Here is a 115343-nt window from a genome sequence, read left to right as displayed (position 1 = left end):
GCCGTCCGCAATGCCGCCGTTCTGCTGGAGGCCGCCCGTGAGCTGGCGGCCGAGGTGGGTGGCGACCTCACGCTCGATCAGGTCGCGCGCCGGGCGGGGGTGGGCAACGCGACGCTCTACCGGCACTTCCCGACCCGGGAGGACCTGCTCGCCGCCGTGTACGCCGACGAGGTGACGGCGCTGTGCGACTTCGGCACCGAGCAACTGGGCGCGGACGATCCGGTCGCGGCGCTTTTCGCCTGGCTCGACGCGTTCGTGGCGCACGTGGCCACCAAACGACCCCTCGCGCTGGCCGCCACCGAGGGGCCGGACGGGCGGCGCGGGCAACGGTTCGCCGACTGGCACGCGGCGATCAATGCCACCGCGACCGAACTGGTGGAGCGGGCACGGCTGCGCGCCGGCGTCTCGACGTCCGATGTGCTCACGCTGGCCTGCGGTGCCGCGCTGGCGTCCGACCCCGAGCAGGCCCGGCGCCTCGTCGGCTTCCTACGCACCGGCCTGGCCGATTAGGGTCAGCGACAACTCCCACAGCCGCGCGGCCCTCTCCGGGTCCAGGGCATAGCCGGCCACACCCCGGCGCACGCCCGGCTGGTGGGGTCCGGCTTCCTGGCAGTCCTCGAAGTACCGCCCAGTGACGCCTTCGACCACGGGGGACGCCGCCAGCAGCACCGAGGTCGCCGCACCCTGCGGGATGTCCTTGACGGTCACACCGGTCGCGCCGGCCGGATCGAACGAAGCGGGCGGCGCGGCGAGGTGACGGCCAAGGCCCGTACTGGCGATGCGGCCCGGGTTGAGGGCGTTGACGGCGATCCGATCGGGCGCCCAGCGCTTGGCCGCCTCGACCGCGAACAGCACGTTGGCCGTCTTGGACTGGCTGTACGCCTGCCACGGGTCGTACGGGCGCCGGAGGAAGTTGGGGTCGTCGAAGTCGATGTCGCCGTTGATGTGGCCGACCGAACTGACCGACACGACCCGCGCTCCACCGGCCGCCGCCAGGGCCGGATGCAGGCCGACCGCGAGCGCGAAGTGCCCCAGATGGTTGGTGGCGAACTGCAATTCCCACCCTTCCCGCGTACGCGTCGAAGGCGTCGCCATCACACCCGCGTTGTTGACCAGGATGTGCAACGGACCGGTCCACCGGCGCACGAAACGGGCCACCGACTCCTGGTCGGCCAGGTCGAGCGGCTCCACGCGGAAACCAGCGACGTCGGTGTTGCGTACGGCAATCGTCACCTCGGCCCCGGCCGCGGCCAGCACCCGGGCCGTCTCGAGGCCGATCCCCGACCCACCGCCGGTCACGATCGCGCGCCGGCCGGTCAGATCGACCCCTTCGAGGACCTCGGCCGCGGTTGTCGCAGGCCCGAACGAGCCGTTCATGAGCGTTCTCCTCGACTGCTAGAGTGACAAGCGGACCCTGGTCCGGATAGCTCGACAATAAACGGACCGAGGTCCGTTCAGCAAGGGGAGACCATGCGCGCCGACGCCCGCGTCAACCACGACCGGCTGCTCGAGGTCGCCGCCGAGGCGTTCGCGCGGGAGGGCACGGGCGCGTCGCTCAAGGCCATCGCCCGTACGGCCGGGGTCGGCATCGGCACGCTCTACCGCCGCTTCCCGAGCCGCGAGGTGCTGGTCGAGGCGGTCTACCGGCACGAGCTCGAGCAGATCTGCGAGGTCGCCGGCCAGACCTCGCTGCGCGACTGGATGGAGGCGTTCGTCGACTTCATGGCGGCCAAGCACGGCCTCGGCGAGACGCTGCGCGCGATCCTGACCTCGGAGGACGACAAGCAGCAGACCCGCGACCGCCTGACCGGGGCGATCGCCACGCTGATGGCGGACGACGGCACGGTCCGGCCCGGCGTCGACCCGCGCGACCTGCTGATGGCGCTGGGCGGCATCACGATGATCGCGGCCGAGGAGCGTCAGCGCGAGCTGGCCACCCGCCTGATCGACCTGCTGCTGCGGGGCGTCAGCTCAGATCGAGCGTGAACTCGGCCCGCTGCACCCGGCCGTCCACCTGGAACTCGAGGAACGCCCGGTAGCGGGCCGCCGCCGGGATCGAAACGTTGAACCGGATCGCGCCGTCGACCAGCTCGGCGTCCGGGTGGACGTGCACGTAGCCGAGATCACCCTCCCGCAGGACCACCAGATGCCCGTACGCCCCCAGGTAGCGCTCGAGCGTCACCGGACCCTGGCTGCGGGCCACCCGGAACAGCATCGGAACCGTGCTGCCGGGCTTCGGCGCGCCCTCGACGGACACCAGGAAGTCACCTGCCTGCGCGATCGTCTGCGGGGCGGGCAGCTCGGCGAGCTTGGCGTCGCCCGGCACGAGATGGTCGGCGCCGAGCACCAGCGGGGTCGTGGCGCCGTCGGCGGTGGACAGGCTGAAGTCGGCGAACACGCGGTAGGCGCCCGGCTGCGGCAGCTTGAGCGGCACCGACCACAGGCCGTCGGGGGCCATCGTGGGGTGCAGATGCTGGAAGCCGTCCAGGCCACGACCGGCCACGACCAGATGCAAAGGCTTTTCGTGTACGACGGCATAACGGGTCGCGGGCTGCCCGTCGGTGCCGACGATCCGGAACGTGTAGTCGATCGTGCTGCCCCTGGCCTGCGACCGGTGTTCCGGCTGCAGGGTCCAGCCCTGGTCGCTGACCGAGGTGCCGAGCGCGTCCACACTGGCCGTGCCGCCGTTGCCGCCGTGCTGATGCCCGCCCGCCCCCGAGTAGGCCGCGGGTGCCGCCGGCGTTGTGGACGGCGGCGCGTCGGCCACTGTGGCCCGCCCGAGCGCGTACCCGCCGATCAGCGCGACCACGACACCGCCGACCGCGATCGGAACGACCGGCACCCGCCCGAAGGACGGCCGCCGGAACCCTCTCCGCCGCCAGATCAGGAACCCGCCGACCAGAGCCGCCCCGCCGACGCCCCAGCCCACCCAGGCGAGCCAGGTGCTGCCGCCGCCGTCACCGGCGGGCACCGGAGCCGCACTCGGCTGCTCACCAGGTGGCGCCCAGCCCGCCGGGGCCTGGGTGGCGGGCCCGGTGTACTTGAACGTCACTGTCCCGTGCACCGGATCCCCGTCCGAGGCCGTCGACTGATAGTCGACCTTGTACTCCCCCGGCCCCGGCAGATACGCCACCCGCACCCGGGCCGGGAACCCGGTCCTGTACTGCCGCGGCTCGAACTTCCCGTTCTCCATGAAGTACTCGGTCACCGGCTTGTCGAGCGGCCGCGGCGACGCGTGCTCCCACCCGTTGTCCACCCGTCCGCCGCCGGGCGCCGTGATCGAGAAGGTCGCACTGTCCTGCACCTTCTCGGTGAAGTACAGCTCCACGCTCGCCACCGGCGCGTCGACCGTCGCCCCGTTCACCGGGGTGGACATCGCGAGCGTCCCGTGGGCCGAGGCCGGCGACGACGGCAGGCCGAAGAACACGGCGGCGGAGAGTGCGGCGAGGGCGATCAGACCGCGTACGAGGGAACGCATGTCACCATCCTCGGAGAACGTCAACTTTAGTCAAGGCATCGAGATCTTTTTATTCGTACGACGAAAGTATCCCGCCGCACGGACATCGACTTCTGTTAATGGTCAGGCCACCCGGCCGGTCTACCTTCCGGATTCATGGCTGAGTTGGATCGCCGCACCTTCCTGCAGATGCTCGGCATTCCGGCGATCGCTTCGGCGACGCCCGCGAGCCTCGACAAGGCCCTCGCCATCCCGGCGAACGATCGCACCGGGAGCATCGAGGACGTCGAACACGTGATCATCCTGATGCAGGAGAACCGTTCGTTCGACCACTACTTCGGCAGCCTGCGCGGCGTGCGTGGTTTCGCCGACCCTCATCCCGTACGCCTGCCCTCCGGTAAATCGGTCTGGCACCAGCCGAACGGCACCGGGGAACTGCTGCCGTTCCGCCCCGAGGTGCCGGACGTGGGCGACATGTTCCTGCCCGACCCGCCGCACGGCTGGAACGACACGCACGCCGCGTACAACGGCGGCCGCTACGACCAATGGGTTCCCAACAAGGGTGTCCAGACGATGACCCACCACACCCGGGCCGACCTGCCCTACCACTACGCGCTGGCCGACGCCTTCACGGTGTGCGACAACTACCACTGCTCGCTGCTGGGCGCGACCGACCCCAACCGCTACCACATGTGGACCGGCTGGGTCGGCAACGACGGCCGGGGCGGCGGCCCGGTGGTCGACAACGCGGAGGCCGGCTACGACTGGTCGACCTATCCCGAGAAGCTCGAACGGGCGGGTGTCTCGTGGAAGGTCTACCAGGACATCGGTCTCGGCCTGACCGCGGCCGGCTCGTGGGGCTGGACCAGCGACCCGTTCATCGGCAACTACGGCGACAACGCGCTGCTCTACTTCCACCAGTACCAGAACGCGCAGCCCGGCCGGCCCCTCGCCGACAAGGCCAAGACCGGCACCGAGATCAACAAGCTCGGCCGCGACCCGGAGAAGCTGCTCACCGACTTCCGCGCCGACGTCGAGAACGACCGGCTGCCCCGGGTGAGCTGGATCGTCGCGCCGGAGGCGTACACCGAGCACCCGAACTGGGGCCCGCACTACGGCGAGTGGTACGTCTCCCGGGTCATCGACATCCTGGCCGACAACCCGAAGGTGTGGAGCAAGATGGCGCTCTTCGTCACCTACGACGAGGAGGGCGGCTTCTTCGACCACCTGGTGCCGCCGACCCCCGACCCGGCGCGCTCCACGATTTCGACGACCAACGAGATCTTCCCCGGCAGCGAGAGCCACCCTTCCGGTCCGTACGGGCTGGGGGTGCGCGTTCCGATGATCGTGGTCTCGCCGTGGACGCGGGGCGGTTTCGTCGACTCGCAGCTGTTCGACCACACCTCGCTGATCCGCTTCCTCGCGCGCCGGTTCGGACCTTCCGAACCGAACATCACGCCGTGGCGCCGGGCCGTGACGGGCGACCTGACCAGCGCGTTCGACTTCCGCAGCCCGAACCGGCGCCTGGTCGACCTGCCCGGCACGGCGGCGTTCAAGCCGACCGAGCTGACCCGGCAACCGGACGAGGTGCCGGTGCCGCCGGCCGATCCCGCCCTGCCCGGGCAGGAGCGGGGAGTCCGGCCGGCCCGCCCTCTCCCGTACGAGCTGCACGCCGACGGCAAGGCCTCGGCCACCGGTTTCACCGTCGAGTTCGGCAACACCGGCCGCGCCGCCGCGGTCTTCCAGGTGCACTCGGCCGACGCCGCGCACGAGCCACGGACGTACACCGTCGAACCCGGCAAGCGACTGACCGGCATGTGGCCCACCACCGGCGCGTACGACCTGGAGGTGCGCGGCCCCAACGGTTTCTACCGCCACTTCAGCGGCCGGGCGGCCCGGCCCACGGTGGAGGTACGCGGCGCGGGCACCGGCCTCGACATCGTCAACCACGGCGCGGCGCGGGCCCTGGTCAAGGTGGCCAACCGCTACACCGGCAAGGCGACCACGGTGTCAGTCCGCCCCGGCGCGACCCACCAGCACCGCACCCCGACCGTCCACGGCTGGTACGACCTGACCGTCACGGCCGGCGACCTCGAGCGCCGCTACGCCGGCCACCTCGAGAACGGCCGGGAGAGCATCAGCGACCCCGCGATGGCTTTCCCCGGCCGGGTAAACCTGGCCCTCTGACCCCCAGGATTGACCGGGCCTGGGGAAACATCATCCCCGGGCCCAGCCTGGAGGCATGGACCTGAAGAACCGACGTGCCCTGGTGACCGGCGCCTCCTCCGGGATCGGCGCCGCCACCGTCCACGCCCTGCGCGAGGCCGGCGCCCGGGTGGCCGCCGCCGCCCGGCGCACCGACCAGCTGCAGGGCGACCTCAACCTCCCCTGGACGTCACCGACGAGACCTCGATCCGCGCCGCGGTGGCCGCCGCGACCGACGAGTTCGGCGGCCTCGACCTGATCGTCAACGCGGCCGGCATCATGCCGCTGGCCCCCGTGCTGGACGCCGACGTGGCCACGTGGCGCCGAGCCGTGGACACCAACCTGCTGGGCCTGATGCTGGTCACCCACGCGGCCCTCCCCCACCTGATCGAGGCCGCACCCGCCGACATCGTCAACATCTCGTCGATCGGCGGGCGCGAGACCTTCCCCGGGGCCGCCGCCTACCACGCGACAAAGTTCGGCGTGCTCGGCTTCTCCGAGTCGCTGCGCAAGGAGCTGACCACCACCGGCGTACGGGTAAGCGTCGTCGAGCCCGGCTACACAGAAACAGAACTGTTCACCAGCATCGGCGACCGCGAACGGCAGCAGGCCCTGGAAGACGTCATGGCCACCCAGCAGAACCTGACCGGAGCCGACGTGGCCGCCGCGATCCTGCACATCGTGAGCCGCCCACCCCACGTCGTGGTCAACGCCGTGCAGGTCCGCCCCACAGTCCAGGCCTGACCCGGTTGGGTCTGCGGGTCGCGGCCTAGCGTCGGCCCTCCGACTCGCCGCCATCACCGGGCTTCGTGCGCAACAGCAAGGCGAGCAGGTCCCGGGCGGTACGCCGTCGCTCCGGACTACGACTGAACAACGCAGCCGAAGCCGCACCGGTGATCGTAGTGGCGTAGACGAGACTCGCGGCACCGGTCAGCAGACCCTCGTCCCCGAGCAGGATGTCCTTGAGCAGGTCGATGAGAAGTGGCATCGCGGTCCTTCCGGTGAGCTGTGGCGATGCCGTCATTTCGCCCGTCCGGATAGTTTCCGGCGATATCGCTGCCGTCTATGGTGCACTCATGCTGCGAGAACGTGCTCAAGGCCGGATCCGGCTCCGGAAGGCTCGGCGGCTCGGCCGGATCGTTCGGTGACCGCACCCGGCGCCTCGTCCGCCCAGCGATTCGCCGAGGAACTCCAGCGGCTCTATCTCGATGCCGGTTCTCCTGAATATCGGAGACTGATCCAGCAGGCTGCGAGCCGGCAGCCGCCGGTCGTCCTGTCCGACAGCAGCCTGAGCGACTGGCTCAACGGCAAGTCAGTGCCGTCCAACCAGGCGGCTGTACGGTTCCTGGTGACCTATCTGCAGGGGCTCGTCTCCCGGCGTACCGGTCAGCGCGCACCATCCTCGGTCGACAGTTGGCTGCACCTGCATCGACAGGCAAAACAAGATCGCCGGGCCAAGCGGGGCGGACGCCCGTCCAAGCGCCCAGCCCCGCCCGCCGCGCCGCCGATCCCACCGGAATTGGCCGGGCTGCTGCGGCTGATGAACCTCTATGCAGAGGAACACCCATATGGTCGGCCGGGCCAGTCTCTCCATGCACTCTCTACCGTCTATGTCAGCCAGAGCGTGGCCAGCCCGGTCGAGGCCCGCCGCCAGATCCTGGACCCGGAGCTCGACGAAGTAGCCATGGTCGAGGAAGACCGTCGCGTCACCCGGCTGGCCCAGCCCTTCGACGAGGTCTTCGGCGAGTACGACCACTTCGTGATCGACGGTGCGGCTGGCCTCGGCAAGTCGACCCTGGGCCGCATCCTCGTCGGTGATCTCGTCGGTGCCCTGCTCGACGGCAAGGAGAGCCGGTTTCCCGACGCCGGGCTGGTACCGGTCATTCTCCCGGCTCGCATTCTCGCCAAGCACGTCAGCCAACCTTGGGGCGAGGCGCTACGGGACGCGGTGAACGCCGAGTACGGCTTGTTGGGTGATGGTGTCGTCGCCGCCGACACCTTCTTACGGCCGATCGCCGGGCGGGACTGGCTGGTGGTCATCGACGCGCTCGACGAGATCCCCGACCAGGATGACCGCGATCGACTCCTCAAAGCCCTGTCTACACGGATGATGACGCCGGGATCGGCCCGTTTCCTGGTCACCAGCCGTCCTCTGGTGCCGGGCGAGATCGCCCAGCTGCAAGGTCCACGCGTGGGGTTCTTCGAACTACAACCGTTTGACGCGGCAGCACTGGAGGCGTTCGCTCAGCGGCATTTCAATTCTGCCGCTACGGACCGGGGCGCGGCCGAAGCAGCTGCTTTCCTCAGCCAGATCCGCCTGGCCGGCCTCGACCAGGTGATCACTGTGCCGCTGCTCGCGACGGTCGCCGCGCAAGTCTTCACCGCCCGCCGCCGGGACCAGCCGCTCCCTTCCAACCGATACGAGCTGTACGAGGCCTATATTGCGCACTTCGCAACACGCAACGCCTCCGCGGCCGAGGTGTTCGGCGTCGGCGCTGATCCCGAGCTGTGCGCTTGGCTCGATACACAGCGGACCGTGCTGTTGGAGACACTGGCGGTCGAGTACACCCGCAGCGAAACGCCGTTGGCTGACGTGGCTGTCGACTATGTGCGCAAGCGCGCACCGATGCCGCCGGCAATCCTGCCGGGTTGGGAGACCTCACTCGGCGACTGGTTGTCTCGTTCGGGGGTGCTGGGCCGCCACGGGGTGCGGCTGAGATTCCGGCATCAGACATTCGCCGAGCATCTGGCGGCCACTGCCCGGGCCCGCGAGCTGCCTGCGCCCTTCGGCCCGGCTGACCCCGCGTGGCGCGAGCTGATCAGTCAGTTCCTGCTCGAAGACGTGGCGGCTGAGCAGACCTTGGCCCACTTCCTCCACATGGCCGGTCCCGGGAGCGGGCTGATCGGACATCTTCAGTCGCGCAGCCAGCGTGAGCGCGAGAGGGCCGGCGACTTGATCAGGCTTGGGGTGCCCTGCCGGGACACCGAGCTGAGCGCCTTCCTCGATATGACAGAGGGGCAGATCTATGCCGACACCGACCTGGATCTGCGATCGGCTTCGGGCCTCGCTGCCCATGAGGCGGTCCAAGAGCGGATGTACACCTGGCTAGGCCGTGAGCAGACGCCGGCCCGTGTCAGGATCGCCATCGTCGACATCCTGCGTGAGCGCAGTCCGAGGGCGCGCCATCAGGGTGCCATCCTGCTCGAGAGCGTGGTCAACGACGAAGGACGGCCGGGGGAGGTCCGTCGCGAGGCTGCCGAGGTGCTGGCCAGACTTGGTGAGCCCCACACCACGACAGCGGTTGCTGCGCTCTACACGATCGCGTCCGACCGCAGCGCCACGGGAGAGAACCGGAACGGTGCCGCTGCGGCGTTGGCATCCATCGGCGGTAGGCACCGCACGACGGCGGCTGACCTTTTGCACCAAGTCGCCGAGGACCCTGGAATCGTCGGCTGGTATCGCCGCCAGGCCGCGGAAAACCTGGCCCGCCTCGGACCGGACGCGCGGACCCGCGCCGCTGAGCTGTTGCACCGTCTAGCAGTGGACACCGCTGTGGACCCCTCGTCCCGCCGATCGGCCGCCGAGAGCCTAGCGGCGTTGGGCGGCGACCACCGCCGCCGTGCCATCGCCGCCCTTCAACAGAGCCCGAGCGTCGGATGGGCTGTTGATGACTCTCGGCTCTGGTCAGCGGCCGCGGCCCTGCTCAAGTCCGGCGGGCGGGAGACTGCCGTGGACTTGTTGCGCCAGGTCTGCGAGGACACCTCGGTGCACGAACTCATCCGGCTCAACGCTGCCAAGGAACTGGCCGGCCTCGGGGGACGTCCGCGCGCCGATGCAGCCCGATATATGAGGGATATCGCGGTATCCATTCTCCTGGAGTCAACGCGGTACTCCGCGGCAGCGGCACTCGTTGACCTCGGTCCTACCTTTCAGGGGCTGAGTACGGAGGCGCTGACCAGCGTTGCCGAAGACTCAGCCCTCGACGCTGATGCGCGTGGTCCAGCAGCACGCCTGCTCGCACGTTACGGTGGCACCGCCCGCGAAGTCGCAGTGCGGACAATGATGACGCTCGCCACTACCACCGGGCCGGAGTTGAGTGGTCGCGCTGACGCGGCACTGGAACTGGCGAATCTCGATGAGTCACATCGAGAAGGCGTTACTCGACTGTTCCGTGAGTGGCTGACCGATCCCCGAATCACCCCGACCAACCGGATCCTGGCATCGGTCATTCTGATATCACTGGAGCCGGATTCCACGGCGACGGGAAGCGAAACCCTGTTCCAGCTGGCGAACAGTGCAGATGGCCATCATGAAGCCCGGATGCTTGCCGCGAATACCCTGGTCGAGCTGCCTGGTAACAATGTCGACCGGGCTATGGAGCTGTTGATAACTGCCGCGAACGATCTGTCCTCTGAGGAAGCACAACGCCAGACAGCTGCGGTGAGACTTGCAGAGGTGGGCGATACCCGGCGCGGACAAGCCGCCGAGTTTCTTCGCCACCTCGGGCTAACCACGAACGACTCATATCAGTACGCCACGGCACTCCACGAACTTGCTGAACTGGGTGATGCTTACTCGGCCGAGGCGAGCTTGCTCTTGGCCCGCCGCTCAGCCGATCCGTGGATCCGGGATTTCGGGACGGCGTTTGTCGTCTATCGTCTGCGCGACCTCTCCCCCGCTTCGACGGAGGCTGCTGCCAGCCTGGTTGCCCAAATCGTTGATGATCCGCTGCGCGACGAGCCGAGCCTGTTCCCCGACGACGTTGCTATGTTCGACCGCTGTCGTCCCGGGGTCGCTGCGAAGATCTACGCCCATAAAATGCGATACGGCAACTTTGATGTTTTCGAGAGTTGTGAGGCGGCCGAGGAACTTGTCCGGACCGACAAGAGGTACCGCGATCTCGTAGTCAAAGAGTTGCGTGCGACCGCGGTCGACATGCCTGATGCCAGCGTCGATCGGGTTCTACCACTTGCCCTCGCGGAGTCGTTGGAAGCGGACGACCGACGAGCGTACTCGGCTGTGCTTGCGAACGTCGTTGGGAATCCCGACGTTGTGCCGCGACTCGCCGTAATGGCTGCGCGGTTTCTAGAGAAGGAGGACTCGGCTCTACGGGGCCAAGTGGTCGGTGCCTTCCGTCGGTTGAGCGGGGACGTCCGTCTCTATTTCGGTTGGCGGCTCTGGGCGATGGAGCGACTGATATCGCATGGTTCTGCGACCATTGCTGACTCTGCCCACGACTTACTGAGCAATCCGACATTGCCTTTCTCAGAACGCTTGCGGATGTCCCGGTTACTCGCGGGTGCGGGTGTTACGGCGCCGTCCGATCGCTCGATCCTGGAGGAGACCGAACGTGCTCCCGTCGTCGATGACGACAATCGGATCGCTGGTGCGAAGGCGATGCTCGGACTCGGCGCCGAACATACGGACCGGGCGGCCGCGATGCTCCTCGGCGTCATGTCCGACCCTGTGGCGCCAGCGCATGAACGGCTCAGAGCGGCACAGACTCTAGCCGGCGTCGACGGATTGCGGGCATCCTTGGGCGGTGCGCTGGCCGAGCGGCTGCTGACCGAAGAACACGCAGGAATCGTCGATCGAGCCGTAGGCGCCGCATTTCTGGCATGGATGCGGCCGGAAACCCGATCGTTGGCCGGCGAGTTGCTCGTCGGCCTGGTGAACGGTACGCGTTTGGCGAATCGCCTCCCGATAGCCGCCATGCTGGCCAACAATCGGGGGCGTGTCCCCGTGGCTGAACGAGTTCGCGCCGAGATCGCCGCCGATCCGTCCGAGAGCGACCCGATCCGAATGGAAGCGCTCGAGGAACTGGCCGGTTCGATCGGTGGGCGGGAGCAATCTGGTGTTCTTGCCGCCGATATAGCTGCGGACCCGACAGTTGCGGCGGAGATTCGGGTGCGCGCGGCGATCCTGTTTGCCCGAGTCCGGCCGGAGGAGCGCGCGCGTGCCATAGCGGAGTTGAATCGGATAGCTGATTCGGTGACCGCGGATGTCGAACGCGTGAAGGCAGCCCATCTCGTGGCCAAGGCCGATCGCGGGCAACGCGATCGGCTCGCCGATCTTCTATTGGCGCTGGCTGAGGATCCGATGCAGAACGGGGCGGTCCGTCGTGAGGCGGCGACGGTGCTGAGCCGGTTCGGGGATGAGGCCTCGGACCGCGCCGCCGACGCCCTAGCAGCTCTCGCTGACGACCCGAGCGAGCTGTCTTCTGAACGCGTGGAAGCCGTCCGGGGGCTGCTCGGAATGTTGCGGCAGCGGCGGCGAGGACTGGAGCTATTGCGAGGCCTTGCTGCCAATCGGGACCAGAACGACGAGGAGCGCGTCTCTGCCTTGTGGGAACTCGTCCAGATCGACACACGGGAACGGGTGGAAGCTGCGACGGTCATGTTCGCGGTAGCGACAGATCCCGATGTGGCTGACGGATCGCGCTATCTGGCCGTTGTCGCGCTTTTCGAGGTCGTTGGCGTCGAAGACGACCGGCCGGCCACGGCGGCTCGCGGACTCGTCGCCGATCTCACCGTCGGTGGCCATTGGCGTCGGCAGGCGGCCGCCCTCCTCTATCGACATGGCGGCGTGAGCCGCACGGAATCCTGTGATCTGCTGCGATGGCTCGCCACCGACCGAGCGGTCTCCGCGAGCGATCGTGTGGAAGCGATTCGGGATCTGATGCGGTTCAGTCCCGCATCCAGCACCCTCGAATCCTTGCTGGGAGACCTGATCCAAGAACCGGGCGTTGCCGCCTCCGATCGGTGCCGTGCCGCGGTGACCCTCGCCGGTTTCGGGGAACCTGCACGTGTCGACGCGATTCGCCTGTTGGCCGGCCAGGCCGAGCGTGCTGACGCCTTCCACCGGTTCGCGATGCTCGATCAACTCTGCGACCTCGGTCCCTCAGCTCGCGGCCTCGCCGGCCGTCAGTTGCGCGAACTGGCCGCTTCCCCAGGCGGCCATCTGGTTCAGGCCATCGCTTCGGCACGGTTGGTCAGTGTTGACGGCGAGCATGACGGCCGAGCCGTGCGCCGCCTCACGGCAGTGGCCACCGATACCGAAAACGACGCCAACAGCCGGCTTTGGGCTGTGGCCTGGCTGGTGCGTCTGGGTCCGGTGCATGTCGAGCTGGCTACTGACCTGCTGATAACAATGACCGACGGGCCCGGCCTACGGGTCTGGGAGCGACTGGCTGCGGCGCAGCTGATGGCGAGACTTGGTTCGGAGTGCCGCCGCCGTGCGGCCTCCTCGCTCGCCGTCCTGATACGGGCCGATGCCGGCGATGCCTGGGAGCGGGCGGACTGCGCAGTGGCCCGCGAGTCTCTGGGCACCGACAATCGGGCCGAGACGCTCGAGATCTTGGCCCAGCTCGCTCTCGACCCAGCGGTGGGCGTCGATGAGGTTGGCTACATAGCCCGTCAGCTCATGATTTACGGTCCTGAGGCCCGCCCGACGGCGGTGGCCGCGCTGAAGCGGGTAGCCACTGACCGGAACGCTGACTCCGAGGGCCGGGCGGAAGCCGCCGCTACCCTGATTCAGCTGGGCGGCGATCATGCCACCACGGCTCTCGATGTCTTCGGCGAGCTGACCTCTGGCGCAAGGCAAACCGAATTCGAGCGAGCTCTGGCCCGCGCCGCTCTGGCCGAGGTACGCCCGGCCGAGCAAGGTACCGCCGTGCAGGCGTTGACGGCCGTGGCCCGTGACCCGTCGGCCTCGGTGGAACAACGGGGATGGGCGGCTTCCAAGCTGGCAGGTCTGTCGATCGGGGCTCGCCGAGCCGGTCTCGAGGTGCTTCGCGGTCTGGCGGCCGGACCAGTAACCGATGCACAGATGGCCTTGGTAAAAGCCGACCTCGCCCGCTGGGACGCTTCCATCCGGCCGGCCGCCGCGGCGGCCGTTGAGCGATTCGTATCGGAACCAGCCGACGGGGCGACGTTGGTGGGAATGGCTGGACACCTCGCGTGGCTCGCCGCCGATCCGAGCCACGGGGCGAGCCTGCTCCATCGATACGCGCGCGATCTCGACTTCACACCTGAGGTGCGGCGAAGAGCCCACCGAGACTGGGTCGCCCGGTCGCCGGAGTGGAACTGGGTAGGTCCGGCCCGTCTCCGCTGAAGGCGCCCGGTCCCGCCGGGCGGACGGCGGGACCGGGCGCATTTCAGAGATGCGGCTTGTAGGTGGCCGCCGTGAACTCGGCCGCCATCTCACCCCCGGTCATGTCCTGGGCCCACAACCCGAAGAACGCCCCGGTGAACCCCCACACCCGCGGCCCACCGGCGTCGGCCTCGGCCGCGTACTCGTCGGACAGAATCGTCGCGTCGAACGGGCCCCACTCGACATCCCCGTACGAGGCCCGCAGCACCGCCCCGTCGAGTTCCAGGCGCAGCCGTGCCGGCCCCGTGACCGGCACGACTGGCCCGTGCAACTGGAGGCGCCCGCGGTCACAAGACAGCACGTCCACGCCTTCGTGGCCGACTCGCAGGAAGTACCAGTTGCGGCTGTTGTAGTAGGCCACCACCCCGGCCATCTGCTGGTACGACTCCGGCGCGAACTCGACGGTCGCCTCGAAGGTGGCCCGCCGGTGCTGCACGCGCCGCGCGACCAGGCTGGCCCCGGACATCGAGGCCGGCGACCGTCCGCCCCGCACCCGCAGCACCCCGCCACCGCTGGACACCCACGACGGCGACGCCGGACGCCGCAGCGTGCTCCAGTGCGGCCCGAGCGGCCCGGTGAAGTCGTCCGTCTCCGGCTCGTCGGGCCACGGATGCGGCGTCAACGACGGCCCGGCCACGGTGTCGTGGGGTACGCCCCCGTCGACCCGTGGCCATCCGCCGGAAGACCACGTCACCCGTTGGATGGACGTCTCCCGGCCGAGGATGCACGGCCCGCGCGTACCCAGCGGCCGCCCGGCCAGGTGGGCCAGGAACCACTCCCCGTCCGGCGTCGACACGAGACTGCCGTGCCCGGCCTTCTGCAGTTCCAGCGCCGGCCGGTGCACCGAGGTGAGCAGGGGAGTGTCCGGATCCGTCTCGTACGGGCCCAATACCGACCGGGACCGCGCCACCGTCACCTGATGGAACCATTCCGTCCCGCCTTCGGCGGTCATCAGGTAGTACCAGTCATCCTTCTTGTATATGTGCGGGCCCTCGGTCATCCCGGCGGCCGTTCCGTCGTACAGGTCGATCGGCTCCCCGATCAGGCGGCACGCCTGCCGGTCGTACTCCTGCATGATGATGCCGTTGGCCCAGGGCCGTCCCGGCCGCCAGTCGGTGCGGTTGGAGAGCAGCCAGCTGCGCCCGTCGTCGTCGTGGAACAGCGACGGGTCGAAGCCGCGGGCGTGCAGCGGCACCGGCGCCGACCACGGGCCGGTGATCGCCGGGGCCGTGACCACGTAGTTCGGGGTGTCCCAGAACCCACCCGCGTACGCCTTCACGTCGGTGTAGACGAGGTGGAACAACCCGTCCGCGTACGTGAGACAGGGCGCCCACACGCCACCCGAGTCGGGGTTGCCCTCCATGTCGAGCCGCCGCCCGGTCAGCACCCCGCCCAGCGGCCGCCAGTGCACCAGGTCGCGCGAATGGTGCAGGCGTACTCCCGGAAACCACTCGAACGTCGACGTCGCCAGGTAGTAGTCGTCGTCCACGCGCAGGATCGACGGGTCGGGATGGAACCCCGGCAGGACCGGGTTACGGATGATCCCCGCGTTCATGATGAGACCTCACTTGCCGAATCCGGCGGCCAGTCCGCTCAGGAGGTGGCGGCGGCCGAACAGGTAGAGCGCGAGCACCGGCAGCGCGGACAGCACCACGGCTGCCATCAGACCGGGCACGTTGGTGCCGTACTGGCTCTGGAAGTTCCACAACCCGAGCGGCAGGACGCGCTGCGAGTCGCTCTGGGTGAGTACGAGCGGGAACAGGAACCCGTTCCAGGCGCCCAGCCCGACGAAGATGCCGACGCTGACCAGTCCCGGGCGGGACAGCGGCAGGACGAGCCGGGTGAACACGCGCCGGGTGGTGGCGCCGTCCATCGTCATCGCCTCGTAGAGCTCGCCCGGGATGTCGCGCAGCGTGCTGGTGAGCACGACGATGGCGATCGGCAGCGAGAACGCCGCGCTGGGCAGCACGATCGCGGCCAGGCTGTCGTACATCTGCAGCCGGGTGATGATCAGGTAGATCGGCACGATGACCGCCTGGGCCGGAATGGCCAGCCCGAGCAGAAAGACGCCGAAACTGAGCCGCAGCAGCCGATTCGGGTTTCTTACTATGGCGTACGCGGCGGGAAGCGCGACGGCCAGCACCAGCGCGACCGTGCCGGCGGTGACGAGCAGGCTGTTGGTGAGATAGGTGGCGAAACCCAGTCCCCACAACGAGGTGTAGTTCTCGAGGGTCGCACTGGTGGGCAGATCGAGAGGACCATTTTCCGTGTACGCGTCGGGGGTCCGGAATCCGGTGATGACCACGAAATAGATGGGCACGGCGACGATCGCCAGCCAGATCGCGGACAGGATCCCGGCCGGGATGTTCACGGTTCTTCTTCTCGCCGGCCGTGTCTTTCGCGCGTGGGCCGTGACAGTGAGGACGGCCATCAGGCTCCTTCCCGGTCGCTGGACATGCGGTGGTATCCGGTCGAACGAACTACCACAATGGACAGCGCCGCTCCGGCCGCGACGAGCAGGACGGCCAGCGCGCTGGCGTAGCCCATGTCGAATCCGACGAACCCCTTGGCGTACATGTGCAGGGGGAGCACGCGTGTCGCCGTACCGGGACCGCCGTTGGTCATCAGAAGAATCATCTCGAAATAGGTCAGCGAACCGACCAGCATCAGCACCGACGAGGCGATGATCGTGTTGCGCAGCTGCGGCAGCGTGATGTGGAAGAACTGCTTCAGCCCGGTCGCGCCGTCGATGGCCGACGCCTCGAAGAACGAGCGCGGGATCTGCCGGGTCGCCGACTGGTAGAGCAACGTGTGGAACGGCACGAACTGCCAGGCGATGACGAACGCGATGACGTAGAGCGCCCGCTCCGGCGAACCCAGGAAATTGCCGTCACCCCAGCTCGCGGCGAGCCCGAAATTGGGGTCCAGCAGCGCCACGAAAGTCACCGAGATCGCCGCCGTGGACAGCAGCAGCGGCAGGAAGAACAGCGTCGACAACACGGCCCGGTTGCGTTGCGGACCGGCCGCCCACACGCCGATCAGCAACGCGAGCGGGGTCTGCAGCAGCCACGAGACCACGGTCAGCGTGACCGTCTTGCCGATCCCGTTGAACAGGTCGGCGTCCGAGCCCATGGCGGCCCAGTTCGCGGTGCCGATCCATTGCGGATCGCCGAGCCCGTTCCACTGGGTGAAGCTGAGATAGACGACCCCGATCACCGGCAGAATGCCGAACGCGGCGAAGAACAGCACCGCGGGAGCGGCCCAGCCGAGGCCGGGCCGCTCCGTGCGTGCTTTCACTTGCTCGCGGCCATATCGGCGGCGAAGTCGGCGGGGCTCAGCTTGTTCAGGAACACCTTCTGCAGGTTGGTCAGCATCTTCTCGCTGACCTTCGGGCTCAGCGCCTGGTCCCACGACTGCGTGAAACTCGGTGCCTCGGCCACCAGGTTGTAGGTGAACGTGGTGAACTCGCTGTTCGGCTTGCCCTTCAGCGTGGCCTCGACACCCTTGACCGCGGGCACCTGACCGGCGTCGATCAGCCCGTTGATGTATTCGTCCGAGCTGAGCGACTTGGCCAGGAAGTCGGCCGCCACGTCCTTGTTCTTCGACGACGCGTTGATGGAGTAGTAGTTGCTCGGGTTGCCGACCACGGATTTCGGATCGCCCGCCCCACCCTCGTACGCGGGGAAAGGAACGAAACCGAGTTTGCCGCCCGAGATGAACTTGGGGTTGGCATCCTTCTGCACCGAGAAGTCCCACGTGCCCATCAGGTGCATCGCCGCCTTGCCGGTGGCGAACAGTTTCGACGCGCCCTGGTTGTCGTAGTTGACCGACGCGTAGTTGGTGCCGAACGCGCCCCGCTTCACCAGATTCTGAATCTCGGTCAGCGCCTTGATGACCGCCGGGTCCTCCCACGCACCGGGCTTGTTGTCGGCGATCGCCTGGAATTTGTCCGCGCCACCGATCCGGTCGAGCAGATATTCCAGCCACATCAGCTCGGTCCAGCCCTGCGAGCCGGCCAGCGCGATCGGCGTGACCCCCTGCGCTTTGAACACATCGATCAGGGACAGCAGTTCCCCGTACGTTTTCGGGGGCTTGACGCCGGCCTTCGCGAACACGTCGTTGTTGGTGAACAGCACGACCGGCAGCACGCCGATCATCGGTAGCCCGTACTGCTTGCCGTCGACCTTGCCCACGTCGAGCACGCTCGGCAGGAACTTGTCGCCCAGCCCCGGGTTCTTCGCCAGCATGTCGTCCAGCGGTTCGACCTGGTTCGCCTGAACGAACTGGGCCAGGTTCCCGCCGCCCCAGTTGAAGAACACGTCGGGCGCCTGCGGGGAACCCATCGACACCTGGAGCTTCTGCTTGTAGGCGTCGTTGACATAGGTGCTGAGCTCGACCTGCTTGCCGGTCGAGGCGTTGAACGACTTGATGCTGGCCGTGGCGATCGGGTTGACCGCCGCGTCCTCGAGGGCCCACACCTGGACCTTGCCGCCGGCCGCGGCCGACTCGGAGCCGGGGCCGCCGTTACCGCATGCTGCCGTCAGAAGAATGGCCGCCACGGCACCCGCGGCGAGAATTGCTCTATGCACTGCGAAACCTTTCGCTTGGTTTCGGGTCGCTGTAATGTGCCGATCACATGACATCGATGTGCGTGGAGCAATAGTTTTCGAAACCCGGGTGAAACATGACGAAGCCGACGTTGACCGCGATTGCCCGCGAGGCGAACGTGGCCGTCTCCACCGTGTCCAAGGTGCTCAACGGCCACACCGACGTCTCCGCGGCCACCCGCCGCACGATCGAGCAGCTGCTGGCCGAACGCGGCTACCAGCGCCCCCGGGCCGCCCGTCCCGCCGGCCGGCGCACCGACCTGGTCGACCTGGTCATCAACGAGCTCGACAGCGTCTGGGGCCTGTCCATCCTCACCGGGGTCGAAGAGGTGGTCGAGGAGGCCGGCCTGAGCCTGGTCGTCTCGTCGGTGCACAACCGGCAGTCGGCCACCCGCCGCTGGTTCGAGTCACTGCTGGCGCGCGGCTCGCTCGGCGCGATCCTGGTCCTCTCCGAGCTGACCGAACGCCAACGCGACGACCTGGCCAGACGCCGCATGCCGTTCGTCGTCGTCGACGGCGTCAGCCAGCCCCCACCCGAGGTCCCGTCCATCGGCGCCACCAACTTCGCGGGCGGCTACGCGGCCACCGAACACCTGCTGGCGCTGGGCCACCGCCGCATCGCCGCCATCGGCGGCCCCGAACAGCTGCAGTGCACCCGCGCCCGCATAGCCGGCTACCGCGCCGCCCTCGAGACGGCCGGCGTCCCCGCCGACCGCCAGTTGGTGCGCTTCGGCCCGTTCCAGCACGAGGGAGGCCTGGCCGCGGCGCAGTCGTTGCTGGCGTTGCCGTCCCCACCCACCGCCATCTTCGCCGGCAGCGACCAGCAGGCCACCGGCGTCTACGAGGCCGTACGCCGGGCCGGCATGACCATCCCCGGCAACATCAGCGTGGTCGGCTTCGACGGCCTACCTTTCGCCGAGTGGACAGCGCCCCCGCTGACCACGGTCCGCCAGCCCTTGCACGAGATGGGCGTGGCCGCCGCCCGAACCCTGCTGCGCCTGGTGAATGGCGAGCGCTTGGAGTCAACGCGCATCGAGTTGGCGACGGCCCTGGTCGTGCGGGAGAGCACAGCCGCACTCTGACATCGCCCTGGGCCACTCGGGCCGCCGATCGACCTTTACGCAGGGACGGCCGCCGGGATGACCGAGGGCCCGCATCTGTACAAGAAGGACGGCTGGTACTACCTGGTGACCGCCGAGGGTGGCATCGAGTGGTTCCACCAGGTGACGGTGGTGCGCTCTCGTTCGGTCGAGGGTCCGTACGAAACGGATCCGGCCACTCCCCTGCTCACCTCGGTGCACCGGCCTTCGCTCGCCGGCCTCGTTGTCGGGGGCGAGCCTGGTCGCGCGGCGGGTGCAGCACCGGAGGGCGACCCTGGAGGCGATCGTCGAGTTCCGGCCACCGGGCTTCCACCAGATGGCCAGCATCACGGCCTAATACAACACCCGCAACTGGTACTTCCTGCGCATCGGCTGGGACGAGCGGGACGGCACGTCCGCCGACGTGCTGTCGTGCGACCGCGGCCGCGTGCGGCAGCACGGACCCGTCGTGCCGGTCACGGGGCCGGCACGGCTGCGCCTGGAACTCGACGGCGCCGCGCTGCGGGCCTCATTCGGCGACGCCGAGTGGGGCCCCTTCGACGCCGCCGTCCTGTCCGACGAATACGCCGCCGAGGCCGACGCCGGCGGGCCGCGGACGTGGGGGTTCACGGGCGCCTTCTTCGGCCTGTGGGCCCAGGACATGACGGGCGGCGAGCTGCCGGCCGAGTTCTCGGCCGCCACCTACAAGCCGCACCAGTGAAGCCCGGGCACGCCGTCCTCTCCGTCCGGGGCGGCGTGCCCGGGTTGCTAACGGGCCAGGCGGTCCAGCAGCTCGCGTTCGCCCGCGGTGAGGTCGCCCGGGTCGTTGTCGACCAGAGCCCGCAACGTCAGGGCCGCGCTGGCCCGAGTCGTCGAGGGCCGTCGGCGGAAGACGTGTGCAGAACTCCGGCCAGCGCGGCCTCGCGGACACGTCCGGACAGCCCGAAGTCCGGCTCCGGCTGACTGATCAGGGTGAGCGTGATGCCGACGTTGGCGGCGAGCAGCTGTTCGGCGGCGGCGTCGGCCAGCACCTTGAGCAGGCCCTGGGCGGCGGCACCGATGAGCCGCTCACGCAACGCGGCATGCGCGGGAGCCGTTACGGCGCAGAGTTTTCCCGGCTCGACACGGCCGTAGAGCAGCCCGGAGAACGACGGATGCTCCAGCCCGAACCGCACGTGCCAGTCCCAGCCCTCGCGCAGGTCGTCCAGCGGGTCACCGGAACTCTCGACCGCCGTGTACTGGGTGAAGAACGAGCCGTTCCACCCCACCGGATCGTGCTCGGCAACGCCGGCTACGACGTCGTCGTCGCGATGCACGAAACGCCCTCGTGGAACTCCGCGCGAGCGAAAGGCTCTCCCGCAGCGCGGACTTCTAAGCCGTCTCCGTCCACAATGCTCGAGCCAGGTCCACCCGGACGTCGCTGCCGTCGTCCAGCAACGCGGTGGATTCTTCGATGAACTTGACGCGAGCCCGGCCGGCCGCGTCCTGGTAGGGCCGGCCGCCGGCGTCCACGACTCGCCACCAGGGGATATCGTGCCCGCCGTCGTGCAGGACACGTCCGACCGCCCGAGCTCCCGTACCCACCACTATCGCGACGTCCCCGTAGGTCATCACCCGTCCAGCGGGGATGGACCGGACCACGTCGTGAACACGTACGGTCAAATCTTTCATGCGCTTTGTTCCTTCAGTCTGCTGCTTTCCACAACGTCGTCGAGGATGAAGCCCGTCCGTGGCGAAGCCGTGCCGTTGGCTTGCACCGTGATGTAGTGCGGCCCGGGGTAGTAGGTACGGGTGGTGATGGGCCGAAAGGAGTGGGTCTTCGTCACCACCACGCTCTCGCCAGGGGCAAGGGGGCGCGATCCCAGTTTGAAGGTCTTGGGGCGTATCGATCCGTTTGCGCGCAGGAACCCGATGGCGTAGTCGATCGCGAGCGTCGCTTCCGTCTCTCCGAGGTTGGAGACCTTCGCGGTGAAGGTCAGAGCGCCGTTCCAGGGGACGACATCCGCGGACACGTGGGGAGGGTCCACCGTGAGGTTGTCGCCGGTGAAGCCGGCGAGAGCGAGTGCGGTGCGGTCACCGCGCTTGATCAGCGTCCGCAGCCCGTGACGCAGGACCCAGGGTGTGTTGGCGTCGCGATCGCTCGCCCAGTGCGACGCGATTCGACCCACGACGGAGGGATCGACCCGGCTCAGATCATTGAGATGGTTCGCGACCGAGCGTCGCACGTAGACGGCCGGGTCGCGGTAGCTGGCGTCGAGGATGTTCCGGGTCGCTTCCGGGTGGGTGAGCAGCCACGGCACCTGCTTGGCCCACGGGAGGTAGGCGCGCGAGCCTTCGGTGGCGAGCCGTCGTACGTGCAGGTCGTCGTGCCCGGTCCAGGTCTTCATGACCTGAAGACCTCGTTCCGGGCGGGCGATCAGGAGGTCACGTACGGCGAACTCGCCGGTGAGACCGACGGTAAGCCGGGCGAGCAGGGCCATCGCGGCGTCGAAGTCGGCCTCTGATCCGCTGTCGAGCGCTCGTGCGGCGACGAACTCGGAGGCGGGCCAGATCATCCACCCGGTGAATTGGGGCTGATCGATCAGGTCGACGACGACTCGTTCCGCTTCCGAGAACCTCGTCGGCAGATCGTGGAGCAGTGCATCGCGCACGACATCCACCCTCCGGCGCAGACGTAATCCGCCGACGGCTTTCCCTGCGTCGTGCAGGGCCGGAAGCTCGAGCTTCGGCGTGACCGCCGCGACGGCATCGCGGAGTCGCACGACCACGGCCGGGTCGATCAGTTCGTCCATGGTGCCCATGGCTGCTCCTACCTGAAATTCAGACCGTCGGAACGGTGCCGCCGTCGATGACGTACTCGGCGCCGACGATTGCCGAGGCTCGGTCGGAGACGAGGAACCCGACGAGGTCGGCGATCTCCTCCGTCGTCGCGAACCGGCCGAGCGGCACACCGCCGAGGGAGTCCATGATCCGTTGCTTGGCGTCATCGCGGCTCAGGTCGTTGCCTTCGGCTATCCGGTCGACGAATCGCTCGTACGCCTCGGTCTCGATACCTCCGGGGCTGATGGCGTTGACCCGGATTCCGCGCGGCCCGACTTCGTTGGCGAGGCCCTTGCTGTACGTGCGCAGCGCTGCCTTCGCCGCCGCATAGGCGAGAGACGCCTCGTACTGCGGTAGCTCGCGCTGAATCGAGGTGAAATGGAGGACTACCCCTGACCCGGACTTGATCATCCCCGGCAGGAGAGCGCGGTCGAGCCGGACCGCACCGAGGAGGTTCAGGTTCAGCTCGATCATCCACTGCTCGTCGGTGATGACCGAGAATCCGCCGGACGGCGTCGAAGCGCCCCCGACGACGTGGACGAGGATGTCCGCACCGCCGGCCTTGATCAGCTCGGCGGCGACCGCGTCCGAGCCCTCGATCGTGGAGGTGTCCGCCTCGATGAAGCGGTCCGGATACTCGTACCCGTCGGGCATCGTCCTCGCCGTCACGTAGACGTCGGCTCCAAGGTCCCGGAGCCGTTCGGCCACTGCCTTGCCCGTGCCCTTCGACCCGCCGGTGACCAGCACTCGGCGACCGTCCAAGCGGTCGCGGTCCGCATCCGTCATCTCTTCACCCTCGTCAGCTGGTTCCCGAGTAATTCCGTCGCCACCACACTGGCCGCCGACGGCGCCGCGAGAATCAGTCACTTGTCGGTCGCTTCGGAGGAACGAAGGCCGGTGAAAGCGATCGGCGCGGCCGGCGGAAGGCTGACGGAGGCCGTCGGCAGCCCGGTCGGCGGCACCACCCGTAGGTCGTTTGACTGATGGGTCCGGCCGGAGAGCGGCCGAAGGCACGTGCGGGCGTCGAGAGCAATTACTGATGCACGACCGCGGGCCGGAGCACGAGCATTCTTCTCAGTTCGCCAGACACCGGAGAGAGGTTCCCCCATGAACGACTACCCGCAGGCCGTCACGAGTTTCTTCGAGGCGCTCAACGCCCAGGACACCAACCGGGCGCTCACCGTGTTCACCGCGGACGCCGTGGTGACCGATGATGGGCAGACCTTGCAGGGCCACGACGAAATCGGGCCGTGGATCGACAAGGACATCGTCGGCGTACAGGTCACGCTCACCCCGACCAGCATCACCAGGGAGGCCGGCCAGACCGTGGTCGAGGCTCGCGGCGACGGTTCCTTCCCGGGGAGCCCGCTGACGTTCGTCTTCCGCTTCCAGCCCAGTGATGCCGATTTCCGGCTGATTGCCGGCCTGAACATCTCGCTCGCCGCTTGACCGGCAACGGTGTGTTGCCCGGGCAACACACCGTTCTATGAGCCGTTGAGGTGGTCGGGGAAATGCGCCGACAGGGCATCGCGCAGTCCGGCTCGAGCCGAGATGCCGAGCTTCGGGAAAATGCGGTACAGGTGGGCGCTGACCGTACGGTGGGAAAGGTACAGCCGTTCGCCGATCTGTTTGTTGGTCAGCCCACCGGCGGCCAGTGAGGCGATTTCGAGCTCCTGACCGGTGAGCACCGCCGTCGGTTGCCCGGCGACGACCGGCCGGTAGCCGGCGGCTCGCAGTTCCGCCGTGGCGCGGGCCAGCCACGGCTCGGCTCCCATGGCGGCGAACCCGGCGCGCGCGACGTGCAGATGGGTGCGGGCCGCCAACGGATTCCGGTCGCGGCGCAGCCGCTCGGCGAAAGCCAGCCGGATGCGCGACGCCTCGTACAGCCAGCGCTCGCCGGCCGGGTCGTCCAGCGTCTGCTCGAGCCGCGCGGCCGCCTCGTCGCCGTCGAGCACGAGTGCGTCCACGCCGTGCTGGATCAGCCTCATGCGCGGTGACAACTCGGCCACGTTCGCCGCGCGCATGGCTTCGGCGTGCGCCCGGGCTTCGGCGGTGCGGCCGGTCCGCAGCGCGGCCTCGACCATGTCGAACATCAGCCAGGTGCTGTTGGGCAGATAGGGCTTGAGGACTCCGGCGGGACTGGCCGCTGCCGCGTGCTGGTACGCCGACTCGAAGTTGCCATCGGCGGCGGCGGCCAGGGCCCGTGGGTGATGGGCGATCGCGGCCGGTCCGGCCATCCCGCGGGCCAGGGCCCAGCGGGTGATCTCGTCGGCCAGGGCGAAGGCTTCGCCGGACCGGCCCCGGCCGGCGGCGATGAGCGCCCGGGTGTGCAGGAAATGCCACGTCAGGAACGCCAGCCCGCTCTCGTCGCAGACCTGCTGGGCCTCGGTGGCCAGAGCCTCGGACTCGTCCCAGCGACCGGTGAGGAACCCGTCGAGGCAGAGATTCAACATCGCCGACAGCTGCAGCCGGGGCGCGCCGCCCTCGCGCTTCTCCTGCAGAATCCGCCACGAGTACTCGCGGTTCTCGCCCAGCCGGTCGAGATAGACCGAGGCGCTGCCGATGCGCATGACCCGGGTCAGATCCGGTTCCCCGGGCAGCGTGGCGATCAGCGCCTCGAGCCCGGGCAGCGCCGCTCGGCCGGTACGCACCAGGTCGGTGAACGTCCCGCTCATCACCGACAGTGGATCGGACGGCCTCGGCTCGAGTCTGGCGAGGAGCCGCTGAAATCGTGCCGTCAGCTCGGGACTGGCGGCCATCCAGGACAGCAGCAGCAGCGTATGCATGGCCTCGTCGAGGGCGGCATCGTCGGCCCGCCAGCCGTGCTCGCCGGTCTCGATCGCACCGGCCAGCAGGCGGTGGGCGGTGTGCACGTCACCGTCGCCGTTGATCATCAAGAGGGCCGCGGCCCCGGCGGCGTGCAGTGCGCCCGTAGCGTCGACGTCGGTCCCCCGGGACCGGGCGAGCAGGTTGGTCGCTTCGCTCGATCCGCCGGCCTCGGCGCCGATGTACGCGGCCTCGGCCAGCCGCCGCGCGGCGCCCTCCGGGGAGGTGCTCAGCTCGGCCGCCCGCATCAGCGCCGTGATGGCCGCCAGAGTGTCACCGCGCTGCCGGACGCGGTGGGCCGCCTGCTCGAGTTCGGCGGCGACGGCCTCGTCCGGTCCCGCCGTGGCGGCCGCGAGGTGCCAGCTTCGCCGTTCCAGGTCGCCCGGCAAGGCGTCGGCGATGGCCAGGTGAGCCCGCCGCCGCTCCTCGTACGTCGACATCGCCACGATCGCCGACTGGATGAGCGGGTGGCGGAAGACGATGCGCCCCGTGGCGTGGTCGACCCGGACCAGCCGGGTTCGTTCGGCCGGCGCCAGGTGGGTCAGGTCCGTCATGCCCCGCAGGGTGCGCACCTCGCCACTGCCTTCGAACGAGGCGAGCAGCAGCAGGAGCCGGGTCGCGTCGGGGAGCCCGGCGATGCGGTCGGTGAAGATCGCCTGAAGCCGCTCGCTGAGGGGCACCACATCCGAGGGGTCACGGGACCCGTCCTGGCCGGTCACGGTGGAAGGTAGCTCGAGGAGGGCCAGGGGATTGCCCTGGGCCAGGTCGAGAAGGCCTTGCCGGGCATGGGCCGCCAGGCCCGGTGACCGGGCCTCGATCAGCCGGGCCGCTGCCTCGGTGGTCAGCGGTTCCACGGTGACCTCGGGCAGGCCGTGGCGGTCGAGAAAGCTCTCGGATCCGGTCCGGGACGCGGCGATGACGCCCACGGGCGAACCGGTGACCCGCCGGGCGATGAAACCGAGCACGACGGCGCTGGGCCGGTCGACCCACTGCACGTCGTCCACGATCAGCAGCAGGGGCGTCTTCCTGGCCACGGCGGAAACCAGCGAGAGGGCGGCGTTGCCGACCAGCAACGGCGCGGGAGCCGGTCCGGCGCCGAACCCGAGCGCGACGGTCAGCGCGTCGCGCAGCGCCGGTGGCAGGCGTTGAATCTCGGCGTACAGAGGCAGCAGCAGCTGGTTCAGCAGCGAATAGCTCACATCCGCCTCGAACTCCGAGCCGGATGCGCGCAACACCCGCACGTCGGCCGCCTCGGCCAGATCCGCCACGGCACTCAGCAACGCCGATTTGCCGACTCCGGGCTCGCCGCGAACCACCCGGACATCGCCGTCATGCCGCATCGTGTCGAGGAAGCGGCGGAATCGATCCAGCTCCGCCTCACGTCCGAACAGCGCTCCGTGGGATGACATCACGACCTACATTACGCAGCCCACCCGCCGGAGATCACCCCCGTGATCGCTCGCCGTGCGGCGACCGGCGCACCTGTCATATGACCTGATCGCGCCTCGCGTCCGCCCACGTGACGGGAATTCCGTGGGCTCCCGACGGACGGCAGAACCCCGACGGAGCGTACGGGAAAACGGGTTTGATCGGACGAATGGTCGCGCGCGGTGCCGGACGGCGAGAAGCGAATGACTGATTCGGCCGACGGGGTCGCGAGCCGATCGTGGAGTCCGGCAGCGCTCCAGCCGGGACGCGCCGTAACCGCTTCGAAGGAGCGACCATGAATCCCACCATCGTTCTCATCCACGGCGCGTTCGCCGAGTCGGCCAGCTGGAACGGTGTCATCAGCCGCCTGCAGGCCGCGGGTCACCGGGCCGTCGCCCCCGGCAACCCGCTGCGCAGCCTGTCCTCCGACGCCGAATCCGTATCCGACCTGCTGGCCACCATCGACGGCCCGGTCGTGCTCGTCGGACATTCGTACGGCGGCGCGGTCATCTCGAACGTCACGGTCACCGAGAACGTCAAGGCGCTGGTCTACGTCGCCGCACTCGCCCCGGACAAGGGTGAGACCACGCCCGACCTGCTCGGCAAGTTCGCGGGGGCCACACTCGGCGAGCACCTCTACGAGGTGCCCCGCAGCGACGGGACCGCGGACGTCTATGTGCTCCGGGAGAGCTACCACGAGCAGTTCTGCGCCGATGTCCCGGCCGAGCAGGCCGCCCTCGACGCCGCCGCTCAGCGGCCGTTCAACACGTCCGCACTTAATGCCGCCTCGGCCGAGCCGGCGTGGAAGACCATCCCGTCCTGGTTCATCTCTCCGATGCGTGACCTCGCCATCCCACTCGAGACGTTCCGTTTCATGGCCGACCGCGCCAACGCCCAGGAGACGGTCGAGATCGCCGGGGCATCGCACGCGCTTCCCGTGTCCCAGCCGCAGGCGGTGGCCGACTTCATCCTCCGCGTTGCGGCCGCTGTCTGACCCACCAGCCGGTAAGGCTCAGCGCGGGCGGCTTCAGATCCGGTTGAACGGTTCGGAGTATTCGAACCGGCCGGCCTGACCGTCGTACCGCGAAAGGGTCCGGACCTGGAAGTTGTCGCCCCAGGCGGGGTCCGGCGCGGCGATCCCGAGCGGCTGCGCCGGGACGAAGCCGAACCGGCCGTAGTAGCCCGGGTCGCCGAGCAGCGCGACCAGCGGCTCGCCGAGCGCGTCGGCCGCACCGAGAAGCGTGTGCACCAGGGCGCTGCCGACGCCGGTTCGCTGGCGGCCCGGGAGAACACTCAGCGGCCCCAGACCCAGGACCGGCCGGCCCTCGAGATGCGCCCGGGTCGCGACGACGTGCCCGACCACCTGGTCGCCCTCGAGCGCGACCAGCGACAGTTCCGGGATCCACCCGGGGTCGGCGCGAAGCCACGAGACGAGCATCGCCTCGCCGGGATCGCCGCCCGGCTCGGCCGGCGGCAGGCTGTACGGAAGGCCTCGGAACGCGGCCGCCGTGACCGCGTGGATCGCGTCGGTGTCTTCGGGGCGTTCACGTCGAACAATCATTACCGAACCATCGGGCTCTCCGCCGCCATCAGTCAACGCAATAAAGGTCAGGCGGCGACACGGCCGGCGGGCGTGTACGCGGCCGCCGGCATCGGGCGCCCGTAGTAGAAGCCCTGCGCGTAGCGGTAGCCGAGACGCTGCAGCTCGGCCGCCTGTTCGGCGGTCTCGACGCCCTCGGCCACCGCGCGCAGGCCCATCCCCTCGCAGATGCCGATCAGCGCGGCCACCACCACCGCCTGCTGGCCGCCCTCGGTGACGTCGTCGACGAACGACTTGTCAACCTTGAGGACGTCGGCCGGGCAGGTGCGGAGCAGGCCCAGCGAGGAGTGGCCGGTGCCGAAGTCGTCGAGGGCGATCTTGACGCCCAGGCCGGCGATGGCGCGCAGTTCGGTCAGGGCGGTGCCGCCGTCGAAGACCGCCGTCTCGGTGACCTCGACCGTGAGCACCTCGGGCGGCAGACCCGTCCGGGCGAGCACGTCGGCGACCTCTTCGGCGAACCCGGCCTCGCGCAGCTGGCGGGCCGACACGTTCACGGTGACCGTCTGCGGCGCGGCGGCGCCCAGTTCGTTCCGCCACCGCACCGCCTGACGGCACGACTCCTCGAGGATCCAGGCGCCCAGGGGCACGATCAGGCCGGTCCGCTCGGCGGCCGGGATGAAGACGGCCGGGCCGATCGGACCGCGTACGGGATGGGTCCAGCGCACCAGCGTCTCGACGCCGAACAGTTCACCGCCGGGCATCTCGACGATCGGCTGGTAGAGCAGGTGCAGCTGGTCGGTGTCGAGGGCGATGCGCAGGTCGGCCGCGAGCCGGGACTGCTCGGCCGACCGCTGGTCCATGGCCGGGTCGTAGGTGACCTGGCGGCCCTTGCCCTGGCCCTTGGCCTCGTACATGGCAACGTCGGCGCGGCGCATCAGCTCGTCGGCGGTGTCGCCCTCGCGGGCCGGGGCGACCCCGATGCTCGCCTCGACGACCAGCTCGTGACCGCCCGCGTGGACCGGACGGCGCAGGTCGGCGGCGAGGGCGGTCAGGATCTGTCCGGCGTCGCCGCGCAGCAGCAGCGCGTATTCGTCGCCGCCGAGCCGCGCGGCCACGCAGCCGGCGGGCAGGGGTTCGGCGATGGTCAGGCCCACGGCGGTGAGCAGCTCGTCGCCGACGGCGTGGCCCAGATCGTCGTTGATGGCCTTGAAGTCGTCCAGGTCGATCAGCGCGACGCTGACGTCGGACGGGTCGTCGCCGAGCGCCTCGGCGATCCGCTCGGTGATCACGGTGCGGTTGGCGAGCCCGGTCAGCGCGTCGTGGCCGGCCTGATGGGCCAGCTCGCGCTGGCGGGCGTCGAGGTCGTCGAGCAACCGGGCGTTGTCCCGCAGCGCGACGAACTGGCGCGTCGCCACCAGGACGGCCACCGAGACGGCACCGATCGCGACCACGAGCATGTCGGTGGTGCGCCCGGCCGCGCTGGACAGCAGCAGACCCCCGGTGGCCACCACCGCGGCGTACGGCATCAGGCTGAGCCGCTGCATCGGCGGGCGCGGCAGCGGATGCCCGACCCGGGTGGCCCGGAGCTGGCGGTCGGCGGCCAGGGTGAGGCACAGGCAGGTGGCCGGCAGCAGCACGTGCGCGGTGTTCAGGTAGGGCCGGTCGTCGAGCAGCGGGGCCAGCGAACCGCCCCCGGCCCCGACCGCGCCGGTCAGGGCGAGCAGGTGCAGGGCCCGCCGGTCGATCGGACCGGTGCCGGTGAAGGCGACCTTGACGAAGGCGAAGACGCAGATGAAACCGGCCGCCAGCACGATCAGCAGGGCGGCCGAGTCGGCCAGGCCACCGCCCAGCCACTGCTCCCAGCGGCGGTAGGCGAGGTGCCAGGTGAAGGTCAGCACCGTGACGATCACGGTGGCGATGTCGAGGCCGAAGCGGATCCACTCCATGCGCGCCCGCCGGGCACCGGGGATGCGCAGCAGACCCAGCACGAACGCGACCAGGCCGGAGACGTAGACCCCGGCGGTCAGCGAGCTGATGTGCTGGCCGTACTGGGAGCCGCTGAAGTAGTCGTAGGCGTTCGACCCGGCGCCCAGGCCGATCAGCACTATGCCGACCGAGGCGTACCGCCAGTAGGTGCGGCCGTCGGCCGAGGCGCGCCACGAGGTGGCGGCGGCCAGCGGGACGGCGACGAGCAGCGTGAGCCAGCCGAGCGCGGACGGAGTCTCCCGGATCAGCCCGACGCCGAACCAGGCGGCGGCGACGATCAGCATGCCCGCGGACACCAGCAGCGCACGGGTCAGCCGGAACGGGGGAACAGTCACCCCGGCCGCATCGCTCGCCCTCTCCACAGCTGTCCCATCGGCTTGCCACCGCTGCGGGCTGAGGAAGATCGCGGTGCTACCCGGGCCACAGGTTACCCCCGTGGCCCGGGCAGGCAAGGGGACTACTGGAAACGGAACCAGTCGAGCTCGAGCACGTCAGCGCCGTCATTGGCCCGGGGAACGACCGTGATCGATGTAGTGCCGGCCGGGAGGTTGCTCACGTTGAACGCGATCTCGCGGAACGTGCTCGTCGAGCCGGTGCCGAGCAGGCCGGGCGCGGCGACGACGGGGCCGGTGGCCGAGCCTGCGTGGAACTCGAGCGTGAAGGCCTGACTCGACGGCCGGGCCGAGGAGTAGCGGAAGAGCACCTGATTCGGCGTACGGGAACCGAAGTTGATCCGGTCGAATCGCGCCCAGTCGCCGTTGTTGAGCGAGGTCAGGCGGCCGTTGGCGACCGAGGTTCCGCTCTGCGAGTCGCGGGATTCGGCTTCGATCTGCCCGTACGCATCACGCCCGGTCCCCGAGGTGGGCGGAGGAGTGGTCGTGGGCGGGGTCGTGGGCGGGGTCGTGGGCGGGGTCGTGGGCGGGGTCGTGGGCGGAGTGGTCGGCGGGTTGGTGGGCGTCCCGGAACCCCAGTTCGCGCCTCGACCGGACAGGGTGCCGTTGACGAAGACGTTGTTCTGCAGCTCGCGCTTGAAGTTGGCCAGGATGTTGGGGTTGTCCTGGATCCGGCTGTTGCCCCAGTAGCCGTCGGAGCAGCCGGGCTGACCCGCGGACGCGCCGGGCGGGCAGGCGAACTGGGCGATCTGCTCCCAGTCGCTGTTGATGTAGGCGGCGCCGCGCAGCACGTCGGTGTTGCGGTTGATGTAGGCGAAGTACTGGTCGTACCAGGAACCGATCTTGGTCCAGTCGCCGTTCAGGGACACCCGGCTGTTGCGGTTGGTGCAGGAGGCGTCGAGTTGCGCGGTCCGGTACGCCTGGGGCGTCGACTCCGAGATCATCGCGGGCTTGTTGTGCGTACGGGAAAAATTGAGCACCCGGTCGTAGAGGACGGACGGCGTGCTCGTCGGGGTGTCGCAGGCCCACTGGTACTGCCGGTAGGTGGCGTCCCAGTAGAAGGTGCTCAGCCCGACGTAGTCGACCACGTCGTCGCCCGGGTACCAGTCGGCCAGGTGGTTCGGGTTGCTGAAGTCGAACTTGTACTCGGCCGGGCCGTCCTTGGCGTAGCTGGCGCTCTGCCACACCGTCTTGACGTTGCCGGCGCCGAGCGCGTCGATCCGCTGCTTGACCACGCGGAACGCCTGCTTGTAGAAGTCGGTGTTGTAGCAGTTCCACGGGCCGTCGAACTCGTAGCCGACCCGCAGCCAGACCTGCCGGCTGGTGTTCTTCAGATAGGTGATCAGGTTGTCCAGGTTCTGGCGGTACTGCTGACCCAGCGCGCCCGCGATGTCGGCGTCGTTGCGGTTGATGATGGCCCGCAGCGGCTGGTTGGCGCAGCCCGGGTTGTCGGCCAGATAGAGGCCGACGGCGAGCGCGGCGCCGGGGTATTCGGCCAGCGTCTGGTTGAAGTTGACGACGTTGCCGTTGAGGTTGCAGGTGCTGGTGAGGCCGTTGCAGACCCCCGGGGCGATGTTGGTGTAGAGCGTGACGCCGCCCGCGCGGGGGAAGGACGCGTCGCGGTCGAGCACCTGCTGTTTGAAGGCGGACAGGTCGGGGGTGGACTGGCCGGCGAAGAAGGTGACCTTGCCGGCCGGGATGGCGGCGTCGGCCGGCACCGCGATGGCGATCAGGGGGACGGCGAGCAGCGCCATCAGGACTTTTCGAAACATGGGGATTCCTAACAGGGGGTGGTGAAACTGCGGGCGGAGAGGCCCTGACAGAACGAGGTACGGGCGGCGCCGTACTGGGAGAGACGGCCGTCGGCGAACCAGGTGGAATTGACCGGGAAGTCGAAACTGCCGTCCTGGATGCCGTCCCAGCCGTAGCGGAAATCGAGGTTGATATAGGTGGCGGCCTTGATGACGCCGCTCAGGTCGTAGTTCCCGGACAGGTTGGGGACGGGCCCGGAATAGTTCATCAATCCGAAGAACCGCTTCACCCACTGGTCGCCGCGGGCGGTTTCGAGGCCGCGGGTGTCGGAGCCGTCGGCGGTGAAGTTCATCATTCCGGCCTCCGAGACGATCATCGGTTTGCCGTGGTCCTTGGCGAACTTCATCATCTTCAGAACGTTGCCGTCGTAATCCCAGTTCTTCCACACGGCGGCCGGGTTGCCCCAGCTGTCCGTGCCGATGTAGGCGTTGCGGCATTGCAGGGCGGCGGTGTCGTAGTTCTGCGGCGGCGTTCCGTTGTAGAGGTAGCCGTTGTCGTAGATGGGCATGCAGAGCTCGTGGGCGAAGATGCTGACACCGATCCAGTCGGTGACGGCGTCGCCCGGGTACATCTGCTCGTACTCACCGCGCACCGGGTGGAAGACGTAGGTGATGTTGTCCTAACGTTTCCGCGAATCGAAGAACCGGCGCAGCGTGGCGAAGGCGTTCTTGTACGAGGCGCAGGACGAGTCGGTGCAGTGGTAGAAGCTCGACACCTCGTAGTCGAGGCGCAGGAAGAACTTGGCCTGCGGATACTGATTCATGAAGTTGACCAGGGTCGTGAACTGACTCTGGTGCTGCCCGGCGGCGATCTTGGCGGTGACCGCTCGCGAACGGGCGGCCTTGGCGTTCTCGTCACCGCCGTTGAATCCGGGCGGGTTGTCCTTCCACGAGATGCCGATCTGCACCGCCTTTCCCTGCTGGGCCAGGAAGGTGGCGTAGTCGCGGTGCCCGGGGTTGACCCAGGTTCCCGACTTCACTTCGTAATAGACCGAGCCGCCGGCGGGTGTCCGCGCGAACGACGTGTAGTCGTCCCACGCGGCTTTCGTCGACTGCCCGATGAACATGAGCCGCTGGTTTCCTGGCGGCGCGAACGTCGAGGCCCCGGCCGGCACCTGCACACCCACGATCAGCACAGCTGCGGCGGCCAGAACGGCGAGAAGTCTGCGAACCATGCCCGGTACGGTAAGAAGCACAGTGACGTTCTTCGAAGCGTTTTCGAAACATCCCCGTCATGTTTGACCGGCCCGTCGGCGTGAGCGGACAGTGGAGGCGTGAAACGGGCCATGGCGGCGTTTACGGTGGCGGCCTTTCTGACGTTGCTGGTGGACGTCGGGGGCGGGCACCGGGAAGGGATCGCGCTGCTTCCCGGGTTGGTGTTCACGGTGGCGGCCACGCTGGGGTTCGGTGCGGTGGAGCGCCGCACGGAAACCCTGCTTCGGTATGCCTACGTCGCAGGCCTTGTCATTGCCGGGTTCTGGGTCTTTCACGCCTCGGCGGCCTCGGTGGGCTCGACGCTCATGCTGGTGGTGCTGGTCATTCAGGCAACTTTGCTGCTGCCGCCGGCGGCGGTCGCGATCACCGTTGTTCTGCTTCCGTTCTTTCACGCGGGGATGGCGTTGTCGGACGGGCTGCGGGAAGGGCTCGGGCTCTTGGCCGTGGGGGCGTTCGCGGCCGTTGTCACCACACTGCTGATGCGCGAGCAGCAGGCGCGGGCCGCCCTGGCTCAGGCGCAGCTTCAGGTGGAGCGGCTGGCCGCGTTCGAGGAGCGGAACCGGGTGGCGCGCGATATCCACGACGGATTGGGACACGCTCTCACCGTGGTGCAGATGCAGATCAAGGCGGCCCGGGCCGCGCCCGATCGCGCCGAGGAAATGCTGGCCAAGGCCCAGGAACAGACCGAGAACGCATTACGCGAGGTGCGCCGTTCGGTGGGCGCGCTGCGCGAGGAACGTCCGCCCGTGCCGCTGGTTGAGTCGTTGCGTGAGCTCGCCGCCACAGCGCCGGCGCCCACGTCGGTGGAAGTCCGCGGTGCCGAGCGCCCGCTCCCGCCCGAGGCCGGGGAATCGCTGTTCCGCGCCGCCCAGGAAGGGCTGACCAATGTCGGAAAACACGCGCAGGCCCGGTCCGCAACGATTCTCGTCGACTATTCGCATTCTTCCCGCGTACGCCTGGAGGTGCGCGACGACGGCGTCGGTGCCACCGGTGACACGGGCGGCGGATTCGGGCTGATCGGATTGCGGGAACGCGCCGCACAACTGGGCGGCTCGCTCACCCTCGACACGGCTCCCGGCGCCGGGGCGACGCTGCGGATGGAGGTCCCCGGGTGAGTCCCGTACGCGTCCTGCTGGTCGACGACCAGGCCCTGTTCCGCGAGGCCCTCGCTGTGCTGCTCGGCGCCTCGGACGGTGTCGACGTGGTGGGCGAGGCCGGCGACGGTTCGGCCGCGCTCGACCAGGTGGCGGCCCTGCACCCGGACGTCGTGCTGATGGACCTGCGCATGCCCGGGCTCGACGGCATCGCGGCGACCCGCCGCATCCGGGCCGAGCACCCGGCCACCCGGGTGATCGCGCTGACCACGTTCGACGACGACGCCGACGTGTTCGCGGCGCTGCGCGCGGGTGCGGTCGGCTACCTGCTCAAAGATGTCTCGTCGGAGCGGTTGCTCGAGGCCGTACGGGCGGCCGCGCGCGGCGAATCGGTGCTGCAGCCGTCGGTCGCGGCCAAGGTGGTCGCCCGGTTCGCCCAGTTGCCGGACGTCGAGGCGCCGCAGCCGCTGGTGGATCCGCTCTCCGGTCGCGAGCTCGAGGTGCTGCGCCTGCTGGCCCAGGGCCGCAGCAACCGGGAGATCGCGGCCGCGCTGTTCCTGGCCGAGGGCACGGTCAAGAACTACGTGACCAATGTGCTCGGCAAGCTCGGGGTCCGCGACCGTACGCAGGCGGCCCTGCGCGCGGCCCAGCTGGGACTGCTGTCATGACCCGGGACATGACTTCCGGCACCTGAAACCGTGACCCGCCCGGCCCGACGATCGCGGCATGACAATTCTCCGGTTCGCCGGCCACTACCTCGAGATGGTCGTCTCCATGTTCGTCGGCATGTTCGCGCTCGGCCCGGTGTGGTCGTGGGCGGTGCCGGGCCTGTCCGATCATCCCGACGCGGCGGCCATGGTGATGGCCGTGAACATGTCGATCGGGATGGCCCTGTGGATGCGCATCCGGAAGCATTCCTGGTCGCACATCGGGGAGATGTGCGCGTGGATGACGGCACCGTTCGTGGTGCTGCTCGTGCCCTACTGGACCGGTCTGATCAGCGGCGACACCCTGATGACGGCCGGCCACATCCTGATGTTCCCGGCCATGCTGGTCCCGATGCTCCGCACGCACGACGGCCACTGACTTCCTTGCCAATCCGGCAAGGGGTGATGACGCTCGCGCAATGTCGACCTAGCTTTGCGGCATGTCACTCTCCTCCCTCGAACCGCGGACGATCGACGACCCGGCCCGGCGCCGCGCGATCCTGGTCGCCGTCTGCGTCGCGCTCATGGCGGTCATCGCGTCCGTCTCCGGTCTCAACGTCGCCCAGCAGCAGATCGCCGTCGCGTTCGGCGCCTCGCAGAGCACCGTCCTGTGGATCATCAACGTGTACGCCCTCACGCTGGCCGCCCTGCTGCTGCCGCTCGGCGCGGCCGGGGACCGCTGGGGCCGCAAGCCGGTGCTGCTGGCCGGCCTGGTCGTCTTCGGCGTGGCCAACGCGGCGGCCGCGCTCGCCCCGTCGACCGAGGTCATGCTGGCGGCGCGGCTGCTCAGCGGCATCGGGGCGGCGATGATCATGCCGGTCACGCTCGCCGTGATCACGTCGACCTTCCCGGAGGGGGAACGCGCCCGCGCCATCGGTGTCTGGACCGGTGTGGCGGGCGGTGGCGGCCTGCTCGGCATGTACCTGTCGGCGCTGCTGGTCGACGTGGCGAGCTGGCGCTGGTTGTTCGTGCTGCCGATCGCTCTGGTCGTCGCAGGGGCGTTTCTGGCCGTACGGGCGGTGCCGAACTCGCGCGAGCACAGCGGGCACGGCTTCGACATCGTCGGCTCGCTGGCGTCGGCGGTGGCCGTGGTGGCGCTCATCTTCGTGCTGCACGAGGGTCCCGTACGGGGCTGGAGCTCCCTCGAGACCCTGGTGAGCCTGGTCGTGGGTGTCCTCGCCGCCGCCGTCTTCGTGGTCTGGGAACTGCGCCACCCGGCCCCGCTGCTCGACGTGCGACTGTTCCGGAAGCGGGGCCTCTCGAGCGGCTCGGTCACCCTGCTGACGGTGTTCGGCGTGCAGGCCGGCATCTTCGTGGTGCTGTTCCCCTACTTCCAGGCCGTGCTCGGCTGGTCGGGTCTGCGTTCCACGGTCGCGATGCTGCCGATGGCCCTGCTCATGATGGCCGCCTCCACGCTGGCGCCCCGGCTCGGCACCCGCTTCACGGCGGCGATCGGGATCGCGCTCGGCGCCGCCGGCCTGGCCCTCATGGCCCTGTTCGTGTCGGTCGGCGGCGGCTACCTGTCGGTGCTGCCCGGCATGCTCGCCATGGGTCTGGGCATGGGCCTGTCGATGACCCCGTCCACCGAGGCGATCACGGCTTCGCTGCCGCGCGAACGCCAGGGCGTGGCGTCCGCGCTCAACGACGTCACCCGCGAGTTCGGCACGGCCCTGGGCGTCGCGCTGCTGGGGGCGATCCTGTCCGCCGGTTACCGCGCCGCCGTCGATTCCCGGCTGCCCGGCGCTCCGTCCGGCGTCCGCGAGAACATCGCCAACGCCGCCGGCGACCCCGCCCTGATCCAAGCCGCCCGGGAGGCCTTCGTCGAGGGCTGGCAGCAGGCCATGTGGGCGGGGGTCGTCGTCATGACCATTCTTTTCCTGTACGCCGTCACGGGCGCGATGCGTCAGCCCCAGGTTCGCGCGGCCGGGCGGTAGACCAGCAACTGGGAGCGTCCGTCGAAGGTCCGGCTGTCGAGCAGCTCGAGGTCGTAGTCCCCGGCGCCGCCGAGGATCGGGCTCACCCCGGTCTTGCCCGAGACGACCGGGAAGATGGTCACCTCGATCCGGTCGACCAGGCCGGCCGCCATCAGCGACCAGTTCAGCGACAGGCTGGCCTGCGAGCGGATCGGGACGTCGGACTCCGCCTTGAGCCGCCGGACGATGTCGGCCGCGTCCCCGCCCGCGATGGTCGCGTCGGGCCAGCCCCGGGTGTCCTTCAGCGTCGACGAGATCACCGTGGCCGGCGAGTTCATCGTCCGCACGTTCCACTCGTCGAGGGAATTGGGGTCGAGGCCGGACGTCATGATCTCGGCCATCTCACGGAAGGAGGTGGCCCCGTAGACCATCCGCTGCGGGGTGTCGAAGAGGGCGGCCCGATACGCGAGCAGCTCGGGACCCTGCTTGCTCCAGTAGCCGCCCCAGTCGCCGGGCTCGTCGTAGGAGCCGTAGCCGTCCAGCGTGGAGAAGACGTCCCAGGTGTACGTGGCGGTCATGTCGGTACCTTTCTCGGGTCGGTTCCTGCTCTTACCCTCCCTACGAACGGGAGCCGCCCGATCCGACAATCACTTCTTCAACGCGAGCAGACTTTCTGCCGTCTCGGTGATGGTGTCCTCGATCGGGCGGGCCTTCCAGCCGAGCAGCCGCTCCGCCTTGGCCGACGTCGCGTCGAGGTCGCGGCCCAGCAACGCCCGCAACGAGCGCATCTGCGGGTTGACCCGGGCCAGGCCCCGCGCGACCCACAACGGCATCTCGCGCGTCGGCACCTTGGCGGCCCGCTCGCCGAGGCGCTCGCGCAGGATGGCGGCCACGTCCCGCAGCCACAGGCTGTGACCGGCCGTGGCGATGAACCGCTCGCCCGCCGCGGCCGGCTCGGTCATCGCCAGCAGGTGCAGCGACGCCACGTCACGGACGTCGACGTAACCGGTGGCGAACTTGAGCAGCGCCGGCATCTCCCCGTCGAGCATGCGCGCGATCGAGCCGAGCGAGGGCGAGTAGTCGGGGCCGAGAACCGGGCCGAGCACGCCGGTCGGGTTGACCGTGGCCAGTTCGAGCGGCTCGCCGGCCACGAAGTCCCAGGCGGCCCGCTCGGCCAGTGTCTTCGACTTCTGGTACGGCGCGATGCCGGCGTCCACGTTCGTCCAGTCCCGCTCGGTGAACGGGGTGTCGCGCGGCGGATGCCCGTACGCGATGGCCCCGATCGCCGACGTCATGACCACCCGCCGTACGCCTCCGTCGCGGGCCGCCCGGAGCACCCGCAGCGTGCCGTCGATCGCCGGGCGCACCATCTCGTCGTCGGTGCGCGGCACCTGGGTCAGCGTGGGCGAGGCGACGTGCAGCACGGCGTCGCAGCCGGCCGCGGCCTCGGCCCAGCCCTCGTCGGCGCCCAGATCGGCCCGCATCACGCGCAGGCTCGCACCCGGATCGGCGCCACCCCGCCGCAGCATCTCGCGCACCTGCGGCTCGCGCTCGAGGTCACGCACGGTCGTGCGCACCGAGAAGCCCGCACTGAGCAGGGCCAGCGTGCACCAGCTGCCGATGTAGCCCGACCCGCCGGTCACCAGAACCTCAGCCATGACCATCCCTCCGTCTCGTGTGACCTCCACGGTAACGGAGAGCTCTCCACTTGGTCAACGGGAAACGGAGAATTCTCCGCTCAGCCGCCGCAGTTGTAGGCGACCCGGGTCGTGGCCTGCATCGGTGACGGTTCGACGATGTTGACGGTGGCGGTCTCGCCGGTCGTGCCGACCCCGCTGAACGTCCATCTCAGGGTGAGGGTGGCGGTGCGCTGGTCGGTGCCGACCTGCTCGGCGAGGATGGCGCCCGGGGCCGCGTCCGAGCGCAGCCACTGGTAGCGGATGGTGCCGGCCTTGCCGTTGGTGGTGACCGTGGCGACCACGTCGACCGTGACGTCGCAGGCGGTGCCGGCCGGCTTGGGCACGGCGACCGTGACGGCCTGCACCTCGAGGGGGCTGAGACGCTGCCAGAGGTAGAGCCCGACCACCGCGACCAGGGCCAGGGTGATCAGGCCGGAGAGCACCGAGACCAGGCGGCGCCAGAGCGGGCGTGACTTCTTCGCCGCCGGCCACGCGGGGGCGGCCACGGGCGCCGGCACGCCGGGCCCGAAGCGCACCTCGCCTTGGGCCGGCGCCGCCTGATAGCCGCTCTGGTGCGGCGCGGTTTGGTATGGCGTGGCTGGCTGCGGCGCGGTCGGGTGCGGCGCGCCCAGATGCACAGTCGGGTTGGCGGAGCCCAGTGGTGCTGTCGGGTTCGGGGCGGGCATCCGTACGGTCGCACCCGGGTCGCCGTCGCCGAAGTAGACCGTCGGGGCGGGCCGGTTGATGGTGGCCCACGGGTCGGCGGGCGGCGTCATGTCCCGGTCGTAGCCGGACTCCTCGGGCCTGGTCACGACGGCACTCTCCTAACCGGGGGTGCAGGTGCTGACGAGGACCACGGTCGCCGTCGACGACGACTTGCCGGTGTTGCCGGCCGCGTCGACCGCCACCGCCGTGATCACGACGCGGGTGGCCGACCGCGGCATCGGCAGCGGCCCCAGCGTCCCGCGGAAGGTGCCCTTACCGGTCGACTTCATCCCCACGGTCGAGGTGTTGCCGCCCAGCGTGTAACTGAACCGGACATCGAGCTCACCGGGACTGCTCGTGTCGTCCGCGGCGGCGACCGTGATGGTGCTGGTCCGGACGCCGTACTGGCACTTCTCCCCCTCGATGGCCGTCGGGCTCGCGCTGACCCCGCCGACCTCGGGTGGCGTGGTGTCGCGCGGGGGCGGCGGCGAGGTGGTCGGCGGTTTCGGCGTGGTCGTGGTCGGTGGCGGCGGTGGAGCACCCGTCGGCGGGACCGTCGCCGGCGGAGCCACCGTGGCGCCCGGAGTCGCCGGTGGAGTCGGACCGCCGGTCGTCGGCCCGGTCGTCGGCAAGGTCGTCGCCGGCGTCACGCCCGGCGTGGTCGGGGGCACGGAGACCGACGGAACGAGAGCCGGCACAGTGCTGGACGGCGTGCCCGGCGAGGGAACGACGACGGCCGGATCGGTCTGCCCACCGGCGTAGACCGGGCTGTCGGCGGCGGCGTAGCGGTAGCCCGCCCCGCCACCGATCAGCAGGATCGCCACCACGGCACCGCCGGCCATGACGGTCCACTTGCGGCTCTTGGCCAGGGCACCGAGACGGCCGGCCATCGACCCGCCGACGGTGGTCGCGGCCAGGCTGGTGGCGCCGCTGTTGCCGTCGGGGAACGGCCACAGCGCCGCGAGCAGGGCGGCCCGGCGGGCCAGATCGTTCAGCCCGCGTTTCTCCCAGTCCTTCCCGTACGCCTGTCCCGCCACCCGCTCGAGCACATCGAGGAACGCCTGCGCGTGCGGCGGCCGGTCGCCGGGCTGTTTGGCCATGCCGCGCCGCAGCAGGTCGTGCACCGCGGCCGGGGCCGGATCGGTCGGGATGGGCGCGTTGGCGTGCTGGTCGTGCAGCGCGAACAGGTTCGGTCCGTCGTACGGGGGCCGGCCGGTCAGGCACTCGAAGAAGGTGGCCGTGGCGGCGTAGATGTCACAGGCGGGCGTGGCCGGGACGCCGGTCCACTGCTCGGGCGCCATGTAGCGCGGCGTGCCGGAGACGACCGTGTCGACGCCCAGGCCGACCGGGGTGGCGATGCCGAAGTCGGCGAGCTTGCTCAGCCCCTCCCCCGTGACGAGCACGTTTTCCGGCTTGTAGTCGCGGTGCACGATGCCGTGGGAGTGCGCCGCGCCCAGCCCGGCGAGCGAGCCCTTGAGCACGGTGAGCGCCGACTCGGGCGTGGTCGGGCCGTGCTCGCGCAGCATGTGCCGCAGCGACACCCCGTTGACCAGTTCCATCACGATGGCCGCGCCGTCCGGCGACTCGACGTATTCGTAGAGCCGGGACACGTGCGGGTCGTCGATCTCGCCGAGCAGCTGCGCTTCCTTGCGGAAGGCCGTCCGGAACGTGCCGTCGTCGCCGAGGCCGCGCACCAGATATTTGATCGCCACCGGGGTGCCGGTCGCGTCGTGCGTGGCCAGCACGACGTTGCCCGAGGCACCGGCCCCGAGCGGGCGCACGGGCGTGTAGCCGGACAGCTGCCAGCCGCTCATCGCCAGAGTCTCCACCCGTCGGGGGCGGATGCCTGCCTCCGCCGCGCCGCTCATTGTGACCGTTGATCGACTTTGGTGGATCCCCGCAACGGTCACTTTCCCCGCCCGGACGGGCGACCCCTTCGGGGCCGCCCACCCGGGTCACTCGGTACGCAAGGCGACCGCCGTGCGGGTGCGAGCCGCCCACCCGGCCGGGAGCAGCGCGCCGGCCAGCGCGATCAGCGGCCCGCCCAAGGCCAGCGCGCCGAGCAGCACCGGCCCGTAGACGTCGAGCAGGCTGCCCGGCAACCGCAGACCGGCACTGGCCGCCATCGCGGGCACCACCATGCGTTGCACCGCGATGCCGGCGGGCACCCCGATCAGGCCGCCGAGCAGCCCGACCCCGGCCACCGAGGCGACCACCATGGCGATCGTCTGCCGCGGAGTCATCCCCAGCGCCTTGTGCACGCCCAGGTCGTGCACCCGGTCGCGCAGGTCGAGCACGAGCATGTTGAGCACGCCCAGCGCGGCCACCGCGAGCAGCAGCAGCGTCAGTGTGGCGGTCAGGCCCTGCACGACCGCGAGCAGCGGGTCGATCTCGGCGCCGGCCGGGTGCGCCTCGAATCCCTGGCTGCTCAGCGCCGACGCGTAGGCACTCGCGTTCGTGCCGTCGGTCAGCGCCACATGGAACTCCATCGGCGGCAGCCCGGGCACGGTGGCGACGTCGGTGAGCACCGAGGGATGGGTCTCGAAGACCTCCCCGACCACGCGCAGGCGCACCGGCCGCCCCTCGACCTGGAGCGTCACCGTGTCGCCGACCCGGGCCCCCGCGGCCGCCAGCAGGGGTGCGCTCGCGACGGCCTCGCCGGGTGCCGAGAACCACCGGCCGGACGCCATCACGAAGCCGTCCCACGCCGGATCGCCGCTGAACACGCTCAGGCCCACCGGGTCGTTGAGCCCAGCCAGCATGGCGGGTGCCTGCGCCATCCCGTACGACGCCCGCGTGCCCGGCTGTGCCGCGATCGCGGCCCCCGCGGCCTCGCCCATCACCAGCACGTCGGCGTCGTCCTGCTGCACGGCGCTCTGGATCCGCACGAGCGACGAGCCGAGCCCGGTCGCGAACGTGGCCGCGGCCGCCCCGGTGGCCACCGCCAGCAGGATCGCCGCCGTGCGGACCGGCCGCGCGAACGGGCGGGCCAGCCCGAGCCCGATCGGCCGGGACACCGGCAGCCGGGCCGCGAGCCGCGCCGCCCACCGCCCGGTCGCCGGACCGGTCACGCGGCCGACGGCCAGGGCGTCGACGACCCGCAGGCGCCCGGCCCGCAGCGCGGCCGCCCACGCGGTCACCGCCACCACGGCCAGCACCCCGCCGGCCGCCAGCAGCGTGACCCACCAGGCGATCGCCGCGCCGGCCGAGCCGTAGATCTCCTCGGTCTGGGCCAGCACCGGCAGCGCGATCAGGTTGCCCGCGACGGCCCCGGCGAGCGCTCCGACGGCACCGGGCACCAGCGCCTGGGCGATGTAGGCGCGGACGACACCGGCCGGGGTGCAACCGAGCGCCTTGAGGATGCCGATGCGCCGGGTCGCCGCGCCGACCGTGCCGGCCACCACGGTGCCCACCACCAGCACCGCCATGAGGATGCCGAGCAGCGCGAACGCGACCAGGAAGGGCACGAAGACCGCCGCCTCCTCGACCGCGTCCTGCCGCACGTCGAGCCAGGAGCGGACACCGGTGACGGCGCCGGGCGGCAGGCTCGCGGCCACCGCGGCCCGGTCGGCCTCGACCTCGGCCGGGGTGCTCGCGGCGGCGAACCGGTAGAGCGTCTGGTAGCCGTCGGGGCCGCCCAGCGCGTCGAGGGCGGCGGGCGCCACCCACGCGTTGGCCGTGGCGCTGACCGACCGGGCCAGGCCGACCACGGTCAGCACCACGCCGTCGTGGGTGGTCAGCTTCTCGCCGAGCGGCACCAGGAAGACGCCCCGGCCCATCACGAGCTCGCCCGGTCCGGTCGCCCACCGCCCGGCGGTCAGCTCCACCCGGTCGACCGCGCCGCCGGGATCCGACCGGGCGACGACGGTCATCGACGGCCCCGGCAGTCCGGGTGGGCCTTCGAAACCGACAACCCTGGTCCCGTACGGGCCGGAGGTCGCCACCGCGCCGGCCACCTCGCGGCCCGTGCCGGGCGTGGTCGTCTGCACTGTGAGATGCGCGCCCCGCTGAGCGGCGAACGCGGTGTCGAACGGCGACCGGGAGGCGACCAGCAGCCCGGCACCGAGCACGGCCGCGGTCACGGCGGCCGCGGTGACCAGCCCGATCACCAGGCTGTGGAGCCGGCGCCGCCGTCCGATGCTCACGACTCCACCCGCCCGTCGCGCATGCCGACCGTGCGGGTGGCGCACGCCTCGGCCAGCCGCAGGTCGTGCGTCACCAGCACGATCGTCTGGCCGCCGTCGCGCAGGTCGTTGAGCAGGTCACGCACGTCCTCGCCGGAGGCCGTGTCGAGAGCCCCGGTCGGCTCGTCGGCCAGCAGCAGGGCCGGCCGGTTGACCAGCGCGCGGGCCACGGCGACGCGCTGCTTCTCGCCGCCGGAGAGCCGGCCCGGATAGGCGTCCGCGTGCCGGCCGATGCCGAGCGTGGCGAGCAGGCCGGTCGCGTGCTCGCGCGACTCGCGACGGGCGGCACCGGCCAGGTGAGCGGGCAGCAGCACGTTGTCGAGCACGGTGAGATCGTCGAGCAGGTTGAAGAACTGGAAGACCAGTCCCACGTACGCCCGCCGGAACCGCGCCGAGGCCGCCTCGCCCAGCGTCTCCACCCGCGTGCCGGCCACCGTGACCGTGCCCTCGTCGGGCCGGTCGAGGCCGGCGATCAGGTTGAGCAGCGTCGACTTGCCGCTGCCGGACGGGCCGAGCACGGCCACGCACTCCCCCGGCTTCACCGCCAGCGAAACGTCGTGCAGCGCGGGCGGGCCGTCGTCGTAGCGGCGGGTCACCCCGCGCAGGTCGATCACCGGATCGTTCATGGCTGCCCCCTCGTTGTCGATGACGGCTGTGACGCTAGGAGCTGGCGGGGGTCTCGCGCGTCGGCCGCAGGAGGCATCCGGCCTACCGTCGTCGGTGGACAGTCGCCGGGCGTCATCCTTGCGATGTAGCCATCACGACCGATGCCGCGGCGGCGGCGGGCGGCCAGAATGGGCCGATGAAGCCGATGGAGGTCACCGGACCACTGCCGCGGCCGGGCTGGCGGGCGCTGCTGCTCGACGGCGCGCTCGCGGCCGTGCTGGGGCTCATCTGCTTCCAGGCCGCCACCGACGACGCCGCCTGGGAAAACGCCCGGCCACTCCCCCCGCCGTTCACCACCGACGTCCCGCCGCCCCCGGTGGCCGAGGCGGTGGCCCGGCCGGGCAGCGCGCTCGGGGCGCTGCTGCTGGTCTTCGTGCTGTGCGCGCCGCTGGTGCTGCGCCGCCGCTATCCGCTGGCGGTGCTGTGGGCGACGATGCTCGCCTCGGTCCTGGTGCTGGTGACCAACGGCGACCGGCAGCCCAACCTCTATCCGTGTGTCGTGATCGCCTCGCTCATCGCGGTCTACAGCGCGGCCGCGCACAGCCCCTACCGGTGGCCGGCCCTGGTCAGTGTCGCCGTCGGGGTCCCGCTCGCGCTGATCGTGATCCAGGTGCCCCCGGCCTACCTGCCGTTCGTGGTGCTGGCCCCGCTGACCGCGGCGGCGGGCGGTTACCACGTGTGGAAACGACGGACCGGCGAGGACCGGCTGCGGGCGGCGGAGGAGGAGCGTACGCGGGAAGCGGCCCTGCGTGAGGCGGTCACCGAGGAGCGCGCCCGCATCGCCCGTGAGCTGCACGACGTCGTGACCCACCACGTGACCGTGATGGTGATCCAGACCGGTGCCGCCCGCTCGGTGCTCGCCGGTCAGCCCGAACTGGCCCGCGACACGTTGCTCAACGTCGAGTCGGCCGGCCGCCGGGCGCTGTCCGAGCTGCGACACGTGATGGGCCTGCTGGCCGAGCCGGAGCCCGACGGGCCGGCCGATCCCCAGCCCGGCATCGAGGCCCTGCCGGCGCTGATCGCCCGGGTGCGCGACGCCGGCGTTCCGGTTCATTTCGCCGTACGTGGCGAGGAGCGCCCGGTCAGCCCCGGCATCGGGCTCACCGCCTACCGGGTGGTGCAGGAGGCGCTGACCAACATGGTGCGGCACGCTCCCGGGGCCGACGCCGACGTGCTGGTCGAATACCGTTCCGCAGAGCTGCACGTCGGGGTGTCCAACACCTCGGGCGAGCTGCCCGCCGGCGACGGGCCGGTCGGCGGGCGCGGGCTCGTCGGCCTGCAGCACCGGGTCGCCCTCTACGGCGGCACGCTGTTCGCGGCGTCCCGGCGCGAGGGCGGCTTCCAGGTCGACGCCCTGATCCCGCTGGAGGTGGAGTGAGCGTACGGGTGGTCGTCGTGGACGATCAGGCGCTGGTCCGCACGGGCTTCCGCATGATCCTCACGGCCGGCGGCGTCGAGGTGGTGGCCGAGGCCGCGAACGGCGAGGAGGCCATCGAGGCCGTCCGGCGCACCCGGCCCGACGTGGTGCTGATGGACGTCCGCATGCCCGAACTCGACGGCCTCGAGGCGACCCGGCGCATCCTCACCGGGGCGCCCGGCGAGCCCCGGATCATCATCCTGACCACGTTCGACGTCGACCAGTACGTCTATGCCGCGCTCGCCGCCGGGGCCAGCGGCTTCCTGCTCAAGGACGTGTCGCCGGAACGCCTCATCGCCGCCGTGACCACGGTCTGCGACGGCGACGCGCTGCTGGCGCCCACGATCACCCGCCGGCTGGTCGAACGGTTCGTCCACCCCGCCCCGCCGACGGCGGCACTGCACCGCGACCTGGCCACGCTGACTCCGCGCGAGACCGAAGTGCTGCGCCTGCTCGCCCGGGGCCGGAGCAACGCCGAGCTCGCGGCCGCACTGCACCTGTCCGAGGCGACCGTGAAGACCCACGTGGCCCGCATCCTGAGCAAGCTCGACCTGCGCGACCGCGTGCAGGCCGTGGTCGTCGCCTACGAGACCGGCCTGGTCAGCCCCGGCTCAGACGGTGACGTCGAGCCCCGCTCCGGCAACCGCAGCCGTTGAGGCCTTCTCCGCCTCGCGCACCGACTCCTGCGCCTTGGTCACGGCCTCGCGGTCCTGCTGGATGACCCGCTCCTGGGCGACCTTGGCCGCCAGATCGGCCGCGAGCTTCTCCTGATAGCGGACGAGCTGGGCCTTGGCCTCGCTGGACGGGCTGACGGCGTCGACGGCACTGACTGCGTTCATCGGGGGTCTCCTACGGTGGTGAGGGGGTTGCGATCTGCCCTATCGGCAGCGGCTGCCCCGCCTTGCACCACCCGGGGCGGTAAATTTCCGCTATGGCTGAGCCTGTCGTGCACTTCGAGATCATCGGTACCGACCCGGCCGCCCTGCGCGGCTACTACGGCAACCTGTTCGGCTGGTCGTTCGACACCAGCGGCCCGGTCGCACCGTCGGTCTCCGACCAGGGCGAATACGGGTTCACCGAGGCCGGCGAGACGATTCCCGGTGGCGTCGGCGGCGGTTCCGCGCACCGCCCGCACGTCGTGTTCTACGTCGGCGTCCCCGATGTCGGCGAGGCCCTGCGGCGGGCCGAGGCGCTGGGCGGCCGGCGCGTGCTCGGTCCCGAGCGGGCCGAGGGTCGCGACCTGGTGGTGGCCCAGTTCACCGACCCCGAGGGCAACCTGATCGGCCTGGCCGGACCGGCTTGAGCTTGATCGACTCTGGCACACTGCCCGCGTGGGGCTGATCCTCGGTGGTGTGGTGCTCATCGCGTTCGCGCTCTGGACCGTGATCGCGCCGCGACAGCAGTGGCAGGTGCTGAACGCGTGGCGCTACCGCGACCCGGAGGCCAACGAGCCGAGCGACCTCTCGTACAACCTGGGCCGGGCGGCCGGCGTCGGCACGATCGTGCTGGTGCTGATCTTCGGCTTCGTCCTGATCCGTGACCACAACTCGCCGGAGCGCGACGCGGCCCAGGCCCGGGAGGCCCGCGAACAGCGCTTCGGCACGTCCTCGGCCGAGCTGCTGGCGAGCCCGCCGGCCGGCGACTCGGGTGATCCGGTGGCGATCTGGCGCTACGCCACCCCGGACGAGAAGTTCCTGGCCGGCCTGGGCCCGGTCCCGGCCGGGACCGACCTGCTCATCGCGGTCGACGGCGCGTTCCGGCCCGAGGCGATGACCGTCGACGAGACGGCCGACCGGGTCACGGTCACGCTCCGCGGCACCTGCGTCTCGGCCAAGATCCTGTGCGATCAGGCCACCCGCAGCCAGGCCCTGCCCCCGGTACGCCTGATCCCGCTCGATCTGGACGCCCCGCTGGGCGGCCGCCCGCTGGTCGACGGCACCACCAACGAGGAAGCGATCGGCCGCTGATAGACGGCACGACCAAGGAAGAAGCGATCGGTCGTTAGTACTCGTTCTTGATCACGAAGTACGAGCCGCGGATGGTTCCGGCCAGCTTCGACTTCTGCCGGGCGAACTTGAACGCGCCGAGCTCGGCCGGCACCTCCATGCCCTCGGAGAGCTTGAAGCCGACCGCCCGCTTCCCGTCGTCGTCGACGGTGTACATCACGTTGATCGACAGGCCGTCTTCGTAGAAGACATACGCCATCCGGATGTTCTCGACCTGGAAGGCGTTCGCCTCGAGCGGGCGGGCCGCGATGACGATGCCGCGCTCCTGCTCGAGAATGCGGCTCACCCAGGCGACGGCCTCGGCGGCCTCGCTCGCGGGCTCGGTCGTGAACACGTGCCCGTACTTGTTCTTGAAGTACCGGGCCTCGTTGGCCCGCAGCCCGGCCAGCGCCTCCGCCACCGGCGACGACTCCAGACCCACGGTCGACACAGTCGCGAAGTCCACGGCATAGGCCACGACGGGCTCCTCCCGGCGATGAACGAATACGGCGCTGAACGACTATGGCACCGAACGAACATGGCGCCGAGCGATTCCGGTGATCACGCTACCCGGGGTCACGGGCCGCCCGGCTCGATCCGGGCGATCAGGTCGAGGGTGAACTCGGCGGCGTTGCGGGCGGCCCGGGCCTGGTGCTCGCCGGTCTTGCCGACACCCCAGTCCGAGATGCCCTTGATCAGGATCCAGTCGCGCTTGGCCCGGATGGCGACCGCGGCGAGCCCGGCCGCCTCCATCTCGCCCAGGATCGCCTCTTCGTCGAGTCCTTTCAGCCGGGCCCGTTCGTCCGGGCTGTTCACCAGCGTGTTGAGCGACAGCGCCACACCGAAACGGACCACCGGCGAGCGCCCGGGGGCCAGCGCACGAGCGTGACTGAGCAGGGAACTCGTGGGCTCCGGCCGCGGGCCGCGGGTGATCTCGTGCCGGGTGCCGTCGGCCGGCGTGGTGACCTTGCGGTGGTCCATGGCGTGCACCTGCGTGGCGACCACGACATCACCCAGGTCCTGGTCACCGCCGTCGAGCTCGCAAGAGTCGAGCCCGTACCCGATCCCGGTGAGGATCAGGCACGCCGGATCGAGGTGCCGGATCAGTTCGCCGGCCGTTTCCGGCATCGAGCCCGCCCCGACCGTGCCCTGCTCACTCCGGGCCAGGACGACGTTCGCGCCGCCGATCCGGCCGAGCCAGGTCACCGCCTTGGACCCGGCCCGCCAGGCGCTCGGCACGAAGCCGGGTGAACGCGCGAGGACAGCTTCCTCCACAGCCCGGCTCTCGTTCTCGTTGACGACGATGATCGCCACGGTCGGCCTCGACTCGACGGCTCCGTACAACAGGTCCCGGCGGGCCTGCCGGTACCGGATGCGCTGACGCAGCGTCACCAGAAGGGCCCCCGCCATGACCGACACCATGATCATGATCAGCACCCCGAACACCTGCGACTGCCAGGTCGCCGACTCCGGGAACTTGAACGCCACGTAACGGGCAACCCACAGCAGTGCCTGCGGGTAGCGCATCTGCTCGAGCCCGGCCACCATCTGCGCCGTCGCGGCGACGCCGGTCAGGGCGGTCAAAACCATGAGCCGGATGACACTCAACGGGCGGACGGCGTCGTGATCAGGAGGCCGGAACTCCTTCCGGGTGCCGATGACGAACCAGTCGGTGCCGCGGACCCGGCTGAGAGACGGCAACGATCCGAGCTGTTTCCGGATACCGGCGTCGGTGAAGCCAGGCGCCCGCACACCGACGTATCCCGAGCCGAAAGCCGGATCGGGCGGCAGAAAGGCGTCCGTCAACTCGGACGCGCGGACGAGCGCATCCGAACACAGCCGGTCGGCGTCGTCGGGAGCACTCGCCTGGCAGAACGTGATGGTCCAGTGGTGACCCCGCAGCTCATTGCCGAAGATCTCGCCGTCGGGAACGCCCCGGCTCCCGGCTTGGACGACCTCCCAGGACAGGCGGACGGCACCGACGGTCAGGTCGGCGATCGCGACGCACAAGCTGAGCAGCACCAACACAAGAGCGACCAGGGCGGCTTCCCGGGAGACGAGGGCGATCGGCACCGCCACGACCATCGCGGCGAAGGCCGGCCCGTACGGAAGAAGCAACGGCCACACGCGAACGAGCAGGCTCAGCGCCCGAACGCGACCGGGCTGGGCCCGCATGGCCCGATTCCAGTCGTCCTTCCGGGCGATCGGCGGCTCGATGACCGCAAACGCATCAGCCGACTGTCCGATCAGGCGCCCTTCCCGGTCGGCCAGATAGAGCAGCATCGGGAGCGGAGGCCGGGACGGGAACAGGCCTAGCCCCCAGGGACGGATGTTCGCCTGCGCCTGCCTCCCTGGGGCACGGACGGCCCACGAACGACACTCCTGGTAAGTCAGGCCGAGCACCGGTCCAGCGGGCACAGCCACCGAGGATAAGCGAACCGGGAAAGCGGGTGGTCAGCCCTTGACGACGGTGACGGTGCTGAGCGGGGCCGGGTTGAGGGCGCTCATCGGGGTGCCCTTGTCGCCCCAGGTGCCGTCGGCGATCGCGGCGTCCCGGGCGGCGATCAGCTTGGTGAAAGTGGACTCGGGCAGCCGGTCCAGCCGTAGCTTCCAGGCGACGCCGGTGCCTTCGGGGCGGGTCGAGCCGAGATAGATCGTGTACGGGGCGGCGGTGCCCTCGATCATGTCGAGCTTGCCGTCCAGATAGCAGCGGCCGGCCACGCAGATGAGCAGGGCGACGACGGTGTCCGTGGCGCCGGCGTCGGACTTGGCGACCGTGAAGCGGGCGTCGAACGGATAGGGGACCTTGCTGTTGGGGGCCGGGGCGACGATCTTCGTCCGTACGGAAGGAACTGCGGTTGTGGGTTTTGCCGTCGTGGGTTTGACCGCCGCGGATGTGCGGGGCGGAGTGGTCGACGGCGCAGCGGAGGACGGGACCGGCGCCGACGGCGTGGGAACCGGAGAAGGCGCCGCCGAAGGCACGGACGGCACGGGCTGGGTCGCGGCGGTGGAGGCCGGTTCGTCGTCGCCCGGCCGTAGGACGACAACCGCGACGACGACGGCCACGATGACGCCACCCACGACACCGCCGAGCGCCGCGGGAAGCCAGTGACGACGGGCTGGGGAGGGCGGGGTCGGCGCGAAGGCCGGTACAGCGGTGACCGGCTCGGGAGGAGCGGAAACCGGCGGCGCGAAGAGGGGCGCCGGCGAGACGGGCGGGGGCGAGGAGACCGGCGCGGGTGCATCGTCGGTGGCCGCACCCAGGAAAGCGCGAGCGCGATCCACCGCCCAGTGGTCCTCCCCCAGGACGGCCGGTCCCAGCTCGGCCACCCGCGCGAACTGCGTCCGCGCCACATGCCGATTGCCCAGGTCGGCGGCGACCACGGCCAGATCGAAGGCCAGCATCACACCCAGTTGATCGGTGGTGCGGACGGCCGCCACGGCCTCTTCGAGCACGCGCCGCGCCGCCGCCGGATCGCCCGCCGACACGTGCAGCCCGGCCAGCTGCCGCATGGTCTCGAGCAGTTCCGGGTCGCCCTCGGCGAGCCCGGCCCGGCCGGACGAGACGGCACCTTCGAGCACCGCCCGCGCCGCCGGGACGTCTCCCGCCTCGGCGAGGGACTGCGCTTGCTGACGGCTGTGGGCGTACGGGAAAGGCACGAAGCCATGCTGCCCGGCCCGCGCAACCAAACCAAGCTCAGACCGGAATCGTGATGGTGATCTTTGTCGGTCCGCCGGGCGGGCTGGTCACGTCGAGGCGCCCGTCGACTGCCTCGAGCCGGTCGGTGATGCCGCGCAGACCGCTGCCGGCCGCCGGATCGGCACCGCCGTGTCCGTTGTCGATCACCGTGGCCCGCAGCGGCGGCTCGAAGCGCACCGAGGCCGAGGTGGCGCCGCTGTGTTTGACGATGTTGCCGAGGCATTCCGCGACCGCGAAGTAGGCGGCCGTCTCGACCGCGGGTGTCAACGCCGAAGCCACCTCGCCCTCCACTGTGGTGGGCAGCGACAGATCGAGGACCAGCGCCCGTACGGCATCCACCAGCCCCCGGTCGGCCAGCACCGGCGGATGGATGCTGTGCATGACCGCGCGCATGTCGTCGAGCGCCGCCCGGGCCGTCGAGCGGGCCTCACCCAACAGTCTCTCGGCCGTGTCGGGGTCGCGGCGCAGCAGATCACTGGCCATCCCGAGGGTCAGCGCGAGCGACACCATGCGGGCCTGGGCGCCGTCGTGCAGGTCGCGTTCGACGCGCTTGAGCTCGGCCGCCTGCCGGTCGACGGCGGCCCGGCGGGAGCGGGTCAGCGACGTGACCCGGTCGAGCAGCTCGCTCTCCCGGCTCACCAGGTAGGCATGCACGCTGAGCAGGACGGCGACGGCGAGCGCGGTCCAGACCGGCCAGAAGTAGCCGCCACCGGAGAGCACGTAGACCGTGAGGTCGACCGCGAGCAGCAACCCGCAGAACGCCACGTTGAGGGCCAGCCCGCGCCGCCGCCCGGACGAGACCCGGCCCGCGCGCCGGAACACGAAGACGCCGGCCGCCACCGTCCCGAATCCGAAGTAGACCCAGCGCGGCCAGAACTCGCCGGCCGGCCCGGCGACGGCCCACACGGCGGTGGCCGCGACGCTGAGCGCCACGGCCGTCGCCACCAGCAGGCGGTTCATCGGTAGGTGAAGCGCCGGAGGGCGGTCTCGGCCGGTCCGGCGCCGCGCATCCGGTGCGCGATCGACACCGACACGGCCCAGATGCCGACCGCGGCCACGAGGGCGGGCCAGGTGCCGGTCAGGCCGAGCGCCCACGGGCTGAACAGGGCGACCCAGGCCACCGACTGGAACAGGTAGCCGCTCATCGACCGCTGACCGAGCGCGGCGATCGCGGTCGTGACCCGGTTCCGCGTGGCGATCAGGGCGAACAGGGCCACGTAGCCGGGACCGCCGTACTCGCCGGTGAGCGCGTGCAGGAAGGCCATGGCGTCGACCGTACCGGCGCTGACGTGCAGCCAGCCGGCCGACACCAGCGCGTACGGTAGTCCGCCGGCGATGGCGATGCCGAGCCCGGCCACGGCGGTGCGGCGCAGGAGCGTACGGTGCTGGGCCGGGTTCTCCAGAATGCGGTGGCGCGCGGCCCAGATGCCGAGCCAGACGATGATGATGAACGGGATGACGGTGGCCGTGTGCACCGGCCATTCGGCGAGGCGGTCGGCGATCGAGGCGGCGTAGCTCGAGGCGGCCAGCGACGGGTTGGGCTTGTTGGTGAGCGTGGCGTCGCCGCCGGAAGCGGTGGTCAGCACGATCACGGCCAGGACGACGGCGTACACGGTCTGCAGCCCCCAGAGCCACAGGATCAGGCGGTGGAACCGGTCACTGCGGCGGAGCAACAGCCAGGTGGCGAGAATTCCCACGATCCCGTACGCCCCCAGGAAGTCCCCGAAATACAGCAGCGTCGCGTGGGCGAAACCGAAAACGATCAGCGCGACATTGCGCCGCATCAGCACCCGGCGGGCCGCGTCGCCCTGCCGCCGCGCGATCTGCACCAGGCCGTAGCCGAACATCACCGCGAAGACGGGATACGCGCGACTGTCGACGAGCAAAGACATCAAGAAATTGACGACCCGTTCCATCCCGTACGGGGTGGGGTCGAGTCCCGGCTGTCCGCGGAAGGCGAAGTTGGCCGCGTTGGCGAGCGCGATGAACAGGAGCATGGCGCCGCGGATGAGGTCGGGAGCGAGGGCTCGCTCTTTCCTGGCGACCGGGCCGTTGGTGTGAAGCGTCGTTGTCATGCCTAAGAGCCTCGTGAATGGGGCGCTTCTGAACGAGGTGGCTGGAACCCGTCTAGCCCAGGTGCTAGTACCCCTCCAGGTATCTGAGGACGGCCAGCACGCGGCGATTGTCGTCCTCGGAGGTCTGCAGGCCGAGCTTGGCGAAGATGTTGTTGGTGTGGTTGGCCACGGCCTTCTCGGTGATGAAGAGCGCCCCGCCGATCGCCGCGTTGGAGCGGCCCTGGGCCATGTGCTCGAGCACCTCGTGTTCGCGCGGCGTGAGCGGCATCTTCGGCTTGCTGCCCATCAGTTTCGCGACGACCGTGGGGTCGAGCGCCGTGCCGCCGGCCGCGACCCGCCGCACCGCGTCGATGAACTCGCCGATGTCGGAGACGCGGTCCTTGAGCAGATAGCCGATCCCGCCGTGGCCGTCGGCGAGCAGCTCACGGGCGTACAGGCGCTCGACGTACTGGGAGAGCACGAGAACCGGGAGCCCGGGCTTCTCGGCGCGCGCGGTCAGGGCGGCGCGCAGTCCCTCGTCGGTGTGACCGGGCGGGAGGCGGACGTCGACCACGGCGACGTCCGGGTTGTCGGTGAGCAGGGCCTTGAGCAGGTCGGGACCGTTGTCGACGGCGGCCACCACCTCGAACCCGTACGCCTGGAGCATGCGCACGATCCCGTCGCGCAGCAGTGTCAGATCCTCGGCGACCACGACCCTCATGGCCGACACCGTAGCGTCAGGTCGTTACCGCCGAGACCCCTCCCGCGACCGCCACGGCGCCGAGCGCGACGAGCAGGGCCGTGCAGAGCTGCTGCAGGCGGCGGCTCGGTTCGGGTGAGTGGTCGAGGACGGCGACCATGACACCCCACGCGGCCGCGAGCCCGCCGATCAGGAATCCGAACATCGTTGCAGGATGCCGCCACCGGCCGTCGGCGAGCGCCAACGGCCGGTGGCCGCTCGGTGAATTACTTCTTGATAAGAGTCGCCGCCTTGTCGATGTCGGCCTGCTTGACCGAGGCGAGCGAGCCGAACAGCTTGACGGCCTGGTAGTAGGTCCAGGCCAGGCTGTAACAGGCGGCCGCCGACACCGTGCCGTAGGTGGCGCAGACCCGCTTGAGGTCGGCGTAGAACGTGTCGTCGACGCGGGCCTTGTTGGCCGAGAAGGTGCCGATCGCCTTGTAGTTGCGGTAGCCGAAGTCGTGGTGCGCGCAGGAGTTCTCGAACTTGAAGCCGAGCGGGTTGTCCGGGCTCGACGAGCAGTAGTCGGTGGACCAGTCGAAGCCGTAGGACGCCCACGGGCCTCGGTTGGCACGGGCGTCGTTCCAGGCCGCGGTGCTGGAGGCGGTCGGCTGCGTCCACCGGGCCAGGACGGTGGCCTTGGAGTCGGCGGCTTGGGCGGCAGTGGCCGGGAAGAGGACGGCGACGGCGAGGAACAGGACGATGAGGACGCGTCGGGTCATGCCCCCGACATTCCGATCACCGAGTAAACAAATCCACCGCTGTCGATGACATCTACCACTGACCGCCTAAGTTACCCGCGCGTATTCCTTAACGCTCGCTCATGTGTTACGTCAGTATTTCAGGTACTGCCTGGTCAGCTTGGCCACCTTCTCGACCAGGGCGATCCCGCCGTCCATCGACTGGTTGTTGTGCGAGAGCACGGCGACCGACACGTTCACCTTGCCGTCGGGCGAGCTGACCCGGCCGATCGTGTTGACCGCCCACAGGCCGCCGTCGGCCGAGCGGGTGTCCCAGCCGTTCTTGACCGTGGCGCTCTCGCCCTCCTTGGCCACCGCCGGCACGCCCCAGTCCTGCGTGTCGTCGACCGAGTTCATCAGCGAGAACGCCGTCTCGCGGGAGTCCTCGTCGAGCGGGCCCTTGGTGTCGACCAGCTTCGACAGCAGCTTGACCTGGTCGCTCGCGGTCGTCTTGGTGAGGCCCCACGCGCTGTTGACCGTGGTCTGGGTCAGGCCGAGCCGCTTGTTGCACTTGGTGATCGCGCTCTTGCCGCCCAGGTGCTCGAACAACTCGGTCGTCGCGTTGTTGTCGCTGAGCTGGATCATCGGCTTGGCCAGCGCCATCTCGCCCGAAGTGGGCTCCCGGTCGGCGTCCTGCGCCTTGAGCAGCTCACACGCGAGGATCTGGGCCTTCACGATGCTCGCCGTGTCGAACTTCTCCGCGCCCTGATACGTGTAGGCCTGGCCGGTCTTCTTGTCGAGCACAGCGACCGAGAAGTCGGGCGTCTCGGCCGCGACCAGCTTGAGGGCCGCGTCGAGCTCCCGGGCCCGTTTCGCACGCTCGATCTTGGCCAGCTCGGCCGCACTGGGCCCGGACCTGGTGGCCTTGCCGCCGGTGAGCGCGGAGGGCACGAGGCCGCCGTCGTCACCGTCGCCGGCCATGCCGAACGCGATCAGGCCTCCGCCGCCGAGGATCACGGCTGCCGCCACAGCGATGATGAGGTTTCGGGAACGCCGCACCGAAGCATAGTGCCGCCTCCGGCCCGCAGGCACAAACCTTCGCACACTGGGCTGCTTCATCAATACGTTCGGTGATCGTGTCCCCCGTGCGAGCTACCCCGGATTGCCCCCTGCACGGTGACTCCGCCGCTCAAGATCATCAATAGCGTTTCCCCTATGAAACTCAAGTCGTCCCTCGGGCTCCGCCTCCTCTTCCTCCTCGTCGTCTTCTTCGCCCTTGACGTGCTGCTGGCGCCGCTGGCCGGGCGCGCCGCCCACAACCCGGTGACCGGCCTGCTGGTCGGCTTCGCGAGCGCGGGCATCGGCCTGTTTCTCTACGTACGCCTGGTCCGGTGGCTCGAACAGCGACCGGTGACCGAACTGGCCCGGTCGTCGCTGCGCGCCGGGCTGCTGCGCGGCCTGGGGATCGGTCTCACCCTGTTCGTCGCGGTGATGACGCTGATCTTCGTATGCAACGGCTGGCGCTTCACCGGCTACGGCTCGGTGGCCGACATGATCGGGGTGTTCGGGCTCATGACGGCCGCCGCCACCCTCGAGGAACTGCTGTTCCGCGGGGTGCTGTTCCGGATCGTCGAGGAGTGGGGCGGCACCGTCCTGGCCCTGGTCGTGTCCGGGCTGCTGTTCGGCGGCGTGCACCTGCTCAACCCGGACGCCACGCTGTGGGGCGCGCTCGCCATCGCGGTCGAGGCCGGCCTGCTCCTCGGCTCGGCCTACGTGCTGGCCCGCAACCTGTGGCTGCCGATCGGGCTGCACCTGGGCTGGAACTTCGCCGAGTCGGGCCTCTTCGGCGCGGCCAACTCCGGCTCCGGCAGCACGCTCGGCGGCCTGCTCACCGGCACCCCGCACGGTCCCGCGATCATCAGCGGCGGCGAGTTCGGCCCCGAGGCCAGCATCCTGGCCATCCTGGTCGGGGTGGTGGCCTCCTACTTCCTACTCCGTACGGCCCGTCGCCGCGGCCTCGTCCACAAGGCGTCCTGGCGATGACCCGCATCCCGCCGCCCTGTCTTCCCTCGCGCCTCGTCGTTGTCCACAGGGCGTCCCGGTGGTTAGTCGCGGCGACTACGCTCGCCCCGTGTCCCGCCTCCGACTGCTGTCCGCGGTGACCCGGCGCTGGTCCAGCTGGGTCACCTGGTGGCAGCGGCGGCCGGCCGTGGCGCGGGACGGCTTGTTCGGCGTGCTGCTCGCACTGCTCGCGTTCGCGGCCCCGCTGGCCGGCAAGGGCACCCGCCTCGGCGAGCTGCCGGTCCGCCCGGTCGACGCACTGGCCGTCGTGGCGGCCCTCGCGATGTCTCTGCCCCTGGCCCTGCGCCGGCGCTACCCGGCGGCCGTCCTGGCGCTGGTCGCGGCCGGGTTCGCGGTGCAGGAGCTCCGGGGCTACGCGACGTTCGCCAGCCTCGGGGTGACCATCGCCCTCTACAGCGCGGCGGCCTACCTCGAACGGTTCCGCCGCGCCGTCGCCGCGACCACCGTCCTGGCCTACGCGGGCCTGGCGGTCGCCCTGCACGCGGCCGGCTCGTCGGCCCAGGTCGCCGACTACGTGATCTTCTGCCTGGGCCTGAGCATCGCCTGGCTGGCCGGCTCGTGGGTGCGCGACAAGCGGATCGCCGAGGCGGCACGGCGTCGGCGGGAGGCCGCCGAGATCCGCGACGCCGAACGCGCGATGATCGCCCGCGAGCTGCACGACGTGGTCACCCACCACGTCACCGCGATCGTGGTGCAGGCGGGCGCAGCCCAGTTCCTCACCGCCGACCCCACCCGCACGACCGAGAGCCTGTCCGCCATCGGCGACACCGGGCGGCGGGCCTTGAGCGAACTACGCGACCTGCTGGGCGTCCTGGATCCCCACCGCGCAGCTCACCACGCGCCGCCTGACAACTCCACGACCCACCGCGCCGTGGACCACGCCACCACAGCCACCGCAAGCCACGACACCGTCGACCACGCCACCACAGCCGCCGCAAACCACGGCGCCATCAGCCACGCCACCACAGCCAACGCCGCCGCACGCCACGACGCCGTCGACCACGCCACCACAGCCAACGCCGCCGCACGCCACGACGCCGTCGACCACGCCACCACAGCCACAAGCCACGACGCCATCAGCCACGCCACCACCGCCACAAGCCACGACGCCGTCGACCACGCCAGCACCGCCATCGCCGCCGCGGACCGCGACGCCGTCGACCACGCCAGCACCGCCATCGCCGCTACGGACCGCGACGCCACGGGCCGGGTCAGCACGACCCACGACGCTGCGGCACCGCCCACTGCCGTCGAGGGCGCCCCGCAACCCATTGCCGCCGGCTCTCCCACCGTTTGGCCCTCATCCGACATTTCCGTAATGTCGCCCGGCGAGGCAACTCTCGGCGAGGCGACCCCGCGGGAAGCCGGCCACGCCCCTCGATCGCGACTTCCCGGGCTGGCCGAGATCGCGGAGCTGGTCGAGCGGAGCCGATCCGCCGGCCAGCCCATCGAGCTGATCGCGGAGGGCGAGGCCCCGCCGCTGGGCGCCGGCCGCGAGGTGACGGCCTACCGGGTGGTGCAGGAGGCACTGACCAACGCGATGAAATACGCACCGGGCGGCCCGACGCTCGTCCGGCTCGGCTACCGCCCCGACGGCGTGCGCATCGACGTGTCGTCCCGGGCCGTCCGCACCGTGATCACCCCGGTCGGCGGTTCGGGCCGCGGGCTCGCCGGACTGCACGAACGCGTCACCGTCTTCGGCGGCGAACTGTCGGCCGGCCCCGGCGACGACGGCACCTTCGCCGTGACCGCCACCATCCCGTCCGAGTCCACCCGATGACCGCCCGGCAAGACCCTCTCTCCCCGAAGGCCGGCCCATGACCCTCAAGGTGCTCGTGTGCGACGACCAGGCTCTGGTCCGCACCGGGTTCGTCACCATCTTCGACGCTCAGCCCGACATGACCGTGGTCGGCGAGGCCACCGACGGCCGCAGTGGTGTCGACCTGGCGCGGCGGCTGCGGCCCGACGTCGTGGTGATGGACGTACGCATGCCGGTGCTGGACGGCATCGCGGCCACCGCCGAACTGGCCGGCCCCGGGGTCGCCGACCCGATCAAGGTCCTCGTGGTCACGACGTTCAACCTCGACGAGTACGTCTACGACGCGCTGAACGCGGGCGCGAGCGGCTTCCTGCTCAAGGACGCGACGCCGCTCGAACTGGTGGCCGCCGTGCACACCGTCGCCCGCGGCGAGTCGCTCCTCGCCCCGGCGGTGACCGGACGGCTGATCGGTCGTTTCGCCCAGCGGATCCGGCCCGCCACCGCCGACGGCTCCCCGGCCGCCGAGGCGCTGACGCCGCGCGAGCTCGAGGTGCTGCGCCTGATCGCCACCGGTATGTCGAACAGCGAGATCGCCGGCACGCTGGTGATCGGGGCCGAGACGGTCAAGACCTACGTCTCCCGCATCCTCACCAAGCTCAACCTGAGAGACCGGGTCCACGCGGTCGTCTACGCCTACGAGACCGGCCTCGTCCGCGCATCCTGACCACCAGCCCGGCCCGCCCCGACCGGGCTGAACGCAACGGCGCATCCTGACCACCGCCCCGACCCGGGCGCCCAGCGAACCCGGGCTGAACGAAACGGCGCATCCCGACCACCGCCCCGACCCGGGTGCCCAGCGAACCCGGGCTGAACGAAACGGCGCATCCTGAACACCGCCCGGCCCGCCCCGGCCCGGGCGACCGGCGGACCCGGGCTGGACGTAACGTCACGGCGGAAGCGCGTGATCGGCGAGCCAGGTCAGGGAGAGCAGATGTCCCTCGCAATCGACTTCGTCCCGGTGGAGCGGGCCGGCGACGAGTGGTTCGTGGCCGGGGTCGTGGCGCTGGTCAACCGGGTCTACGCCGACGCCGAGGCGGGTATGTGGGACGACGGCGCCGACCGCACCGACGCGTCCACGGTCGCCGCGATGATCGGTGCGGGTGAACTCGTGGCCGCCTTCGACGGCGACCGGCTGGTGGGCACCGTGCGTGCGGTGCGGCTCGATCGGGGCACGGGCGAGTTCGGCATGCTGGTGGCCGACCCGGACGTGCGGGGGCAGGGCGTCGGACGCGAGTTGGTCCGGTTCGCCGAGGAGCACTTCGGCGGGCTGGGGTGCGACACCATGCAGCTCGAACTGCTGGTTCCGCAGGCCTGGAAGCATCCGGTCAAGGAGTTCCTGCGGTCGTGGTACACGCGGATGGGCTATGCACAGGTCACCGTCGGCGATCTGGCCACCGGCTTTCCCCATCTGGTGCCGCGGCTGGCCACCCCGTGCGACTTCCTGATCTTCCGCAAGGGCCTGCCGAGCCAGGTCCGCGCCGGAGACTGACCGCCGGCCCGGTTCACCGCCAACGCTCGCGGGCCGAGGGCTGACCGCCGGCCCGGTTCACCGCGAGCGCTCGCGGGCTGGGGGCTGAGCGCCGGCCCGGTTCACCGCCAGCGGGCCGGGGGCTGACGGAGGCGTACGGGAAAACGGTTTTTTACTTGCCCGCGCCGACGGTCTCGACCGGGGTCGGCTCGTGGGTGTCGAAGCCGGTGCGGGTCATCGTGCCCCAGACGGCGGGACGGCCGCGCCAGGCGGCGGCCGCGCCCCACACCTGCCAGAGGGCCAGCACCTGGCGGTAGCCGAAGTTCTCCAGCACCGCCGCCACCACGCCGCGCAGCATGTCGCTCCAGCGCGGGTAGCGGTGGAACGACACTTCTTCGATGAACAGCGCGACCAGGCTGACCAGCAGGCCGTAGCCGTACGCGACCAGGGCGAACCGCCACGCGAAGGCGACGTCGATCGCGTCCGCCCAGAGTCCGAGCGGCAGCAGCACCAGGGCCGCGATCTCGACGAACGGGGCCAGCAGCTCGAAGATCAGGTAGTAGGGCAGGGCGACCAGGCCGATCCGGCCGTAGCGCGGGTTGAAGATCATGTGGCGGTGCTTGGTCAGGATCTCGGCGATGCCGCGGTGCCAGCGTCGGCGTTGCGAGCCCAGCACCTTCCAGTCGGACGGCGCCTCGCTCCAGCTCACCGGCTCGGCCACGAAGATGACCCGGTAGTCCTCGCCGCGGTCGCGCAGGTAGTGGTGCAGCCGGACGACCAGCTCGGCGTCCTCGCCGATGGTGTCGTGGGCCAGCCCGCCGATCTGCACCAGCAGGTCGCGCCGGAACACGCCGAACGCGCCGCTGATCACCACCACGCCACCGAGGCGGGACCAGCCCGTACGGCTCATCAGGAACGCCCGGAGGTATTCGACCACCTGCACGCGTACGAGCCAGGAGCCGGGCATCCGCACGTCGACCACACGGCCGGCGACGACCTTGCAGCCGTTCGCGATGCGGACCACGCCACCGCAGGCGGCCACGCGCAGCGGGTCGTCACCGAACGGCTTGGCCACCGAGAGCAGGGCGTCCGGGTCGAGCACGGAGTCGGCGTCGACCATGCAGACCAGCGGGTGGCGGGCCAGGTTGATGCCGACGTTGAGGGCGTCGGACTTGCCGCCGTTGGTCTTGCGGACCACGGTCAGCGACCCGGAGCCGCGCGGCACGTGGACCGAGACGACGTGGGATTCGTACGGGACCTCGGACGGCACCACCCGGGGCACCTCGACCAGGTCGAAATGCGCGCGCAGTTTCTCGAAGGTGTCGTCGGTCGAGCCGTCGTCGACCACCACGATCTCGTAGCGGGGGTAGCGCAGCGCGGTCATCGCCTGGACGGCCGCGACGATGCCGGCACCCTCGTTGTAGGCCGGGACGATCACCGACACGGGCAGAGTGAGCGGGCTGCGGAACATGTCGTCGGCGCCGGTGAACGTGGTGCGGCGCAGGTGCTTGGCGAACTCGACCGAGGCCAGCCCGATCATGATCAGGTAGCTGCTGTTGAGCGCCAGGAAGTAGGCCAGCACGGCGTAGTCGGCGCCGCGCAGCAGGACGAGCACGTAGTCGCGCATCAGGACGCTCCGACCAGTTCGGGGGCGACCAGGGCGAGCGCTTCGCGGCAGTGGTCGTTGTCGCGTTCGCGCAGCGCGGCGATCCCGGGCGGGCCGAGCCGGCGCAGGCTCTGGGCGGCCTCGTGGGCGATCTGGAACTCACCGTCGTCGAGGTGCGCGGCCAGCGCCGGCACCGCGGCCGGGGCCCCGAGATCACCCAGGGCCCGGGCGGCGGCGGCGCGCAGCAGGTCGGGGGCGGGCGGGTCGAGCGAGTCGGTCAGCGGTTTCAGGGCTCCGCGGGCGCCGAGCCGGCCCAGGTTGGCCGCGGCGGCGACGCGGACGTCGAGCACCTCGTCGTCGGCGAGGACCCGGGCCATCCGGCTGACCGCGCCGGTCGCCCCGATCAGGCCGAGCGCGTCCAGGCAGACCGCGCGGACCCGGGCCTGCGGATGGTCGAGCGCGGCGGACAGCACGACCTCGGCCTCCCGGCCCATCTGGGCCAGGGACTGGGTGGCCAGCAGCGACGGGACCGGGTCGTGGTCGTCGAGGCTGGCGATCATCCGCCAGGCCGCCTTGGCGTCGCCGATGCGCCCGAGGGCCCGGACGGCGACGACGCGCACCTCGTGATCGCGGTCGGTGAGCAGGCGGCACAGTTCGGGGACCGCTTCGCGCAGTTCCAGGTCGCCGAGCAGCTGGGCGGCCCGGGCCCGGCGGACGCCGCTGCGGGCGTGCAGGTCGGTCAGCGCGGCCCGGGCCGCGCCCCGGTGCAGGAAGACCGAGACCAGGGCCGCGTGGGCGTCGCCGCGCAGCTTGCCGAGCAGGCCGAGCGCGGCCGGCAGGGCGGCCGACCAGGCGTCGTCGGGGATGGCGATCAGGTCTTCGGAGCCTTCCTCGCCGTTGTCGGCCACGAACGCGAGGAGGGCTCGGCGCGGGCCGGCGGCGAGAGCGGCCAGCCGGCGGTTGCGGATGCGGCGCCAGATCCGGAGGACCACGATGCCCACCGCGGTTCCCGCCACCACCGCGACCAGCACCAGGATGGTGACACTGAACAGCCCGACCATGCGAGAAATATATCCGTTTTGCGGGTTTTCGTAGGGCCCTACGGTTCATCGGCCGGCAGCGTGATGGTCACCGTGGTGCCGACGTTCTCGGTCGAGTCGACGGTGATGGTGCCGCTGTGGTTGTCGATGATCGAGCGCACGATGGCCAGCCCCAGTCCCGTACCGGGAACCGCCTGCTTGATGGCGTTGGTGGCGCGGAAGAACCGGACGAACAGCGCCTGCTGCTCGTCGGCCGGGATGCCCATGCCGGTGTCGGCCACCACCAGCACCGCCTTGTCGCCGTGGCGCTCGGCGTGGACCGTGATCGTGCCTTCGGCCGGCGTGAACTTGATCGCGTTGGTCAGCACGTTGTCGAGAACCCGGTCGAGCTGAGCCCCGTCCCCGCGGACCGGCAGCGGCCCGCGCACGTCGAGGTGAAGGCCGACCGACCCCTTGGCGGCGACCGGGCCGATCGCGACCAGCGCCTTGCTGATCGTCTTGGCCAGATCGAGCGGGATCCGGTCGCTGCTGTAGCTGCCTGATTCGATCTTGGACAGGGTCAGGATGTCCTCGATCAGGTCGCGCAGCCGCCGGGTGTTGCGCGAGATCACCTCGAGCATCCGGTGCTGGGCGTCGGTCAGCTCGCCCGGCTCGCTGTCGCGCATCAGCTCGAGATAGCCCGAGATGCTGGTCAGCGGGGTGCGCAGCTCGTGCGACACGGTCGACATGAAGTCGGTCTTGACCGTGTCGAGGGCCTGCAGACGGGCGCTGACCTGCTCTTCGTGGCGGCGGATGTGCTCACTCTGCTCGGCCGTCGCGTTGACCGCGGCGGCGACCGCCCTGATCTCGGCCGGTCCGCTGGTCACATCGGCCCGGGCGTCGAGCTTTCCGTCCCGTACGAGGTCAAGGGTCTCGACAACCGCACCCAGGGGGCGGGTGATCCGGCGGCTGGTGCGCAGAGCCGTCACCACGGCCGCGCCCGCCGCCGCGACGGTGAGCGCCACGACGGCCACCACCGCGATCGTCTGCAGCCGCTCGACCCGGTCGCGAAGATCGGCGGCGCGCCGGGTCAAGGTCACCCGGAACTGGTCGTTGGAGGTGACGAAGGCCTGGAAGAGGGTCTTGCCCAGCTCGGCGTAACGGATCGCCTCGTCGCTGCGGGGCGGCTCGAGCCGCTGCTGCTCGGCGTTGGCGAACCAGCCGTCGGCCCGGGCGATCTGGTCGGCGGCGGCCGCGGCGTCCCGGCCGTCGGTCCGGCGGCGCAGCTCGTCGCCCGCGGCGGTCAGGCCGGTGCGCGCGGTGAAGTATCCGTCGAGCATCTGCTCGTCGCCGGTGAGCAGGTAGCCGCGCAGCCCGCGCTGGGCGTCGGTGAGCACCGCACGCAGGTCGGCGTTGGCCAGTTGCAGCGGCTGCACCTCGTCCGTCAGCTGCTCCACAGCCCGGTGCTGCACCAGCACGGCGGCCAGTTCGGCCAGCCCGGATCCGACGATGAGCGCGACCAGGACCGCGAAGGCCCTGCTCAGCAGCCTTCCGACGGTGCCGTCACGTCGCATCTCACGCCCGGGCTCGGCTCAGCAAGGCCTGGATGCGAGAGACCAGCTCGCGCGGACTGAACGGTTTCGTCACGTAGTCGTCGGCCCCTGCGCTGAACCCGCCCTCGACGTCCTGTTCCTGGACGCGGGCGGTCAGCATGATGATCAGGATGCCGGCCGTCGCCGGCTCGGCCCGCAGCATCCGGCACACGTCGATGCCGGACAGCCCCGGCATGGACACGTCCAGCACCGCCAGCGTCGGCTGGCGGCTCCGCGCCTGCTCGATCGCGGTCTGCCCGTCCTCGACGGCGATCACCTCGAACCCCGCCTGCTCCAGCTTGAACGCCACCAGGTCGCGGATGTCGGCGTCGTCGTCGGCGACCAGGACCACCGTCACGGCACTCTCCCTCGGTTGGTTGCGCAGCTTTCGCTACTTATCGGGACCATATCCGGTTAGTCCGGGTTGTGAGGCCGCTCCGGGAATGCCGGGCCGACTCAGCCACTGCAACCCAGGCGCAACAGCCGTGCAGCGGACCTGCAGCCCCGCTCCGGTGTTCTGGATGCAGACCCGACTTGCTCCGCCCGGCAGGAGGTTCCATGAACACCGTCCCCGACGACATCCGATCCGAAGCCCTCTTCGTGTCGAACGTCCAGCGTTCCCAGCTACCGACTCCCGAGCTGATCCGGGAGGCGGTGACCGACACGGTCGACCGCCTCGGTGAGGCCGGTTGCGCCGAACTCGTCGCTCAGGAGTTCGGCGAGCACCCCGACTGCGCCCTCGGACGCATGAAGTGGGCCCGCAACGCCGTCCGTTCCGCTTTCGCATAGTCGTGTCGCTGGCGCGGTATGCGGCCGGGGCCCTATGCTCGGCCGCATGCTGCACGCGCGATTGAACTGGTGGCCCGCCTGACCGGCGGCCCTCCCACTCGCGCGTAACACCACGCGGCCGCCTCCCCGAGGCGGCCGTTTTGCATGGTCAGGCCTCGGCCGGCGTCCGCCGAGACCCGAAAGAGGACCATCATGCGGCCTTTCGCCCTGCTCCACCGGGACGGCGCCGACCACGTCGAGGTGCTGACCGGTGACGTCGTCATCGTCGCCACGCTCGACGACATCCCGCTGCACCGCGGCCGCCCCACGCTGGCCGTCATCCCCTACCGCCAGATCACCGAGCGCGGATTCGACTGCGTCGACGACGACGCCCCGCTCGAGTGCCTCGTGGTGCGCTCGTCGCACCGCGAGCCGCTCGACGCCTTCCCGCCGGGCGAGCTGAGCATCACCGGCGGCGCCTTCGACCTCTCCGACGACGACTACGGCGCCATCGTCGAGGACGTGCTGCGCGACGAGATCGGCCGCGGCGAGGGCGCCAACTTCGTGATCCACCGTGTCTTCCAGGCCCGCGTGGGCGGGGACCCGATCGCCGCGGCCCGGGCCGCCTTCGGCCGGCTGCTCGCCGCGGAACGGGGCACCTACTGGACCTTCCTCGTCCACACCGGCACCCGCACGCTGGTCGGCGCCACGCCGGAACGGCACGTCAGCGTGGCCGACGGCATCACGATGATGAACCCGATCAGCGGCACCTTCCGCAACGGCTCCGGCCCGCTGCTCGATTTCCTGCGTGATCCGAAGGAGGTCGAGGAGCTCTACATGGTGCTCGACGAGGAGCTCAAGATGATGGCGACCGTGGCCGAGCACGGCGGCCAGGTCGCCGGGCCCTACCTGAAACAGATGACCCACCTGACCCACACCGAATATCTGCTGGCCGGGCGCGGCTCGCTCGACGTGCGGGACGTGCTGCGCGAGACCATGTTCGCCCCGACGGTGACCGGAAGCCCGATCGAGAACGCCTGCCGGGTGATCGCCCGGCACGAGCGCCGGGGCCGCGGCTACTACGCCGGGGTGCTCGCCCTGCTCGACCACGACGATCAGGGCCGCCAGACGCTGGACGCGCCCATCCTGATCCGCACGGCCGAGATCTCCCCGGCCGGCGACCTGCGCGTGCCGGTCGGCGCGACGCTCGTGCGCCACTCGACCGCGGCCGGCGAGGTGGCCGAGACCCACACCAAGGCGGCCGGGATTCTGGCCGCGCTCGGAGCCGTCGAGGCCAGGCCGGTCCCCGTACGCGTCGAGGCCGAATCGCCCGAGGTCCAGGCGGCCCTGGCCGCGCGCAACGACGACCTGGCCCGCTTCTGGCTCGACTCGCGGGCGCCGGGTGCGCTGACCGTCCCGGCGCTGGCCGGCCGGACCGCGGTGATCGTCGACGGCGAGGACACTTTCACCGGGATGCTGGCCCACCAGTTGCGCGCCCTCGGCCTGACCGTCTCGGTCGTACCCTGGACCGCGCCGGTGCCGCCGGCCGACCTGGTCATCGCCGGTCCCGGCCCGGGCGACCCCGGTGACCTCGACGATCCGAAGATGGCCACGATGCGCGGCGTGATCGCGGCCCGGCTGGCGGCGCGGGAACCCCTGCTGGCGGTGTGCCTGGGCCACCAGATCCTGGCGTCGCTGCTCGGCCTGCGGTTGCACCGCCGGGACTCGCCCTATCAGGGCCTGGCCCGTGAGGTCGACCTGTTCGGCGTGCGCCGGCGGGTCGGCTTCTATTCGAGTTTCGCCGCGCTCTCGCCGGACGCTTCGCGGGACACCGCTCACGGCCGGGTCGAGATCGCCCGCGACCCGGCCGACTCGGCCGTGCACGCGTTGCGCGGACCCGGCTTCGCCGGTGTGCAGTTCCACCCCGAGTCGGTGCTGAGCCGGGACGGGCTGGCCGTGCTGGCGCAACTTCTGCCGGAAGTCCTCACCGGAATGGTTATCCCGGCCACGAACGGGTAGCGAAGAGGACTGCCGGTGGTTCAAGGGGATCGAGAGCCTCCGCTTGGGCCACCGGCCCCTCCGGCTCATGCGCTCAGCATTGCGTCCAGCACCTCGACGAACCGATCGGGCTGCTCGAACTGCACCGCGTGGCCCGCACCGGGCACGACGACCAGTTCCTTGCCCGGCGCCCGCAACTCGGCATACCACTCGTCGAAGAGCACCCGGAGCCCGCGCATCTCGTCGCCGCCCAGGACGAACCAGACCGGCACCTCGAGTCGCGGCGCGTCACGGCGCAGGTCGATCCCCTGCATCCGGGGATAGAGCACGTCCCACGTGTCGAGGATGGCGTTGAGCACGTGGACCTTCTGCAGCAGCGTGAACTCACGCACGCCGAGCCCGAAGTCGGGCGGGCGCTGACCGTAGGCCTCCCCCTCGTACGTCATGATCGGCTCGTAGCCCCAGAAGCCCGGGTAGGGCGGCGGGCCCTGATCGGTCAGCTGCCGGACGACGTCGTCGCGCCCCTCGGACCGGGCCCAGGCGAGGATGTCGTCGTAGAAGATGCGGTCGCTCGCCGGCAGGTTCACCGCCTGGCCCGAGCCGATGTAGCCGCGGAACTTCTCCGGATGCCGCTGCACCGCGAGCACCGACAGCAGCGAGCCGCCGGAATGCCCGTACAGGAAGATCCGGTCCTGGTGGAAGCGCTCGCGCAGATAGTCGGTGACCTCGAGAATGTCGGCGACCGCCTGATCGACGGTGACGCGGGCGGCCGGATCGAGCGCGGGATAGGACGAGCCACCACCCCGCCGGTCGAGCGTGGCCATCACGAACCGCTTTTCGACGGCGGCCAGGTGGGCCCGGACGTTACCCCGCTCCGAACCGCCCGGCACGCCCGGCACGAAGAGCAGCACCGGTGCGTCGCGACGCTCCCCGCGGATCATGACACCGAGCCCACCGACGTGCGTCAGCTCGGCCACGCCGCCCGGGATCGAGGCCGTGCGGGCCGGCACGGCCACCGCGGCCGTCGCGAGAAGCAGACCGGCCGCGGGGATCGCGAAGAGCACCCGCCGCTTCACCCCGCGGCCGAGCGCCAGACCCAGGAACAGCGGCAGGAGGGTCAGCACGGCCTGCACACCCCGGCCGGCGACCAGGGCGGCCACGCCGAACGGGCTCGCGTGCGGCGGCCCGGTCGACGGACCCGCCACACCGGCGCGGACCAGCTCGAGAGCCAGCTCGAAGACCGGAACGATCAGCCACACCCACCGGGAACGACCGGTGCGGCCGGCGGCCCAGCCGAGGGCGGCGCTGACCGCGACCGAGACGAGCGCCTGGGTGATGGTGAGCGGGCCCCGCGGCGTCCACCAGCCCGCGAGCACGCCCCAGACGGCGGCGGGAACAATCCAGAGAAGAGTCATGCCGACGAGGATCGTGGCTCCGGCGCGAAAGCGGAGCCGCCATCGGTCGGGGGTCGGCCCAGTACTTTGGTAGGTCCTCACCGGACTCACCGCCTCGTAGGCTGCGTCCATGTCGTCGCTTCTGTTCGCGTTGCTGGTTCCCGGTCCGCCGGGCACCCGGCAGGCTGCTGTGCGCGACCGGGCGGCCGATGTGATCGCCGTGTTGTCCGCTCTGGCCTACGGCGCGGTCATGGTCCCGCTCGGCGACGCGACCTCACCGCACGCGGCCGTGCCGTGGCCGGTCGACGTCGCCATCGGCGTCGCCTGCACCCTCGCCCTCGTGGTGCGCCGGCGCCATCCGCTCGGCCTGTGCCTGGTCCTGCTCCCGTTCGGCGTCGTCTCGGTGATGGCCAGCGGCGCGATCCTGGTCGCGCTGTTCACCGTCGCCATCCGGTTCCGCTGGCGGCCGGTGCTGGGCCTCGCCGCGCTGCACATCGGCACGGGCGTCGTCTATTACGCGCTGCAGTCCGACCCGCCGTTCGATCTCTGGGTCGACCTCGTGCTCCGCGCGGTCACCGGCCTGGCCGCGGTCGGCTGGGGCATGTTCCTCCAGGCCTATCGCCATCTCATGTCCTCGCTGCGGTCCGAGGCCGACAACGCGCGGGCCCAGGCCCAGCTGCGCATGGAGCAGGCCCGGCTCACCGAGCGCACCCGGATCGCCCGCGAGATGCACGACGTCCTGGCCCACCGCATGTCGATGGTGAGCCTGCACGCGGGCGCGCTCGAGGTCCGCGGCGACGCCAGTCCCGACGAGATCGCCACGGCCGCCCGCGCGATCCGGGTCAGTTCCCACGAGGCGCTCGAGGAGCTGCGCTCGGTCATCGGCGTCCTGCGCCGCCACGGCGACGAGCCCCGGGACAGCCCGCCCGCCGGCAATCCCGCAGCGCACACGGCGACCAGAGCCGATCATCGGGCGGTCCGGGCCGAACCGCCGCAACCGCGGTTCTCCGATCTGCCCGATCTGCTGACCGAGGCCCGGTCGTCGGGGATGAACATCGACTTCGCCTGGGTGGTGCCGCGCGCGGTTCCGTCGCAGGAACTCGAGCGCACCGTCTATCGCGTCGTGCAGGAGGCTCTGACCAACGCCGGCAAGCACGCGCCCGGCAGCGACGTGGAGGTGCTGCTCGACGGCGGTGGCGGCGTCGACCTGCGGATCCTGGTCACCAACTCGCTCGGCGAGGCGAACGGCCGGCGCGGGGATCCGGTGCCCGGGTCCGGCAACGGGCTGATCGGCGTGGGCGAGCGGGTCGCGCTGGCCGGGGGCCGGGTGGAGTTCGGCCCCGAGCACGGCCGCTTCCGTCTGGAGGCGTGGCTGCCGTGGCACGAGTAGCGCCGGACGCCTCCTCGGTGGCGGGCGAGCGGCCGGTTCGCCTGGTGATCGTGGATGACGATCCGATGGTGCGGACCGGGCTGCGGCTGCTGTTCGGCGGGCCCAGCGGCATCGAGGTGGTCGGCGAGGCCGTGGACGGGTCCGAGGCGGTGATCGCCGTGCAGGCGCACTGGCCCGACGTGGTGCTGATGGACATTCGGATGCCGCGGCTCGACGGCGTGGAGGCAGCCAAGCGGGTCCGGGCGTTGCCGCGGGCCCCGCAGGTCGTCGCGCTGACGACGTTCGACGCGGATGAGTATGTGCTCGAGATGATCCGGAACGGGGCCTGCGGCTTTCTGCTCAAGGACACCCCGCCCGAGGAGTTGCGGGCGGGGGTCCGGGCGGCGGCCCGGGGCGAGTGCGTGTTCTCGCCGAAGGTGCTGCGGCCGCTCGTCGACCTGGTCGCGAGCACGGCTCCGGGGTCACGGCGGGCCGAGGCGCACCGGCAGCTCGACCGGCTGACCGACCGGGAGCGTGAGGTGGCGATCGGGCTGGGTCAGGGCTGGACCAACGCCGAGATCGGCGACGCGCTCGGCATGGGCGTCTCCACCGTGAAGGGGCACGTGTCCCGGGTGCTGGCCAAGCTGTGCATGAACAACCGCGCCCAGGCCGCCGTACTGATCCACGAGGCGGGGCTGGTCTGAGCAGCGCCCGGCCATGCATTCTGTCCGGGCGAGGACAACGTGGACCGGCGTCAGGCGTTTAACCGGGTGACGCCGATGGGTACCGGCGTCACGCCGACCGACACGGAGGAAATCATGGCCGAGCCACAGGTCACGCTGGATCCGCGCAGCCTCAACGTGGTGGAGCAGAAGCTCCGCGGGCCGCTCGAGGATCAGCTCACGTCAGCCCTTCAGGCCGCGACCGAGAAGACCCGGCACACGTACGCCGGGGAGAGCGTGGACGAGGTTTCCGAGCAACTCGTCGAGCGCACCCGGTCGGGCCTGCACCCGGACATCGCGGCCGGCTTCCAGCCCGACCCGGTCCAGCTGCGCCGGGTGGCCGAGGCGATCGTCACCGGCTCACACGAGTGACCTGATCACGTCCATCGCCTTGAGCCGGGCGGCCCCCGATCCCAGCCGGTCGTCCGGGATGATCAATTCATCAAGACCATTTCCCGCGTACGCGGCGATCTCGTCCGCCAGTCGCGCCGGTGACCCGCCGATCGCGTGCGCCGCGCCCTCAGGCAGCGGACCGTCCACGACGGTCACGGCCTGAGCGGTGCGCGCGATCGTCTTCGGGTCCCGCCCGACGGCCGCGCAGTGCTGGTCGAGCACGGCCGACTTCCGGGCGATCAGTTCCGGTCGTCCCCAGCAGTTCCACTCGTCGGCGTGCTCGGCCACCAGCCGGAGCATCCGCTTCTCGCCCTTGGCCCCGATCATCAGCGGGAGCGGCTGCTGCACCGGCTTGGGCTCACAGACCGCGTCGGTGATCCGGTAGTACTCCCCCTCCACCGTCGTCCGCGGCTCCCGCAGCAGGCCCTTCGTCACGCGTACGGCCTCCTCGAAACGGTCGATCCGCTGCCTGATCGGCCCGAGCTCGATCCCGTACTGCTCGTGCTCGTTGATCTGCCAGCCCGCCCCGATGCCGAGCACGAACCGCCCGTCGCTGATCTGGTCGACCGTCGCCGCCATCTTGGCCAGCACCGCCGGATGCCGGTAGGTGATGCCGTAGACCAGCGTGCCGACCCGGATCCGGGGCACGGCCGCGGCCAGCGCCGCCACCACCGAGCCGCACTCGAGCGTCGGGATGGTGTCGTCCTCGCCCGGCCCGACGTTCGGCATGAAGTGGTCGGCGAACCAGACGCCGTCCCAGCCGGTCGCCTCGGCGTGCCGTGCCTGCTCGAGCACGCCGGCGAAGCTCTGCTGGGGGCCGGGCCAGATCGAAAGTCGCATGCCGTCAGCGTAGGGCGGCCAGCACGTGGTCAACGAGCCCGTCCGCGTACCGTCGGGTCAACGGCCCGGTGCGCAGCAGCCACCGATGAAAGATCGGTCCGAAGATCAGCTCGACCGCGTGGTCGAGGTCGGCGCCGTCGCGGATCTGGCCCGCCCGCTGAGCTTTGTCAAGGCGATCGCGCACAGCGACGAGCTGCGGCCGCAGCAGACGATCGCGCACCTGGTCGCCGAGCGCGTCGTCGGCCAGCGTCTCGGCGGTCAGCGCCCGGGTCGTCGCCGACTGCCGCGGATCGGCGAACTCGGCCACCGTGGCCCGGACGACCTCACGCAGGTCGGCCTCGATGTCGCCGGTGTCGGGCAGGGTCACCGCCGTCGCGTTCTCGGCCAGCGCGTCCAGGATCACCGCGCCCTTGCCCGGCCACCACCGATAGATCGTCTGCTTGCCGACGCCGGCCCGCGCCGCGATGGCCTCGATCGTCAGCTTGGCGTAGCCGGTGCCGGCCAGCAGCCCGAGCGCCGCGTCGAGGATCGCGCGGCGGGACTGCTCGTTACGGCGGGATGCGTCGGGCACGGAGCTATCGTACTCTCTACGAGACGAGACGTTGCGTCTCGCTTGTTAGGAGAGAACATGGCGCACATCGCGATGGTCAGCATCCCGGCCCACGGCCACGTCAACCCGAGCCTGGAGATCATCCGTACGCTCGTCGCCCGCGGCCACCGCGTCACCTACGCCAACACGACCGCGTTCGCCGAGGTCATTTCCCGGGCCGGGGCGGAGCTGAGACCGTACGAGTCGTCCCTGCCCCTGGAGGACGACGAGTGGGGCGACCCGCTGACCGCCTTCCTCGACGACGCGATCGCGATGCTGCCGCAGCTGCGCGCCCTCTACCAGGACGACCGCCCCGACCTGTTCCTCTACGACATCGCCGGCGCCCCGGCCCGGCTGCTCGGCGAGCAGTGGGGCATCCCCGCCGTGCAGCTCTCCCCCACCTTCGTCGCGTGGGAAGGCTACGAGGCCGAGATGCCCGCCCCCGACCCGGCTTTCCAGCGTCGTTACGCGGAGTGGCTGGCCTCGGAGAACTCGTCCACCACCGACAGCATCGCGTTCCAGGGCCGCCCCGGCCACGGCCTCGTCCTCATCCCCCGCGCCCTGCAGCCGAACGCCGACCGCGTCGACCCGGCCGTCTTCGACTTCGTCGGCCCGATCCTCGGCGACCGCGGCACGTGGACCCGCCCGCCCGGCGCCGCCAAGGTGCTGCTGGTCTCGCTGGGATCGGCCTTCACCAACCACCCCGGCTTCTACCGCCGCTGCATCGAGGCGTTCGGCCGCCTGCCCGGCTGGCACACCGTGCTGCAGATCGGCAAGCACGTCGACCCGGCCGACCTGGGTGACGTGCCGCCGTCCGTCGAGGTGCACCCGTGGGTCGCCCAACTTGCCATCCTCGAACAGGCCGACGCCTTCCTCACCCACGCCGGCATGGGCGGCAGCAGCGAGGGCCTCTACGCCGGCGTCCCGATGATCGCCGCGCCGCAGGCCACCGACCAGTTCGCCAACGCCGACCAGCTGGTCGCCCTGGGCGTGGCCCGCGCGGTCGACTCCCACTCGGTGACCCCCACCGAACTGCGCGACGCCCTGCTGGCCCTCACCACCCCCGAGGTGCTGGCCCGTTCCGCCGAGATCAAGCGCGAGGTACGCGCCGAGGGCGGCGCCCCCCGAGCCGCCGACCTGCTCGAAAAGCTCCTCTGACCGCTCTCGGATCGTGGCCCCGACTGACGCAGTGAGGCGGCCGCCCGGATCGGCGGCCGCCTTGTGGGTCACGGGCGGTCAGCGGTGGGCCCGGAGCCAGCCTCGGATGTCCTGGACCACCTGCTGGTCGGGGGCGCCGAACTCGGGGTGGAACTTGGGCGTGATGTTCATGGTGTGGGCCATGCCCGGATAGATGATCACTTGGTGATCGCGGTTGCCGGAGGCGGCTACGGCGGCGTCGGCGGCCAGGGCTGCTCGTGCCGGTGTCTGCAGGTCGTTCTCGCCGTTGAGCAGCAGGGTCGGGCCGGTGAATCGGGGCAGCGCCTCGGTCACCGTCGGGAAGCGGGCGATGTCGGTGACGTAGTCCTTCAGCGTTTCCAGGCCCGGTGTGTCCGGGTAGCTGTCGATCCCGCTGGCCTGGCGCAGTACGCGGCCCGCCTCGGCGTCGATGGCGATCTGACCGTCGTGGTCGGTGTCGGTGCTCGCCCGCACCTTTCGGCCGTCGAGCAGCACGGGACGGAGCTGGTCGGCGACCTCCTCCGGCTGGCCGATCAGGCCGTCCGTGGCTTCCCGGGCGGTCAGCCGGCCGTCGCCGTCGACGTCGAACTCGTCGTGCATCTGCAGCAGCACCCGGCCGAACAGCTGGAGGGTCAGCAGCGTCTTGATGTCCTTACCGACCACGCCCATGGCGACCACGCCGGCCGGATCGGGGATGCCGAACTTCTGCGGCGCGGCGGCGAGGTTGGCGGCCACGTTGGTGCCCTCGCTGTGGCCGAGCAGGAAGATCCTCGACGGGTCGACCTTGGGCGAGGCGGCACCGAAGCGGATCGCCGATGCGGCGTCGCGCTGGATGAGGTCGTACGGACGCTTCGGGTTGAGCTGAGCCGGGTCGGTGCTCTCGACCGGCCCGATGCCGGTCACTCCGCGCTTGTTGAACCGCAGGGTCGCGAAGCCCTCCCGGTTGGCGGCCTGGGCGAGCGGGATGAACGTCGCGCCCTTGCCTTCGGGCAGCGTCTGGTTCATGTCGTTGTGCCCGCTGCCGTGCAGGAAGACCACCAGCGGCAGCCGGCCGGCGGCGTGGCTCGGATAGGTGAGTTCGGCGTCGGTGACCCAGCCCCGGCCGAAGTCGATCCGGACGGGTTCCCGGGTGATACCGGACCACCCGGACCGCTCGGCCGGCCGGGTGTCGGCCCGGGCCACTCCGACCCCGGCGGCCAGCACCGCGGCGGCCGTCAGACCGACCGTCAACCTGCGAAGATTCCGTGTCGTTGTCATAGGAACGACGCTATTTTTCGCGGTGACGAAGATCGATCCGGCTCACGCTACTTCTCGTGGTACAGCCTGCTGGAAAGCTGGGGGACGAGGGCACATCCCGGTCGGGCGTTACGGCCCGGTGTTGCAGAGAGGCCGGCGAGGCCGCGGGTTCCACTTCGTTGCGGTTGTGGCTTGTGCCGAGGCGTACATCTGCATGGTCTTTTCCGGGGCCGGACAGACGGGGCAGACTCGGGTGACACCGCAGCGGCCGCAGTATTCGTTGGTTTTCTTGAAGCACACGAAGCCGGCCAGGAAGCCCAGGAGCAGGGCGGTGGCGACGATCAGGCCGAGAATCATGGGGCGCTCCCTCCGAGCTTGCTTTCCCCTCACACGGCGTTCTGGGCCATCCGGTTCATAGGATCGGTCGTATGGAATTCGGTGTCGGATACTTCCCCACTCATGACGGCATGCGGCCCGGCGAGATCGCGCGCCGGGTCGAGGAACGCGGGCACACCGCCCTGTTCTTCGCCGAGCACACGCACATCCCGGCCGTGCGCGAGACGCCCTGGCCGGGCGGGCCGCAGTTGCCGCAGAAGTACTGGCACACGTACGACCTGTTCGTGGCGCTGACCGCGGCGGCCGAGGCGACCAGCCGGCTGCGGATCGGCAGCGGCGTGTGCCTGGTGACCGAGCGCGACCCGATCGTCACGGCCAAGGAGGTGGCCAGCGTCGACCATCTCAGCGGCGGACGGTTCGAGTTCGGCGTCGGGCTGGGCTGGAACCGCGAGGAGATGCGCAACCACGGCACCGACCCGCGGCTGCGGGTGCCGGTCATGACCGAGCGCATCAAGGCCATGAAGGAGATCTGGACGCACGACGAGGCGAGCTTCGCGGGGAAGCACGTGAATTTCGAGCGGATCTGGTCGTGGCCCAAGCCGGCCCAGCGCCCGCACCCGCCGGTCCTGATCGGGGGCGGCGGCCCGTCGGTGCTCGACCGGGTGCTCGACCACGGCGACGGCTGGTTCCCGCAGTGGCGCGACGAGAACGTGTTCGAGCGGATCGCCGAGCTGCGGGCCCGAGCCGACCGGTTCCTGCAGGTGCAGATGCTGAGTGTGCCGCCCGAGGCGAAGGCCCTCGAGGAGTGCGAGCGGGCCGGGGTCGACCGGGTGTCGGTGTGGCTGCCGTCCGGGCCGTGGAGCCGGGTCGAACCCGCGCTGGAGAAGTGGGAGGCGGCGATCGGCGAGCTGACCGGGCGATGACCCCGGCCGAGCGGTTCGCCTCGGTGCCGGTGGCACGGCTGGCCACGGTCGGGGCGGACGGGGCGCCGCATCTGGTGCCGATCGTGTTCGCGGTGGTCGGAGACACGATCATCACGGCGGTGGACGGTAAGCCGAAACGCTCACGGGACCTGCGGCGCCTCCACAACATCGCGGCCCACCCGCGGGTCAGCGTGCTGGCCGACCACTACGAGCAGGACTGGTCACGCCTGTGGTGGGTGCGAGCCGACGGCACGGCCCGCGTCCTCGACTCCTATGCCTCGGAGGCGTTGACGGCACGCTACCCGCAATACCGGGAGCAGCCGCCGGCCGGCCCGTTCGTGGTGATCACCGTCGAACGCTGGTCGGCGTGGGTCAGCTCGGCGTGACGGCGCGCAGCTTGTCGGGGTTGGCGACGTTGAAGATCTCGCGGATCCGGCCCTGCTCGTCGAGGTCGAACGTCAGGGTGGCGATCACGCGTCCGGCGCCGGAGAAGACCACGCCGGGCGCGCCGTTCAACTCGATCACCTCGGCGCGCATGTCGGCCGGGTCGACGCCCTCGTACGGGACCTTGGCCACCCCGGCCATCCACGCGGCCACCCGGGCGGCTCCGGACACCGGCCGCCGCGCCTGACGGACCTTGCCGCCGCCGTCGGTCCACAGCGTGACGTCGGGCGCGAGCAGCTCCATCAGCCCGTTGATGTCGCCACCGGTGGCCGCGGCCAGGAACCGTTCGGTGGCGTCCCGGTGCCGGCGGCGGTCGCTGCTGAACCGCGGCCGCCGCGCCCGCACATGCTCGCGAGCCCGGTGCGCCGACTGCCGTACGGCCTCCTCGGTGCGGTCGACGGCGGAGGCGATTTCGGTGTACGAGAAATCGAAGACCTCGCGCAGCACGAACACCGCCCGCTCGATCGGCGTGAGCGTCTCGAGCACGACCAGCATGGCCATCGACACGTCGTCCGGATCGGTCTCGGCGCTGGTCGGCAGCGGCTCGGGCAGCCAGGGCCCGACGTAGGTCTCGCGCCGGGCTGTCCGCAACTGGTCCGTGGCCTGGTTGGTGACGATCCGCGCCAGGTAGGCCTTCGGGTCGGCGACATCCGACCGCTCCGCGGCCGACCACTTCAACCACGTTTCCTGTACGGCGTCCTCGGCGTCCCCGGCCGACCCGAGAATCCGGTAGGCGATCGCGAAGAGCAGACGCCGGTGCTCGTCGAAGGCGCTCATCCGTGCGGCCACCAGGCGGTCAGGCGCGGGAACCGGATCATCCAGCCGTACGTCGGCCACGGCGCGGAAGTCACCGTCTCCTTGTACCAGACCGCGGCGCGACCGGTCAGGAACGCGCGACGCGGGCTGTCGTCGGCCCGCGTGAACTGCACGACCGCGTCACGGCGGCCCAGACTGATCGGCGCGTGGTAATACCCGAAGCGGAACTCTTGCGGGGCCCGGCCGTCCAGTTCGCGCGCGATCGAGGCGGCCGCGTGCACCCCCGTGGGCATGCCACCCTGACAGGTGCCGTGCATCAGACCATATTTCTGCCGTACGGCGGCAGCATCGCCCACGGCGTACACATGCGGATGGCTCACCGACCGCAGGCTCGGATCGGTGACGATGCGCCCGCGCGCGTCCACGGTCAGGCCGGCCGCGGCCGCCATCGGCGACACCCGGGTACCCGCCGTCCACACGATCACGTCGGCGGCCAGGTCGTCGACCGCGTGCGCCGTCACCTTGCGGATCTCGGCGCCGCTGTGCACCTGAATCTTGAGCCGCGTCAGGGCCGCGCGGAGGTAGGCACGAGCTTCGGGGGTGAGGGAGGCCCCCGGCTGGTCCCGTCCGACGAGGTGAACAGTCGACCCGGGGTGCCGCTCGGCGATCTCGGCGGCCGTCTCGACCCCGGTCAGCCCGGTGCCACAGACCACGACCTCTTGCCGGCCGCCCAGTTTCGCCGCCAGCGCCTCGGCATCGGCCCGGCTGTCGAGCGTGTACGCGTTCTCGGCCGCCCCGGGCACCTCCGAGGTGTCGGCCGCGCTGCCCAGAGCCCAGACCAACGTGTCGAAACTCAGGCTGCGCCCGTCATCCAGCCGAACTTCCCGCCCGCCGGCGTCGACCGAGGTCACCCACCCCTCGACGAACTCGATACCCGCCTTCGCGGCCAGCTCCCGCAACTCGAACCCGGCGGTGGCGTTCCCGGCCGCCGTCGAGTGGAGGCGGAGACGCTCGGTGAACCGCCCGGATCCGTTGACCACCGTTACCCGTACGTCGTCGCGCCTCTTGGTTCGCCCGGCCAGGTTGGCCGCCGCGGCCAGTCCGGCGTAGCCCGCTCCCAGAACAAGAATCTCAGTCATGCCCGCGGGACGTCTCCGCATGACCACCCGTGACTTTCAGTGGTCCAGGTCACACCGGCTCCTATGTCGCCAACTGACGGATCAACGCGTCTCGGCTGTACGCCAAGTCCGGTCGCGAGTAGAAGGGACCTGTCCGCCGGCACACCGGGAGGTGCCACCTTGATAGAGACACTGCTGCCGCTGGGTGCCGCCGTCGCGAAATCGGCGCTGTCGCTCTGGATCGCCGGACGGTCGCACGTCCGGTGGCGGTTGTGCTGTCATGGCGTCCATGACTTCGGCGGTGGCGGAATTCGAGGACTGGGTACGACGGCCTCTGCCGGAGGCGGTTCGGGAGTGGTTTCTCGACGGTTCGGATGAGCGGCTGGCCGAGGTCAGCGGCAACCGGATCACGCGGGTTCAGGATCTGGGCGGGGCCGAGGTGGCACGGTTTCTCGACTCCGGCCATCTGCTGCTCGAGACCGACAGCCAGCACTGCTGCCGCCTGGTCGTGCCGATCACGGGTGCCGACGGCGATCCGCCGGTGTTCGTCATCGACCCGGATGACGAACAGTGCGTGACGCGTACCCGGTATGCCGACTCGTTCTCCGACTACGGGCGGGTCGCATTGTGGGATGCGCGGCCCTGGGGCGGGGGCGGCTCGGCCGACTTCGACCATGCGCTGCCGCCCGGAGCACTGCGCGCGCTGGCGAAGCGGCTGACCGTGCTCCCGGTCACCTACGAATGGGCCGCTAACCAGAGCTGCGACGCCATCTACCGGTTCGACGGGGTGGCACAGGTTGCGGTCGCCGTGGTCGGGGCGACGGCCGTGTGGAGCGTGGTCGTGGCCCCGAGCCCGGCCGAGGTCGAGGAGCTGAGCGCGATCATCGGGACCCGATGACCGCGCTCACCAGTGGAAGCCGCCTGTACCTCAGCTCAGCGGAAGCTCGACCCGGAAAGTGCAACCGGCTCCGGGACCGCTATCCAGAATCACCGCGCCGCCGTATGCCTGAACCAGTGCTTGACGGTCCCGGTCGCCGGTCACGTGATAGGCGGCGTCGGCGCGGACGCGGCCCACCGCCGGTCGGTGATCGGTCGCGGGCGGTGGCGGTGGCGGTGCTTGAGCAACGGATGCGCCGACCACGCCGGCGATCGAGCGGAACCCGTGTCGGCTTCTGCTCCCACGGGTGTCCGGTTGGCGGCTGACGTGGACGCTGCCGCGTCGCAGTCTGCAGCGGTGGCGTTGTTCATCGTCATCGCCTCCTTCGCCCTGGCGATTGTCAGCACCGCCACCGGGTGCATTCAGGCGTGGGACATCATCGATCGCCGGCGACGCGCCCCGGCACCGACACCGGCGGCCCTGCAGTCGAGCATGCCCGTCTCGCGCACCGACGTTGACCCGGAGGCGAACGAATGGGTGCACCTGGTCAACTCGGATCCGGAACTGACCCGCGGCGCGCGCGCATCGGACGGCCGCATCATCTCCCTGGGGCGTGGGGTCTATCTGGGTGGACAGGCGCGGAAGCGTTTCCAGGAGGCCGCAAGTCAGAAAGTCGCCACCACCAGCCTCGCGACCAACTATGTCGCGGCTTCCAAGAACTTCCACATCGCGGCGGTCGAGAAGCCGTCCTACGCTCGCGCAGCCTTCTGGTTCGCGGCGGCGGCGGTCTTCGTCGTGGTAGCGCTGGCGGCCATGTGAGCAGCCGTTACGGGAGTAGCAGCCGCTAGTCGGTCAGGTCGCGGCGGATGTACCAGAGAGCGATGGCCAGCGTCACGACCGTCCAGCCGGTGAAAACGAGCAAGCCTTTCGGGTTGCCGCCGGCGGCGCTCATGAAACTCGTGAACGGCAGGGGCTGCTCGAAGCGGAACGCCAGCCCCTCGCCGAACACGAACCACGTGCCGAAGCCCAGGAACAGCGGCACCGGGCGGCGCAGGACCGTGGCGCTGGCCACGCCGAAGACGGCCAGCACGGGCACCGCCGCCATCGTGCCGGCGAACTGGCCGAAGTCGCCGGACAGGATTGTGGTCAAGCCGCTCACGGCCGCCACCACCAGGCCGACCAGGATGGTGGCCAGGCACTGGGCCGCGAAGGCCCGCCAGCGGCGAGGCTCGCCCAGGAAGAGCAGCATCGCCGTCCGGTGCTGGTAGTGCTGGGTGGTCGTGACGACTGCGATGCCGAAGACGCCCAAGGCCGCGAACAGTGACCAGAACTCGACGCTGAAGAGGGCGAATGCCATCCCCATGACGACCGCCGCGCCCATCGTGATCCAGCTCGACGGGACGGTGAGGGTGCGGTGCAGCTCGCTGCGCAGGACGGCGATCATGCGGCACCGGCCAGGTCGAGGAAGAGCCGTTCCAGGCTGGGCGTCTCCACGGTCAGTTCGTACAGGGCGATCTGGGCGTAGAGCGCGATCTCGCCGGTGTCCTCGGCGGTCAGGCCGGTGACGTAGAGGGCTTCGCCGTCGGTGGTGACCGTGGCGCCGGCCTGTTCGAAGTGCTGCCACAGGGTGTGCGGGTCGCGGCCGCGCACGCGCAGGCGGGACTCGACCTCGAGCGGGGCGGCGAACCGGACCTGTCCGTCGGCGATGATGACCACGTCGTCGATCATCAGTTCCAGCTCGGAGAGCAGGTGGCTGGAGATGAGCACGGTTCCGCCGGCCGCGGCGTGGTCGCGCAGCAGGCCGCGGAGCCAGGCCATCCCGGACGGGTCCAGGCCGTTGGCGGGTTCGTCGAGCACCAGGATCGACGGCTCGCACAGCAGCGCGGTGGCCACGGCGAGCCGCTGCCGCATGCCGAGTGAGTAGTCCCCGGTGCGCTGGGTGGCGGCGTCGGCCAGTCCGACGTACTCGAGAAGCTCTTCGGCCCTGGCCTTGTCGGCCCCGCTGAGCAGGGCCTGTGTGTGCAGGTGGCCGCGGCCGGTCTGGCCGGGATGCATGAGGCCCTGTTCGAGCACGGCGCCGACCTGCCGCAGTGGGTGTTCCAGGTCGCGATAGCGCCGGCCGTTGATCAGCGCGGTGCCCGAGGTGGGGCGGGTGAGGCCCAGGAGCATGCGCAGGGTGGTGGTCTTGCCGGAACCGTTGAGGCCCAGAAAGCCGGTCACCCGGCCGGGTGCGGCGGTGAACGTCACGTCCCGTACGGCGTCGGTCTTACCGAACCGTTTGGTCAGGGCCTTGGTCTCGATCATCGGGGAGCATTATTCCCAGTCGCGTCAAGACCCCCAGGGCGGTTGAGTACGCGTGCTCACGCTCGGACGGCACCACGGCGACAAGGATCGGTGCCATGACGTACCCCTGCCCGCACTGCGGCACCCCGGCTTCCGAGGAGTCCGGCTGCCCCTCCTGCGGCCGCCCGGCCGACCCGGACGCGATCGAGGTGATCCGGGCCGACGCCGAGATCAGCGAGTTGAAGCAGCGGATCGACAACACCCGGCAGGTGCTGGCGGGGCTGGAAGCCACGTTCACCCAGGTGTGGCTCCGTCGCCAGGCCGCGGCGTCCCGGGTCCAGGCCAAACTGACCGCCCAGCCCGTGCCACCTCAAAAGCCGGAAAAAACGGAGGTGGGCAGCAAGTTCGTGCAGAACGCGCTGTTCCTGCTCGGCGGGCTGCTACTCGGGGTCGCGGCGATCGTGTTCACCGCGGTGGCCTGGGCCCAGTTCGGGGTCGGCGGGCGGGCTGTCGTGCTGGGCGCGTTCACCGTGGCCGCGCTGGCCGTGCCGTTCGTCGCGTTGCGCCGCAACCTGACCGCGACGGCCGAGACGTTCGCCGCGGTCGGGTTGTTGCTGATCCTGCTCGACGGGTACGCCGCCTGGTACGTCAACCTGTTCGGCGTGGCCGACGGTTCCGGCTGGGGTTACGCCGGGGCCGTCTTCGCGGTGACCGCTGCCGTGGCCGCCGGATACGAGCACGTCACCGGGCTGGCCGGTCCGCGGTTCGCCGCCCTGATCATCGCGCAGCCGGTGATCCCGCTGCTCGTGGCGGCGGCGCAGCCGGGAGCGAACGGCTGGGCGTTCACGTTCGCCGGCGTGGTCGCGCTGAACGTCGTGGTGCTGTCGCTGCGGCGGGGCGGGATCGGCATCGTCGCGTCGGTCGCGGGTGGGCTGGCCGCGTTGACGGCCACGGGGTTCGCGCTCGGCGGGCTCTTCCTGACGGGCGATCCGGGCGATGCGGCGTACGCGGGAATCGGTTTGATCGTCACCGCCGCGGTCGTGCTGGCCGGCGCTTTCGTGTCGAAGCTGCGGATCGCCCGGGAGATCACGGGTGGCCTGCTGGTGGCCGCGGTGGCCGTCGCCTTCGGACGCGTCACCGTGCTGCTCTGGCCCGGCCAGCCGCTGCCCAAGGTGGCGGCGGTGGTGCTGGCGGTCGCCGTGGTGGCGCGGTTCGCCGGGCGCGGCGCTCGCATCGGTGCGCTGGTCGTCGTGGCCGCGCCCGCCCTCTACGCCGCCGGCTGGACGATGACCGAGGCCGGTCGCACGCTTTTCGTCGCCCACTTCGCCGAGATCTTCGACCGGGCCGGCTGGGAGCTGCCGATCGCGCTGGCCCTGTTCGGCGCCGCGCTGACCGTGCTGCTCCCCGGAGCCGTCCGCTGGTCCGCCGCGCTTGTCACGGCGGCCCTGATCGCCCTCACCGGCCTGCATCTGACCTGGTGGTACGCCCCAGTTCTGGACCTGGCGGTGGTCGCCGCGGCCCTGGCCCTGCTGGTGCGCGCGGTCCGCGGAACCACCGTGACGTCGGTGATCGTGGCCGTCTCGCTCGGCGTGCACGCGGTTGCGGTCGGGCTGGCCCGCCCCGGGGTGGCCGCGGCCGTGTTCGCCGCCGTCGCCGTCCTCGGCTGCGTCACCGCCCGGCTCTCCCGCGGCCAGCTCCGGACGGCGAGCCTGCTCATCGGCCTGCTCGCCGTGCCCGCCGCCGCCTGGTCGGGCACCGAGGCGCTCACCCCGAACGAGCTGATCCAGATGTTCGCCGTCCTGGCCGTCTCCGCCGTGATCCTGGTGACCACCAGGAGCATCGCCGCGCATGCCGGTGCCGTGCTGGCGCTGGTCCTGGTCATCGACAGTGCCGAACGGTCAGCCATCGTGTTCGCGCTGTGGGGCCTGGTGCTCGGCGTACGGGCGAGGCACAAGGGCTATCTGCTGGCCGCCGCGACCGCCGAGGTGACCGCCGGACTCCTGATCCTGGCCGCCAACGGTGTCACCACCCTCGAGGCCTACACCGTCCCCGCGGCCGCCGTCGCCCTGCTGGCCGGTCTGCTGTTCGGGCGCGGGGTCTCGAGCTGGGCCGCGTACGGTCCCGCCCTGGCCGCCGCCCTGCTCCCCAGCCTGGCCTCGGTGCTCGCCGCCGACGGTCAGCACCTGCGCCGCCTGCTGCTCGGTGCGGCGTGTGTGGCCGTCGTGGCGGCCGGCGCCCTGGCCCGGCTGCGGGCGCCCGTGCTGCTCGGGGGCGGCGTCCTGGTCGTCCTGGCCCTGCACGAGCTGGCCCAGCTGTGGGATCTGATCCCCCGCTGGATCCCGCTCGCCGCGGCCGGCCTGGCCCTGGTGCTGATCGCCACCACGCTCGAACGCCGCCGCCGTGACCTGCACCGGTTTCGCACCGCGATTCAGCGGATGAGCTGACGCCGACTTCTCAACAACGCACGACGTGCGCCGATCTGGGGGCTCGAACGGTCCGCCCCCGCACAGATCGGAGCACGCATGTCGGCCTCACGCATCCAGGCGTGCTTCGGCGCGTGGATCGTCGCCCTGACGACGGTCTTCTATCTCCTGCCGCAGTACAGCATGTACACCTGGGCCACGATCGGCCTGTCCGCGGCGGCAATGGTGCTGGTCGGCATCCGGTTGCACCAGCCGTCACGGCGGCTGCCCTGGTACCTGCTGTCGGCCGTGGTCGCCAGCTTCACGCTCGGCGACACGACCTACAACGTGCTCACCGACTTCCTCGGCATCGCCAACCCGTTCCCGTCGGTGGCCGACGTGTTCTACCTGATCGTCTACCCGATGCTGGCCGGCGCGCTGCTGATCTTCATCCGGGCCCGTTCCGGTACGGACAACCGCGCCGCCCTGCTCGACGCTCTGGTGCCGACGGCCGGTCTGGGCCTGCTCTCGTACGTCTTCCTGATCTCCCCGTACGTGCACGACACCGACCTGACGTTCCTCGAGAAGGCCGTCTCGACCAGCTACCCGCTCGGCGACGTGCTGGCCCTGGCCATGTTCGCCCGCCTGCTCACCGCGGGCGGCCGCAAGCCGGTCGCGCTGACCGTGCTGGTCGTGGGTGTCTCCAGCCTGCTGGTCACCGACGTCGTCTACGGCCTGCGGCAGCTCGCCGGCACCTGGCATGTGGGCGGCCCGGTCGACGCCGGCTGGGTGCTCTTCTACACCGCCATCGCCATGTCGGCGCTGCACCCGTCGATGCGCGACCTGACCTTCACCGAACGCGTCACGCAGACCATGGCCGGCGGCCGCCGCCTCGCCATGATGTCGATCGCCGCCCTGATCGCCCCGGCCGTGCTCTTCATCGAGGACCTGGGCGGCGAGGTCAAGGACGCGCCGATGATCGCCACCGCGTCCGGCGTCATGTTCCTGCTCGTGATGGCCCGCGTCTCCGGCCTCATGCAGTCGCAGCGCGAGACCGCGGCCCGCGAGAAGGCGCTGCGCCTGACCGGGGCCGACCTGGTCGCCGCGAGCAGCGTGTCCCAGGCCGGCAGCGCCCTGCAGAAGGCCGTGGCCGAGATCGTGCCGGCCGGCGAGGACCATCGTTTCTTCATGCGCGGCGTCGACGCCGACCCGGGCACCCCGACCGGCACGATGCACACCGGCCTGGTCTGGGTGGCCGACCTGCCGGCCGCCGTCCGGACCGAGCTCGGCGCCTTCGAGTGGGCGCTGCGTGGCGAGTCGATCGCGGCCGGCCGCACCGACGACAGCGTCCCCCGCCGCCACCAGGTCTACCTGGCCGGCTCGGACGAGCTGCTGGCCTCGCTCGAGCCGTCCTTCGAGGCGCTGATGGCCCAGGGCACGATGGCCGTCGAGCGGATCAACCTGACCGACGAGGTGAACCGGCGCAGCAGCGAGGACTACTTCCGCGCGCTGATCCAGAGCGCCTCCGACGTGATCCTGATCGTCGGCGACGACGAGACGATCCGGTACGCCAGCCCGTCCGCGCTGCCCGTGTTCGGCCGGACCGACCTGGTCGGCATGCCGGTGTCGCGCCTCATCGCCGGCACCGACCACGCCGACCTGGCCCACCTGCTCGACCAGGTGCGCGGCGGCCGCGGCACGCGGGACGGCGTCGACCTGACCGCCATCTCCGGCGACGACCTGCTGCTGCAGGTCGAGGTGTCGGCCCGCGACCTGCGCGACGACCCGGCCGTGGACGGCCTGGTGGTCACGATCCGCGACGTCACCGAGCGGCGCCGGCTCGAGAGCGACCTGGCCCACCAGGCGTTCCACGACGCGCTGACCGGCCTGGCCAACCGCGCGCTGTTCCAGAACCGGCTCGAGCACGCGGCCACGTACGCGGCCGAGCGCCGGCACGAGGTGGCCGTCCTGTTCGTCGACCTCGACGACTTCAAAGAGGTCAACGACAGTCTCGGCCACGCCGCGGGCGACCAGTTGCTGACCACCGTGGGCCGGCGCATCACCGAGTCGGTCGGACCGACCAGCACCGTGGCCCGTACCGGCGGTGACGAGTTCGCCGTGCTCATCGACCACGTCGGCGGTGACGGCGAGGCCGAGCGCGTCGCCGAGCTGATCGTGGCCGTGCTGGCCCAGCCGATCGAGGTCACCGACGCCACCGGCGCCACCCACCTGGTCAACGGCGCCGCCAGCGTCGGCCTGGCCACCAGCGCCGAGGCGTCCGGCATCAGCGAGCTGCTGCGCCGGGCCGACGTGGCGATGTACGGCGCCAAGACCGAGGGCAAGAACACCTGGCAGCGGTACCAGGACCAGATGCACGAGGCGATGCTGCGCCGGCTCGAGATGCGCTCCGCGCTGAACGAGGCGGTGGCCGGCGACCAGATGCGCCTGCGGTTCCAGCCCATCGTCGACCTGCCGACCGGCGAGGTGGCCGGGCTCGAGGCCCTGGTGCGCTGGCAGCACCCGGCCCGCGGCCTGCTCGGACCGAACGAGTTCATCGAGCTCTCCGAGGAGAACGGCTCGGTCGTGGCGATCGGCGGCTGGGTGCTGCGCGAGGCGCTGCGCACCTTCGCCGACTGGCGGCGGACCGAGGCCGGCAGCGGCATGCGGTACGTCAGCGTCAACGTCTCGGCCCGTCAGTTCCGTACGCCCGGCTTCGTCGACGAGGTCCGCACGGTGCTGGCCGAGACGGCCGCGCAACCCGAGTGGCTGCTGCTGGAGGTGACCGAGAGCCTGGTGCTGCACGACGCCGACCAGGTCTGGCGTGACCTGCGCGAGCTGCGGGCGATGGGCGTCCGGATCGCCATCGACGACTTCGGCACCGGTTACTCCTCGCTCAGCTACCTGAGCCAGATGCCGGTCGACGTCCTGAAGATCGACAAATCGTTCATCGACGACATCCTCGACAGCCGGCAGCAGATGGCCCTCGTCGAGACCATCGTCAACCTCGCTCGCACCCTCGAGCTGTCCGTGGTCGCCGAGGGCATCGAGCTCGACGGTCACCGGGTCGCCTTAACCGAAATGGGATGCAGTTATGGCCAGGGATACCTGTTCTCGAAGCCCATAACGACCGATGAGTTCCAGCAGTACCTGCTCACCAAAAGCCCGACAGTCTCCCGCTAGGTCCCACCCCTCCCGAAAGGTCTTCCATGAACAACGCTGGTAACGGTCTCGAGTTCGTCAAGCGCGACGGACGCTGGGCCGACCTGGAGCGCCTGCGCAGCGGCAACCCGATGTACGACGCCACGATCGAGGAGATCAAGGGCCGTCGCATCCGGGTGGGCGACCACTGGCTGGCCGACTTCGCGTCCTGCAACTACCTCGGCTTCGACCTGGAGCCCGAGATCATGGACGCGATCGCCCCCGAGGTCGCCCGGTGGGGCACCCACCCGAGCTGGTCCCGCCTGCTCGGCAACCCCGCGCTCTACCCCCAGATCGAGGAGAAGCTGACCGCTCTGCTCGACGCCCCCGACACCCTGGTGCTCCCGACCATCACGCACATCCACATGTCGGTGCTGCCGATCCTGGCCGGCAAGGGCATGATCTTCCTCGACTCGCAGGCCCACAAGACGATCTACGACGGCAGCATGGTCGCCCGTGGTCTCGGCGCGACGGTCCAGCGCTTCCGGGCCAACGACCACGAGCACCTGCGCGAGCTGCTCGCCGCGGCCCCGGGCGGGATCTCGAAGATCGTGGCGATGGACGGCGTCAACAGCATGACCGGCAACGCGCCCGACCTGAAGGCGTTCGCCGCGGTCGCCCGCGAGTTCGGCGCGCTGCTCTACGTCGACGACGCCCACGGCTTCGGCGTGATCGGCGAGCGGGGCAACAACGAGAAGTCCCCGTACGGCCTCAAGGGCAACGCGATCGTCAAGTACTCGGGCGAGACGTACGACAACGTCGTGCTCGTCGGCGGCTTCTCCAAGTCGTACTCGTCGCTGCTCGCCTTCCTGGCCCTGCCGACCTGGCTCAAGAACCACCTCAAGGTCTCGGCCGCGCCGTACCTGTACTCCGGCCCGGCCCCGACCGCGTCGCTGGCCACGGTCAACGCCGGCCTCGACCTCAACGAGAAGCGCGGCGACGACATCCGCGCCGACCTCTACCGCAAGACCATGCTGACCCTCGACCACGTGCGGAACCTGGGCGTCTACACCCCGAACACCGGCACCACCCCGGTGATCGAGCTGCCGCTGGCCGAGGGCGAGGACATCGACGCCGTGGGCAAGCTGCTCTGGGACCGCGGCATCTACGTCACGCTGGCCGCGTACCCGCTGGTGCCGCGCGACCAGGTCGGCTTCCGGGCCCAGATCACCGCGGCCAACAGCGACGAGGAGATCCACGAGCTGAACGCCGTCATCACCGAGCTCAACGCAGCCGGCAAGCTGCGCCGCGTCGAGCAGTGATCTTCCGCGGTCCACTGGCGCCGCTCCGGCACCGCCAGTTCCGGCTCCTGTGGACCGGGATGAGTGCCTCGCTGGTGGGCGACGGGGTCCTCCTCGTCGCCCTCGCGTGGCAGGTCTACGACCTGTTCGGGACGCCCGCCGCCATGTCGGCGGTGGGCGTCGCCCTCTCCCTGCCGCAGGTCGCGACGCTGTTGTTCGGCGGCGTGATCAGCGACCGGCTCGACCCGCGCAAGGTCATGCTCTTCTCCGACCTGCTGCGGCTGGCGGTGATGGCGATCCTGGCCATGCTCAGCCTGACCGGGCAGCTGACCTCGCTGTGGCAGATTCTGGCTCTGACGGCGGTCTACGGCGCGGCGGCCGGGTTCTTCGGCCCGGCTTTCGACGCCACCGTGCCCAAGCTGGTGCCGGCCGAGGACCTGGTGGCGGCCAACTCGCTCGACCAGTTCGTCCGCCCGGCCGGCGCCCAGATCTTCGGTCCCATGCTGGCCGGCGCGGTCATCGCGATCGGCGGGTCGGGCTGGGCGTTCGCGGTCGACGCGGCCACCTTCGCGCTGTCGGTCGGCTGTCTGCTCCTGATGCGCCAGCTCCCCCTGGGCGCCGAGGACGCGGACGACGAGCCGGCCGAGTCGATCTGGCAGGAGATGCGGTCGGGCATCCGCTTCGTACGCAGTCACGTGTGGTTGTGGGGCACGTTCCTCTCGGCCACGTTCACCTACCTGCTCTTCGTGGGTCCGACCGAGGTTCTTCTCCCGTACGTGGTCAAGCACGAGCTCGGCCTCAACGCGTCGGCCCTCAGCCTGATCCTCACCTCGGGCGGCATCGGGGCGATCGCGGCGGCCATGACCGTCGGCTGGATCGGCATCCCGAAGCGGTTCATGTCCTACACGTACGGCGTCTGGGCCGTGGCCACCCTGGCGGTGGCCGGCTACGGCGCGGCCAGCCAGACGTGGCAGCTCGCCGCGGCCTGCGTGCTGGTCAACGGCCTGGAGGCGGCCGGAACGGTGGCCTGGGCGACGACCAAGCAGCGGTTCGTCCCCGAACACATGCTCGGCCGGGTCTCCAGCGTCGACTGGTTCGTCTCGACCGCACTGCTCCCCCTGTCCTACGCGCTGGCCGCGCCGATCGCCCACTGGATCGGCGTCCGCCCGACCCTGATCGGCGCGGGCGTGCTGGGCGCGGTGGTCACGATCGGATTCCTGTTCCTGCCCGGCATGCGCCGCTTGGAGGAGAACGCCATGTACGAACCCCGCCACATGTCCCAGGACTCGGTGTCCGACACTCCGGCCGACTACGAGCCGCGGCACCTGGTCTACATCGAGCACCCGGCTCCCGCCCCGGTTCCGTCGGCTACGCCGGCTCCGCCCGTGCCGGCTGACCGTGAGGTGGTTCCGGCGTGAGCGGCGGCCCGGCGCAGGCCGTGCACGACCTGAGCGAGGCGTTCGCGGCCCGCGACCTCAACGCGGCGCTGGCCTGCTTCGCCCCCGGCGACGACATCGGTTACGCCGGCTCGGAGCTGACCGAGACGGCCACCGGCCGCGCCGCCCTGACCGCCCTGCTCGGCGACGTCTTCCTGCGGCCCGAGGCGTACGCGTGGAAGGCGAGCGACGTCACGGTCCACGTCGACGGCACGCGGGCGTACGTCTTCGCCGAGGCGGTCGGTTCTGCCCGCCCCGACGGCGGCACCGGCATCGAAGAGAACTTCCCCTACCGGGTGTCCGGCCTGGTGGAGCAGATCGAGGGCCGCTGGCTCTGGCGTCACTGCCAGGGAAGCGAGCCCTCGGCCTGAGGCCCACCCGGGAATTGGGGATCGGGGGAACGGCCGGCCGGCGGGGTGACCCACCGGCCGGCCGTCGCGCGATTACCCACCGCCCGGACGGGAATGAAGAGCCCATGAGCTCGGGCGACCACACGACGACGGCCGACGGCCGCTACATCGTCGTGTCCGGCCGGCGCTGGCGGGCCACCGACCCGGCCATCCCGGAAAAGCTGCGCCAGGAGCTCGTCGACGAGCTGATGGCCGCCCGCCGCCTGGTCCGCACCGACCCGGCGACAGCCCGCCCGCGGGTGCAGGACGCCAAGGTCGCGCTGGGCGAACGAGGCGACCCCTGGTGGGAGCCGACCCCCGACGGCCGCCGCGAACGCCTGGCCGCCGCCATGCGCGCCTTGCTGCGGCACCGCGCCCCCGAGGCCACGATCTGCCCGAGCGACGCCGCCCGGACAGCCGGTGGCGAGTCGTGGCGCACCCTGATGGACACCGCGCGCGAGGTGGCCGCCGACCTGTCCCGCGCCGGCGTGATCACCGTCCGCCAGAAGGGCGCCGACGTGGACGTGACCACCGCCAAAGGCCCCGTACGCCTGGCCCGCGGCCCCGACTGGATCTAAGGCATCAGCGCCAGCCGGCCGACGGTGGAGCGTGCCTGCAGTTCGGTCAGTACTTTCGGGCCGTCGGCCAGCGCGTGGACCGTGGGGCGGCCCGGGCCGAGGACGCCCGCCGCGATCAGGGCGAACATCTCGGCCAGCACGTCGCCGAAGACGCCGGGGGCGGACCGGATCAGGGTGCCGATGTTCAGGCCGATCAGGTGGAGCTGATGCCGGTAGACCAGGTCCCAGTTGGTGATGGTGGCCTCGCCGCCGGCCAGTCCGTAGACGACGACGCGGCCGGTGACGCGCCTGGTCGCGGCCAGGGCGGCCGCCATCGCCGGGCCGCCGGCTGATTCCAGGACGAGGTCGACGCCGGTGCCGCCGGTCAGCCGCATCACGTCGCCGGTGAGGCCGGCGGGGCGGGAGTCGACGACGTGGTCGGCGCCCAGGCCGCGCAGCAGGTCGTGTTTGCCGGGCGAGGCGGCCGCGATCACCGTCGCGCCGTAGTGCTTGGCCATCGCGAGCGCGGCCTGACCGGTGCCGCCCGCCGCGGCCTGGATCAGCACGGTCTGACCGGCCTCGACACGGCCCAGCGGCTTGAGGGCGGCCAGTGCGGTCGGCACGCTGACCAGCAGGCCCAGCGCCTGCTCGTCGGCCCAGCCGGCCGGCACCGGGAGCACCGCGGCCGCGGGCACGGCCATGAACTCGGCGAAGGCGCCACCCGCGATGTCGACGCCGGCCACGTGCGCGCCGAGGTCCACGCCGGTGACTCCGGCGCCGGCCGACACGACCTCGCCGGCCGCTTCGATCCCGGCGATGTACGGAGGCCGCGGGCCGCCGGCGAACACCCCGGTGGCCTGCTGGATGTCGACGAAGTTGACCCCGGCCGCGGTCACCCGGATCACGACCTCGCCCGGACCGGCGACCGGCTCCGGCGAGTCGGTGATCAGATGCAGGTCACGCGGACCGTTCCAGGTCGTCTGCTGCAGTGCACGCATATGGTTCTCCCAGGTTCGAAGGGCTGACACCCAGGAAGACCCGCCGGCACCGCCCGAGGAATCGGCGCCACGATCACGAATGACGCGGCTCGGGCGGGAACCCGAACGCGGCCACCAGCCCCGGTTCACCGAACGAGGTGATCCGCTGGATCCCGCCGTCGATGATCGTGAGCACGCAGATTCCGTACGGGAAAAGGAACCCCCGCTCATCTCGCGTGTAAACGGCCGCCGCGGGCTGTCCGTTGGCGCTCGTGGCCAGCAGCCGCCAGTCGCCCGGCTTGCCCAGCAGGTGATCGCGCAGGAACGGCACGCAGACCCGGCGGCCGGAGAACCAGGTACGCAGCGGTGTCGCCTCCAGGGTGGCGTCCGAGCGGAGGAGCCGTTCCAGCGCGGTGGCGTCGGCCGCCTCGAACGCGGCGATGTACTGGTCGAGCAGCTCACGAGCGCCCGGCGCGGCCGGCTCGGCGATGTCGCCCGCGGTCAGCCCCAGCTCGGCCATCCGGGCGCGGGCCCGCTGCAGCGCGCTCTTGACCGACGCCGTCGTCATGCCGAGCATGGTGGCCACGTCGGCGGCCGGGAAAGCCAGCACGTCCCGCAGCAGCAACACGGCCCGCTGCCGCGGCGGAAGGTGCTGCCAGCCGGCCACCAGCGCCAGCCGTACGGACGCCCGCGCCGCCACGACGGACGCCGGATCGGCCGCATCCGGCACCACCAGCGCATCCGGCACCGGCTGCAACCAGTGCACCCCGGTCCCGCCCGGCGCCAGGGACGCGTCGGGATCCAGTTCCGGGCCGCCGAGACCGGACGGCAGTATTCGACGGCTCGGCCGCCCCAGCTCGGTCAGGCAGCGGTTGGTCGCGATCTGGTGCAGCCACGTCCGTACGGAAGAACGCCCCTCGAACCCGCCGTAGGACCGCCAGGCCCGCAGATATGTCTCCTGGACCACGTCCTCCGCGTCCTGGATGGAGCCGAGCATGCGGTAGCAGTGCGCGAACAGCTCCCGCCGGTACGGTTCGGTGGCCGCGACGAAGTCGTCGTCGATGCCTTCGGCCGCCACCACGAGGCCATTGTGCATCGCGCGGTGCGGCTAGGTGGTCTTCGGGATGAGCCTGGGCCGGCGGGGGTGGCGGGCGGGACCGGGGGTGTCGGTGGTGGTCACGCCGGGGTTTCGGGCGATCCACTCCTGGGCTACGTCGACGGGGACGTCGGGGATGTGGACCTCGCCGGAGCGGGTTCGGTAGGGGCGCTGGGACGGGGTCAAGCCGCTGGCCCATCGGGGGACCAGCAGGGTGTTGACGGCGGCGAACACGGCGGCGGCCAAGCCTGCTGCCGCGTCCAGGTGCATGGCCAGGAACGCGACACCCACCAGGAGCGCGGCAGTGGTCCAGGGCTCTACGTGTTGAAGCAGGCGGACGGACCTTGCGGTGCGCCTGTCCAGCGGTAGCCAGAGGGACGGTTCCAGCGGGAAGCGCCAGCGGGCCGCCGGGACCTCGACCCAGGCCGGGGCGGTGGTGCCGTCGGTCACGGCCCGGGGCGGCGGGTTCAGCCGGCTGACCAGTCCGGCCGGCACCACAAGTTCTGTCCGTCGCACGTCGCCGTCTCCCGCCCTCGCAAAGAGCTACACCGTAGCCTACTCAGCCCGGTTCGAAACCAGCTGTGAGCTGCAGAAACAGGCAACTCCAGGGGCAGGTGAGGAGCGCGGTGCCGGAGGGTCCAACGGGGCCGGCGGCCGTGCGAGGCCTGCGCAGACTCAGCGGCCGCCCAGGCCGACGTGGGTGGCGTGACTGGGCGACAACGTCATGGGGCCGACCCAGTTCCGGACGACGGCGGCGATCTGGGCTCGCTCGGGCTGTGCGGGGTGGACGTCATTGCCGGCCGACCAGTTGTCGAGCAGGCCGCGGGTGGTCTCCAGCGCGGTTGTCACCATGGTGTGGGCCTTGGCCCGGTCGTCCCAGGTGTACCAGAGCGCCCAGCCGTCCGACCGCTCGCGAACCCCGAGGACGGCACATCCGCGGGTGTAGTTCGCCCGTTGCCCGTCGGTCTCACCGGGCTGGATGATCGCGGCGCCCCCGAGGTGGAGGACCTGTGGGTGGTCCGAGTCGCAGCCGTCGCCGGGGAAGTGGTGATGCCGTAGCTTGCGCGCCAGCTCGTTGACTGCGCGCTGCAGCGGGGTCGCCTCAGAGGGATCCACCTGATGGCTCAACCAGCCCTCGTCACCGGCCGCGCCGACGACGTCCTTGGCGAGCAGCTCGATCTGGCGCAGATAGTCGTCCGGCACCCGGACAGTTTGCCTCGGCGCCGGCTGTCCGGGGGAGTTTCGGGGTGGATGCCCGGCCCGCCCCACGCGGGCCGGGCATCCGTGTCACCGGCCGGCTGCCCGGTACGCCTTGCCGGCCTCGGTGGGGGTGGTGGCGTCGCGGTAGAGGCCGTAGTCGACCGAGTCGGCGACGGCCGGTAGCGAGAACCAGGCGTAGCGCTCCACGTAGGAGGCGGCCTCGAGCTGCTGGGTCGACGTGGTGATGAAGGACGTGATCTGGGCCGTGCTGGGGTAGCGCGGGGTGCCCGAGAAGTTCATCAGGCCGTACTCGGTGACCCAGATCGGCAGCTTGTAGCGGTCGTGGACGGCCTTGACGTAGCCCATGAACTGGCCGGTGGCGGCGCTGCTGAAGTCGGAGCCGTACCAGTGCAGCGGGATGAAGTCGACCCGCAGTCCGCGAGCCTTGGCGCCGGTCATGAAGCGGTCGAGCCAGCCACCGGGGGTGTCGCCGCCGAAGGCCACCGCGGGGGCGCCCAGGCGCATGCCGGTCGCCTGCAGCTGGGGCCACAGGTCGAGGGCCTGCTCGACGGTCATCTCGGCCTGGCCGGCCAGGTCGGGCTCGTTGAAACCGAGCAGGGTCTTGCCCTCGGTCTTGACCTTGGCCAGGTTGGCCGCGGTGACCACGTTCTCGTCCCAGATCATCGGCACGAACTCGGCGTTCGCCGGCATGCTGTCGTTGTTGGTGCCCCAGTTGTAGTACCACTTGGCGCCGACGTCGCTCATCGCGCCCGAAAGCCCGTTGAACTGCCAGGTGCTGACGCCCTTCTTGGCGACGGAGGTGGCCGGCGGAGTGGTCGCGGGCGGGGTGGTGGCCGGCGGAGGAGTGGTCGGCGCCGGCGCACCGGCCAGCCGGAAGACCTGGTTGGTCCCGCCGTGACAGGCCCAGATCTGCAACCGCGCGCCGTCCGCGTCGAGGCACTTGCCCGACCCGCTGTTGATCAGGCGCCCGTTAGAGGCGGTCCACTGCTGAGCCCCGGTCCCGTTGCAGTCGTAGATCTGCACCCGGGCGCCGTCCGCCCGCGACGCCGCCGCCACATCGAGACACTTGCCGAGCGCCTTCACGGCTTTGCCGTCGACCGTCCACTGCTGAGCGGCGGTCCCGTTGCAGTCCCACATCTGCACGGCGGTCCCGTTGGCCGAGTTCGCCCCGGCCACATCGACGCACTTGCCGGTGGAACCGGTAATGGGGCCGGCCGTGGCGGCCAGAGCGGTAGTGACCCCGAGGACACCGAGGCCGGCGACAACCACGCCGGACACGGCGATGGCGAGCGTTTTCCGAGACATGCCGCGACGTTAAGCGCACCGGACGCCCGCCACTAAGACCTTTAAAGCGCAGCTAAGCGAACCAGAGCCGTACGGGCAGATCTGGGAAAAAAGTGTTATGGGCGGCGCAGCGTCAGGATCAGGTCGACCACCAGCGCGCTCCACCCGGTCTGGTGCCACGCCCCGAGCCCGGCCCCGTTGTCGCCGTGGAAGTATTCCGGGAAGACGATCAGATCTTTCCAATCGGGATGGTTCTGCAGGATGTCGTTGGCGCCGTAGATCGGCCGGCGGCCGTCCGCGCCGGGCAGGAACAGCGAGATCAGCCGCCGCGAGATGTCGTCGGCCACCTCGGCCAGGGGCACCTTTTTCTGCGAGCCGGTCGGGTATTCGGCCTTCATGTCGTCGCCGAAGAAGTCCGCGTATTCGCGCAGCGCCTCGACCAGCAGATAGTTGACCGGCATCCAGACCGGGCCGCGCCAGTTCGAGTTGCCGCCGAACAGCCCGCTCGTCGATTCGGCCGGCTCGTAGCCGACGGTGAAATCGGAGCCGCCGAGCGAAACGGTGAACGGCTTTTCCAGGTGACTGCGGGAGAGCGTTCTCAGCCCGTACGGGGAAAGGAACTCCTCCGGATCGAGCATGCGCGCCAGGACGCGGAGCAGTTGGTCCTGCCCGACCATGGCGAGAAGTCTTTGCTGGCGCCCTTCGGACGAAATGCGCCGCGCGCTGATGATGTCGGCGTATTCGCCCTGCGACGACTGCAGCCAGCGCAGCCGCGCGTTGAGCTCGGGCAGCCGGTTGAGTGTGCCCGCGGAGAGACGGGTGGTGGCCGCGAGTGGCAGCAGGCCGACCACCGAGCGCACCTTGAGCGGCAGTTTGTGACCGTCGGGCAGGCGCAGCTGGTCGTAGAAGAAGCAGTCCTCGTCGTCCCACAGACCCTGGCGGTAGGCGCCCTCGGCGATGTAGGCGAAGTGCTCGAAGAACTTGGTGGCCATGTCTTCGTACGTCCGGTCGTGCAGCGCGAGCCGGATCGCCATGTCGAGCAGGTTGAGCGCGTACATGGCCATCCAGCCGGTGCCGTCGGACTGCTCGAGCACGCCGGCCACGGGCAGCGCGGCCGACCGGTCGAACGGGCCCACGTTGTCGAGCCCGAGGAAGCCGCCCTCGAACACGTTGTTGCCGCCGACGTCCTTGCGGTTGACCCACCAGGTGAAGTTGAGCAGCAGCTTGTGCATGACCCGGGCCAGGAAGTCGAAGTCGCGCCCGCCGTCGATCTCGAACACGCGCAGCGCGGCCCACGCGTGCACGGGCGGGTTGACGTCGCCGAACGCCCACTCGTAGGCGGGGATCTGCCCGTTGGGGTGCATGTACCACTCGCGCAGCAGCAGGATGAGCTGGGACTTGGCGAAGGCGGGGTCGACCCGGGCGATCGAGACGCAGTGGAACGCCAGGTCCCAGGCCGCATACCAGGGGTACTCCCACGGGTCGGGCATCGAGATGACGTCGAAGCTGTTCATGTGCCACCAGCCGTTGTTCCGGCCGTAGCGCCGGCCCGGCGGCGGGGGCGCCGAGCCGGGGTCGCCGGTGAGCCACTGCTTCACGTCGAAGTGGTAGAACTGCTTGCCCCACATCAGCCCGGCGATGCCCTGCCGCGCGACGGCCGCCTCCTCGGGCGAGGCCGCGGCGGGGATCAGGTCGGCGAAGTACTCGTCGGCCTCGGCCCGCCGCTCGCGCATCACCGCCGACCAGCCGTCGGCCAGGTCGAGCGCGGCGATGTCGTCGTCGAACTGGGTCAGGCGCAGCCGGATCGTGCGGCTCTCCCCCGGCCCCAGGGTCAGCTCGTAGTGCAGCGAGCCCTTGGTGCCGATGTGGGCCGGGTTGACCGTGGGCGCGCCGGCCACGACGTGGTCGTTGATGCCGTCCTTGGGATACATGCTCTTGCCGGGCAGGCCCCACAGGCGCTGCGCGTTGGTCTCGTTGTCGCACAGCAGCGGCGCCGCGTCACCGTCGCCCTCGAGCACGATGGCGCCCAGCGTGCGGTGGCGGCCCGCGAGCCGGCCGGCGCTGCCCCGGATGCTCGGCACCGGGCGGTTGGGCAGTCCCCACGACCAGGTGTTGCGGAACCACAGGGTCGGCAGGACGTGCAGGGTCGCCTCGAGCGGGCCACGGTTGGACACGGTGACGGCGATGCACATGTCACGCGGGGACGCCTTGGCGTAGTCGACGGTCACCGCCCAGAACCGGTCCTCGTCGAAGACACCGGTGTCGACCAGTTCGTACTCGGACTCCTCGCGCGATCGCCGGCCGTTGACGCTGACGAGTTCGTCGTACGGGAAAGGCTCCTGCGGATAGTGATAACGCCAGCTCATCCAGGAGTGGGTGGGCGTGGAGTCCTGATACCACCAGTACTCCTTGGCGTCCTCGCCGTGGTTGCCGCCGTCGCCGCCGAGCCCGAACATGCGCTCCTTGAGGATCGGGTCGCGGCCGTTCCACAGGGCGAGACCGAAGCAGAACGTCTGGCGTTCGTCGCAGACCCCGGCCATGCCGTCGTCGTTCCAGCGGTAGGCCCGCGAGCGCGCGTGGTCGTGCGGGAAGTAGTCCCAGGCCGTGCCGTGTTCGCTGTAGTCCTCGCGAACCGTGCCCCACGCCCGTTCGGACAGGTAGGGCCCCCAGGCCCGCCACGGCTGCTCACCCGAATCGGCCTGAGCCAGCCGGAAGCGCTCCCCCACGCGGTGCCTCACCCCTCTATATTCGCGACGACTCTCAGAGTCTCACTGCCCCGTGTTACATGTGCTGACACCGAATGATTCTGCCCGACAACGAGAGGTCATCGGATGGCTACGTTCGGCTCCCAGACGTGCGGGCGTCTCGAGGAGGGCGCGACCCGGGAGTGGCTGGTCCCGGACGGCCTCGGCGGCTATGCGATGGGCACGGTCAGCGGCCTGCGGACCCGGCGCTACCACGGCCTCCTTGTAGTGGCCCGTCATCTGGGGCTGGCGTCCCTCGACGCGGTGGTCACGCTGCCGTCCGGCGCCTCGGTGCGGCTGGCCACGCACGAGTGGGCGGACGGGACGATCGCCCCACACGGGCACGAACTGCTGGCCGGGTTCGAGCTGGTCGACGGTCTGCCCCGGTGGCGCTGGCGGATCGGTGACGTGGTGCTCGAGCGCGAGCTGGCCATGGTGCACGGGCAGGCGTCGGTGGCGATCGTGCACCGGCTGCTCAGCGGCGGACCGGTCTCGCTCGCGCTGGAGGCCCTCTGCACCTGGCGCGACGTGCACGGCTCGCGGACCGGCGCTGAGCCGCTGCTGGTTTCGCACGTCGCCGACGGCTTCACGGTCGAGGACGCCTATCGGGTGCGAGGGCCGGAATTCCAGCCGGCCGGTGCGTGGTGGCGCGGCGTCTACCACCGGGAGGAGGAGGCCCGCGGGCTTACTCCGACCGAGGATCTCTGGTTCGCGGGCAGCTTCCACGCCTCGCTGAGCGAGCCGGGTGACACGGCCGAGGTGTCGGCGTGGGCCGGTTCGGCTCCTCCACCGGCGAGCCTCGTCATCGAGGCGGCCCACCGCCGCAACCGCCGGTTCGCGCCGTTGGAGCTGGCCGCAGACGCTTTTCTCGTACGGACTCCGAGCGGCCCGGACGTCGTGGCCGGCTACCCGTGGTTCGGGGCGTGGTCGCGCGACACGATGCTGAGCTACGAGGGCCTCTTTCTGTCGACCGGGCGCGCGGACGAGGGGCGGGAGCTGCTGCTGGCGTACGGGAAAACGCTCTCGGAAGGCATGCTGGCCAACACCGCCGACACCGGGTCGGTCGAGTACAACACGGCCGACGGCACGCTCTGGTTCCTGCACGCGGTCGACCGGCACGTGACCACGACCGGCGACACCGACCTGGCCCACGCGTTGCGCCCCGCCCTGCTCGGCGTGATCGACCACCACGTCGCCGGGACGCGCTACGGCATCCGCGCCACCGAAGACGGCCTGTTGACCCAGGGTGCCGACGGCGAGGCGCTGACCTGGATGGACGCTCGCGTCGACGGGGTGCCGGTGACGCCCCGGCGGGGCAAGGCGGTCGACATCAACGCGCTGTGGGTGAACGCGCTGGCCACGCTCGATCACCCCCTTCACCGTACGGCCCGGGGCAGCTTCGCGCGGCAGTTCCCCGCGCCGGAGGGCTGGCTGTACGACGTTCTGGGGGACAGCACCCTCCGGCCCAACCAGCTGCTGGCCTGGTCGCTCCCGCACGCGCCGCTCGAACCCGACCCGGTCGTGCTGCGCCGGATCGGCGACGCGCTGCTGACCCCGCTCGGGCTGCGCAGCCAGGCGCCGGGCACGCCCGGCTACCACGGCACGCACCGCGGAACCGGCGCCGAGCGCGACACGGCCTATCACACCGGCACGGTCTGGCCGTGGCTGCTCGGCCCGTACGCGACGGCCTGGCACCGCCTCGGCGTCGAGGTGGTGGCCGACATCGACGCGCACCTCGGCGAGTACGGGCTGGGCTCGATCTCGGAGACCGCCGACGGCGACGCCCCGCACGGAGCGACCGGCTGCCCGTTTCAGGCGTGGTCGGTGGCCGAGGTCCTGCGGGCCAGCCACCTCTGAAGCAGCCAGGCCCGGCCGCCGCAGATCGCGCCGCTGCACGGCGACCCGTCGGTGCCGATCGAGGTGGTCGGCGAGGCCTCGGACGGTGGTCTAAGCGGCCGCGTCGAAGTCCAGCACCGGGGCGGGCAGGCTGATCGTGAACTCGGTGCCGCCGCCGGGCGCCGGGGCGGCGGTCAGCGTGCCCTCGTGGGCGTCGATGATCGCCTTGGTGACGGCCAGGCCGAGGCCCGTGCCCTTGATGCCGGCCTTGGTGGCGTTGCTGGCCCGGAAGAACCGGCTGAACAGATGCGGGTACTGCTCGGCGGGGATGCCGATGCCGGTGTCACTGATGCTGATCACCACCGACTCGCCATCGTGCTCGGCCGTGACCGACACCGTGCCGCCCTCGGGCGTGTACTTGATGGCGTTCGAGAGCAGGTTGTCCAGGGCCTGGCGCAGGCGCTGCGGGTCGGCGTAGACGGCCAGGTCGGGCTTGATCGTGGCGTGCACGGTCAGGTTCTTGGCGGCCGCGCTGAGCTGGTGGTTGTCGACCACCTCGCGCAGCACCCCGCCGGCCGCCATCGGGGCCGGGTCGATGCTGATGTGGCCGGCGTCGAGCCGGGCCAGGTCGAGCAGGTCGTCGACCAGCTCCTGCAGGTGGCGGGTGGTGCGGTCGACCACCGTGGCCTGCTTGCGCTCGGCCTCGGCCAGCGCCGGGCTCTCCAGGAGCACCTCCGTGTACGCCTTGATCACGCCGACCGGGTTGCGCAGCTCGTGGATCACCACGGCCGACAGCTCGTCCTTCATCCGGTCGAGCTGACGCAACTGCTCGACCTGCTCGCGCTCCTGCTCGAGCAGGCGCTCGCGGCGCTCGGAGAGCTCATGCCGGTCGGTCACGTCGGTGGACAGCCCGTCGACGAAGAACTGGTCACCCTCCCACCGCGACGCCGCCCGGGTCCAGATCCAGCGGGTCACGCCGTCGAACCCGACGATGCGGCACTCCATCTCGGCGTGCTCACCCGCCGCGAGTGCGTTGTGGAAGCTCATCATGATCTCGGCGTCGTCCGGGTGCACCCGCTCGGTGAGGGTGGGCGTGCGGCCCTCCTCGATCGGCCCGCCGAACACACCGGAGGCGGTCGGGCTGCCGTAGACCAGGCGCGGCGGTTCCCCGCCGGGCATCGCCTCGACGGTCCAGACGTAGTCGTTGACCTGCTGGACGATCCGGTCGAAGTTGCGCCGGGCGTCGGCCAGCATCAGCGACATGTCCTCGGCCCAGCGGCGCTCGACGAACCGGCCCAGGTGGGCGCCGACCGCGTCGAGCATGCCGGCCAGGTCCGGGTCGTACGGGAGTTCCCGATCGGTGTAGAAGGCCAGCACCCCGATGGCGCGGCGGCCGGAGTGCACCGGGACGCCGACGGCCACCCGCATGCCGACCTCGCGCAGCGCGGCCCGGCCCATGTCCAACATGTCGGCCGGCCGCTCGCCGGTGTTCCACCACACCTCGCCGTTGCGGGCCCAGACGAGGCCGGGCAGGCCCTCGCCGCGCTCGAAGTCGAGCGGCAGGTCGTTGCTGAACGCGGACAGGTCGTGGTCGCCCGCGGTGTACGAGCTGTGCCGCGCGATGGTCCGGCGGTCCTCGCTGACCTGCCAGTACTCGCCGACCTGCCAGCCCAGCGCCTTCGTGATGACGGCCACGGCCTCGATGCTCGCGTCCTTGGCGTTGGTGGCCTCGGACAGCACCTGGGCGACCGCGTGGCGGGCCCGGCGCAGTTCCTCGGCCCGGTACGCCTCGGTGATGTCGTGGAACGCCACGACGGCACCCAGCTGACGGTCGTCCGCGGTCTCGACCCGGCGGCCGTTGGTCAGGAACCGGCGCCACGAGTCCCGCGACTTGATCAGCATGTGCTGACCGTGCACCGCCTCACCCCGGAAGGCCCGGGTGAGCGGCATGTCGGTCATGGCCGTACGCCCGTCCAGCTCGTAGACGTTGGTGTAGACGTCGGCCCACTCCTGGATCGGCGTGTTGGGCGACGCCGGCCGGCCGGTCACCTCGCGGGCGGCCCGGTTGAGGAAGGTCAGGTTGCCGTCGGCGTCGCAGGCCGCGATGCCGACGTCGACGCTGTCCAGCACGGCCTCGAGGAACGCGTGCTCGTCGTCGGCCTTCTGCCGCTGCTGCTCCATCTCGGCCGCCGCGACGAGCCGGCCGGTGATGTCGGTCAGGAAGGCGTGGCAGACCGTGCCGCCCGGCTCCTCGACGACCTGCAGCGTCATCTCGGCCGGGAACTCGCGGCCCGAGCTCGTCATCGCCTCGACCCGCATGTGGTGCCCGGACAGCTGGGACTCGCCGGTGGCGCGGACCCGGCCCAGGCCGGCCAGGTGCATCGCCCGGAACCGCTCGGGGATGATCAGGTCGGCGATGTTGCGGCCGAGGGCGTCGGGCGTGTCGTAGCCGAACATGCGCTCGGCGGCGGCGTTCCAGGCGATCACCGTGCCGGACAGGTCGGTCGAGATGTACGCGTCGTGGGTACCGTTGATCACCGCGTTCATGCGGGCCGACGAGATGGTCTGTTCGGCCTGGACGAGCCGCAGCGCCACCTCGGACTCGGCCGCCTCGGCCAGGTCGCGCAGCACGTCGAGGTTGTCCGGGGTCCAGGTCCGGGGCTGGGTGTCCATCACGCAGAACGAGCCGAGCACGTGCCCGTCGGGCGAGTGCAACGGGATGCCGGCGTACGCGATGGCGTTGTAGTCGGCGATCGCCGGGTTGTCGCGCAGGCGCTCGTCCAGGCGCGCGTCGGCGACCACGAGCGGGGCGCTGTCCTCGACGACGTGCTTGCAGTACGAGTGGGACAGCGGCGTCTGCCGGGTCTCCTCGAGTTCGCCGCTGAGGCCGTACGCGCTCGGGAACCGCTGCCGGTCGGTGTCGACCAGCGACACGAGCGCGGTGGGCGCGTCGAGCATACGGGCGGCGAGCTTGGTCAGCCGGTCGAGGGCGTCCACGCCCTCGACCTCGAGCAGACCGGTGGCGCGCAGGGCACGGATGCGCCCCGGGCTCAGCAGCGACATACCCGGTGAAGTCAGCACGGAGCCTGGTATCGGTGGCACCGCGCCGGACTTGAGGCAAAACGGTTGCCGGACCTCCGGATGGAAAGATCGGACGAAAGTATGAGTGGCCGGCCGTATCCCGCGAATTTCGCTGTCACTTGATATCGAGCGCAATTTCTCTGTGAATAAGCTGTGCTTTCTGTGAGCGAGCTGTGAAATAGAAAAGAAATAGCGAAGGCCGCACCCGTTGCCGGGTGCGGCCTTCGCTATGTTTCGGTGCCGGTCAGGCTTTGGATCAGCGGTGACCCTGCGGGCCGTGACCCTGCGGGCCGTGACCGTGACCCTTGGGGCCCTGGTTCCACGGGCCGTGACCCTGGCCGCGGACGTGCCACTGCGCCTCGAGGGCGACCCAGCCGCGCTTCGGGCCGCGCTTGACCCGGTCGCAGTCGAAGTCGTCCCACTTGTTGCGGAACTCGCCGACCTTGCCGGCCCGGTTGCAGGCCTGCATGGTGCGGTAGTAGCCGACGACCTTGCTCTTGGTCAGGAACTTGGGGGCCTGAGCCTGCACGGTGGCGCCACCGGCGGCCGGGGTGGCCGGAGCCGCCGAGGCCGGGCCGACGCCCATCGTGAGGCCGGCGGCCAGCGCCAGACCGGTCATCGTGAACATGCGCGTGACCTTATTCATGACAACGCCTTTCTCTCTGCTCATCAGGCTTTGCCTGATGCAGGAGATATTAGGGACGATGTCGCATTTGTCGGGCCGCAGAAACGCGCCACGAAAGAGTGATTCAAATTCCGCCCAGTCGATCTTGATCACAATTATCGGCGGCCATTAGTCGGTTCTCTCGACTTCAGTAGCACGCGTCTCACCCGTTTCCGAGACCCGGCGCGGCCTGGCGCAGCCCGGCGCGGTGCGGCGCTGTGCGCGCGGCGCGGCCCGGTGCAGCCCGGCGCGGCGCAGCTCGGCCCGGCGCGGCGCAGCCCGGCGCGGCGCAGCCCGGCGCGGCGCAGCCCGGCGCGGCGCAGCCCGGCCTGGCGCGGCCCGGCGCAGCTCGGCCCGGCGCGACGCAGCCCGGCCTGGCGCGGCGCTGTGCGGCGCAGCTCGGCCTGGCGCGGCGCTGTGCGGCGCAGCTCGGCCCGGCGCGGCCCGGCGCAGCGCGGCCCGACGCGGCGCGGCCCGGCGCGGTACGGCGCTGCTCGGCGCGGCGCGGTGCGGCCCGGTGGGGCGCGGTGCGGCCCGGTGGGGCGCGGCGCGGGTCTTGACTGTTTCGCGGTCGGGGCGGCGCGCGGGGCTCAGCTGTCGAAACCGACTCCGAAGCGGTCGAGCAGGCTCAGCCAGGCGCCGCGGCGGCCGCCGTTGGCATCGGCGCGGATCATCTGCTGCCGGGTGAACGCCACTACGGGCCAGCGCACCGGCTCGGGTGGGAACGGCACCCCGCGCCGGCGGACCATGGCCAGCTCGGTGAGCTCGCTCGGCTCGCCGGACAGCAGGTCGAGCGCCACCCGCGCGCCGAAGCGGGACGACGCCACACCTAGGCCGGTGTAGCCGACCGCGTAGGCGACCCGGCCGCCGTGGGCCGTCCCGAAGATCGGGGTGAAACGGCTCGTCGAGTCGATCACGCCACCCCAGCGGTGGGTGAAGCGCAGGCCCTCGAGCTGCGGGAACGTGGCGAAGAAATGCCGCGCGAGCAGGCGGTGGGTGGCGGCGCGCTGCTCGTAGGCGGCCCGCACCCGCCCGCCGAAGTGGTAGATCGCGTCGTATCCGCCCCACAGGATGCGCCCGTCCGCCGTGGGGCGGTAGTAGTGGAACTGGTTGCCGTTGTCGGTGAGGCCCTGACGCTCGCTCCACCCGATCGCGTCCCACTGCGCCGCGCTCAACGGCTCGGTGACCAGCACGTGGTCGTAGACCGGCAGCACATAGGGCCTAATCCGCCGCAGCGGCGACGGGTACGCGTTGGTGGCGATGAGCACCCGGCGCGCCCGCACCCTGACGCCACTCGCGCCCGCGGCCGCCCCGCTCGTCACTGAGCCACCACCCGCCGCCGCACCACCCGCCGCCGCGCCCACCGTGAGTTCGATGCCGGATTTATCGGCCTTCATGCCTACGACGGGTGAGTTGTCGCATCGCCGCGCGCCCAGTGACTCGGCCAGCCGCGCCAGCCCGTAGACCAGAGCCGCCGGGTCGACCAGCCCGCCCGACTCGTGGATGCGCAACCCGCCCAGGTAGGTCGGCGAGTGCACATCGGCCCGGGCCGCCGCCGCGTCGAGCAGCGTGACCCGATCCCCAGCCTCTTCGTAGAGCGCCGCCAACCCCGCCAGCTCGCCCACATGATGCGGCGCCGTCGCCCACGTCGTCTTGCCGATCAGGCGCAGGTCGGCGTCGATGCCGGCCTCGTCCAGGGTCTTGGCGATCTCGGCCACGTTGCGCCGCCCGAGTTCGATCAGCCGGGCCTGGTCGGCGGGCCAGCGCGCCCGCCCGTGCCCGATGCCGTGGGTGAGCGACTCGCTGACGAACCCGCCGTTGCGCCCGCTCGCGCCGTACCCAGGAGAAGAAGCTTCCAGGATCAGCACGTCGGCGCCCGGGTCGTCCTGCAGCGCCTGCACCGCCGCCCACAGTCCGGTGAAGCCGCCACCCACGATCACCAGGTCGGCCGAGTCGCCGTCGCGCGCCGGGGGCTGCGGTGCGGGCGCACCACCGCGCGACGTCCAGAAGACGGCGGGCTCGGCGTCGACCAGGCTACGTTCGATCATGGACTCTCCCTGAGCGCGAACCGGGCGGGAACGGGCGGGAACGGCCGGGAACAGGCCGGAACAGGCCGGAACAGGCGGGAACCGCAGCGCGGATACTGTTTGCGGGTGACGACTCCTCGCAAGCGCCGGGCCGACCGGCGGGGCGATCTCATCGAGGCCGCCCGGCGGGCCATGGTGCGGCACGGCACCGACGGTGTGCAGATCAAGCAGGTCGCCGCCGAGGCCGGCCTCACCTCGGGCGCGGTGCTCTACCACTACTCCGACCTTCAGGATCTGCTGCTCGACGCGCACCACGCGGGGATGGAGCGCTTCTACGAGCAGCGGGTCCGCCGCATCGCCGAGGTCGCCGACCCGGCCGAGAAGCTGGTGGTCACCGTCCGTTCGGGGCTGCCCGACGGGCCCGACGACACCGATGTGCGGCTGCTGTGCGAGCTGGGCGGTGCCGCGGGACGCAACCGGGTCTACGCCGCTTTGCTGACCACCCTGTACGACCGTCAGGTCTCGATGTACCAGACGATCCTCGAGCAGGGCGCGGCTCAGGGCGTGTTCACGCTGACCGACAGCACCCTCGCGATCGCCCGCAATCTGGTCGCGCTCGAGGACGCGTACGGCTACCGGATCGTCGCCCGTCATCCCACGCTCGGGGTGCCCGAGGCGGTCGAGCTGATCCTCTCGTACGCCCGTGGCGTGACCGGCAACCAGCTCACGCCCTGACAACGACTGCGTCCTCGGCCGCCCAGCCCAGCTTCACCGCGTCCCCGGCCGCCACTCGCGGCGCGCCGTGCTGGTGCACGAGCACGGGCGTGTCGTGTCCGGCCACAAGAACGGCGACCCGCGAGAGCCCGCCATAGAAGCTGACGTCAAGCACCCGGCCGGTCAAGAGGTCACCGGTCAGGGAGACCTGCTCCGGGCGCACCGCGAGGAGCGCCGGTCCGGTGACACCGCCGCGGGCCGGGAGGAAGCCGAAGACCTCCGTGGACAGTCCATCGTCTACCGCCGTACCGGAAAAGAAGTTGTTCGCCCCGATGAAGTCGGCCACGAAATGTGTGGCGGGCGATCCGTAGAGCGTGACCGGATCGGCGATCTGCTCGACCGCGCCATGGTTGAGCACGGCGATCCGGTCGGCCATCGACATCGCTTCCTCCTGGTCGTGCGTGACCACGACGAAGGTGATGCCGACCTCGTGCTGCAACTGCTTGAGCCACAGCTGCATCTCGGCCCGCACCTTGCGGTCGAGCGCCGACAGCGGCTCGTCGAGCAGCAGCAGCCGGGGCCGTTTGACGATCGCCCGGGCCAGCGCGACCCGCTGCCGCTGACCGCCGGAGAGCTGCTGCGGGCGACGCTTGGCGGCGTGCGCCAGGCCGACCCGTTCCAGCACCTCATCGACCCGCTGCTTGATGACGCCCTTGGGAAGGCCTTCGCGTTGCAGCCCGTACGCGATGTTCGCCGCCACGCTCAGGTGCGGGAAGAGGGCGTACGACTGGAACATCAGGTTGATCGGCCGGCGATGGGCCGGCACCTTGGTGAGGTCGTCGCCGGCCAGCGTGACCGTGCCCTCGTCGAGCGTCTCGAAGCCGGCCAGGATGCGCAGCAGCGTGGTCTTGCCGCACCCGCTCGGGCCCAGCAGCGCGAAGAACTCGCCCTCGGCGATGTCGAGCGAGACACCGTCGAGGGCGGTGACGTCACCGAATTTCCGCCGTACGCCGTTGATGCTCAGGAGGGTCATCGGGAGCCTGCCAGTCGGGTCAGGCGCTGCGCGGCCAGGATCGCGGTGAAGGTGACCGCGAGCAGGACCGTGGCGAGCGCGTTGATCTCGGGGGTGACGCCGAAGCGGACCATCGAGTAGATGACGATCGGCAGGGTGGGCGACTGCGGCCCGGCGGTGAAGAAGGCGATCACGAACTCGTCGACGCTGAGCGTGAAGGCGAGCAGCGCGCCCGCCACCACACCGGGGGCCAGGCTGGGCAGGGTGATCCGCCAGAACGTGGTGAAGCCGTTGGCGCCCAGGTCGCGCGACGCCTCCTCGAGCGAGGGGTCGGTCGTGGCGAGCCGGGTGCGGACGACCGCGGCCACCGCGGCGGTGCCGAAGACCGCGTGGGCCAGCAGCACCGAGTAGAGCCCGAGGGTCAGCTGCACCAGCGCGTAGAAGGCGAGCAGCCCGATCGCGAGCACGATGTCGGGCAGGATCACCGGCAGGGTGGCGACCGCGTCGAGCAGTTTGGAGCGGGTGTGCCGGGCCAGGCCGACGGCCAGCAGCGTGCCGAGCACGGTGGACAGCGCGGTCGATCCGGTCGCGACGATCAGTGTGTTGACCAGGCCCTGACGGATCTCCTCGTCGGCGGCCAGTTCGCCGTACCACCGGAAGCTGAAACCGCCCCAGTTGAAGGGCGAATCGCCGGCGTTGAAGGACATTCCGACGACAACAAGGATCGGGATCCACAGAAATACGTACGTGAGAAAGAACGGAACTCTACGCATCGCCATCCCCCGCCAGCCGCCGCGCCGACCAGGCCTGCAGCATCAGGAGCACGACCAGCATCGCGACCACGGCCAGCGCCAGCGTCGCCCCGAACGGCCAGTCCCGGGCCTTGAGGAACTGGTCACGCACCAGATTCCCGACCATCGCGGTCTGGCCGCCACCGAGCAGTTCGGGCACGACAAAGTTGCCAAGACTCGGCACGAACACGAAGACGCACCCCGTGAACACGGCCGGCAGAGTCAGCGGAAACGTGACGCTGAAGAACGCGCGGGCCGGTTTCGCGCCGAGGTTGGCCGCGGCCTCGAGCAGCTCGTCGTCCATCCGTTCCAGGGCCGCGTACAAGGGCAGAACCATCAGCGGCACGTACGCGTAAAGAAGTCCCGCCACGATGGCCGGCTGGCGGTAGAGCAGCTGCAGCGGTTCGTCGATCAGGCCCCAGCCGGTCAGCGCGTCGTTGACCAGCCCGGCCGGGGAGAGCAGCACGATCCAGGCGTACGTGCGGATCAGGAAGTTCGTCCAGAACGGCAGCACCAGCGCGATCAGCGCGACGGTCTTCCACTTCGGGGTCAACTTCGTTATCGCGTACGCCGTGGGGTAGCCGAGCAGAAGCGCGAGGATCGTGGTCACCCCGGCCAGCTTGACCGAGGTGACCACCACGTTGAGGTAGAGCGGGTCGAACAGCCGGGCGAAGTTCTCGGTGGTCGGCTCGTAGATCAGCCCGCCGAAGCGGCCGCGCTGGAAGATCGAGTAGGACAGGACCAGCGCGAGCGGCACCACCATGAGCACCGTCAGGTAGCCGAGGCCGGGCCCCAGCAGCGTGAACCGCTCCCCCAGGCGCCGCATCTACTTGGCTGCCACTTCCGTGACGATCCGGCTGTAGTCGGTGGCCGCCTCGCCCAGGTCGACCAGGGTCTCCTGCTTCATCAGCTCGGCCGGTGTGATGGCCAGGTTGGGGTACTTCTTGGCCAGGGCCGGGTCGAGCGCGTCCATCGCGGCCTTGTTCGGCACCTTGTAGAGGATGTTCTCGACCGTCCAGGTGTGGATCTCGGGGTCGAGGATGTAGTTGATGAACGCGTGCGCGGCCTCTTTGTTCTTCGAGGTCTTGAGGATGACCATCGTGTCGACGAAGAGGTCGCTGCCCTCCTTGGGCACGCTGAACTTGATCTTCGCGTTCTCGGTGATGCCGTAGTTGCACCAGCCGTCCCACGCCTCGACCAGCGCCGCCTCACCCGAGACGAGCCGCTCGTAGAAGGTGGTGTCGTCGAACGCCAGCAGGTTGGGCTTGGCCGCGAGCAGCTTCTCCTTGACCTTGGCCATCTCGCCCGCGTCCTTGGTGTTGGCCGAGTAGCCGAGCGCCTTCTGGGCCGGCAGCATCAGCCAGCGGTCGGTCTGCAGCATGGTGATCTTCTTGGCCAGCTCGGGCTTCGGGGTCAGCAGGTCGTTCCAGCTGTCCGGGTCGTAGCCGGTGACGTCGCTGCGGTAGCAGAGCCCGGTCGTGCCCCAGGTGTAGGGCACCGAGTGCTTGTTGCCGGGGTCGTAGGCGAGCTGCGACGCCTCGGGGTAGAGGTTGCTCAGGTTGGGGATGAGCTCGGGGTGGATCGGCTCGGTCAGCCCCTGCTCCGCGAGGGCCTGCGCGAACGGCCCGGAGACGAACGCGACGTCGATGCCGCTGTCACCGCCCGCCGTCAGCTTGGCCATGACCTCTTCGTTGGTGGCGTGCTTGGTGACCGTCACCTTCGAGCCGAACTTCTGCTCGAACTTGGCCGGGAGGTCCTCCGGCATATAGGCGTCCCAGTTCGAGACGGTGAGTGTCTGGGTCTTGAGGTCGGCGCTCGGGTTGAGCGCGTCGGGCGTGGCCGCCGACGTCTCGCCCGAGTCGCCGCCACACGCGGCGGCCGCCATGGTGAGCGCGGTGACCGCGACGCCGGCGAGCGCGCGGCGGATCGAGGGGATGCGTGACACGTGGTCTCCTCCAAGTCGGCAGTTTCCGGCTTGGCGGCGAGTGTTCCATCACGCATCAGCTCACACAAGAGCCCCCTTGGCTTCCTGAACAGGTAATTTGTAATTTACTTGAATCGCGATTCAGAAACATCGTCGATCAGCGCGGCGTCGATCGCGTCGGCCAGGGCCGCCGGGAGAGCCGACATTCTTTCCCGTACGGGCACAGGCGGCTCGCGCAGCACGACGGCCACCGGGTCGGCGCCGGCCGGGAAGTCCCGCGGCGTGGTGCCGGTCAGCATCCAGTACAGGCAGGCGGCCAGGGCCCACCGGTCGACCTCGGGCCGGGCGTACTTGTAGTCGATCACCTGCCGCCGGGGCATGAAGGCGACCGTCCCGGCGATCGCCCCGGTCGGCGTGCGGCCGCTGAGCCCGGCCTGGTCATAGGCTTTGGCCAGCCCGAAGTCGGCCACCTTGAGCCGCCCGTCGGAGGTCAGCAGCAGGTTCTGCGGTTTGATGTCACGGTGCACCAGACCGCGCCCGGTCGCGGTCGAGCCGTCGGCCAGCAGCACCGGGATCTCGGCGGAGTGCGCGTAGCGCAGGGCGGCCTCGGCCTGCCGGATCAGCGTGACGGCCTCCTCGACCCCGTACGGCCCGTGGTCGGCCACGCTGCCGCCGGCGCAGTACTCGGCCACGAAGCCCAGCGGCTCGGCCAGGCTCCGGTGGAAGCGCACGATGTTCGGGTGGTCGAGCGCCGCCGTGCAGTCCAGCTCGCGGCGGAACAGGCCGGTCGCCCCGGGCGCGGTCAGGGTCTTCACCGCGACCAGCCGGCCGCCGGGCTCGCGGGCCAGGTGCACCACGCCCTGGGCGCCGCGGCCCAGTTCACGCAGCACCACCAGCCCGTTCCGGGTGACTCCGACACGCACGACCACGCCACCGACGCGCAGCTCGTCGCCGTCGTGCAGCGCCCGCTCGCCGGCGATCCGGATCCCGTTCACGTACGTCCCGTTGCGGCTCCCCAGGTCACGCACGGTGACGTGGGCAGCCCGGATCACGATGCGGCAGTGGCGGCGGGACACCCGGCGGCGCTCGTCGGCCACCCGGACGTCGCACTCCGGTTCGCGTCCCAGCAGCACCTCGGTGTCACCGGTGAAGACGTGCCCGGCCCCGCCGACGACCAGGGTGACCTCAGTCAAGGTCGGCTTCCCAGGCCAGCTCCCAGGCCCGCAGTCCGCCCCGGAGGTCGATCGTGACCAGCCGGGTGCCGTCGTCGCTCAGCCGCAGGCGATGCATGCGGGCCCGGTGCCCCTCCAACGTCTGCAGGCACCGCCCGGTGGCCAGGTCCCAGATCCCGACCGTGTCGGCCTCGGATCCCACCACGGCGAAGGTCCCGTCCGGACCCAGCACGAACTCGACCGGCGCGCCGGGCAGGGCCAGCTCGTGGCGCTTCCGGCCGGTGCTGGTGTCCCACACGATCAGGCCGCTCGCGTCGGGCGTGGCGGCCAGCCGCCGGTCGGCCGAGAAGGACACGTTGGTCTGCCCGGAGCTGCTCGACCGCCGGCTCGGGAACTCGAAGAGCTTCTTGCCGCGCCCGGCGTCCAGCCCGGTCAGCCCGGTGAGCTCGTCGACCAGCACCGTGCGGTTGTCCGGGCTGAAGTGCAGGCGGGTCCCGCCGGGGAACCGGGTCCGCATCGTCCAGTCCGGTCGCCGGGTGTTCGCCCGCCACATCCGGACCTCACCCGACTCGTCGGCGCACACCATGCGGGTGCAGTCGGGGCTGAGCGCCACCGCGCCGATCCCGCTGCCGACCGCGTGGATCGTGAACAGCCGCACCCCGCTCTGCAGGCCGAGCAGGCGCATGGTGCCCGACTTGTCGCCGAACAGGATCCGGTCCCCCGACGGCTCGACGTCGAACGCGGTGATGTCGCCCCCGAGATCGTCGGATCGGCCGTCCCGGACGTCGAGGAACCGCAGGAAACCACCCCACGTGTGCACGACCAGCAGATTCCCGCCCCGGGCCCATCGGATCTCCCGGATGTTCCCGTACGAGACCCCGGGGTCGCGCTGGAACGTATCCACCACCTGGGCCACGGGAAACTCCCACAGCACGACGTCACCGATCCAGCGCCCGGTCGCCATGACCAGCCCGTCCCCGCGCAGCGCCACCGTCGGCGGCTGGGTGAACACGCCCTGCCCGTCCATGTGGAACAGCTCCCAGGCGGCGAGCAGGGCGGCCCGGCGTCCGTACGGAAGCAGCGACCGCCACCCGCCCAGCACCTCGGGATGCCGGTGGTAGCCGGGCACCGCGCCCGCCGTACGCAGCAGGGTGGCGGCCTCGGCGTACTGCTCGGCCTGGAACCGCTCGCGGGCCTGGGCGAGCAGGTCGGCGAACGACTCCTGGGCCCCCTGCAGTTCGAGCACCGGGCGGGGACGCACGTAGCACCAGGGTGCCTGGTAGGCCGAGCCCGGCACGGCCCGCAGCACGATGTGGTCGGCGCCGCCGATCGCCAGCACCCGGCCGTCCCGGCTGAACGCGCCGGCGTCCACCCCGTACAGCTCCTGGGGCAGGTCGTCGTCGAAGACGCGCACGCTGTGGCCGTCCCGCGGGTCGACGATCTGGGCGCGCCGCCCCGGCCCGCCGATCAGCAGGCCGCGGGCGCCCGGCGCGAGCTCCATGACCCGCTCGTACTGCAGGCCGTGCGACCCCTCGCCGACCACCGTGGCCCGGCGCGCGTCCCACAGGGCGAGTGGACCGTCCTGCCAGGCGGCCACCGCGCACCGGGCGTCGGCCGACAGCGCGACCCGGTCGCCCGGGAAATGCGTCCACGGCTCGCCCGTGGCGCGGGTACCCCGCCTCGGCCCACCCCAGACGGCCACGCATTCGCCGGTGCTCACCCGCCAGTGCCGGACCGTGCCGTCGCCGTCGAAGTTGACGTCGTGGACGCCGAACGACCCGGACAGCGCCCGGCGACCGGTCCGGCTCAGGGCCAGCGCCGTGACCTGACCCGCGTGCCCGGTCAGGACGACCGGCTCGCCCGGCGCGCCGAGCTCCCAGATCCGGATGTGGCCGTCCCGGTGCCCGGCGGCCAGGAACCGGCCGTCGTCGCTGACCGCCACCGACAGCGCGCCCGGCGACGTCCGCGCCCCCTCGCGCGGCACCCCGCCCGGCACGTCCCACAGCGTGATCGAGCCGTCCTCGCGCAGGACGGCGGCGATCCGCCCGGCCCCGCCCGACGCGATCGCGGTGACCTTGACCCCCCGGGCCAGTTCGCGGGGCTCGTCCTCGGCCGGCTTCCACAGGTACAGCCCGCCGCCGTGGATCGCGTACAGCACGCAGTCTCCGTCCGGCCCGGCCACCATCTCGCGGAGCCGGTCGACCAGCACCCCGGCGCTGATCCGGGGCGCCCGCCGGGCCCGTTCGCGCAGCGCGGCCACCGCCTCGGCCGAGGACGGGTCGGCCTCGGCCGCCTCCCGCAGCAGCTCGCCGGCCCGGTCGTCCTCGTGCCGCTCGAGCTCCACACTGCCCAGCAGCAGGGCGGCCCGGCCCGGCTCGGGACCGTCACCGGCCGCCGCCCGGGCCACCTCCAGCGCCGAGACGACCTCTTCGCCGGTGACCTGCCCGGTGCGCCAGCGGTGCAGCCCGAAGTTGTAGACCGAGGGCAGATGATGCGGGTCGGCCGTGATCGCGGTGCGCCACAGGTGTTCGGCCTCGTCGGCGCGGCCCAGGTCGAGAAGCGACAGCGCCTGATTGGACAGGCCGTCCGAGCGCAGCGTGGCCGGCCGGGGGTAGGGCTCGTCGGACAACGAGATCAACTGCTCGACCAGCTCACCGAAGCCGTCCGGGCGCTCGGCGAAGCATCGGGCCAGCAGGTCGAAGATCGAGGGTGGCAGATCGGCCCGTACGCCGGCCAGCGCCTCGGCCGCGGCCTGCCCGAAGCGGGTGATCCGCCGCCCGGCGAACATCTCGGCCACGGTGATCGCCCACGACCAGACGTCGGTGGCCGGAGTCAGCCGGACGCCACGGTCACCGGCGGCCGCGGCGGCCTGCTCGGGCGAACAGTAGGCCGGGGTGAGGCCGCCGAACGTGCCCTCCGTCGCGGCCACGGCCAGGCCGAAGTCGGTGACCTTGGCGGTGCCGTCCGGCTCGAGCATCACGTTGGCCGGCTTCATGTCCTGGTGCACGAGCCCGCTGTCGTGTGCGTGCCGGAGGCCCCAGGCGGTCTGCACGGCGAGGTCGAGCTTCGCGGCCTCGCCGAGCCGTCCACCGCGGATCGCCTCGGCCAGGGTGCCGCCGCCGACCCACTCGGCGAAGACCCGCGGTACGCCGTCGATCGTGCGCACGTAGACGCAGTTGACCGTGTGCGGGTGCAGGCCGAGCCCGACCCAGGTGCCGGCCTCGGCCTCGAACCGGGCGAACGACGCGGACGACTTCGGCGTCTTCACCGCCAGGTCGACCTCCCAGCCCAGGTGACGCACCCGGTGCACCACGCCCATGCCACCGGCCAGCGGGTCGCCGAGCACCTGGTACTGCCCGAGGACGATCTCCCCGGTCGTCCAGCCTCCGGTCACAGCCACGCCGTGGCGTGGGGGTCGACGTCGGTCCAGCGGCCGATCCCGTACGCGCTGGCGACGAACTTGCGCAGCAGCACCAGGATCGCCGGCACCACGACGACGTCGCTGATGCGCGACAGCTCACGAAGGGCGGGCGGATAGAGCGGGCGGCCCCGGCGCAGGTTCCAGTCGTTCTGCTCGAGCAGGGCGCCGACCAGGCTGACCATGCTCGCCTGGGTCTCGGTCTGCTCCAGCCGGCGAGAGAACCGGTAGGGCGCCGCCGGTCCCCGCCCCGAGGCGATCTCGGCCACCAGCGAATTCCGGTCGGTCTCGGGCAGATAGATGATGCTCT

The 115343-nt window shown here is 70.7% G+C and carries 101 protein-coding genes and 2 pseudogenes (2 of these 103 cut by a window edge); 41 read left to right on the top strand and 62 right to left on the bottom strand.

Annotated elements, in window-relative coordinates:
* On the top strand, positions 1–510 hold the 3' portion of the coding sequence (locus KOI35_RS21480; protein ID WP_215789284.1) for a TetR/AcrR family transcriptional regulator. Its footprint begins 27 nt before the window's first position; only the last 510 of its 537 coding nucleotides appear in the window; its start codon lies off the left edge, out of view; its stop codon occupies positions 508–510.
* On the opposite strand, the gene KOI35_RS21475 is transcribed toward KOI35_RS21480, so the two are convergent.
* Positions 487–1377: an SDR family NAD(P)-dependent oxidoreductase gene (locus tag KOI35_RS21475; RefSeq protein WP_215789283.1), complete on the bottom strand. Its 891-nt coding sequence runs from the start codon at positions 1375–1377 to the stop codon at positions 487–489. The genes KOI35_RS21480 and KOI35_RS21475 overlap by 24 nt on opposite strands.
* Before the next feature lie 93 nt (positions 1378–1470).
* Here KOI35_RS21475 and KOI35_RS21470 point away from each other — a divergent pair, with 93 nt between their 5' ends.
* Positions 1471–1986: a TetR/AcrR family transcriptional regulator gene (locus KOI35_RS21470; RefSeq protein WP_215789282.1), complete on the top strand. Its 516-nt coding sequence runs from the start codon at positions 1471–1473 to the stop codon at positions 1984–1986.
* Here KOI35_RS21470 and KOI35_RS21465 read toward each other — a convergent pair.
* Positions 1967–3478 carry a copper resistance CopC family protein gene (locus tag KOI35_RS21465; protein WP_215789281.1) on the bottom strand — a complete coding sequence of 504 codons (1512 nt, stop codon included), beginning with the start codon at positions 3476–3478 and terminating at the stop codon, positions 1967–1969. The genes KOI35_RS21470 and KOI35_RS21465 overlap by 20 nt on opposite strands.
* A gap of 135 nt (positions 3479–3613) precedes the next feature.
* On the opposite strand from KOI35_RS21465, the gene KOI35_RS21460 reads away from it, so the two are divergent.
* Genes KOI35_RS21460 through KOI35_RS21450 form a run of 3 tightly spaced genes read left to right on the top strand, consistent with a single transcriptional unit; the run spans position 3614 to position 6406 of the window.
* A complete protein-coding gene (locus KOI35_RS21460) occupies positions 3614–5644 on the top strand; it encodes a phosphocholine-specific phospholipase C (RefSeq protein ID WP_215789280.1) in 2031 nt (676 codons plus the stop codon).
* A gap of 55 nt (positions 5645–5699) precedes the next feature.
* The gene (locus tag KOI35_RS48435) at positions 5700–5921 is read left to right on the top strand and encodes an SDR family NAD(P)-dependent oxidoreductase (RefSeq protein WP_215789279.1); all 222 of its coding nucleotides are present in this window, start codon (positions 5700–5702) and stop codon (positions 5919–5921) included.
* Positions 5882–6406 carry an SDR family oxidoreductase gene (locus KOI35_RS21450; protein ID WP_215789278.1) on the top strand — a complete coding sequence of 175 codons (525 nt, stop codon included), beginning with the start codon at positions 5882–5884 and terminating at the stop codon, positions 6404–6406. Before KOI35_RS48435 ends, KOI35_RS21450 begins: the two co-directional genes overlap by 40 nt.
* Positions 6407–6431: 25 nt before the next feature.
* Here KOI35_RS21450 and KOI35_RS21445 read toward each other — a convergent pair whose 3' ends face one another.
* Positions 6432–6650 (bottom strand): hypothetical protein, encoded by a 219-nt coding sequence (locus tag KOI35_RS21445; RefSeq protein WP_215789277.1) that lies wholly within the window; start codon positions 6648–6650, stop codon positions 6432–6434.
* Between the two features lie 156 nt (positions 6651–6806).
* Here KOI35_RS21445 and KOI35_RS21440 point away from each other — a divergent pair, with 156 nt between their 5' ends.
* Positions 6807–13775 (top strand): NACHT domain-containing protein, encoded by a 6969-nt coding sequence (locus KOI35_RS21440; protein WP_215789276.1) that lies wholly within the window; start codon positions 6807–6809, stop codon positions 13773–13775.
* A 43-nt stretch (positions 13776–13818) separates the two neighbouring features.
* On the opposite strand, the gene KOI35_RS21435 is transcribed toward KOI35_RS21440, so the two are convergent.
* Genes KOI35_RS21435 through KOI35_RS21420 form a run of 4 tightly spaced genes read right to left on the bottom strand, consistent with a single transcriptional unit; the run spans position 13819 to position 18403 of the window.
* Positions 13819–15369, bottom strand: coding sequence for a glycoside hydrolase family 43 protein (locus KOI35_RS21435; RefSeq protein WP_215789275.1), 1551 nt, complete (start codon positions 15367–15369; stop codon positions 13819–13821).
* Between the two features lie 9 nt (positions 15370–15378).
* A complete protein-coding gene (locus tag KOI35_RS21430) occupies positions 15379–16185 on the bottom strand; it encodes a carbohydrate ABC transporter permease (protein WP_308121105.1) in 807 nt (268 codons plus the stop codon).
* Between the two features lie 59 nt (positions 16186–16244).
* Positions 16245–17111 (bottom strand): carbohydrate ABC transporter permease, encoded by an 867-nt coding sequence (locus KOI35_RS21425; protein ID WP_308121104.1) that lies wholly within the window; start codon positions 17109–17111, stop codon positions 16245–16247.
* Positions 17108–18403, bottom strand: a complete 1296-nt coding sequence (locus tag KOI35_RS21420) for an ABC transporter substrate-binding protein (RefSeq protein ID WP_308121103.1) — start codon at positions 18401–18403, stop codon at positions 17108–17110. The genes KOI35_RS21425 and KOI35_RS21420 overlap by 4 nt, the downstream gene beginning before the upstream one ends.
* A 110-nt stretch (positions 18404–18513) precedes the next feature.
* On the opposite strand from KOI35_RS21420, the gene KOI35_RS21415 reads away from it, so the two are divergent.
* The 3 genes and pseudogenes from KOI35_RS21415 to KOI35_RS47520 all read left to right on the top strand — a co-directional run.
* Complete coding sequence (locus KOI35_RS21415) at positions 18514–19503, top strand: LacI family DNA-binding transcriptional regulator (RefSeq protein ID WP_308121102.1); 990 nt, start codon at positions 18514–18516, stop codon at positions 19501–19503.
* A 27-nt stretch (positions 19504–19530) separates the two neighbouring features.
* A pseudogene (locus KOI35_RS49245) lies at positions 19531–19710 on the top strand (family 43 glycosylhydrolase); the annotation flags it as partial.
* A 160-nt stretch (positions 19711–19870) separates the two neighbouring features.
* Positions 19871–20221: pseudogene (locus KOI35_RS47520) on the top strand (beta-xylosidase family glycoside hydrolase); the annotation flags it as partial.
* A gap of 127 nt (positions 20222–20348) precedes the next feature.
* Here KOI35_RS47520 and KOI35_RS21405 read toward each other — a convergent pair.
* From KOI35_RS21405 to KOI35_RS21390, 4 genes are read right to left on the bottom strand one after another with little or no spacing between them, the layout of a single operon-like run.
* A complete protein-coding gene (locus tag KOI35_RS21405; RefSeq protein ID WP_215789270.1) occupies positions 20349–20816 on the bottom strand; it encodes a hypothetical protein in 468 nt (155 codons plus the stop codon).
* 55 nt (positions 20817–20871) lie between these two features.
* Entirely contained in the window at positions 20872–21171 is a 300-nt protein-coding gene (locus KOI35_RS21400) for an MGMT family protein (protein ID WP_215789269.1), read from the bottom strand.
* Positions 21168–22301: a YhaZ family DNA alkylation repair protein gene (locus KOI35_RS21395; RefSeq protein WP_215789268.1), complete on the bottom strand. Its 1134-nt coding sequence runs from the start codon at positions 22299–22301 to the stop codon at positions 21168–21170. The genes KOI35_RS21400 and KOI35_RS21395 overlap by 4 nt, the downstream gene beginning before the upstream one ends.
* Before the next feature lie 19 nt (positions 22302–22320).
* Entirely contained in the window at positions 22321–23106 is a 786-nt protein-coding gene (locus tag KOI35_RS21390) for an SDR family oxidoreductase (RefSeq protein ID WP_281420162.1), read from the bottom strand.
* Between the two features lie 321 nt (positions 23107–23427).
* Here KOI35_RS21390 and KOI35_RS21385 point away from each other — a divergent pair, with 321 nt between their 5' ends.
* Positions 23428–23769, top strand: coding sequence for a nuclear transport factor 2 family protein (locus KOI35_RS21385; protein WP_215789266.1), 342 nt, complete (start codon positions 23428–23430; stop codon positions 23767–23769).
* 35 nt (positions 23770–23804) lie between these two features.
* On the opposite strand, the gene KOI35_RS21380 is transcribed toward KOI35_RS21385, so the two are convergent.
* Positions 23805–26555 (bottom strand): ATP-binding protein, encoded by a 2751-nt coding sequence (locus tag KOI35_RS21380; protein WP_215789265.1) that lies wholly within the window; start codon positions 26553–26555, stop codon positions 23805–23807.
* A 314-nt stretch (positions 26556–26869) separates the two neighbouring features.
* Here KOI35_RS21380 and KOI35_RS21375 point away from each other — a divergent pair, with 314 nt between their 5' ends.
* A complete protein-coding gene (locus KOI35_RS21375) occupies positions 26870–27568 on the top strand; it encodes an alpha/beta fold hydrolase (RefSeq protein ID WP_215789264.1) in 699 nt (232 codons plus the stop codon).
* Positions 27569–27601: 33 nt separating this feature from the next.
* On the opposite strand, the gene KOI35_RS21370 is transcribed toward KOI35_RS21375, so the two are convergent.
* The 5 genes from KOI35_RS21370 to KOI35_RS21350 all read right to left on the bottom strand — a co-directional run bounded on the left by KOI35_RS21370 (position 27602) and on the right by KOI35_RS21350 (position 33478).
* Positions 27602–28135 carry a GNAT family N-acetyltransferase gene (locus tag KOI35_RS21370; RefSeq protein ID WP_215789263.1) on the bottom strand — a complete coding sequence of 178 codons (534 nt, stop codon included), beginning with the start codon at positions 28133–28135 and terminating at the stop codon, positions 27602–27604.
* A 47-nt stretch (positions 28136–28182) separates the two neighbouring features.
* Positions 28183–30435, bottom strand: a complete 2253-nt coding sequence (locus KOI35_RS48990) for a putative bifunctional diguanylate cyclase/phosphodiesterase (protein WP_215789262.1) — start codon at positions 30433–30435, stop codon at positions 28183–28185.
* A 122-nt stretch (positions 30436–30557) separates the two neighbouring features.
* Complete coding sequence (locus KOI35_RS21360) at positions 30558–32264, bottom strand: carbohydrate-binding protein (RefSeq protein WP_215789261.1); 1707 nt, start codon at positions 32262–32264, stop codon at positions 30558–30560.
* 8 nt (positions 32265–32272) lie between these two features.
* Positions 32273–32896 (bottom strand): hypothetical protein, encoded by a 624-nt coding sequence (locus KOI35_RS21355; protein WP_215789260.1) that lies wholly within the window; start codon positions 32894–32896, stop codon positions 32273–32275.
* A gap of 27 nt (positions 32897–32923) precedes the next feature.
* On the bottom strand, positions 32924–33478 hold the full coding sequence (locus KOI35_RS21350) for a hypothetical protein (RefSeq protein ID WP_215789259.1): 555 nt from the start codon (positions 33476–33478) through the stop codon (positions 32924–32926).
* 99 nt (positions 33479–33577) lie between these two features.
* Between KOI35_RS21350 and KOI35_RS48985 the strand changes: the two genes are divergently transcribed.
* From KOI35_RS48985 to KOI35_RS21330, 4 genes are all read left to right on the top strand, one after another.
* Positions 33578–34633 (top strand): sensor histidine kinase, encoded by a 1056-nt coding sequence (locus KOI35_RS48985; protein ID WP_215789258.1) that lies wholly within the window; start codon positions 33578–33580, stop codon positions 34631–34633.
* Positions 34630–35280, top strand: coding sequence for a response regulator (locus KOI35_RS21340; protein ID WP_215789257.1), 651 nt, complete (start codon positions 34630–34632; stop codon positions 35278–35280). The genes KOI35_RS48985 and KOI35_RS21340 overlap by 4 nt, the downstream gene beginning before the upstream one ends.
* Positions 35281–35338: 58 nt before the next feature.
* Entirely contained in the window at positions 35339–35698 is a 360-nt protein-coding gene (locus KOI35_RS21335) for a hypothetical protein (protein ID WP_215789256.1), read from the top strand.
* 61 nt (positions 35699–35759) lie between these two features.
* On the top strand, positions 35760–37253 hold the full coding sequence (locus KOI35_RS21330) for an MFS transporter (RefSeq protein ID WP_215789255.1): 1494 nt from the start codon (positions 35760–35762) through the stop codon (positions 37251–37253).
* Here KOI35_RS21330 and KOI35_RS21325 read toward each other — a convergent pair.
* The 6 genes from KOI35_RS21325 to KOI35_RS21300 all read right to left on the bottom strand — a co-directional run bounded on the left by KOI35_RS21325 (position 37223) and on the right by KOI35_RS21300 (position 44426).
* Entirely contained in the window at positions 37223–37810 is a 588-nt protein-coding gene (locus KOI35_RS21325) for a dihydrofolate reductase family protein (protein WP_215789254.1), read from the bottom strand. The genes KOI35_RS21330 and KOI35_RS21325 overlap by 31 nt on opposite strands.
* A 69-nt stretch (positions 37811–37879) precedes the next feature.
* Entirely contained in the window at positions 37880–38890 is a 1011-nt protein-coding gene (locus KOI35_RS21320) for an SDR family oxidoreductase (RefSeq protein WP_215789253.1), read from the bottom strand.
* Between the two features lie 80 nt (positions 38891–38970).
* Entirely contained in the window at positions 38971–39723 is a 753-nt protein-coding gene (locus KOI35_RS21315) for a hypothetical protein (RefSeq protein ID WP_308121101.1), read from the bottom strand.
* A 12-nt stretch (positions 39724–39735) separates the two neighbouring features.
* Positions 39736–41430 (bottom strand): serine/threonine-protein kinase, encoded by a 1695-nt coding sequence (locus tag KOI35_RS21310; protein WP_215789252.1) that lies wholly within the window; start codon positions 41428–41430, stop codon positions 39736–39738.
* Between the two features lie 141 nt (positions 41431–41571).
* A complete protein-coding gene (locus tag KOI35_RS21305; protein ID WP_215789251.1) occupies positions 41572–43761 on the bottom strand; it encodes an FtsX-like permease family protein in 2190 nt (729 codons plus the stop codon).
* Positions 43758–44426 (bottom strand): ABC transporter ATP-binding protein, encoded by a 669-nt coding sequence (locus tag KOI35_RS21300; RefSeq protein WP_215789250.1) that lies wholly within the window; start codon positions 44424–44426, stop codon positions 43758–43760. The genes KOI35_RS21305 and KOI35_RS21300 overlap by 4 nt, the downstream gene beginning before the upstream one ends.
* A 176-nt stretch (positions 44427–44602) precedes the next feature.
* Here KOI35_RS21300 and KOI35_RS21295 point away from each other — a divergent pair, with 176 nt between their 5' ends.
* On the top strand, positions 44603–45844 hold the full coding sequence (locus tag KOI35_RS21295) for a sensor histidine kinase (RefSeq protein ID WP_215789249.1): 1242 nt from the start codon (positions 44603–44605) through the stop codon (positions 45842–45844).
* The gene (locus KOI35_RS21290) at positions 45841–46539 is read left to right on the top strand and encodes a response regulator (protein ID WP_215789248.1); all 699 of its coding nucleotides are present in this window, start codon (positions 45841–45843) and stop codon (positions 46537–46539) included. The genes KOI35_RS21295 and KOI35_RS21290 overlap by 4 nt, the downstream gene beginning before the upstream one ends.
* Here KOI35_RS21290 and KOI35_RS21285 read toward each other — a convergent pair.
* Entirely contained in the window at positions 46495–46722 is a 228-nt protein-coding gene (locus KOI35_RS21285) for a hypothetical protein (RefSeq protein WP_215789247.1), read from the bottom strand. The two genes, KOI35_RS21290 and KOI35_RS21285, sit on opposite strands and share 45 nt — an antisense overlap.
* Positions 46723–46814: 92 nt before the next feature.
* On the opposite strand from KOI35_RS21285, the gene KOI35_RS21280 reads away from it, so the two are divergent.
* Together KOI35_RS21280 and KOI35_RS21275 are read left to right on the top strand one after the other, a co-directional pair.
* Entirely contained in the window at positions 46815–47186 is a 372-nt protein-coding gene (locus tag KOI35_RS21280) for a VOC family protein (protein ID WP_215789246.1), read from the top strand.
* Positions 47187–47214: 28 nt separating this feature from the next.
* Positions 47215–47850 (top strand): DUF6199 family natural product biosynthesis protein, encoded by a 636-nt coding sequence (locus tag KOI35_RS21275; protein ID WP_215789245.1) that lies wholly within the window; start codon positions 47215–47217, stop codon positions 47848–47850.
* A 34-nt stretch (positions 47851–47884) separates the two neighbouring features.
* Here KOI35_RS21275 and KOI35_RS21270 read toward each other — a convergent pair whose 3' ends face one another.
* The 9 genes from KOI35_RS21270 to KOI35_RS21230 form a co-directional block, all read right to left on the bottom strand.
* Positions 47885–48346, bottom strand: a complete 462-nt coding sequence (locus KOI35_RS21270) for a DUF8821 family protein (protein WP_215789244.1) — start codon at positions 48344–48346, stop codon at positions 47885–47887.
* Positions 48347–48444: 98 nt separating this feature from the next.
* A complete protein-coding gene (locus KOI35_RS21265) occupies positions 48445–50151 on the bottom strand; it encodes a 5'-methylthioadenosine/S-adenosylhomocysteine nucleosidase family protein (protein WP_215789243.1) in 1707 nt (568 codons plus the stop codon).
* Positions 50152–50322: 171 nt separating this feature from the next.
* Entirely contained in the window at positions 50323–51528 is a 1206-nt protein-coding gene (locus KOI35_RS21260) for a tetratricopeptide repeat protein (protein ID WP_215789242.1), read from the bottom strand.
* 37 nt (positions 51529–51565) lie between these two features.
* Positions 51566–52528: a sensor histidine kinase gene (locus KOI35_RS21255; RefSeq protein WP_215789241.1), complete on the bottom strand. Its 963-nt coding sequence runs from the start codon at positions 52526–52528 to the stop codon at positions 51566–51568.
* Complete coding sequence (locus KOI35_RS21250) at positions 52525–53643, bottom strand: DUF418 domain-containing protein (RefSeq protein WP_215789240.1); 1119 nt, start codon at positions 53641–53643, stop codon at positions 52525–52527. The genes KOI35_RS21255 and KOI35_RS21250 overlap by 4 nt, the downstream gene beginning before the upstream one ends.
* Before the next feature lie 64 nt (positions 53644–53707).
* Entirely contained in the window at positions 53708–54343 is a 636-nt protein-coding gene (locus tag KOI35_RS21245) for a response regulator transcription factor (RefSeq protein ID WP_215789239.1), read from the bottom strand.
* Between the two features lie 16 nt (positions 54344–54359).
* Positions 54360–54527, bottom strand: coding sequence for a hypothetical protein (locus KOI35_RS21240; protein WP_215789238.1), 168 nt, complete (start codon positions 54525–54527; stop codon positions 54360–54362).
* A 61-nt stretch (positions 54528–54588) separates the two neighbouring features.
* Positions 54589–55083, bottom strand: coding sequence for a phospholipase (locus KOI35_RS21235; protein WP_215789237.1), 495 nt, complete (start codon positions 55081–55083; stop codon positions 54589–54591).
* A gap of 111 nt (positions 55084–55194) precedes the next feature.
* On the bottom strand, positions 55195–56100 hold the full coding sequence (locus KOI35_RS21230) for a serine hydrolase (RefSeq protein ID WP_308121100.1): 906 nt from the start codon (positions 56098–56100) through the stop codon (positions 55195–55197).
* A 156-nt stretch (positions 56101–56256) separates the two neighbouring features.
* Here KOI35_RS21230 and KOI35_RS21225 point away from each other — a divergent pair, with 156 nt between their 5' ends.
* The 4 genes from KOI35_RS21225 (at position 56257) to KOI35_RS21210 (ending at position 60431) form a co-directional block, all read left to right on the top strand.
* Entirely contained in the window at positions 56257–57084 is an 828-nt protein-coding gene (locus KOI35_RS21225) for a CPBP family intramembrane glutamic endopeptidase (RefSeq protein WP_215789236.1), read from the top strand.
* 88 nt (positions 57085–57172) lie between these two features.
* Entirely contained in the window at positions 57173–58903 is a 1731-nt protein-coding gene (locus KOI35_RS21220) for an ATP-binding protein (RefSeq protein WP_215789235.1), read from the top strand.
* A gap of 37 nt (positions 58904–58940) precedes the next feature.
* The gene (locus KOI35_RS21215; RefSeq protein WP_215789234.1) at positions 58941–59606 is read left to right on the top strand and encodes a response regulator; all 666 of its coding nucleotides are present in this window, start codon (positions 58941–58943) and stop codon (positions 59604–59606) included.
* Positions 59607–59873: 267 nt separating this feature from the next.
* Positions 59874–60431, top strand: a complete 558-nt coding sequence (locus KOI35_RS21210; protein ID WP_215789233.1) for a GNAT family N-acetyltransferase — start codon at positions 59874–59876, stop codon at positions 60429–60431.
* A gap of 151 nt (positions 60432–60582) precedes the next feature.
* Here KOI35_RS21210 and KOI35_RS21205 read toward each other — a convergent pair whose 3' ends face one another.
* The 4 genes from KOI35_RS21205 to KOI35_RS21190 are packed head-to-tail and all read right to left on the bottom strand — an operon-like array spanning position 60583 to position 64985.
* Positions 60583–62037 (bottom strand): glycosyltransferase family 2 protein, encoded by a 1455-nt coding sequence (locus KOI35_RS21205; protein WP_246613450.1) that lies wholly within the window; start codon positions 62035–62037, stop codon positions 60583–60585.
* Complete coding sequence (locus tag KOI35_RS21200; protein WP_215789232.1) at positions 62037–63077, bottom strand: HEAT repeat domain-containing protein; 1041 nt, start codon at positions 63075–63077, stop codon at positions 62037–62039. The genes KOI35_RS21205 and KOI35_RS21200 overlap by 1 nt, the downstream gene beginning before the upstream one ends.
* A gap of 38 nt (positions 63078–63115) precedes the next feature.
* A complete protein-coding gene (locus tag KOI35_RS21195; RefSeq protein WP_215789231.1) occupies positions 63116–64609 on the bottom strand; it encodes a sensor histidine kinase in 1494 nt (497 codons plus the stop codon).
* Between the two features lies 1 nt (position 64610).
* The gene (locus KOI35_RS21190) at positions 64611–64985 is read right to left on the bottom strand and encodes a response regulator transcription factor (protein ID WP_215789230.1); all 375 of its coding nucleotides are present in this window, start codon (positions 64983–64985) and stop codon (positions 64611–64613) included.
* Between the two features lie 200 nt (positions 64986–65185).
* Between KOI35_RS21190 and KOI35_RS21185 the strand changes: the two genes are divergently transcribed.
* Together KOI35_RS21185 and KOI35_RS21180 are read left to right on the top strand one after the other, a co-directional pair.
* Positions 65186–65416 (top strand): hypothetical protein, encoded by a 231-nt coding sequence (locus KOI35_RS21185; RefSeq protein ID WP_215789229.1) that lies wholly within the window; start codon positions 65186–65188, stop codon positions 65414–65416.
* A gap of 144 nt (positions 65417–65560) precedes the next feature.
* Positions 65561–67414 (top strand): anthranilate synthase family protein, encoded by a 1854-nt coding sequence (locus KOI35_RS21180; RefSeq protein WP_438870616.1) that lies wholly within the window; start codon positions 65561–65563, stop codon positions 67412–67414.
* A 65-nt stretch (positions 67415–67479) separates the two neighbouring features.
* On the opposite strand, the gene KOI35_RS21175 is transcribed toward KOI35_RS21180, so the two are convergent.
* Entirely contained in the window at positions 67480–68808 is a 1329-nt protein-coding gene (locus tag KOI35_RS21175; RefSeq protein WP_215789227.1) for an alpha/beta fold hydrolase, read from the bottom strand.
* Positions 68809–68917: 109 nt separating this feature from the next.
* On the opposite strand from KOI35_RS21175, the gene KOI35_RS21170 reads away from it, so the two are divergent.
* The 3 genes from KOI35_RS21170 (at position 68918) to KOI35_RS21160 (ending at position 71250) form a co-directional block, all read left to right on the top strand.
* Positions 68918–70177, top strand: a complete 1260-nt coding sequence (locus tag KOI35_RS21170) for a sensor histidine kinase (protein ID WP_215789226.1) — start codon at positions 68918–68920, stop codon at positions 70175–70177.
* Positions 70165–70860 (top strand): response regulator, encoded by a 696-nt coding sequence (locus KOI35_RS21165; protein ID WP_308121099.1) that lies wholly within the window; start codon positions 70165–70167, stop codon positions 70858–70860. The genes KOI35_RS21170 and KOI35_RS21165 overlap by 13 nt, the downstream gene beginning before the upstream one ends.
* 114 nt (positions 70861–70974) lie before the next feature.
* Complete coding sequence (locus KOI35_RS21160; protein WP_215789225.1) at positions 70975–71250, top strand: hypothetical protein; 276 nt, start codon at positions 70975–70977, stop codon at positions 71248–71250.
* Here KOI35_RS21160 and KOI35_RS21155 read toward each other — a convergent pair.
* A complete protein-coding gene (locus KOI35_RS21155) occupies positions 71239–72111 on the bottom strand; it encodes a TIGR03560 family F420-dependent LLM class oxidoreductase (protein WP_215789224.1) in 873 nt (290 codons plus the stop codon). The genes KOI35_RS21160 and KOI35_RS21155 overlap by 12 nt on opposite strands.
* A gap of 4 nt (positions 72112–72115) precedes the next feature.
* Positions 72116–72682 (bottom strand): TetR/AcrR family transcriptional regulator, encoded by a 567-nt coding sequence (locus KOI35_RS21150; RefSeq protein WP_215789223.1) that lies wholly within the window; start codon positions 72680–72682, stop codon positions 72116–72118.
* Positions 72683–72739: 57 nt separating this feature from the next.
* Here KOI35_RS21150 and KOI35_RS21145 point away from each other — a divergent pair, with 57 nt between their 5' ends.
* On the top strand, positions 72740–73858 hold the full coding sequence (locus KOI35_RS21145; RefSeq protein ID WP_215789222.1) for a macrolide family glycosyltransferase: 1119 nt from the start codon (positions 72740–72742) through the stop codon (positions 73856–73858).
* A 78-nt stretch (positions 73859–73936) separates the two neighbouring features.
* Here the strand turns inward: KOI35_RS21145 and KOI35_RS21140 are convergent, their stop codons facing one another.
* Entirely contained in the window at positions 73937–75133 is a 1197-nt protein-coding gene (locus KOI35_RS21140; protein ID WP_215789221.1) for an alpha/beta hydrolase, read from the bottom strand.
* A 108-nt stretch (positions 75134–75241) separates the two neighbouring features.
* Positions 75242–75469, bottom strand: coding sequence for a hypothetical protein (locus KOI35_RS21135; protein WP_215789220.1), 228 nt, complete (start codon positions 75467–75469; stop codon positions 75242–75244).
* A 71-nt stretch (positions 75470–75540) separates the two neighbouring features.
* Between KOI35_RS21135 and KOI35_RS21130 the strand changes: the two genes are divergently transcribed.
* Both KOI35_RS21130 and KOI35_RS21125 read left to right on the top strand, forming a co-directional pair.
* Positions 75541–76371, top strand: a complete 831-nt coding sequence (locus KOI35_RS21130; RefSeq protein ID WP_215789219.1) for an LLM class F420-dependent oxidoreductase — start codon at positions 75541–75543, stop codon at positions 76369–76371.
* The gene (locus KOI35_RS21125) at positions 76368–76757 is read left to right on the top strand and encodes a TIGR03668 family PPOX class F420-dependent oxidoreductase (protein ID WP_215789218.1); all 390 of its coding nucleotides are present in this window, start codon (positions 76368–76370) and stop codon (positions 76755–76757) included. The genes KOI35_RS21130 and KOI35_RS21125 overlap by 4 nt, the downstream gene beginning before the upstream one ends.
* Here KOI35_RS21125 and KOI35_RS21120 read toward each other — a convergent pair.
* Together KOI35_RS21120 and KOI35_RS21115 are read right to left on the bottom strand one after the other, a co-directional pair.
* Positions 76744–77592: an RNA polymerase sigma-70 factor gene (locus tag KOI35_RS21120; protein ID WP_215789217.1), complete on the bottom strand. Its 849-nt coding sequence runs from the start codon at positions 77590–77592 to the stop codon at positions 76744–76746. The two genes, KOI35_RS21125 and KOI35_RS21120, sit on opposite strands and share 14 nt — an antisense overlap.
* Positions 77589–78710: an NAD(P)/FAD-dependent oxidoreductase gene (locus tag KOI35_RS21115; protein ID WP_215789216.1), complete on the bottom strand. Its 1122-nt coding sequence runs from the start codon at positions 78708–78710 to the stop codon at positions 77589–77591. The genes KOI35_RS21120 and KOI35_RS21115 overlap by 4 nt, the downstream gene beginning before the upstream one ends.
* A gap of 268 nt (positions 78711–78978) precedes the next feature.
* On the opposite strand from KOI35_RS21115, the gene KOI35_RS21110 reads away from it, so the two are divergent.
* Together KOI35_RS21110 and KOI35_RS21105 are read left to right on the top strand one after the other, a co-directional pair.
* Positions 78979–79587 carry an SMI1/KNR4 family protein gene (locus tag KOI35_RS21110; protein ID WP_215789215.1) on the top strand — a complete coding sequence of 203 codons (609 nt, stop codon included), beginning with the start codon at positions 78979–78981 and terminating at the stop codon, positions 79585–79587.
* Positions 79588–79923: 336 nt separating this feature from the next.
* A complete protein-coding gene (locus tag KOI35_RS21105) occupies positions 79924–80385 on the top strand; it encodes a hypothetical protein (protein ID WP_215789214.1) in 462 nt (153 codons plus the stop codon).
* Positions 80386–80410: 25 nt separating this feature from the next.
* Here the strand turns inward: KOI35_RS21105 and KOI35_RS21100 are convergent, their stop codons facing one another.
* On the bottom strand, positions 80411–81010 hold the full coding sequence (locus KOI35_RS21100; RefSeq protein ID WP_215789213.1) for a hypothetical protein: 600 nt from the start codon (positions 81008–81010) through the stop codon (positions 80411–80413).
* Positions 81007–81870 (bottom strand): ABC transporter ATP-binding protein, encoded by an 864-nt coding sequence (locus KOI35_RS21095; RefSeq protein WP_215789212.1) that lies wholly within the window; start codon positions 81868–81870, stop codon positions 81007–81009. Before KOI35_RS21095 ends, KOI35_RS21100 begins: the two co-directional genes overlap by 4 nt.
* Positions 81871–81965: 95 nt before the next feature.
* Here KOI35_RS21095 and KOI35_RS21090 point away from each other — a divergent pair, with 95 nt between their 5' ends.
* The 6 genes from KOI35_RS21090 to KOI35_RS21065 all read left to right on the top strand — a co-directional run bounded on the left by KOI35_RS21090 (position 81966) and on the right by KOI35_RS21065 (position 91093).
* Positions 81966–84293, top strand: a complete 2328-nt coding sequence (locus tag KOI35_RS21090; RefSeq protein ID WP_215789211.1) for a zinc ribbon domain-containing protein — start codon at positions 81966–81968, stop codon at positions 84291–84293.
* A 78-nt stretch (positions 84294–84371) separates the two neighbouring features.
* The gene (locus tag KOI35_RS21085; protein WP_215789210.1) at positions 84372–87431 is read left to right on the top strand and encodes a putative bifunctional diguanylate cyclase/phosphodiesterase; all 3060 of its coding nucleotides are present in this window, start codon (positions 84372–84374) and stop codon (positions 87429–87431) included.
* Positions 87432–87457: 26 nt separating this feature from the next.
* Positions 87458–88711: an aminotransferase class I/II-fold pyridoxal phosphate-dependent enzyme gene (locus KOI35_RS21080; protein WP_215789209.1), complete on the top strand. Its 1254-nt coding sequence runs from the start codon at positions 87458–87460 to the stop codon at positions 88709–88711.
* Positions 88708–90108: an MFS transporter gene (locus KOI35_RS21075; RefSeq protein WP_215789208.1), complete on the top strand. Its 1401-nt coding sequence runs from the start codon at positions 88708–88710 to the stop codon at positions 90106–90108. The genes KOI35_RS21080 and KOI35_RS21075 overlap by 4 nt, the downstream gene beginning before the upstream one ends.
* Complete coding sequence (locus tag KOI35_RS21070) at positions 90105–90497, top strand: nuclear transport factor 2 family protein (protein ID WP_215789207.1); 393 nt, start codon at positions 90105–90107, stop codon at positions 90495–90497. Before KOI35_RS21075 ends, KOI35_RS21070 begins: the two co-directional genes overlap by 4 nt.
* A gap of 104 nt (positions 90498–90601) precedes the next feature.
* Positions 90602–91093, top strand: coding sequence for a DUF3253 domain-containing protein (locus tag KOI35_RS21065; protein WP_215789206.1), 492 nt, complete (start codon positions 90602–90604; stop codon positions 91091–91093).
* Here the strand turns inward: KOI35_RS21065 and KOI35_RS21060 are convergent.
* The 6 genes from KOI35_RS21060 to KOI35_RS21035 form a co-directional block, all read right to left on the bottom strand.
* Positions 91090–92070 (bottom strand): zinc-binding dehydrogenase, encoded by a 981-nt coding sequence (locus KOI35_RS21060; RefSeq protein ID WP_215789205.1) that lies wholly within the window; start codon positions 92068–92070, stop codon positions 91090–91092. The two genes, KOI35_RS21065 and KOI35_RS21060, sit on opposite strands and share 4 nt — an antisense overlap.
* Before the next feature lie 73 nt (positions 92071–92143).
* On the bottom strand, positions 92144–93145 hold the full coding sequence (locus KOI35_RS21055; protein ID WP_215789204.1) for a sigma-70 family RNA polymerase sigma factor: 1002 nt from the start codon (positions 93143–93145) through the stop codon (positions 92144–92146).
* A 12-nt stretch (positions 93146–93157) separates the two neighbouring features.
* A complete protein-coding gene (locus KOI35_RS21050; protein ID WP_215789203.1) occupies positions 93158–93661 on the bottom strand; it encodes a hypothetical protein in 504 nt (167 codons plus the stop codon).
* Between the two features lie 159 nt (positions 93662–93820).
* Positions 93821–94348 (bottom strand): hypothetical protein, encoded by a 528-nt coding sequence (locus KOI35_RS21045; RefSeq protein ID WP_215789202.1) that lies wholly within the window; start codon positions 94346–94348, stop codon positions 93821–93823.
* A gap of 84 nt (positions 94349–94432) precedes the next feature.
* Positions 94433–95671, bottom strand: coding sequence for a glycoside hydrolase family protein (locus KOI35_RS21040; protein WP_215789201.1), 1239 nt, complete (start codon positions 95669–95671; stop codon positions 94433–94435).
* A 95-nt stretch (positions 95672–95766) separates the two neighbouring features.
* Positions 95767–98388: an MGH1-like glycoside hydrolase domain-containing protein gene (locus tag KOI35_RS21035; RefSeq protein ID WP_308121097.1), complete on the bottom strand. Its 2622-nt coding sequence runs from the start codon at positions 98386–98388 to the stop codon at positions 95767–95769.
* Between the two features lie 93 nt (positions 98389–98481).
* Between KOI35_RS21035 and KOI35_RS21030 the strand changes: the two genes are divergently transcribed.
* Positions 98482–100251, top strand: coding sequence for an amylo-alpha-1,6-glucosidase (locus KOI35_RS21030; RefSeq protein ID WP_215789200.1), 1770 nt, complete (start codon positions 98482–98484; stop codon positions 100249–100251).
* A 90-nt stretch (positions 100252–100341) separates the two neighbouring features.
* Here the strand turns inward: KOI35_RS21030 and KOI35_RS21025 are convergent, their stop codons facing one another.
* The 3 genes from KOI35_RS21025 to KOI35_RS21015 all read right to left on the bottom strand — a co-directional run bounded on the left by KOI35_RS21025 (position 100342) and on the right by KOI35_RS21015 (position 106023).
* Positions 100342–103311 carry a PAS domain-containing sensor histidine kinase gene (locus tag KOI35_RS21025; RefSeq protein WP_215789199.1) on the bottom strand — a complete coding sequence of 990 codons (2970 nt, stop codon included), beginning with the start codon at positions 103309–103311 and terminating at the stop codon, positions 100342–100344.
* Positions 103312–103567: 256 nt separating this feature from the next.
* Complete coding sequence (locus tag KOI35_RS21020; RefSeq protein WP_215789198.1) at positions 103568–103957, bottom strand: hypothetical protein; 390 nt, start codon at positions 103955–103957, stop codon at positions 103568–103570.
* A 608-nt stretch (positions 103958–104565) separates the two neighbouring features.
* Complete coding sequence (locus tag KOI35_RS21015) at positions 104566–106023, bottom strand: NAD(P)/FAD-dependent oxidoreductase (protein WP_215789197.1); 1458 nt, start codon at positions 106021–106023, stop codon at positions 104566–104568.
* A gap of 105 nt (positions 106024–106128) precedes the next feature.
* On the opposite strand from KOI35_RS21015, the gene KOI35_RS21010 reads away from it, so the two are divergent.
* Positions 106129–106737: a TetR/AcrR family transcriptional regulator gene (locus KOI35_RS21010; RefSeq protein WP_308121096.1), complete on the top strand. Its 609-nt coding sequence runs from the start codon at positions 106129–106131 to the stop codon at positions 106735–106737.
* On the opposite strand, the gene KOI35_RS21005 is transcribed toward KOI35_RS21010, so the two are convergent.
* The 7 genes from KOI35_RS21005 to KOI35_RS20975 all read right to left on the bottom strand — a co-directional run.
* Complete coding sequence (locus KOI35_RS21005; RefSeq protein WP_215789196.1) at positions 106727–107749, bottom strand: ABC transporter ATP-binding protein; 1023 nt, start codon at positions 107747–107749, stop codon at positions 106727–106729. The genes KOI35_RS21010 and KOI35_RS21005 overlap by 11 nt on opposite strands.
* Entirely contained in the window at positions 107746–108435 is a 690-nt protein-coding gene (locus KOI35_RS21000) for an ABC transporter permease (protein ID WP_215789195.1), read from the bottom strand. Before KOI35_RS21000 ends, KOI35_RS21005 begins: the two co-directional genes overlap by 4 nt.
* Before the next feature lie 58 nt (positions 108436–108493).
* The gene (locus tag KOI35_RS20995; protein ID WP_215789194.1) at positions 108494–109345 is read right to left on the bottom strand and encodes an ABC transporter permease; all 852 of its coding nucleotides are present in this window, start codon (positions 109343–109345) and stop codon (positions 108494–108496) included.
* Positions 109346–110464: a polyamine ABC transporter substrate-binding protein gene (locus KOI35_RS20990; RefSeq protein ID WP_215789193.1), complete on the bottom strand. Its 1119-nt coding sequence runs from the start codon at positions 110462–110464 to the stop codon at positions 109346–109348.
* 104 nt (positions 110465–110568) lie between these two features.
* Positions 110569–111636, bottom strand: coding sequence for a protein kinase domain-containing protein (locus KOI35_RS20985; protein ID WP_215789192.1), 1068 nt, complete (start codon positions 111634–111636; stop codon positions 110569–110571).
* A complete protein-coding gene (locus KOI35_RS20980; protein WP_215789191.1) occupies positions 111629–115009 on the bottom strand; it encodes a serine/threonine-protein kinase in 3381 nt (1126 codons plus the stop codon). Before KOI35_RS20980 ends, KOI35_RS20985 begins: the two co-directional genes overlap by 8 nt.
* Positions 115006–115343, bottom strand: the end of a protein-coding gene (locus tag KOI35_RS20975; RefSeq protein ID WP_215789190.1) for a hypothetical protein. 448 nt of this gene lie beyond the right edge of the window; the window shows 338 of its 786 coding nt (coding positions 449–786); its start codon lies beyond the right edge, outside the window; its stop codon occupies positions 115006–115008. The genes KOI35_RS20980 and KOI35_RS20975 overlap by 4 nt, the downstream gene beginning before the upstream one ends.

Source organism: Paractinoplanes bogorensis (assembly GCF_018829635.1).
In the GTDB taxonomy this organism is placed as follows: Bacteria; Actinomycetota; Actinomycetes; order Mycobacteriales; family Micromonosporaceae; genus Actinoplanes; species Actinoplanes bogorensis.
This window is presented reverse-complemented; position numbering and strand designations above follow the sequence as displayed.

What these genes read in the sequence shown, in the direction of transcription:
- KOI35_RS21115 (WP_215789216.1), bottom strand. Translation starts at nt 78,710, where the DNA reads ATGACTGAGATTCTTGTTCTGGGAGCGGGCTACGCCGGACTGGCCGCG.
- KOI35_RS21435 (WP_215789275.1), bottom strand. Translation starts at nt 15,369, where the DNA reads ATGAACGCGGGGATCATCCGTAACCCGGTCCTGCCGGGGTTCCATCCC.
- KOI35_RS21325 (WP_215789254.1), bottom strand. Translation starts at nt 37,810, where the DNA reads ATGACCGCCACGTACACCTGGGACGTCTTCTCCACGCTGGACGGCTAC.
- KOI35_RS21385 (WP_215789266.1), top strand. Translation starts at nt 23,428, where the DNA reads ATGAACGACTACCCGCAGGCCGTCACGAGTTTCTTCGAGGCGCTCAAC.
- KOI35_RS21170 (WP_215789226.1), top strand. Translation starts at nt 68,918, where the DNA reads ATGTCGTCGCTTCTGTTCGCGTTGCTGGTTCCCGGTCCGCCGGGCACC.
- KOI35_RS21040 (WP_215789201.1), bottom strand. Translation starts at nt 95,671, where the DNA reads ATGTCTCGGAAAACGCTCGCCATCGCCGTGTCCGGCGTGGTTGTCGCC.
- KOI35_RS21080 (WP_215789209.1), top strand. Translation starts at nt 87,458, where the DNA reads ATGAACAACGCTGGTAACGGTCTCGAGTTCGTCAAGCGCGACGGACGC.
- KOI35_RS21280 (WP_215789246.1), top strand. Translation starts at nt 46,815, where the DNA reads ATGGCTGAGCCTGTCGTGCACTTCGAGATCATCGGTACCGACCCGGCC.
- KOI35_RS21000 (WP_215789195.1), bottom strand. Translation starts at nt 108,435, where the DNA reads ATGTCCTTCAACGCCGGCGATTCGCCCTTCAACTGGGGCGGTTTCAGC.
- KOI35_RS21215 (WP_215789234.1), top strand. Translation starts at nt 58,941, where the DNA reads ATGACCCTCAAGGTGCTCGTGTGCGACGACCAGGCTCTGGTCCGCACC.
- KOI35_RS21395 (WP_215789268.1), bottom strand. Translation starts at nt 22,301, where the DNA reads ATGGGCACCATGGACGAACTGATCGACCCGGCCGTGGTCGTGCGACTC.
- KOI35_RS21155 (WP_215789224.1), bottom strand. Translation starts at nt 72,111, where the DNA reads ATGCGACTTTCGATCTGGCCCGGCCCCCAGCAGAGCTTCGCCGGCGTG.
- KOI35_RS21370 (WP_215789263.1), bottom strand. Translation starts at nt 28,135, where the DNA reads ATGATTGTTCGACGTGAACGCCCCGAAGACACCGACGCGATCCACGCG.
- KOI35_RS21145 (WP_215789222.1), top strand. Translation starts at nt 72,740, where the DNA reads ATGGCGCACATCGCGATGGTCAGCATCCCGGCCCACGGCCACGTCAAC.
- KOI35_RS21245 (WP_215789239.1), bottom strand. Translation starts at nt 54,343, where the DNA reads ATGAGGGTCGTGGTCGCCGAGGATCTGACACTGCTGCGCGACGGGATC.
- KOI35_RS21110 (WP_215789215.1), top strand. Translation starts at nt 78,979, where the DNA reads ATGACTTCGGCGGTGGCGGAATTCGAGGACTGGGTACGACGGCCTCTG.
- KOI35_RS21160 (WP_215789225.1), top strand. Translation starts at nt 70,975, where the DNA reads ATGGCCGAGCCACAGGTCACGCTGGATCCGCGCAGCCTCAACGTGGTG.
- KOI35_RS21460 (WP_215789280.1), top strand. Translation starts at nt 3,614, where the DNA reads ATGGCTGAGTTGGATCGCCGCACCTTCCTGCAGATGCTCGGCATTCCG.
- KOI35_RS21445 (WP_215789277.1), bottom strand. Translation starts at nt 6,650, where the DNA reads ATGCCACTTCTCATCGACCTGCTCAAGGACATCCTGCTCGGGGACGAG.
- KOI35_RS21335 (WP_215789256.1), top strand. Translation starts at nt 35,339, where the DNA reads ATGACAATTCTCCGGTTCGCCGGCCACTACCTCGAGATGGTCGTCTCC.
- KOI35_RS21015 (WP_215789197.1), bottom strand. Translation starts at nt 106,023, where the DNA reads ATGATCGAACGTAGCCTGGTCGACGCCGAGCCCGCCGTCTTCTGGACG.
- KOI35_RS21310 (WP_215789252.1), bottom strand. Translation starts at nt 41,430, where the DNA reads ATGAGCGGCTGGCAGCTGTCCGGCTACACGCCCGTGCGCCCGCTCGGG.
- KOI35_RS21065 (WP_215789206.1), top strand. Translation starts at nt 90,602, where the DNA reads ATGAGCTCGGGCGACCACACGACGACGGCCGACGGCCGCTACATCGTC.
- KOI35_RS21055 (WP_215789204.1), bottom strand. Translation starts at nt 93,145, where the DNA reads ATGCACAATGGCCTCGTGGTGGCGGCCGAAGGCATCGACGACGACTTC.
- KOI35_RS21265 (WP_215789243.1), bottom strand. Translation starts at nt 50,151, where the DNA reads ATGCTGCTCTATCTGGCCGACCGGGAAGGGCGCCTGATCGGACAGTCG.
- KOI35_RS21350 (WP_215789259.1), bottom strand. Translation starts at nt 33,478, where the DNA reads ATGGTTCGCAGACTTCTCGCCGTTCTGGCCGCCGCAGCTGTGCTGATC.
- KOI35_RS21130 (WP_215789219.1), top strand. Translation starts at nt 75,541, where the DNA reads ATGGAATTCGGTGTCGGATACTTCCCCACTCATGACGGCATGCGGCCC.
- KOI35_RS21375 (WP_215789264.1), top strand. Translation starts at nt 26,870, where the DNA reads ATGAATCCCACCATCGTTCTCATCCACGGCGCGTTCGCCGAGTCGGCC.
- KOI35_RS21060 (WP_215789205.1), bottom strand. Translation starts at nt 92,070, where the DNA reads ATGCGTGCACTGCAGCAGACGACCTGGAACGGTCCGCGTGACCTGCAT.
- KOI35_RS21120 (WP_215789217.1), bottom strand. Translation starts at nt 77,592, where the DNA reads ATGAGCGCCTTCGACGAGCACCGGCGTCTGCTCTTCGCGATCGCCTAC.
- KOI35_RS21240 (WP_215789238.1), bottom strand. Translation starts at nt 54,527, where the DNA reads ATGTTCGGATTCCTGATCGGCGGGCTCGCGGCCGCGTGGGGTGTCATG.
- KOI35_RS21475 (WP_215789283.1), bottom strand. Translation starts at nt 1,377, where the DNA reads ATGAACGGCTCGTTCGGGCCTGCGACAACCGCGGCCGAGGTCCTCGAA.
- KOI35_RS21390 (WP_281420162.1), bottom strand. Translation starts at nt 23,106, where the DNA reads ATGACGGATGCGGACCGCGACCGCTTGGACGGTCGCCGAGTGCTGGTC.
- KOI35_RS21300 (WP_215789250.1), bottom strand. Translation starts at nt 44,426, where the DNA reads ATGAACGATCCGGTGATCGACCTGCGCGGGGTGACCCGCCGCTACGAC.
- KOI35_RS21175 (WP_215789227.1), bottom strand. Translation starts at nt 68,808, where the DNA reads ATGACTCTTCTCTGGATTGTTCCCGCCGCCGTCTGGGGCGTGCTCGCG.
- KOI35_RS21380 (WP_215789265.1), bottom strand. Translation starts at nt 26,555, where the DNA reads ATGTCATCCCACGGAGCGCTGTTCGGACGTGAGGCGGAGCTGGATCGA.
- KOI35_RS20995 (WP_215789194.1), bottom strand. Translation starts at nt 109,345, where the DNA reads ATGCGGCGCCTGGGGGAGCGGTTCACGCTGCTGGGGCCCGGCCTCGGC.
- KOI35_RS21195 (WP_215789231.1), bottom strand. Translation starts at nt 64,609, where the DNA reads ATGCGACGTGACGGCACCGTCGGAAGGCTGCTGAGCAGGGCCTTCGCG.
- KOI35_RS21180 (WP_438870616.1), top strand. Translation starts at nt 65,561, where the DNA reads ATGGTCAGGCCTCGGCCGGCGTCCGCCGAGACCCGAAAGAGGACCATC.
- KOI35_RS21135 (WP_215789220.1), bottom strand. Translation starts at nt 75,469, where the DNA reads ATGATTCTCGGCCTGATCGTCGCCACCGCCCTGCTCCTGGGCTTCCTG.
- KOI35_RS21100 (WP_215789213.1), bottom strand. Translation starts at nt 81,010, where the DNA reads ATGATCGCCGTCCTGCGCAGCGAGCTGCACCGCACCCTCACCGTCCCG.
- KOI35_RS21205 (WP_246613450.1), bottom strand. Translation starts at nt 62,037, where the DNA reads ATGCGCGACTACGTGCTCGTCCTGCTGCGCGGCGCCGACTACGCCGTG.
- KOI35_RS21235 (WP_215789237.1), bottom strand. Translation starts at nt 55,083, where the DNA reads ATGACCCGACGCGTCCTCATCGTCCTGTTCCTCGCCGTCGCCGTCCTC.
- KOI35_RS21360 (WP_215789261.1), bottom strand. Translation starts at nt 32,264, where the DNA reads ATGTTTCGAAAAGTCCTGATGGCGCTGCTCGCCGTCCCCCTGATCGCC.
- KOI35_RS21090 (WP_215789211.1), top strand. Translation starts at nt 81,966, where the DNA reads ATGACGTACCCCTGCCCGCACTGCGGCACCCCGGCTTCCGAGGAGTCC.
- KOI35_RS21320 (WP_215789253.1), bottom strand. Translation starts at nt 38,890, where the DNA reads ATGGCTGAGGTTCTGGTGACCGGCGGGTCGGGCTACATCGGCAGCTGG.
- KOI35_RS21005 (WP_215789196.1), bottom strand. Translation starts at nt 107,749, where the DNA reads ATGACCCTCCTGAGCATCAACGGCGTACGGCGGAAATTCGGTGACGTC.
- KOI35_RS21295 (WP_215789249.1), top strand. Translation starts at nt 44,603, where the DNA reads ATGAAGCCGATGGAGGTCACCGGACCACTGCCGCGGCCGGGCTGGCGG.
- KOI35_RS21250 (WP_215789240.1), bottom strand. Translation starts at nt 53,643, where the DNA reads ATGACAACGACGCTTCACACCAACGGCCCGGTCGCCAGGAAAGAGCGA.
- KOI35_RS21465 (WP_215789281.1), bottom strand. Translation starts at nt 3,478, where the DNA reads ATGCGTTCCCTCGTACGCGGTCTGATCGCCCTCGCCGCACTCTCCGCC.
- KOI35_RS21400 (WP_215789269.1), bottom strand. Translation starts at nt 21,171, where the DNA reads ATGAAAGATTTGACCGTACGTGTTCACGACGTGGTCCGGTCCATCCCC.
- KOI35_RS21255 (WP_215789241.1), bottom strand. Translation starts at nt 52,528, where the DNA reads ATGAACCGCCTGCTGGTGGCGACGGCCGTGGCGCTCAGCGTCGCGGCC.
- KOI35_RS21210 (WP_215789233.1), top strand. Translation starts at nt 59,874, where the DNA reads ATGTCCCTCGCAATCGACTTCGTCCCGGTGGAGCGGGCCGGCGACGAG.
- KOI35_RS21125 (WP_215789218.1), top strand. Translation starts at nt 76,368, where the DNA reads ATGACCCCGGCCGAGCGGTTCGCCTCGGTGCCGGTGGCACGGCTGGCC.
- KOI35_RS21225 (WP_215789236.1), top strand. Translation starts at nt 56,257, where the DNA reads ATGAAACTCAAGTCGTCCCTCGGGCTCCGCCTCCTCTTCCTCCTCGTC.
- KOI35_RS21030 (WP_215789200.1), top strand. Translation starts at nt 98,482, where the DNA reads ATGGCTACGTTCGGCTCCCAGACGTGCGGGCGTCTCGAGGAGGGCGCG.
- KOI35_RS21020 (WP_215789198.1), bottom strand. Translation starts at nt 103,957, where the DNA reads ATGAATAAGGTCACGCGCATGTTCACGATGACCGGTCTGGCGCTGGCC.
- KOI35_RS21140 (WP_215789221.1), bottom strand. Translation starts at nt 75,133, where the DNA reads ATGACAACGACACGGAATCTTCGCAGGTTGACGGTCGGTCTGACGGCC.
- KOI35_RS21330 (WP_215789255.1), top strand. Translation starts at nt 35,760, where the DNA reads ATGTCACTCTCCTCCCTCGAACCGCGGACGATCGACGACCCGGCCCGG.
- KOI35_RS21185 (WP_215789229.1), top strand. Translation starts at nt 65,186, where the DNA reads ATGAACACCGTCCCCGACGACATCCGATCCGAAGCCCTCTTCGTGTCG.
- KOI35_RS21285 (WP_215789247.1), bottom strand. Translation starts at nt 46,722, where the DNA reads ATGAACGCAGTCAGTGCCGTCGACGCCGTCAGCCCGTCCAGCGAGGCC.
- KOI35_RS48435 (WP_215789279.1), top strand. Translation starts at nt 5,700, where the DNA reads ATGGACCTGAAGAACCGACGTGCCCTGGTGACCGGCGCCTCCTCCGGG.
- KOI35_RS21085 (WP_215789210.1), top strand. Translation starts at nt 84,372, where the DNA reads ATGTCGGCCTCACGCATCCAGGCGTGCTTCGGCGCGTGGATCGTCGCC.
- KOI35_RS21470 (WP_215789282.1), top strand. Translation starts at nt 1,471, where the DNA reads ATGCGCGCCGACGCCCGCGTCAACCACGACCGGCTGCTCGAGGTCGCC.
- KOI35_RS21200 (WP_215789232.1), bottom strand. Translation starts at nt 63,077, where the DNA reads ATGGTCGGGCTGTTCAGTGTCACCATCCTGGTGCTGGTCGCGGTGGTG.
- KOI35_RS21095 (WP_215789212.1), bottom strand. Translation starts at nt 81,870, where the DNA reads ATGATCGAGACCAAGGCCCTGACCAAACGGTTCGGTAAGACCGACGCC.